Annotated in this window: 112 protein-coding genes and 1 rRNA gene (1 of these 113 running past the window's edge); 57 read left to right on the forward strand and 56 right to left on the reverse strand. The window is 70.7% G+C overall.

The window, feature by feature from the left end:
- Nucleotides 1-156: 156 nt before the first annotated feature.
- Nucleotides 157-273, forward strand: a 5S ribosomal RNA gene (gene rrf / locus AB0J76_RS31005).
- A 1,061-nt stretch (nt 274-1,334) separates the two neighbouring features.
- Here the strand turns inward: rrf and AB0J76_RS31010 are convergent.
- Nucleotides 1,335-2,678, reverse strand: coding sequence for a PQQ-binding-like beta-propeller repeat protein (locus AB0J76_RS31010; protein WP_352322862.1), 1,344 nt, complete (start codon nt 2,676-2,678; stop codon nt 1,335-1,337).
- Between the two features lie 445 nt (nt 2,679-3,123).
- Nucleotides 3,124-4,476, reverse strand: coding sequence for a hypothetical protein (locus tag AB0J76_RS31015; RefSeq protein WP_352322863.1), 1,353 nt, complete (start codon nt 4,474-4,476; stop codon nt 3,124-3,126).
- A gap of 302 nt (nt 4,477-4,778) precedes the next feature.
- Between AB0J76_RS31015 and AB0J76_RS31020 the strand changes: the two genes are divergently transcribed.
- Nucleotides 4,779-5,798, forward strand: coding sequence for a serine hydrolase (locus tag AB0J76_RS31020; RefSeq protein WP_352322864.1), 1,020 nt, complete (start codon nt 4,779-4,781; stop codon nt 5,796-5,798).
- Here AB0J76_RS31020 and AB0J76_RS31025 read toward each other — a convergent pair.
- Genes AB0J76_RS31025 through pstS form a run of 5 tightly spaced genes read right to left on the reverse strand, consistent with a single transcriptional unit; the run spans nt 5,767 to nt 10,255 of the window.
- On the reverse strand, nt 5,767-6,492 hold the full coding sequence (locus tag AB0J76_RS31025; RefSeq protein ID WP_352322865.1) for a response regulator transcription factor: 726 nt from the start codon (nt 6,490-6,492) through the stop codon (nt 5,767-5,769). The two genes, AB0J76_RS31020 and AB0J76_RS31025, sit on opposite strands and share 32 nt — an antisense overlap.
- On the reverse strand, nt 6,492-7,268 hold the full coding sequence (gene pstB, locus AB0J76_RS31030) for a phosphate ABC transporter ATP-binding protein PstB (RefSeq protein WP_352322866.1): 777 nt from the start codon (nt 7,266-7,268) through the stop codon (nt 6,492-6,494). The genes AB0J76_RS31025 and pstB overlap by 1 nt, the downstream gene beginning before the upstream one ends.
- 15 nt (nt 7,269-7,283) lie before the next feature.
- Nucleotides 7,284-8,156, reverse strand: a complete 873-nt coding sequence (gene pstA, locus AB0J76_RS31035) for a phosphate ABC transporter permease PstA (RefSeq protein WP_352322867.1) — start codon at nt 8,154-8,156, stop codon at nt 7,284-7,286.
- Complete coding sequence (gene pstC / locus AB0J76_RS31040) at nt 8,153-9,133, reverse strand: phosphate ABC transporter permease subunit PstC (protein ID WP_352322868.1); 981 nt, start codon at nt 9,131-9,133, stop codon at nt 8,153-8,155. Before pstC ends, pstA begins: the two co-directional genes overlap by 4 nt.
- Nucleotides 9,134-9,139: 6 nt before the next feature.
- Nucleotides 9,140-10,255: a phosphate ABC transporter substrate-binding protein PstS gene (gene pstS / locus AB0J76_RS31045; protein WP_352322869.1), complete on the reverse strand. Its 1,116-nt coding sequence runs from the start codon at nt 10,253-10,255 to the stop codon at nt 9,140-9,142.
- Between the two features lie 136 nt (nt 10,256-10,391).
- On the opposite strand from pstS, the gene AB0J76_RS31050 reads away from it, so the two are divergent.
- From AB0J76_RS31050 to AB0J76_RS31060, 3 genes are all read left to right on the forward strand, one after another.
- Nucleotides 10,392-10,865 (forward strand): low molecular weight protein-tyrosine-phosphatase, encoded by a 474-nt coding sequence (locus AB0J76_RS31050; protein WP_352322870.1) that lies wholly within the window; start codon nt 10,392-10,394, stop codon nt 10,863-10,865.
- Nucleotides 10,852-11,637 (forward strand): fructosamine kinase family protein, encoded by a 786-nt coding sequence (locus AB0J76_RS31055; protein WP_352322871.1) that lies wholly within the window; start codon nt 10,852-10,854, stop codon nt 11,635-11,637. Before AB0J76_RS31050 ends, AB0J76_RS31055 begins: the two co-directional genes overlap by 14 nt.
- A 166-nt stretch (nt 11,638-11,803) precedes the next feature.
- The gene (locus AB0J76_RS31060; protein ID WP_352322872.1) at nt 11,804-12,175 is read left to right on the forward strand and encodes an Rv3235 family protein; all 372 of its coding nucleotides are present in this window, start codon (nt 11,804-11,806) and stop codon (nt 12,173-12,175) included.
- Between the two features lie 7 nt (nt 12,176-12,182).
- On the opposite strand, the gene hisN is transcribed toward AB0J76_RS31060, so the two are convergent.
- Nucleotides 12,183-12,980 carry a histidinol-phosphatase gene (gene hisN / locus AB0J76_RS31065; protein ID WP_352322898.1) on the reverse strand — a complete coding sequence of 266 codons (798 nt, stop codon included), beginning with the start codon at nt 12,978-12,980 and terminating at the stop codon, nt 12,183-12,185.
- 90 nt (nt 12,981-13,070) lie between these two features.
- On the opposite strand from hisN, the gene AB0J76_RS31070 reads away from it, so the two are divergent.
- Nucleotides 13,071-13,526, forward strand: coding sequence for a DUF4442 domain-containing protein (locus AB0J76_RS31070; protein ID WP_352322873.1), 456 nt, complete (start codon nt 13,071-13,073; stop codon nt 13,524-13,526).
- 11 nt (nt 13,527-13,537) lie between these two features.
- Here AB0J76_RS31070 and rsgA read toward each other — a convergent pair whose 3' ends face one another.
- Nucleotides 13,538-14,569, reverse strand: coding sequence for a ribosome small subunit-dependent GTPase A (rsgA, locus tag AB0J76_RS31075; protein ID WP_352322899.1), 1,032 nt, complete (start codon nt 14,567-14,569; stop codon nt 13,538-13,540).
- A 91-nt stretch (nt 14,570-14,660) separates the two neighbouring features.
- Complete coding sequence (gene aroA, locus AB0J76_RS31080) at nt 14,661-15,935, reverse strand: 3-phosphoshikimate 1-carboxyvinyltransferase (RefSeq protein ID WP_352322874.1); 1,275 nt, start codon at nt 15,933-15,935, stop codon at nt 14,661-14,663.
- Between the two features lie 178 nt (nt 15,936-16,113).
- Between aroA and AB0J76_RS31085 the strand changes: the two genes are divergently transcribed.
- Entirely contained in the window at nt 16,114-16,857 is a 744-nt protein-coding gene (locus tag AB0J76_RS31085; RefSeq protein ID WP_352322875.1) for an SOS response-associated peptidase, read from the forward strand.
- Between the two features lie 156 nt (nt 16,858-17,013).
- A complete protein-coding gene (locus AB0J76_RS31090; RefSeq protein WP_352322876.1) occupies nt 17,014-17,346 on the forward strand; it encodes a TraR/DksA C4-type zinc finger protein in 333 nt (110 codons plus the stop codon).
- A gap of 43 nt (nt 17,347-17,389) precedes the next feature.
- Here AB0J76_RS31090 and AB0J76_RS31095 read toward each other — a convergent pair whose 3' ends face one another.
- Nucleotides 17,390-18,130 (reverse strand): methyltransferase domain-containing protein, encoded by a 741-nt coding sequence (locus AB0J76_RS31095; RefSeq protein ID WP_352322877.1) that lies wholly within the window; start codon nt 18,128-18,130, stop codon nt 17,390-17,392.
- 234 nt (nt 18,131-18,364) lie between these two features.
- Between AB0J76_RS31095 and AB0J76_RS31100 the strand changes: the two genes are divergently transcribed.
- The 7 genes from AB0J76_RS31100 to AB0J76_RS31130 all read left to right on the forward strand — a co-directional run bounded on the left by AB0J76_RS31100 (nt 18,365) and on the right by AB0J76_RS31130 (nt 24,792).
- A complete protein-coding gene (locus tag AB0J76_RS31100) occupies nt 18,365-18,970 on the forward strand; it encodes a sigma-70 family RNA polymerase sigma factor (RefSeq protein ID WP_125648071.1) in 606 nt (201 codons plus the stop codon).
- A complete protein-coding gene (rsrA, locus tag AB0J76_RS31105; protein WP_352322878.1) occupies nt 18,967-19,233 on the forward strand; it encodes a mycothiol system anti-sigma-R factor in 267 nt (88 codons plus the stop codon). Before AB0J76_RS31100 ends, rsrA begins: the two co-directional genes overlap by 4 nt.
- Before the next feature lie 10 nt (nt 19,234-19,243).
- Nucleotides 19,244-20,182, forward strand: coding sequence for an NAD-dependent epimerase/dehydratase family protein (locus AB0J76_RS31110; protein ID WP_352322879.1), 939 nt, complete (start codon nt 19,244-19,246; stop codon nt 20,180-20,182).
- Between the two features lie 225 nt (nt 20,183-20,407).
- Nucleotides 20,408-21,763: an HD-GYP domain-containing protein gene (locus AB0J76_RS31115; protein WP_352322880.1), complete on the forward strand. Its 1,356-nt coding sequence runs from the start codon at nt 20,408-20,410 to the stop codon at nt 21,761-21,763.
- Nucleotides 21,760-23,058 (forward strand): HD domain-containing phosphohydrolase, encoded by a 1,299-nt coding sequence (locus AB0J76_RS31120; protein WP_352322881.1) that lies wholly within the window; start codon nt 21,760-21,762, stop codon nt 23,056-23,058. The genes AB0J76_RS31115 and AB0J76_RS31120 overlap by 4 nt, the downstream gene beginning before the upstream one ends.
- Before the next feature lie 180 nt (nt 23,059-23,238).
- Nucleotides 23,239-24,537, forward strand: coding sequence for a biotin carboxylase N-terminal domain-containing protein (locus AB0J76_RS31125; RefSeq protein WP_352322882.1), 1,299 nt, complete (start codon nt 23,239-23,241; stop codon nt 24,535-24,537).
- Between the two features lie 42 nt (nt 24,538-24,579).
- The gene (locus AB0J76_RS31130; protein WP_352322883.1) at nt 24,580-24,792 is read left to right on the forward strand and encodes a biotin/lipoyl-binding carrier protein; all 213 of its coding nucleotides are present in this window, start codon (nt 24,580-24,582) and stop codon (nt 24,790-24,792) included.
- Here AB0J76_RS31130 and AB0J76_RS31135 read toward each other — a convergent pair.
- The gene (locus AB0J76_RS31135) at nt 24,782-25,165 is read right to left on the reverse strand and encodes a thioesterase family protein (protein WP_352322884.1); all 384 of its coding nucleotides are present in this window, start codon (nt 25,163-25,165) and stop codon (nt 24,782-24,784) included. The two genes, AB0J76_RS31130 and AB0J76_RS31135, sit on opposite strands and share 11 nt — an antisense overlap.
- A gap of 239 nt (nt 25,166-25,404) precedes the next feature.
- On the opposite strand from AB0J76_RS31135, the gene AB0J76_RS31140 reads away from it, so the two are divergent.
- Nucleotides 25,405-27,102: a protein kinase gene (locus AB0J76_RS31140; RefSeq protein WP_352322885.1), complete on the forward strand. Its 1,698-nt coding sequence runs from the start codon at nt 25,405-25,407 to the stop codon at nt 27,100-27,102.
- A gap of 4 nt (nt 27,103-27,106) precedes the next feature.
- Here AB0J76_RS31140 and AB0J76_RS31145 read toward each other — a convergent pair whose 3' ends face one another.
- The 4 genes from AB0J76_RS31145 to AB0J76_RS31160 all read right to left on the reverse strand — a co-directional run bounded on the left by AB0J76_RS31145 (nt 27,107) and on the right by AB0J76_RS31160 (nt 31,394).
- Nucleotides 27,107-28,750, reverse strand: coding sequence for an acetolactate synthase (locus AB0J76_RS31145; protein ID WP_352322886.1), 1,644 nt, complete (start codon nt 28,748-28,750; stop codon nt 27,107-27,109).
- A gap of 63 nt (nt 28,751-28,813) precedes the next feature.
- A complete protein-coding gene (locus AB0J76_RS31150; protein ID WP_352322887.1) occupies nt 28,814-29,593 on the reverse strand; it encodes a DUF4097 family beta strand repeat-containing protein in 780 nt (259 codons plus the stop codon).
- Nucleotides 29,590-30,243, reverse strand: coding sequence for a response regulator transcription factor (locus AB0J76_RS31155; protein WP_352322888.1), 654 nt, complete (start codon nt 30,241-30,243; stop codon nt 29,590-29,592). The genes AB0J76_RS31150 and AB0J76_RS31155 overlap by 4 nt, the downstream gene beginning before the upstream one ends.
- Nucleotides 30,234-31,394, reverse strand: coding sequence for a sensor histidine kinase (locus tag AB0J76_RS31160; RefSeq protein WP_352322889.1), 1,161 nt, complete (start codon nt 31,392-31,394; stop codon nt 30,234-30,236). Before AB0J76_RS31160 ends, AB0J76_RS31155 begins: the two co-directional genes overlap by 10 nt.
- Before the next feature lie 135 nt (nt 31,395-31,529).
- Between AB0J76_RS31160 and AB0J76_RS31165 the strand changes: the two genes are divergently transcribed.
- The gene (locus tag AB0J76_RS31165; protein WP_352322890.1) at nt 31,530-32,105 is read left to right on the forward strand and encodes a hypothetical protein; all 576 of its coding nucleotides are present in this window, start codon (nt 31,530-31,532) and stop codon (nt 32,103-32,105) included.
- Here AB0J76_RS31165 and bioD read toward each other — a convergent pair.
- Together bioD and AB0J76_RS31175 are read right to left on the reverse strand one after the other, a co-directional pair.
- Nucleotides 32,102-32,809: a dethiobiotin synthase gene (gene bioD / locus AB0J76_RS31170; protein ID WP_352322891.1), complete on the reverse strand. Its 708-nt coding sequence runs from the start codon at nt 32,807-32,809 to the stop codon at nt 32,102-32,104. The two genes, AB0J76_RS31165 and bioD, sit on opposite strands and share 4 nt — an antisense overlap.
- Nucleotides 32,810-32,844: 35 nt before the next feature.
- The gene (locus AB0J76_RS31175) at nt 32,845-33,564 is read right to left on the reverse strand and encodes a GntR family transcriptional regulator (protein WP_125648113.1); all 720 of its coding nucleotides are present in this window, start codon (nt 33,562-33,564) and stop codon (nt 32,845-32,847) included.
- 474 nt (nt 33,565-34,038) lie between these two features.
- On the opposite strand from AB0J76_RS31175, the gene AB0J76_RS31180 reads away from it, so the two are divergent.
- Entirely contained in the window at nt 34,039-35,508 is a 1,470-nt protein-coding gene (locus AB0J76_RS31180) for a histidine kinase N-terminal domain-containing protein (protein ID WP_352322892.1), read from the forward strand.
- Between the two features lie 182 nt (nt 35,509-35,690).
- On the opposite strand, the gene AB0J76_RS31185 is transcribed toward AB0J76_RS31180, so the two are convergent.
- Nucleotides 35,691-35,945 (reverse strand): WhiB family transcriptional regulator, encoded by a 255-nt coding sequence (locus tag AB0J76_RS31185; RefSeq protein ID WP_352322893.1) that lies wholly within the window; start codon nt 35,943-35,945, stop codon nt 35,691-35,693.
- Nucleotides 35,946-36,220: 275 nt separating this feature from the next.
- Nucleotides 36,221-37,186, reverse strand: coding sequence for a diacylglycerol kinase family protein (locus AB0J76_RS31190; protein WP_352322894.1), 966 nt, complete (start codon nt 37,184-37,186; stop codon nt 36,221-36,223).
- A gap of 89 nt (nt 37,187-37,275) precedes the next feature.
- Here AB0J76_RS31190 and AB0J76_RS31195 point away from each other — a divergent pair, with 89 nt between their 5' ends.
- Nucleotides 37,276-37,659, forward strand: coding sequence for a hypothetical protein (locus AB0J76_RS31195; RefSeq protein ID WP_352322895.1), 384 nt, complete (start codon nt 37,276-37,278; stop codon nt 37,657-37,659).
- Here the strand turns inward: AB0J76_RS31195 and AB0J76_RS31200 are convergent.
- The 3 genes from AB0J76_RS31200 to sodN all read right to left on the reverse strand — a co-directional run bounded on the left by AB0J76_RS31200 (nt 37,656) and on the right by sodN (nt 39,406).
- Nucleotides 37,656-38,435: an RNA polymerase sigma factor SigF gene (locus AB0J76_RS31200; RefSeq protein ID WP_352322896.1), complete on the reverse strand. Its 780-nt coding sequence runs from the start codon at nt 38,433-38,435 to the stop codon at nt 37,656-37,658. The two genes, AB0J76_RS31195 and AB0J76_RS31200, sit on opposite strands and share 4 nt — an antisense overlap.
- A 17-nt stretch (nt 38,436-38,452) precedes the next feature.
- The gene (locus AB0J76_RS31205; RefSeq protein ID WP_352322897.1) at nt 38,453-38,878 is read right to left on the reverse strand and encodes an anti-sigma factor; all 426 of its coding nucleotides are present in this window, start codon (nt 38,876-38,878) and stop codon (nt 38,453-38,455) included.
- Nucleotides 38,879-39,004: 126 nt separating this feature from the next.
- Complete coding sequence (gene sodN, locus AB0J76_RS31210) at nt 39,005-39,406, reverse strand: superoxide dismutase, Ni (protein ID WP_352331376.1); 402 nt, start codon at nt 39,404-39,406, stop codon at nt 39,005-39,007.
- 89 nt (nt 39,407-39,495) lie between these two features.
- On the opposite strand from sodN, the gene AB0J76_RS31215 reads away from it, so the two are divergent.
- Nucleotides 39,496-39,789, forward strand: a complete 294-nt coding sequence (locus AB0J76_RS31215) for a S24 family peptidase (RefSeq protein WP_352331378.1) — start codon at nt 39,496-39,498, stop codon at nt 39,787-39,789.
- Between the two features lie 16 nt (nt 39,790-39,805).
- Here AB0J76_RS31215 and AB0J76_RS31220 read toward each other — a convergent pair whose 3' ends face one another.
- Genes AB0J76_RS31220 through AB0J76_RS31235 form a run of 4 tightly spaced genes read right to left on the reverse strand, consistent with a single transcriptional unit; the run spans nt 39,806 to nt 42,718 of the window.
- On the reverse strand, nt 39,806-40,234 hold the full coding sequence (locus AB0J76_RS31220) for a CGNR zinc finger domain-containing protein (protein WP_352331380.1): 429 nt from the start codon (nt 40,232-40,234) through the stop codon (nt 39,806-39,808).
- Nucleotides 40,235-40,289: 55 nt separating this feature from the next.
- A complete protein-coding gene (locus AB0J76_RS31225; protein WP_364391392.1) occupies nt 40,290-41,033 on the reverse strand; it encodes an amino acid ABC transporter ATP-binding protein in 744 nt (247 codons plus the stop codon).
- Nucleotides 41,030-41,857 (reverse strand): amino acid ABC transporter permease, encoded by an 828-nt coding sequence (locus AB0J76_RS31230; protein WP_352331210.1) that lies wholly within the window; start codon nt 41,855-41,857, stop codon nt 41,030-41,032. The genes AB0J76_RS31225 and AB0J76_RS31230 overlap by 4 nt, the downstream gene beginning before the upstream one ends.
- 3 nt (nt 41,858-41,860) lie before the next feature.
- Nucleotides 41,861-42,718: an ABC transporter substrate-binding protein gene (locus tag AB0J76_RS31235; RefSeq protein WP_364391396.1), complete on the reverse strand. Its 858-nt coding sequence runs from the start codon at nt 42,716-42,718 to the stop codon at nt 41,861-41,863.
- A 263-nt stretch (nt 42,719-42,981) separates the two neighbouring features.
- Between AB0J76_RS31235 and AB0J76_RS31240 the strand changes: the two genes are divergently transcribed.
- Nucleotides 42,982-44,190, forward strand: coding sequence for an NADP-dependent malic enzyme (locus tag AB0J76_RS31240; protein WP_352327500.1), 1,209 nt, complete (start codon nt 42,982-42,984; stop codon nt 44,188-44,190).
- Nucleotides 44,191-44,466: 276 nt separating this feature from the next.
- Nucleotides 44,467-45,825: a hypothetical protein gene (locus AB0J76_RS31245; protein ID WP_352327501.1), complete on the forward strand. Its 1,359-nt coding sequence runs from the start codon at nt 44,467-44,469 to the stop codon at nt 45,823-45,825.
- Between the two features lie 63 nt (nt 45,826-45,888).
- On the opposite strand, the gene AB0J76_RS31250 is transcribed toward AB0J76_RS31245, so the two are convergent.
- From AB0J76_RS31250 to AB0J76_RS31270, 5 genes are all read right to left on the reverse strand, one after another.
- Entirely contained in the window at nt 45,889-47,379 is a 1,491-nt protein-coding gene (locus AB0J76_RS31250; protein ID WP_352327502.1) for a hypothetical protein, read from the reverse strand.
- Between the two features lie 182 nt (nt 47,380-47,561).
- Nucleotides 47,562-49,076 carry a hypothetical protein gene (locus AB0J76_RS31255; protein WP_352327503.1) on the reverse strand — a complete coding sequence of 505 codons (1,515 nt, stop codon included), beginning with the start codon at nt 49,074-49,076 and terminating at the stop codon, nt 47,562-47,564.
- Between the two features lie 439 nt (nt 49,077-49,515).
- Nucleotides 49,516-51,045, reverse strand: coding sequence for a hypothetical protein (locus AB0J76_RS31260; protein WP_364391401.1), 1,530 nt, complete (start codon nt 51,043-51,045; stop codon nt 49,516-49,518).
- 496 nt (nt 51,046-51,541) lie between these two features.
- Complete coding sequence (locus AB0J76_RS31265) at nt 51,542-52,336, reverse strand: inositol monophosphatase family protein (protein ID WP_352323546.1); 795 nt, start codon at nt 52,334-52,336, stop codon at nt 51,542-51,544.
- A gap of 175 nt (nt 52,337-52,511) precedes the next feature.
- Nucleotides 52,512-52,727, reverse strand: coding sequence for a DUF397 domain-containing protein (locus AB0J76_RS31270; RefSeq protein WP_352323545.1), 216 nt, complete (start codon nt 52,725-52,727; stop codon nt 52,512-52,514).
- Between the two features lie 140 nt (nt 52,728-52,867).
- On the opposite strand from AB0J76_RS31270, the gene AB0J76_RS31275 reads away from it, so the two are divergent.
- Entirely contained in the window at nt 52,868-53,128 is a 261-nt protein-coding gene (locus AB0J76_RS31275) for a GntR family transcriptional regulator (RefSeq protein ID WP_352323544.1), read from the forward strand.
- A gap of 73 nt (nt 53,129-53,201) precedes the next feature.
- On the opposite strand, the gene AB0J76_RS31280 is transcribed toward AB0J76_RS31275, so the two are convergent.
- From AB0J76_RS31280 to AB0J76_RS31290, 3 genes are all read right to left on the reverse strand, one after another.
- Nucleotides 53,202-53,396: a hypothetical protein gene (locus AB0J76_RS31280; protein WP_352323543.1), complete on the reverse strand. Its 195-nt coding sequence runs from the start codon at nt 53,394-53,396 to the stop codon at nt 53,202-53,204.
- 285 nt (nt 53,397-53,681) lie between these two features.
- Nucleotides 53,682-54,842: a hypothetical protein gene (locus tag AB0J76_RS31285; RefSeq protein ID WP_352323542.1), complete on the reverse strand. Its 1,161-nt coding sequence runs from the start codon at nt 54,840-54,842 to the stop codon at nt 53,682-53,684.
- A 198-nt stretch (nt 54,843-55,040) separates the two neighbouring features.
- A complete protein-coding gene (locus AB0J76_RS31290) occupies nt 55,041-56,138 on the reverse strand; it encodes a hypothetical protein (RefSeq protein WP_352323541.1) in 1,098 nt (365 codons plus the stop codon).
- 346 nt (nt 56,139-56,484) lie between these two features.
- On the opposite strand from AB0J76_RS31290, the gene AB0J76_RS31295 reads away from it, so the two are divergent.
- The gene (locus AB0J76_RS31295) at nt 56,485-56,727 is read left to right on the forward strand and encodes an SSI family serine proteinase inhibitor (RefSeq protein ID WP_352323540.1); all 243 of its coding nucleotides are present in this window, start codon (nt 56,485-56,487) and stop codon (nt 56,725-56,727) included.
- Nucleotides 56,728-56,822: 95 nt separating this feature from the next.
- On the opposite strand, the gene AB0J76_RS31300 is transcribed toward AB0J76_RS31295, so the two are convergent.
- Complete coding sequence (locus AB0J76_RS31300; protein ID WP_352323539.1) at nt 56,823-57,950, reverse strand: serine protease; 1,128 nt, start codon at nt 57,948-57,950, stop codon at nt 56,823-56,825.
- A 283-nt stretch (nt 57,951-58,233) separates the two neighbouring features.
- Here AB0J76_RS31300 and AB0J76_RS31305 point away from each other — a divergent pair, with 283 nt between their 5' ends.
- The 4 genes from AB0J76_RS31305 to AB0J76_RS31320 all read left to right on the forward strand — a co-directional run bounded on the left by AB0J76_RS31305 (nt 58,234) and on the right by AB0J76_RS31320 (nt 62,644).
- On the forward strand, nt 58,234-59,673 hold the full coding sequence (locus tag AB0J76_RS31305) for an acetyl-CoA synthetase (protein WP_352323538.1): 1,440 nt from the start codon (nt 58,234-58,236) through the stop codon (nt 59,671-59,673).
- Between the two features lie 130 nt (nt 59,674-59,803).
- Entirely contained in the window at nt 59,804-60,682 is an 879-nt protein-coding gene (locus tag AB0J76_RS31310; protein WP_352323537.1) for a hypothetical protein, read from the forward strand.
- Between the two features lie 71 nt (nt 60,683-60,753).
- Nucleotides 60,754-61,710 carry a zinc-binding dehydrogenase gene (locus AB0J76_RS31315; RefSeq protein ID WP_352323536.1) on the forward strand — a complete coding sequence of 319 codons (957 nt, stop codon included), beginning with the start codon at nt 60,754-60,756 and terminating at the stop codon, nt 61,708-61,710.
- A 76-nt stretch (nt 61,711-61,786) separates the two neighbouring features.
- Nucleotides 61,787-62,644: an oxygenase MpaB family protein gene (locus AB0J76_RS31320; RefSeq protein ID WP_352323535.1), complete on the forward strand. Its 858-nt coding sequence runs from the start codon at nt 61,787-61,789 to the stop codon at nt 62,642-62,644.
- Nucleotides 62,645-62,706: 62 nt separating this feature from the next.
- Here the strand turns inward: AB0J76_RS31320 and AB0J76_RS31325 are convergent, their stop codons facing one another.
- From AB0J76_RS31325 to AB0J76_RS31345, 5 genes are all read right to left on the reverse strand, one after another.
- Entirely contained in the window at nt 62,707-63,435 is a 729-nt protein-coding gene (locus AB0J76_RS31325) for a helix-turn-helix transcriptional regulator (protein ID WP_352323534.1), read from the reverse strand.
- Nucleotides 63,432-64,235: a DUF4097 family beta strand repeat-containing protein gene (locus AB0J76_RS31330; protein WP_352323533.1), complete on the reverse strand. Its 804-nt coding sequence runs from the start codon at nt 64,233-64,235 to the stop codon at nt 63,432-63,434. Before AB0J76_RS31330 ends, AB0J76_RS31325 begins: the two co-directional genes overlap by 4 nt.
- 99 nt (nt 64,236-64,334) lie before the next feature.
- Nucleotides 64,335-64,514, reverse strand: a complete 180-nt coding sequence (locus AB0J76_RS31335; RefSeq protein ID WP_352323532.1) for a DUF6104 family protein — start codon at nt 64,512-64,514, stop codon at nt 64,335-64,337.
- A gap of 90 nt (nt 64,515-64,604) precedes the next feature.
- Nucleotides 64,605-68,243 carry a multifunctional oxoglutarate decarboxylase/oxoglutarate dehydrogenase thiamine pyrophosphate-binding subunit/dihydrolipoyllysine-residue succinyltransferase subunit gene (locus tag AB0J76_RS31340; RefSeq protein ID WP_352323531.1) on the reverse strand — a complete coding sequence of 1,213 codons (3,639 nt, stop codon included), beginning with the start codon at nt 68,241-68,243 and terminating at the stop codon, nt 64,605-64,607.
- A 204-nt stretch (nt 68,244-68,447) separates the two neighbouring features.
- On the reverse strand, nt 68,448-69,092 hold the full coding sequence (locus AB0J76_RS31345; RefSeq protein WP_352323530.1) for a phenylalanine--tRNA ligase beta subunit-related protein: 645 nt from the start codon (nt 69,090-69,092) through the stop codon (nt 68,448-68,450).
- A 75-nt stretch (nt 69,093-69,167) separates the two neighbouring features.
- Between AB0J76_RS31345 and AB0J76_RS31350 the strand changes: the two genes are divergently transcribed.
- Nucleotides 69,168-69,761 (forward strand): helix-turn-helix domain-containing protein, encoded by a 594-nt coding sequence (locus tag AB0J76_RS31350; RefSeq protein WP_352323529.1) that lies wholly within the window; start codon nt 69,168-69,170, stop codon nt 69,759-69,761.
- Nucleotides 69,758-71,047: an MFS transporter gene (locus tag AB0J76_RS31355; RefSeq protein WP_352323528.1), complete on the forward strand. Its 1,290-nt coding sequence runs from the start codon at nt 69,758-69,760 to the stop codon at nt 71,045-71,047. Before AB0J76_RS31350 ends, AB0J76_RS31355 begins: the two co-directional genes overlap by 4 nt.
- Here the strand turns inward: AB0J76_RS31355 and AB0J76_RS31360 are convergent.
- Nucleotides 70,995-71,840, reverse strand: a complete 846-nt coding sequence (locus tag AB0J76_RS31360; protein ID WP_352323527.1) for a glutathione S-transferase C-terminal domain-containing protein — start codon at nt 71,838-71,840, stop codon at nt 70,995-70,997. The genes AB0J76_RS31355 and AB0J76_RS31360 overlap by 53 nt on opposite strands.
- Before the next feature lie 46 nt (nt 71,841-71,886).
- Here AB0J76_RS31360 and AB0J76_RS31365 point away from each other — a divergent pair, with 46 nt between their 5' ends.
- From AB0J76_RS31365 to AB0J76_RS31400, 8 genes are all read left to right on the forward strand, one after another.
- The gene (locus AB0J76_RS31365) at nt 71,887-72,945 is read left to right on the forward strand and encodes an MBL fold metallo-hydrolase (RefSeq protein WP_352323526.1); all 1,059 of its coding nucleotides are present in this window, start codon (nt 71,887-71,889) and stop codon (nt 72,943-72,945) included.
- A gap of 55 nt (nt 72,946-73,000) precedes the next feature.
- A complete protein-coding gene (locus AB0J76_RS31370) occupies nt 73,001-73,873 on the forward strand; it encodes an SDR family oxidoreductase (RefSeq protein WP_352323525.1) in 873 nt (290 codons plus the stop codon).
- 178 nt (nt 73,874-74,051) lie between these two features.
- A complete protein-coding gene (locus AB0J76_RS31375; RefSeq protein ID WP_352323524.1) occupies nt 74,052-75,209 on the forward strand; it encodes an ROK family transcriptional regulator in 1,158 nt (385 codons plus the stop codon).
- 12 nt (nt 75,210-75,221) lie between these two features.
- Nucleotides 75,222-76,706, forward strand: a complete 1,485-nt coding sequence (locus AB0J76_RS31380) for a sugar ABC transporter ATP-binding protein (RefSeq protein WP_352323523.1) — start codon at nt 75,222-75,224, stop codon at nt 76,704-76,706.
- Nucleotides 76,706-77,713 (forward strand): ABC transporter permease, encoded by a 1,008-nt coding sequence (locus tag AB0J76_RS31385; RefSeq protein WP_352323522.1) that lies wholly within the window; start codon nt 76,706-76,708, stop codon nt 77,711-77,713. The genes AB0J76_RS31380 and AB0J76_RS31385 overlap by 1 nt, the downstream gene beginning before the upstream one ends.
- The gene (locus AB0J76_RS31390) at nt 77,710-78,756 is read left to right on the forward strand and encodes an ABC transporter substrate-binding protein (protein ID WP_352323521.1); all 1,047 of its coding nucleotides are present in this window, start codon (nt 77,710-77,712) and stop codon (nt 78,754-78,756) included. Before AB0J76_RS31385 ends, AB0J76_RS31390 begins: the two co-directional genes overlap by 4 nt.
- 11 nt (nt 78,757-78,767) lie before the next feature.
- The gene (locus tag AB0J76_RS31395) at nt 78,768-79,919 is read left to right on the forward strand and encodes a Gfo/Idh/MocA family oxidoreductase (protein ID WP_352323520.1); all 1,152 of its coding nucleotides are present in this window, start codon (nt 78,768-78,770) and stop codon (nt 79,917-79,919) included.
- Nucleotides 79,916-80,923, forward strand: a complete 1,008-nt coding sequence (locus AB0J76_RS31400; protein WP_352323548.1) for a sugar phosphate isomerase/epimerase family protein — start codon at nt 79,916-79,918, stop codon at nt 80,921-80,923. The genes AB0J76_RS31395 and AB0J76_RS31400 overlap by 4 nt, the downstream gene beginning before the upstream one ends.
- A 10-nt stretch (nt 80,924-80,933) precedes the next feature.
- Here the strand turns inward: AB0J76_RS31400 and AB0J76_RS31405 are convergent, their stop codons facing one another.
- Both AB0J76_RS31405 and AB0J76_RS31410 read right to left on the reverse strand, forming a co-directional pair.
- Nucleotides 80,934-81,470, reverse strand: coding sequence for a hypothetical protein (locus AB0J76_RS31405; protein ID WP_364391419.1), 537 nt, complete (start codon nt 81,468-81,470; stop codon nt 80,934-80,936).
- Nucleotides 81,471-81,568: 98 nt separating this feature from the next.
- Complete coding sequence (locus AB0J76_RS31410; RefSeq protein WP_352324003.1) at nt 81,569-82,366, reverse strand: helix-turn-helix domain-containing protein; 798 nt, start codon at nt 82,364-82,366, stop codon at nt 81,569-81,571.
- A 118-nt stretch (nt 82,367-82,484) separates the two neighbouring features.
- On the opposite strand from AB0J76_RS31410, the gene AB0J76_RS31415 reads away from it, so the two are divergent.
- The 3 genes from AB0J76_RS31415 (at nt 82,485) to AB0J76_RS31425 (ending at nt 84,792) form a co-directional block, all read left to right on the forward strand.
- Nucleotides 82,485-83,003: a DUF2231 domain-containing protein gene (locus AB0J76_RS31415; RefSeq protein ID WP_352324004.1), complete on the forward strand. Its 519-nt coding sequence runs from the start codon at nt 82,485-82,487 to the stop codon at nt 83,001-83,003.
- A gap of 64 nt (nt 83,004-83,067) precedes the next feature.
- The gene (locus AB0J76_RS31420; protein WP_352324005.1) at nt 83,068-83,514 is read left to right on the forward strand and encodes a hypothetical protein; all 447 of its coding nucleotides are present in this window, start codon (nt 83,068-83,070) and stop codon (nt 83,512-83,514) included.
- A 54-nt stretch (nt 83,515-83,568) separates the two neighbouring features.
- Nucleotides 83,569-84,792: an FAD-dependent oxidoreductase gene (locus AB0J76_RS31425; protein ID WP_352324006.1), complete on the forward strand. Its 1,224-nt coding sequence runs from the start codon at nt 83,569-83,571 to the stop codon at nt 84,790-84,792.
- Between the two features lie 50 nt (nt 84,793-84,842).
- Here the strand turns inward: AB0J76_RS31425 and AB0J76_RS31430 are convergent, their stop codons facing one another.
- From AB0J76_RS31430 to AB0J76_RS31445, 4 genes are all read right to left on the reverse strand, one after another.
- Nucleotides 84,843-85,163: a hypothetical protein gene (locus AB0J76_RS31430; protein WP_352324007.1), complete on the reverse strand. Its 321-nt coding sequence runs from the start codon at nt 85,161-85,163 to the stop codon at nt 84,843-84,845.
- Between the two features lie 151 nt (nt 85,164-85,314).
- Nucleotides 85,315-86,403 carry a Zn-dependent alcohol dehydrogenase gene (locus tag AB0J76_RS31435; RefSeq protein ID WP_352324008.1) on the reverse strand — a complete coding sequence of 363 codons (1,089 nt, stop codon included), beginning with the start codon at nt 86,401-86,403 and terminating at the stop codon, nt 85,315-85,317.
- A gap of 22 nt (nt 86,404-86,425) precedes the next feature.
- On the reverse strand, nt 86,426-86,617 hold the full coding sequence (locus AB0J76_RS31440; protein ID WP_352324009.1) for a ferredoxin: 192 nt from the start codon (nt 86,615-86,617) through the stop codon (nt 86,426-86,428).
- The gene (locus AB0J76_RS31445) at nt 86,614-87,066 is read right to left on the reverse strand and encodes a pyridoxamine 5'-phosphate oxidase family protein (RefSeq protein ID WP_352324010.1); all 453 of its coding nucleotides are present in this window, start codon (nt 87,064-87,066) and stop codon (nt 86,614-86,616) included. The genes AB0J76_RS31440 and AB0J76_RS31445 overlap by 4 nt, the downstream gene beginning before the upstream one ends.
- A gap of 85 nt (nt 87,067-87,151) precedes the next feature.
- Here AB0J76_RS31445 and AB0J76_RS31450 point away from each other — a divergent pair, with 85 nt between their 5' ends.
- Nucleotides 87,152-87,781 (forward strand): class I SAM-dependent methyltransferase, encoded by a 630-nt coding sequence (locus AB0J76_RS31450; protein ID WP_352324033.1) that lies wholly within the window; start codon nt 87,152-87,154, stop codon nt 87,779-87,781.
- On the opposite strand, the gene AB0J76_RS31455 is transcribed toward AB0J76_RS31450, so the two are convergent.
- The 4 genes from AB0J76_RS31455 to AB0J76_RS31470 all read right to left on the reverse strand — a co-directional run bounded on the left by AB0J76_RS31455 (nt 87,778) and on the right by AB0J76_RS31470 (nt 91,983).
- Entirely contained in the window at nt 87,778-88,746 is a 969-nt protein-coding gene (locus AB0J76_RS31455; protein ID WP_352324011.1) for a DUF1702 family protein, read from the reverse strand. The two genes, AB0J76_RS31450 and AB0J76_RS31455, sit on opposite strands and share 4 nt — an antisense overlap.
- A 155-nt stretch (nt 88,747-88,901) precedes the next feature.
- On the reverse strand, nt 88,902-89,957 hold the full coding sequence (locus AB0J76_RS31460) for a prenyltransferase (RefSeq protein ID WP_352324012.1): 1,056 nt from the start codon (nt 89,955-89,957) through the stop codon (nt 88,902-88,904).
- A complete protein-coding gene (locus AB0J76_RS31465; protein WP_352324013.1) occupies nt 89,954-90,664 on the reverse strand; it encodes a methyltransferase domain-containing protein in 711 nt (236 codons plus the stop codon). The genes AB0J76_RS31460 and AB0J76_RS31465 overlap by 4 nt, the downstream gene beginning before the upstream one ends.
- A gap of 47 nt (nt 90,665-90,711) precedes the next feature.
- Nucleotides 90,712-91,983: a glycosyltransferase family 4 protein gene (locus AB0J76_RS31470; RefSeq protein ID WP_352324014.1), complete on the reverse strand. Its 1,272-nt coding sequence runs from the start codon at nt 91,981-91,983 to the stop codon at nt 90,712-90,714.
- Nucleotides 91,984-92,249: 266 nt separating this feature from the next.
- Between AB0J76_RS31470 and AB0J76_RS31475 the strand changes: the two genes are divergently transcribed.
- The 3 genes from AB0J76_RS31475 (at nt 92,250) to AB0J76_RS31485 (ending at nt 94,782) form a co-directional block, all read left to right on the forward strand.
- A complete protein-coding gene (locus AB0J76_RS31475; protein ID WP_352324015.1) occupies nt 92,250-93,278 on the forward strand; it encodes a GDP-mannose 4,6-dehydratase in 1,029 nt (342 codons plus the stop codon).
- Between the two features lie 117 nt (nt 93,279-93,395).
- Nucleotides 93,396-93,953, forward strand: a complete 558-nt coding sequence (locus AB0J76_RS31480) for a helix-turn-helix domain-containing protein (RefSeq protein ID WP_352324016.1) — start codon at nt 93,396-93,398, stop codon at nt 93,951-93,953.
- Nucleotides 93,946-94,782 (forward strand): SRPBCC family protein, encoded by an 837-nt coding sequence (locus tag AB0J76_RS31485; protein ID WP_352324017.1) that lies wholly within the window; start codon nt 93,946-93,948, stop codon nt 94,780-94,782. The genes AB0J76_RS31480 and AB0J76_RS31485 overlap by 8 nt, the downstream gene beginning before the upstream one ends.
- A gap of 10 nt (nt 94,783-94,792) precedes the next feature.
- Here the strand turns inward: AB0J76_RS31485 and AB0J76_RS31490 are convergent, their stop codons facing one another.
- On the reverse strand, nt 94,793-95,266 hold the full coding sequence (locus tag AB0J76_RS31490; protein ID WP_352324018.1) for a MarR family winged helix-turn-helix transcriptional regulator: 474 nt from the start codon (nt 95,264-95,266) through the stop codon (nt 94,793-94,795).
- A gap of 77 nt (nt 95,267-95,343) precedes the next feature.
- On the opposite strand from AB0J76_RS31490, the gene AB0J76_RS31495 reads away from it, so the two are divergent.
- The 3 genes from AB0J76_RS31495 (at nt 95,344) to AB0J76_RS31505 (ending at nt 97,161) form a co-directional block, all read left to right on the forward strand.
- Entirely contained in the window at nt 95,344-96,207 is an 864-nt protein-coding gene (locus AB0J76_RS31495) for an LLM class flavin-dependent oxidoreductase (protein WP_352324019.1), read from the forward strand.
- A 131-nt stretch (nt 96,208-96,338) separates the two neighbouring features.
- The gene (locus AB0J76_RS31500; protein WP_352324020.1) at nt 96,339-96,629 is read left to right on the forward strand and encodes a hypothetical protein; all 291 of its coding nucleotides are present in this window, start codon (nt 96,339-96,341) and stop codon (nt 96,627-96,629) included.
- 4 nt (nt 96,630-96,633) lie between these two features.
- Nucleotides 96,634-97,161 carry a DUF559 domain-containing protein gene (locus tag AB0J76_RS31505; protein ID WP_352324021.1) on the forward strand — a complete coding sequence of 176 codons (528 nt, stop codon included), beginning with the start codon at nt 96,634-96,636 and terminating at the stop codon, nt 97,159-97,161.
- Between the two features lie 35 nt (nt 97,162-97,196).
- On the opposite strand, the gene AB0J76_RS31510 is transcribed toward AB0J76_RS31505, so the two are convergent.
- Entirely contained in the window at nt 97,197-98,381 is a 1,185-nt protein-coding gene (locus tag AB0J76_RS31510; protein WP_352324022.1) for a cytochrome P450, read from the reverse strand.
- A gap of 327 nt (nt 98,382-98,708) precedes the next feature.
- Between AB0J76_RS31510 and AB0J76_RS31515 the strand changes: the two genes are divergently transcribed.
- The 9 genes from AB0J76_RS31515 (at nt 98,709) to AB0J76_RS31555 (ending at nt 107,635) form a co-directional block, all read left to right on the forward strand.
- Complete coding sequence (locus tag AB0J76_RS31515) at nt 98,709-99,530, forward strand: type II CAAX endopeptidase family protein (protein WP_352324023.1); 822 nt, start codon at nt 98,709-98,711, stop codon at nt 99,528-99,530.
- Nucleotides 99,531-100,009: 479 nt separating this feature from the next.
- Nucleotides 100,010-100,855: a fumarylacetoacetate hydrolase family protein gene (locus tag AB0J76_RS31520; RefSeq protein ID WP_352324024.1), complete on the forward strand. Its 846-nt coding sequence runs from the start codon at nt 100,010-100,012 to the stop codon at nt 100,853-100,855.
- A complete protein-coding gene (locus tag AB0J76_RS31525; protein ID WP_352324026.1) occupies nt 100,855-102,144 on the forward strand; it encodes an L-fuconate dehydratase in 1,290 nt (429 codons plus the stop codon). The genes AB0J76_RS31520 and AB0J76_RS31525 overlap by 1 nt, the downstream gene beginning before the upstream one ends.
- On the forward strand, nt 102,141-102,875 hold the full coding sequence (locus AB0J76_RS31530; RefSeq protein ID WP_352324027.1) for an SDR family oxidoreductase: 735 nt from the start codon (nt 102,141-102,143) through the stop codon (nt 102,873-102,875). Before AB0J76_RS31525 ends, AB0J76_RS31530 begins: the two co-directional genes overlap by 4 nt.
- 15 nt (nt 102,876-102,890) lie before the next feature.
- A complete protein-coding gene (locus AB0J76_RS31535) occupies nt 102,891-103,949 on the forward strand; it encodes a sugar ABC transporter substrate-binding protein (RefSeq protein ID WP_352324028.1) in 1,059 nt (352 codons plus the stop codon).
- Nucleotides 103,949-105,430 carry a sugar ABC transporter ATP-binding protein gene (locus AB0J76_RS31540; protein ID WP_352324029.1) on the forward strand — a complete coding sequence of 494 codons (1,482 nt, stop codon included), beginning with the start codon at nt 103,949-103,951 and terminating at the stop codon, nt 105,428-105,430. Before AB0J76_RS31535 ends, AB0J76_RS31540 begins: the two co-directional genes overlap by 1 nt.
- Nucleotides 105,427-106,416, forward strand: coding sequence for an ABC transporter permease (locus tag AB0J76_RS31545; RefSeq protein ID WP_352324030.1), 990 nt, complete (start codon nt 105,427-105,429; stop codon nt 106,414-106,416). The genes AB0J76_RS31540 and AB0J76_RS31545 overlap by 4 nt, the downstream gene beginning before the upstream one ends.
- A complete protein-coding gene (locus AB0J76_RS31550; RefSeq protein WP_352324031.1) occupies nt 106,416-106,721 on the forward strand; it encodes an L-rhamnose mutarotase in 306 nt (101 codons plus the stop codon). The genes AB0J76_RS31545 and AB0J76_RS31550 overlap by 1 nt, the downstream gene beginning before the upstream one ends.
- Nucleotides 106,718-107,635, forward strand: a complete 918-nt coding sequence (locus tag AB0J76_RS31555; protein ID WP_352324032.1) for an aldo/keto reductase — start codon at nt 106,718-106,720, stop codon at nt 107,633-107,635. The genes AB0J76_RS31550 and AB0J76_RS31555 overlap by 4 nt, the downstream gene beginning before the upstream one ends.
- Before the next feature lie 49 nt (nt 107,636-107,684).
- Here AB0J76_RS31555 and AB0J76_RS31560 read toward each other — a convergent pair whose 3' ends face one another.
- Together AB0J76_RS31560 and AB0J76_RS31565 are read right to left on the reverse strand one after the other, a co-directional pair.
- On the reverse strand, nt 107,685-108,956 hold the full coding sequence (locus AB0J76_RS31560; RefSeq protein WP_352322008.1) for a S1 family peptidase: 1,272 nt from the start codon (nt 108,954-108,956) through the stop codon (nt 107,685-107,687).
- A gap of 101 nt (nt 108,957-109,057) precedes the next feature.
- On the reverse strand, nt 109,058-109,286 hold the final stretch of the coding sequence (locus AB0J76_RS31565; protein ID WP_352322010.1) for a DNA polymerase ligase N-terminal domain-containing protein. It continues 719 nt past the right edge of the window; 229 of the gene's 948 nt are visible here — the last part of the coding sequence; its start codon lies beyond the right edge, outside the window — the gene reads right to left on this strand; it ends in the stop codon at nt 109,058-109,060.

Here is a 109,286-nt window from a genome sequence, read left to right on the forward strand (position 1 = left end):
GACGACCGGGTTGATAGGCCGGAGGTGGAAGCACAGTAATGTGTGGAGCTGACCGGTACTAATAGGCCGAGGACTTGACCACAAAGCATAATGCTCGCGTCCACTAGGCAATTCTGAAACAACAAGCGGTGTTCCCGTTTGATAGTTTCATAGGGTTACGGCGGTTATGGCGGGAAGGAAACACCCGGTTACATTCCGAACCCGGAAGTTAAGCTTCTCTGCGCCGATGGTACTGCACTCGGGAGGGTGTGGGAGAGTAGGTCACCGCCGGACAATCTTTCGAAGAAGCCCCACACGGTTCGTGTGGGGCTTCTTCGCGTTCGGGGAGGGTTCCGGCTTCGGCCGGAATTCTTTTCCGCATTTCCGGCGGGGTGTTCCTCTTTCCAGGGTGTTTGTCGCGGGGCGCCGCGGGTGCCGGGGGGGTGGGCGGGCGCCGGCTCAGGGGACCGGCTCCTGGGGGGCCTCGACGGCCGATGGGCCGGTGGCCCGATGGGACGGTGGGGTGCCGGATCGGCTCGCGGCTGGAGGCGCGCTGGTGTAAGGCGCAGGTACGGCTTCCGGTGGGTCTTAGTGGGTTCTGCCTCTGGTCAGTCCGAGCTGGCCCACTTCGGAGACTGGGGGCTCGTGTCCCGCCCTGCTCGGAGGAGTCTGAGGGGGCTTAGTCAGTTCCGCCTTGCAGGAGACCCGTGGGGTTCGTATCCGGCCTCCGGTCCGATGTTCCTTCAGCGCCGTCCTTGGGCACGGCCCTACGCCTCCGCTGAATGTCGGCCGTTATCCGCCTGCGTGCGGTGGGCTAATCCCGCGACCGTAGACAGACTTCAGGTGTCATCAGTCCGCAGACGCGCGGCACATGTTCGCGTTTCGAGGCCGGTCCCCGCCAACGCAGCCGAGGGGAGCAGACGGAGGCGTTGGGGACGAGTGGGGGTACGGCGTGCCCTTCGGCACTTGATGTATCCCCGGCATACGCCACGCATCCCCGGGCTATAGCCGCACGCCCTGGACTGTCCACCGCGTCCCCGGACTTTCCACCGCACCCTGAGGCTTCTACGGGCTCTCGGGGCCTCCCAGCCTCCTGACCAGGCGCGCGGCGAGGAGGCTGGCTGGCCTCGATGCGCCGTCGACCTATGGGGTGGCGCTGGGGGCCCTGCTGGCGGGAGCAGTGGGTTGGGGTGCCCTCGGATCGTTCTCCCCAGCAGAGTCGCTCACAGGCCCACCTACCGCGCACACACAACCCGCCACCTCACGCGGTGCAGGGTTGGGGGCTGTGGGGGTGATGGTGGGGAGATGGGAGAAGGGCCTCACGCTGGGTGCGTGGGGCCCTTCTGTTGTTGGGGTCAGGATTTGGTGTTGACGTAGGTGACGGCGTATCTGGTGGCCACGGAGGTCCAGGGGACGGTGATCACTACGCCGTTGCGTTCGAAGACGCGGGCCTTCTCGGCCTCGGTGCCGTACTTCTGGGGGAGGGTGGCGAGTTCGGTGGCCTTGCCGGTGGCGGCGTCCAGGCGGATGAGGCGGGGGGCCAGGTCGCGGCGGTCGCCGGTTTCGACGGCCAGCAGCCCCTGGTCGTCGGCACGTACGTAGGTGAGGATCGTGTCGTGGGTGCCGGACGACTCCCACAGCTGCTTGCCGGTCTTGAGGTCGTAGGCGAGGGCCTTGTTGCGGGAGCGCATGCTCTGCGGGACGTTCTCCGGGAACGTGGCCAGGTAGAGGCGGTCGCCGTGGATGGTGTAGCGGCGTTGTTCGAACAGGCCGTTGACCATCGCCACGGTGTTCATGGCGAGCATGTCCACCTCGGGGGTCTTGAACTCGGTCACCTTGGTGGCGGCGTCGGAGTAGACCGTGAAGTTGTTCTGGCCGCCGGACTCGCTGCGGATGATGGCGGGAGAGGCTGACAGGAGGCTGGTCATGAGGCTGAGCTGGCCCAGCGTGGCCTGCTTGGTGATCTTGCCGGTCTTGGGGTCGATGTACTGGAGGCGGGTGCCGCCTCGGAAGGTGCAGTCGAGGATGACGGCGACCCGGGTGGCGGCGGTGTTGATGTCCTTGATGTGGCAGCCGTCGTCGGCGGACGCGGCGGCGCTCCACAGTTTGTGGCCGTCGGAGAGGCGGTAGGCGACCACCGCGTCGTCCAGCTCGGTGACGGCCACGCCCTCGGCGCTCATGATGCGGGGGACGTTGATGGAGTTCGCGAGGTTGGACTTCTCGGCCGGGATCTTGATCTTCCAGGTGAGCTTGCCCGTGGTGGCGTCGATGCCGGCCAGGTGGTCGCAGGAGTTGCTGCTGCCGTACGCGATGGCGGCCTTGCCGCCGGACAGGTCCGGGGTGGCGCCGCAGAGCTGGGCGCCCGGCGAGGGGATGCCCCAGGAGCGTTTTCCGGACGTCAGGTCGTAGGCGAGGACGCCGTCCTTCTGGGCGCGGATGACGACCTTGTCGGTCAGCCAGCTGCCGAAGGCCAGGGCGGTGGTGAAGTCCCAGCTTCCGGCGTTGGGGAGGGGGACGTCCCATTCTGCCCCGTCGCCGCCTCCGTCGCCGAACGCGGTGATGCCGCCGCCGGGCGTTCCGGTGGTGGCGACGAACCAGGCGGTGCCCGTGCTGACGGAGAGGAGGACCACGGCCGCGCCGGTGGCCAGCAGGGCGGTCTTCCATTTGGGCCGGGGGCTCTGCTGCGTGGGCGTGGGCACGCTGCCGTACGGTGTGCCGCTGCCGGGTGCGGGGGGCTGCGGGGGTTGGCCGTAGGGCGAGGGTGCGCCGGGGGAGGGAGGGTTCGGCGGGTAGGTGGGCTGGTTGCCCATGGGAGGCGGATATGGGGGTTGGTTGCCCGGTGGTGGTGAGTAGGGGGGTTGGTTGCCTGGTGGCGGTGGGTATGCGGCTGGGTTGCCCGTTGGCGGGGCGTACGCGCCAGGAGAAGGGGCGTACGGGTTGGCGGGCGGTTGCTGGTAGCCGGCGGGTGGGTAGGCGGCCGGTCCCGTGCCTTGCGGGGGGTACGCGGCCGGGTTCTGGGGCCACGGCTGCGCGGGCGGAGGGTAGGCGCCGGGGTTGGGAGCCGGCTGGCCGTACGGGTTGGGGGGTGGGGAGCCGTACGGGCCGGGTGGGGTGTTGGAGTGGTCGGTCATGGTTGTTCCCCGTTCAGGCCAGCTGCCCGCGGACGTAGGACGCCCACTGCCGTTCGAAGTCCGCCTTGCTCACGCCCAGCACCTTGAACAGTGCCGCCTCGCTGTCGTCGCCCTTGGCCCGGTAGGCCGCGATTACCGCGCTGGTCAGCTTCTGCTCGCCGTACCGCTGGGCGATGTAGCGCATGGCCAGGTGTCCCATCAGGTAGTGCACGTTCGTCATGCCGTTGGAGTCCCACGACGGGTTGTCGGGAAGCTGGCCCGAGAAGCGGGTGCTGAGGCGGCCGGCCAGGTAGGCGCGGCCTTCCTGGAAGCGGATGTTCTGGTTGATCGGGTGGCCGCGGTTGGCGGAGTACTCGGCGAAGCCCTCGATGACCCAGTTGGGCTTGCCGAAGAGGGAGAAGTCGGCGCTGTCCAGCCCGGCCAGCAGGGAGTGGGCCAGCTCGTGCGTGCTGATCTCCAGGATGCCCTCGGACGACCGGAAGAAGGACGTGGTGGTGTCCATGACCACCCGGGTGCCGCCGACCTTGACGTCGTCGCCCAGGGAGGCCCAGGCGAGCATGGGGATGGACACGCCCGCTTCGTGCGCCTTCTCCTTGCGGAACAGGTTGCCGAGCTGGTTCTGCCCCTCGACCAGCGCGACCGCGAACCCGGCCGGCACGGGTGCGGTGGCGTCGCCGTTGCGCTTCCAGAAGTCCAGGTTTTTCTTCGCCGCACTGGCGACCACCGGGGCGACGCGCCTGGCCATGGCCGCGTCCTGGGGACGGGACAGGACGATGCTGGCGCCCGCGCGGACCACGGTGATGTCGGGCCAGATGTCCCATGGGCCCGGGTAGTACACGGACTTGCTGCCCTCGGTCACCATGGGCGGCGGCGCGCCGTCCACCTTGGTGACGACCAGTGGTGCGTCCTTGGACGCCTTCTCCAGCGTCCAGCGGTACCACTCCGAGACCGGCCGCAGGTCGATGCCGGCGAACCGGTGGACGAACGCGACGTCCTGGGTGAACTTCAGGGCCCGCCCGAAGCTGTCTTCGGCGCGGCCCTCGCGACGCATCACCTTGTACGACGCCTCGCTGAGCGGTACCTTGCGCAGGTTCGTGAACACCTTGCGCTGGTCGCGGACGAGGGCCGCGTTGCCCTTGTCGAAGATCGAGGTGAACGCGTCGGCGTTCCCGCTGCTCAGCGCCTTGCCGTGCTCGTAGACCAGCTTCTCGATCTCCTGGTCGGTGACGATCACGGCGTTCGGGTCGCTCTTACCCGCCGCCTCCTGGCGGCGCAGCGGGTCCTGGGCGCCGTTGATGCGGCCGCGCAGGACGAGACCGACGCCGGCGCCCACGGCGACCGCCACCACGAGCGAGACGATGCCCATGGTGACCCAGAAGCCGGTCCGGCGCCTGGGTGGAGAAGGAGGACTGGATGGAGGTGGTGGAGGCGGCGGCTGCATGGCCGGCCACTGTTGCTGCTGCTGTTGCCCCTGATACTGCGGAAAAGTCGGCCCCGTTGTCACTTTTGCCCCGAGAGTGCTGACAAACCCCGAAAGAGGGGAATCGTACCAGTGGCCACATCGCGCGTCTTCGGGGTGGTGGGGGTCTTTGTGGAGTGGTGAGTAGGTGAAGATGATTTCCGGCGACTCGTAGCGCGGTGTTGCCATTTTTCGTGATAATTCACCGCATGATCGCGGGCAGCCTGAGGACGCTTCCACGGCTGGCCATCGCGCTCGCCCTCCTGCCGCCGCCGCTGCTCGCCCCGGACACGGCCGCGGGCGCGGCGCTGACCACCCACGCGGCGCGCGGGACCGTGAGCGCGCGGGCGGTGACGCCGGGGACGGTGAGTAGGCACGCAGAGCCGGTGACCGTGCACGCCGCGCCCGGGCCGGTACGCATGCCGCACCGCCTCGGCCCCCCGGCGATCGCCGGAAAGGTCCCGGCCGAGAAGCCGAAGGCCGTGAAACCCGTCCCGGCCAAGAAGATCACCGAGCGGCTGGACCGCTTCCTGGCGGGCCGGCCGGGCCCGGTCACGGCCATGGTCAGGGATCTGACGACCGGCCGCGTCTACCGCTACCACCCGGGCGAACGGCTGATCACCGCCAGCACGGCCAAGGTCCAGATCCTGATGGCGCTGCTGCTCGGGAAACGGTGGCGCAAGCTGCCCGAGTCCGTCAGGCGCGACGCCGAGCTCATGATCCGCTACAGCGACAACCACGCGGCCGACCGCCTCTGGTTGCGGATCGGCGGCGCGGCGGGCTTCACCGAGGCCGGCCGGAGGTTCGGCCTCAAGCACACCAGGGGCGTGCCGGGGGACTGCGTCGACCTCTACTGCTGGGGCATCACCGAGACGTCGGTGGACGACCAGGTCCGCCTGATGAAGGCGCTGGTGTCCGGGAAGAGCCCGCTCAAGTCGAAGGAGCGCGCGCAGGTGCTCAGGCTGATGGGCGCGGTCGTCCGCGGCCAGGACTGGGGCCTGTCCGCCGCGGCCTGCGCGGGCGAGCGGGTGCGCCTGAAGAACGGCTGGCTGAAGCGCGTCTCCAACGGGCGCTGGGCCACGGTCAGCGTGGGGCTGATCCGGGGCCGCGGGCACGACTACGCGGTCGCCGTCCTCACCGAGGGCAGCGCCGAGGTGGGGGACGGCATCGCGACCGTCGAGGGCGTCGCCGCGCGGATCATGCGGGAGTTCCGGAGGTGCCCGGCGTGACCAGCCGGTAGCCGACGCCGCGCACGGTCTGGATGAGCTGGTCGTCGTTGTCGCCGAGGCGCGCGCGCAGCCGTTTGACGTGCACCGCGATCGTGTTCGTCGACGTGGTCGCGGCGGCGTGCCACACGTGCCGCATGATCTGCTCGCGGGTGACCGTGCGGTCGGCGTTGCGCATCAGGTACTGCAGCAGCTCGAACTCGCGCAGCGGGAGGTGTACGGCGCGGCCGTCGACGCGTACCTGGTAGGCGTGGACGTCCAGTTCGACGCCGCCGACGGCCAGGACCTTGCGGGACTCGGGGGAGGCCGCCTGGATGAACGGCAGCAGTTCCGGCACCCGGTAGGGCCGGGCCACGCAGGCCGCCGCCCCCGCCGCGAGCGCGCGTACGGCCTGTTCGGCGTTTCCCTCGCCGACGCCGAGCAGGACGGGCACGGCTCGCGCGAGCCGTACCGCGCGGACGAAGTCGACCGCGTCGATGACCGGGAGCGTGGCCGACACGAGCACCACGTCCGGCTGCAGCGCCCCCGCCTGCAGCAGCCCTTGGGCGCCGTCCGGCGCGCCGGTGACGGCCACGCCCTCGCGTTCCAGCGCCGTGGCCAGGTCATCGACCACGGCGTCGTCGGGGTCGGCGATGAGCAGTACGGGCTTGGTCCGCGTGTCCCCGTTCATCGTGGATGCCGCCTGCTGTGGGGTCATCAGCCGAAGCGTCCCGTGATGTAGTCCTCTGTCGCCTTCTCTGAAGGGTTGGTGAACATGCGGGAGGTCTCGTCCATCTCGATGACCTTGCCGGGCTTGCCCTGGGCGGCCAGGTTGAAGAACGCGGTCCGGTCGCTGACCCGGGCGGCCTGCTGCATGTTGTGGGTCACGATCACGATCGTGAACTCTTCCTTGAGCTGGGCCATCAGGTCCTCGATGGCCAGCGTCGAGATCGGGTCGAGCGCCGAGCACGGCTCGTCCATGAGCAGGACCTGCGGCTTGACCGCGATCGCGCGGGCGATGCACAGACGCTGCTGCTGACCGCCGGACAGGCCGGCGCCGGGCTTGTTCAGCCGGTCCTTGACCTCGTTCCAGAGGTTGGCGCCCTTCAGCGACTCCTCCACGATGCCGTCGAGGGTGGACTTGCCGACCCGGCCGTTGAGGCGGAGCCCGGCGGCCACGTTCTCGTAGATCGACATCGTGGGGAACGGGTTGGGGCGCTGGAAGACCATGCCGACCATGCGCCGGACCGAGACGGGCTCGACGGTGGGGGCGTACAGGTCCTCGCCGTCGAGCATGACCTTGCCCTCGACGCGGGCGCCGGGGATCACCTCGTGCATGCGGTTGAGCGTGCGCAGGAACGTCGACTTGCCGCATCCGGACGGGCCGATGAACGCGGTGATCGAGCGCGGCTCGATGGTCATCGACACGTCCTCGATCGCCTTGTGCGACCCGTAGTACGCGTCGAGGCCCGAGACCTGGATCTGCTTGGACATTGTGGCGGTTACCCCCTATCGGCCCCTGGCGGGCCTGCGCCACCAGGCGATCAGGCGCGCCACCAGGTTGAGCAGCATGACGATCAGGATCAGCGTGAGGGCTCCGGCCCAGGCGCGGTCGATGGCGGTGTCGTTGGGACGGGCCGCCTGGTCGAAGACGAAGAGCGGAAGGCCCATCTGCGGCCCGCTGAACGGATCGTTGTTGATGGAGTCGGTGAAGAACACCGTGAGCAGCAGCGGCGCGGTCTCGCCGGCCACGCGGGCGACGGCCAGCATGACGCCGGTGACGATGCCGGTGAACGCGGTCGGCAGCACGACCTTCAGGATCGTGCGCCACTTGGCCACGCCCAGCGCGTACGAGGCTTCGCGCAGGTCATTGGGCACCAGCCGGAGCATTTCCTCGGCCGATCTGACCACGGTCGGCATCATCAGGATCGACAGCGCCAGCGCGCCGGCGAAGCCGGAGAACGGGTTGCCCAGGAAGAGCACCCAGAAGGCGAGGATGAACAGGCCGGAAACGACTGAAGGGACGCCGGTCATGACGTCCACGAAGAAGCTGATGGCCCGGCTCAGGCGGCCGCCGTGGCCGTACTCGACCAGGTAGATGGCGGTGAACAGGCCGATCGGGACCGAGATGAGCGAGGCCAGCAGGACCTGCTCCAACGTGCCGACGATGGCGTGGTAGGCGCCGCCGCCGACGTCGCGGGCGCCGATGTTCCGCATCGAGTGGGTGAGGAACTCCAGGTCGAAGCGGGCCAGGCCGTTCGAGATCACCAGCCAGAGGACCGACACGAGCGGCACCACGGCCAGCGCGAACGCCAGGTAGACCAGCCCCTGGACGAACCTGTCCTTGATCCGGCGGCCGGTTGAGATGTGCTGGATGGTCATGCCCCCACCGCCCTGAACTCCTTGCGCCGGTTGATCACCATGCGTGCGCCCATGTTGACCAGCAGCGTGATGACGAACAGCACCAGACCGGAGGCGATCAGCGCGCCCCGGCCGACCTGCGTGGCCTCGCCGAAGCCGTTGGCGATGTTGGCCGCGATGCTGTTGGCGTGCGGGGTGAGGATCTCGAAGCTGATGTCGAAGGTGGCGGGGAAGATCAGCGCGACCGCGATGGTCTCGCCCATCGCGCGGCCGAGGCCGAGCATGGCGGCGCTGATGACGCCGGGCCGGCCGAACGGCAGCACGGCCATCCTGATCATCTCCCAGCGGGTGGCGCCGAGCGCCAGGGCCGCCTCCTCGTTCATCTTCGGGGCCTGGAGGAAGACCTCGCGCGAGATGGCCGCGATGATCGGCAGGATCATGATCGCCAGGACGATGCCGCCGGCGAGCATGGTCTTGCCGCCGATGGCCCCCTCGCCGGAGAACAGCGGGAACCAGCCGAGGTGCTCGTTGAGCCACTGCGACGGCGTGCGCAGCAGCGGCACCAGGAACGTCACGCCCCACAGGCCGTAGACGACGCTGGGCACGGCGGCCAGCAGGTCGACCAGGTAGCCGAGCGGCCCGGCCAGGCGGCGGGGCGCGTAGTGGGAGATGAACAGCGCCACGCCCACCGCGATGGGGGTGGCGATGACCAGCGCGATCGCCGAGCTGAGTACGGTGCCGAAGGCCAGCGCGCCGATGCCGAAGACCTGGCTGCCGTTGGGCTCCCAGATCAGGTCGGTGAAGAAGTTGCCCTTGTTCGCCTGCAGGGCCGGGACGGCCTCGCTGATGAGGAACACGGCGATGGCCGCCATGATGCCGAGCAGCAGGACGCCGGCGCCGGTGGAGACGAACTTGAACGGGCCTTCACCATGGCTGCGCCGCGAGGCGGACCGGCGCGTGGCCGGCCCGCCCCCACGGGTACGAACGTTGGTCGTCATGTTCTGCTAGGAGATCGCGCCGACGGCGGTGCGGACCTTGGTGAGCAGCTCGCCCGCGAGCGGGGCGTAGCCGAGGTCCTTCAGCGCGGCCTGGCCCTCGTCGCTGGAGGTGTAGGTGAGGAACTCCTTGACGAGCTTGGCCTGCTCGGGCGCGAGGCCCTTCTCGCAGGTGATCTCGTACGTCACCAGCACGATCGGGTACGCGCCCGCCGTCTTGGTGGCGTAGTCGATGCTCAGCTTCAGGTCGTTGCCGGTGCCGGTGATCTCGGCGGTCTCGACCGTCTTGGCCGCGCTGTCGGCGGTCAGCTCGACGAACTCGCCGGAGCCGTTGGCCACCTTGGCCTTGCTGAGCTGGGAGTTCTCGGCGAAGGAGAGCTCGACGTAGCCGATGGAGCCCTCGGTGCTCTTGACGCTGGCCGCGACCTGGTCCGAGCCCTTGGCGCCCTGGCCCTTGGCCTCGGCGGGCCACGCCTTGGCGGGCTCGTACGGCCAGCCGGCGGTCGCCTTGAGGAACTTGGTGAAGTTGTCGCTGGTGCCCGACTCGTCCGAGCGGTGGAAGGCCGAGATCGGCGTGGACGGGAGCTTGGCGTCGGGGTTGTCGGCCTTGATGGCCGCGTCGTCCCACTTGGTGATCTTGCTGTCGAAGATGCCGCCGATGGTCTTGGGCGACAGCTGCAGGCCGTCCACGCCGGGGAGGTTGTAGACCACCGCGACCGGGCCGGTCACCATCGGGATGTTGATGGCCTTGCCGGTCTTGCACCGGGCGTCGGCCTGGGCGGGCTCGCCCTTGTCGTCCTTGAGAGCGGAGTCCGAACCCGCGAAGTCGACCGTGCCCGCGATGAACGACTGCACACCGGCACCCGAACCGCTCGGCTGGTAGTTCAGGCTCACGCCCGAGTTCTTGGCCTGGAAGTCCTTCTTCCACTGGTCGATCGCGTTGGCCTGGGCCGACGAGCCGGCGGCGTTGATGGTGCCGCTCAGGCCGTTGTCGTTGCCCGCGGCGGGAGCGCCGGCGGAGCTGGTGGCGGTCGTGCTCCCGGAGCTGTTGTTGTCTGTGCCGCACGCAGCGAGCGAGAGCGCGCCGACGACGGCGACGGCGGCGAGCCGGCCTGCATACTTCACGGTTGGTTCCCCTCACTTGGTCCTTAGTCGTCCATGAAGTTATGCAGGCAAAGTGACTCAGACCCCCCAACAAGGGTGAACGTTCGGTGAACGCGCCTGGTCCTCTCCATCAATTTGACCAGCGAAGATGGGATACATGAGCTATCGCGTGTGTCTCGTGTGCATGGGCAACATCTGCCGTTCCCCGATGGCGGAGGTGGTGCTCCGCCGGACCCTGGAGGAGCGCGGGCTCGGCGGCCGGGTGGTCGTCGAGAGCGCGGGCACCGGCGGCTGGCACGCCGGCGATCCGATGGACGAGCGGGCGCTGGGCATCCTGGCCGAGCACGGCTACGACGGCGCCGCCCACCGCGCCAGGCAGTTCACGCGGGACTGGTTCGACCGCTACGACCTGGTGCTGGCGATGGACCGGGACAACGCGGCCAACCTGCGCCGCCTGGCGCCCGCCGGCGTCGAGGTGCGCCTGTTCCGCTCGTTCGACCCCGGCGCGCCGGACGGCGCCGAGGTGCCCGACCCCTATTACGGTGGCCGCGAGGGTTTCGAGGAGGTGCTGACCATGCTGGAGACGGCCGCCAAGGGCGTGGCCGCGCACATCGCCGATGAGATCGACTGAGGACCTCGGCTCCTCCCACGGATGGCGGCTGCAGCGCGGCGTCCTGGAGGACGGGCGGCAGGTGTTCGCCAAGATCGGGCCTGCCTCCGGCGTGTTCGCCTCCGAGGCCGCCGGGTTGCGCTGGCTGGGGGAGGCGATCACCGTGCCCGAGGTCGTGGAGGCCGGTCCCGACCGGCTGGTGTTGTCGTGGGTGCCGCAGGAGGCGCCCACCGCCGAGGCGGCCCTGCGGTTCGGCCGTGACCTGGCCCGTCTGCACCGCGCCGGGGCGGCCGGGTTCGGCGCGCCCTGGCCGGGGTTCATCGCCGAGCTGCCCATGGACAACTCGCCCGACGGCGACTGGCCGTCCTTCTACGCCTCCCGGCGGGTGTTGCCGTTCCTGCGCAGGGCGCGGCTGCCGGCCGCGGACGTGACGCTGGTCGAGCGGGCCGTGGCACGGTTCGCCGAGGTGGCCGGGCCGCCGGAGCCGCCCGCCCGCCTCCATGGGGATCTGTGGAGCGGGAACGTGTTGTGGTCCGGCGGCACCGGGGTGCTGATCGATCCGGCGGCCCACGGCGGGCACCGGGAGACGGATCTGGCCATGCTCGCCCTGTTCGGGCTGCCGTACCTGGACCGGGTGATGGGGGCCTACCAGGAGGAGTTCCCGCTCGCGCCGGGGTGGCGGGCGCGGGTGCCGCTGCACCAGCTCCATCCGCTGCTGGTGCACGTGGTGTTGTACGGAGCTTCCTACCGCGACTCGTTGCTGGATGCGGTCGCCCGGGTGTTGTCGCTCTGAACAACCGATAAAGAAATAGGGGATCCAGCCCCGGTAAGCATTTCTCCGCCCAAGGGGAGAAAAGAGGACGGCGGCCGGGTAAAGTTGGCGGATTTCGTATCCGGCGGCCCCGGCCGAAAACTCATTAAGGCGTTTCCTTCTTCCCCCTGAGTCAATTGGAGGGCGCATGGCGGACGACTCCACGCACGGCGCACTGGCCCTGACCCCGCTGGTCTGGGGCCCGCCCGGAGCCCGGCCCGACGAACGCAGGCTGCGTCAGCTCGGGCAGGCGCTGGCCGAGGTGCTGACGGGCCGCCGCCCGCCGGAGTCGGTGGCCGACCGGCTCACCGGCGGGGCCTACCGCGACCTCGTCAGGGCCGGGCGGATGATCTCCGCCGATCGGCCGCCGTTCGTCGGGAGCCCGCACGTCAAGGAGCCTAGGGAAGGGGCCGTCGAGATGTGCGTGCTGGTGCACTGCGGCGAGCGCAGCCACGTCCTGGCCGTACGGCTGGAGCGGCACGGCCACCGCTGGTTGTGCACCGACTTCGAGACGGCCTGAAGCGGGCTCAGGAGGTGATCGTGGTGCCGTTGAGCCGGTTGAGCACCTCGTCGTGGAGGGCGCCGTTCGTGCAGACCAGGCTGCCGCCCTCCAGGCCCCGCACGCCGGCGAGGTCGGTCCAGACGCCGCCGGCCTCCTCGACGATCACGGTCAGGGCCGCCATGTCCCAGGGCGACAGCTCCGGCTCGGCGGACACGTCGACCGAGCCTTCGGCGACCATCATGTGCGACCAGAAGTCGCCGTACGCGCGGGTGCGCCAGCAGGCGCGGCCGAGGTCGAGGAAGTTGTCCAGCTTGCCGAGCTCCTCCCAGCCGCCGAAGCTGGAGTAGGAGAAGGAGGCGTCCTCCAGCGCGGTGACCGAGGAGACGCTCATCCTGGTGGCCTTGGCCAGGCTCCTGCCGGTCCAGGCGCCGCCGCCGGTCGCCGCCCACCAGCGACGCCCGAGCGCGGGGGCCGACACCAGGCCGACGACGACCTTGCCGTACTCCATGAGCGCGATCAGCGTGGCCCAGACGGGCACGCCGCGCACGTAGTTCTTGGTGCCGTCGATGGGGTCGATGATCCACGACCGGGCTCCCCACCCGGTCCTGCCGAACTCCTCGCCCACCACCGCGTCGCGCGGCCGGGCCCGGCGCAGCGTGCCGCGGATGGCCTCCTCGACGGCGCGGTCGGCGTCGCTGACCGGCGTCAGGTCGGGCTTGGTCTCGACCTTGAGGTCGACCGCCTTGAAGCGCCGCATGGTCAGGTCGTCGGCGGCGTCCGCCATGACGTGAGCGAGGCGTAGATCGTCGTTGTAACCCTGCACGGTCAGCCACGCTATCGCGTCGGTCGTGCCGGACATCAGTCACCGGCGACCCTTTTCTGGTAACTCCCTTTTCACCTACTGACCAGTAACATGTCTCCTATGTCCACTGATGTAGGTGCCTTCCTTCTCGAAACCGTTCCATTCGCCCGGACGTTGGGGATCGTGTTCGACGCGGTCGAGGACGGCCGGGCGGAATGCCGGCTGCCCGACCGGCCCGAGCTGCACAACCACGTGGCCGGGCCGCACGCGGGCACGCTGTTCACCCTGGCCGAGTCGGCGTCGGGCGCGGCGGTGCTGTCCAGGTTCGGCGACCAGCTCAGCCGCAGCGTGCCGCTGCCCACGACGGCGACCATCGAGTTCCGGAAGGTGGCCCTGGGGGAGGTGCGGGCGCAGGCGCGCGTGGCCGCCTCAAGAGAGGAGGTCGTCGGCAGGCTGGACGCCGGCGAGCGGCCGGTCTTCGACGTGCTGGTCGACGTGCGCGACGCGGCCGGCGCCCTGGTCTCGAGCCTCACCGTCACCTGGACGCTGCGCCCCAACCGCCCCTGACCGGCCGACGATCAGGCGGCGGGCTCGTCGGGGGCGCCCTCGCGGCTGGACAGCAGGCGGCGCAGCGACTCCAGACGGGCCGGGTCGGCGTTGCCCGCGGCCGCCCAGGCGTCGAGCGCGCAGCCGTCGCCGAGGTGGGTGCAGCCCTTCGGGCAGGTGACCGTGCCCTCCACCAGGTCGGGGAAGGCGGCCAGCACGGTCTCGACCGACACGTGGGCCAGGCCGAAGCTGCGCACCCCCGGCGTGTCGATGATCCAGCCGCCCTCGGGCAGCTCCAGCGCGACGGCCGAGGTGGAGGTGTGCCGGCCGCGGCCGGTGACCGCGTTGACGTGCGAGACCGCGCGGTTGGCGTCGGGGACCAGGGCGTTGACCAGGGTGGACTTGCCCACGCCCGAATGGCCCACCAGCACGCTGATGCGGCCGGCCAGGTGGTCGCGCAGCTCGTCGAGCGAGCCGCCCTTGTGGACCACGATGTGCGGCACGCCCAGCGGCTCGTACAGGGCGACCAGCTCGTCGGGTGGGGCGAGGTCGGACTTGGTCAGGCAGAGCAGGGCGTCGATCTCGGCGTCGAACGCCGCCACCAGGATCCGGTCGATCATCCGGGGCCGGGGCGGCGGGTCGGCCAGCGCCGTGACGATCACGAGCTGGTCGGCGTTGGCCACGACTGGGCGCTCGATGCCGTCGGTGTCGTCGGTGTCGTCGGCCGAGCGGCGCAACATCGAGGTGCGCGGCTCCACGCGGACCACCCTGGCCAGCGTGTCGGGGCGGCCCGACACGTCGCCGACCAGGGCCACCCGGTCGCCGACCACGATGCCCTTGCGGCCGAGCTCGCGGGCCTTCATGGCGACGACGAGCCGGCGCTGCTGCTGCTTGCGTCTGTGGCCGCGGTCGGGCTCGACCAGGGTGGTGTAGCGGCCCCGGTCGACGGCGACCACGAAGCCCTCCACGGCGTCCTCGTGCGCGGGACGGATGCGGGTGCGCGGGCGCGAGCCCTTGCCCGGCCTGACCCGTACGTCGTCCTCGTCGTACTCCCGCTTTCTCAGCGGTCCGCTCCCATGCGCTCGCTTCCTCTCACGCCGGACCCTCCTGCGAAGTGCCCCCGCCGCCTGCCCCGAAACGCGCGACCATCACCGCTCATCGGGACTCCAGCATCGCCGCCCACATCTGGACGAACTCGGGCAACGTCTTGGCGGTCGTCGCGATGTTCTCCACCTCCACGCCCGGCACGGCGAGGCCGATCACGGCTCCGGCCGTGGCCATGCGGTGGTCGTCGTAGCTGTGGAACACGCCGCCGTGCAGCGGGCGGGGACGGATGAGCAGGCCGTCGGCCGTCTCCTCCGCGTCGCCGCCGAGGGCGTTGATCTCGGCGGCCAGCGCGGCCAGCCGGTCGGTCTCGTGGCCGCGCAGGTGGCCGACCCCGCGGATGCGGCTCGGCGTGGTGGCCAGGGCGGCCAGCGCGGCGATCGTGGGGGTCAGCTCGCCCACCTCATGAAGGTCGGCGTCGAGGCCCTTGACCTCGCCCGTGCCGGTGACGACCAGGTCGGCGCCGTCGCGGGTCACCGTGGCGCCCATGGTGGTGAGCAGGCCGCGCAGCGCGTCGCCCGGCTGGGTGGTCTCCGCCGGCCAGCCCGGGACGGTGACCGTGCCGCCCGTGACCAGCGCGGCGGCCAGGAACGGCGCCGCGTTGGACAGGTCGGGCTCGACCGTCATGTCCCTGGCCGCGATCGGGCCCGGCTCGACCCGCCACACGTCGCGCTCGGTGTCGTCGACCGTGACCCCGGCCTCCCGCAGCATGTGGACGGTCATCTCGATGTGCGGCTGGGAGGGCACCGGCGGGCCGACGTGCCGGATCGTCACGCCCTTGGCGAAGCGCGCCGCCGTCAGCATCAGCCCCGAGACGAACTGCGAGGAGCCGGAGGCGTCGATCGTGACCTCGCCGCCGGTCAGCGGCCCGGTGATGGTGAAGGGGAGCGCGTCGTTGTCGAGGCGGGCCCCGAGCGTGCGCAGGGCGTCGAGGATCGGGCCCATCGGACGCCTGCGGGCGTAGGGGTCGCCGTCGAAGAAGACCGGCCCGTCGGCCAGCGCCGCCATCGGCGGGACGAACCGCATGACCGTGCCCGCCAGCCCGGCGTCGATGCGCGCGCCGCCGCGGACCGGGCCCGGCCGCACCTCCCAGTCGACCGCGTCGGTGGTCTCGCGCACGGCCGTCAGCGTGGCGCCGAGCGCGCGCAGGGCCGCCACCATGAGGTCGGCGTCGCGGCTGCGCAGCGCCTGGCGGACGACGCCCGGACCGTCGGCCAGCGCGGCGAGCAGCAGCGCCCGGTTGGTGACGGACTTGGAGCCGGGCAGGCGGACGGAGGCGTTGACGGGCGTGTCGGCCGTCGGCGCGGGCCAGTGCTGAGCGGGCATGTTCCAAAGCCTACTGGCCCTGGTACGGCCCGTTCACGGCCTGTGGACGACGCGCCGCCCTCCCGCCGGGCCGATCCGCCCCGGCCGGACGCGCCGCCCTCCCGCCGAGCCGGCCCGGACCGCCCCGGCCGGAGGCGAAGCCGCGAGCGCAGACCCGGACGTATGGCAATGTGGGGACATGTGCGGTAGATACGCCTCGGCGCGCAAGAAGCACGAGCTGCTGGAGGAGTTCCAGGTCGAGCTCGACGGCGAGCCCGACAAGGAGCTGGGCGCCGACTTCAACGTCGCCCCCACCAAGAACGTCTACGCGGTCATGAGCCGGTCCTCCAAGGAGGACGAGCACCCGGTCCGGCAGCTGCGGATCGTCAGGTGGGGCCTGGTGCCGGTCTGGGCCAAGGACCCGTCGATCGGCTCCCGGCTGATCAACGCCAGGGCCGAGACGCTGGCCGAGAAGCCGTCGTTCCGGCAGGCGTTCGCCAAGCGCAGGTGCCTGATCCCGGCCGACGGCTACTTCGAGTGGATGGCCGTCGAGGGCGAGAAGAAGAAGCAGCCGTACTTCATCCATCCGGCCGACGGCGGCGTGCTGGCCATGGCCGGCCTGTACGAGTTCTGGAAGGACCGTACCCGCGACGACGACGACCCGCTCAAGTGGCTGGTGACCTGCACGGTCATCACCACGGACGCCGAGGACCAGCTCGGCCGCATCCACGACAGGATGCCCATGATGATCGAACGCGACCGCTGGGCCGACTGGCTCGACCCGGGCCTCACCGACACCGAGCGCGCCTCACGACTCCTGGTGCCCGCGGAGGCCGGGAGGCTGGCGGCATATCCCGTTTCTACTGATGTCAATAATGTCCGGAACAATGGGCCGGATCTCATCAAACCGCTTCCCGACGAGGAGGAAGCCGGCCTTTTCTAAAGGTGTAAGAAGCATGGTAAGTGGGCATTCGGTGAGGAAAGCGATGCGACCGTTCACTCGGTGTCACCGCCACAACATGCCCCTTATCGCGCCGGGCGGGACAACCGGGGAGTCCTGGCCGCGGGCTTCCCCCTTTTCACCCGGAGGTGCGGATTCGTGGACGTCACGACCGCTCGTCAGCGGCTCGAAGACATGCTCGCGGAGCTGGACCGCTCGATCGGGGTGCTCCAGGGCGACCCCGTCGCGATCCGCGAGTACTCGGCGGCCGACGCGGGCTCCGACCTCACCGACGCCGACCGCGCCCAGGCCATGCTCACCGTGGCGACCGCGCAACGCCGCGCGGTGACCGAGGCGATCAGGCGCCTGGACGAAGGCGCGTACGGCAGGTGCGTCGACTGCGACCAGCCGGTGCCCGAGGGCCGGCTGGAGGCCCGGCCGGAGGCCGCCCGCTGTGTGCAGTGCCAGGGAAGACGCGAACGCCGCCGCTGACACCCGCGCGGAAGCCGGCGGCCGCCGGGAGCCGGGAGGCGGCTCAGCTCTTGCGCGCGCTGGCCACCAGGTGGATGCCCACCGTGTCGTCGTCGTCGGGATGGGCGTCGAGCTCGGTGCGCACGAGCCAGGTCAGGGCCCGCCCGTCGGACCCGAGCACGTGGTCCACCGTGGACGGCGACAACACCGTGCGCGGCCGCATCCACTCCACCTCGAGCCCCGCCCCCATCAGCAGCTCACGGAGCTGGCCGCTGCTGAAGCAGCGCGTGATGCTGCCGTCGGGCCAGGGCACCAGCATGACCTCGCCGGTCTGCCGCAGGTGCTGCCACTGCTCCTGCTCGGCCAGGATCGCCATGCCGAGCACCAGCGAGTCGACGCACACCAGCGCCCGCCCGCCCGGACGCAGCACCCTGGCCACGTCGCTCATCGCCGACTCGGCCATGAGCTCGATCGACATCGCGCGTTCCTCGGCGACCACCGCGTCAACGCTCTCATCGGGAAGAAACGCCAGATCGTCGGCGCGTACGTGCCGAACCCGGTCGGCGTCCCGCAAACGGGACTGCGCGTCCACGGTCCGGCGGAAGTCGAGCACTTCGATCACCCGGTGTCCCGCCCTCGCGGCCTGGCCGGACCAGCGTCCGCGGCCGCCGGACAGATCGAGGATCACCGACGGTTCGCCGGGGAGCCAGCGGTTCAGTTGCTCGGCGGCGACGGCGCGGTAGAAGGTCCAGTACGGCCCGAGCGTCCCAGAGCCGTTCAGTTCCTCGGCCGGAATGGGCAGCACACGCGACTCCTGAGTTCCGGAAAAAGGGCTACCAGCCGGTACGTATGGACGTTCCCCGCACCGGGTCCTCTGTACCTTCTATCTTGCGGGAACAGACAAGGGCGCGGGCGTGTTGCGACGAGCATGCTCACATTGGAAAGACCGCGCCCCGATGACCAGGAGGTCATCGGCCAGCGGGTATTCTCCCCTGAGTACGGTGTACCGCCACAGCCGGCCACCGGTGATCTTAGGGGGGTGGGTCCGGTGCCCGCGACAGGCGCGGAGACTCTGGAGCAGCGCAGCGAGCGGTTCGAGCGCGACGTCATGCCGTATCTCGAACAGCTCTACTCCGCCGCGCTCCGGATGACCCGGAATCCAGCGGACGCGGAGGACCTGCTTCAGGAGACCTTCGCCAAGGCGTTCGCGTCGTTCCACCAGTTCCAGGAGGGCACGAACCTCAAGGCGTGGCTCTACCGGATCCTGACGAACACGTTCATCAACAGCTACCGCAAGAAGCAGCGTGAGCCCAAGCAGTCCGGCACCGAGGAGATCGAGGACTGGCAGCTCGCGCGCGCCGAGTCCCACACCTCCAGCGGGCTGAAGTCGGCCGAGGTCGAGGCGCTGGAGCACCTCCCCGACGGCGACATCAAGCAGGCGCTCGCGGCGCTGCCGGAAGAGTTCAGGATCGCCGTCTACCTCGCCGACGTCGAAGGCTTCCCCTACAAGGAGATCGCCGACATCATGGGCACTCCCATCGGCACCGTGATGTCCAGGCTGCATCGGGGACGCAGGCAGCTCCGGGGCCTCCTAGAGGACTACGCCCGCGAGCGCGGCCTGGTCCCCTCGGAGGGATCGAAATGAGCTGTGGCAACCCGCACGACACCGACTGTCGCGAGGTGCTGGACAAGGTCTACGCCTATCTCGACGGCGAGCTGACCGACGGTGACGTCTCCGACATCCGCGTGCATCTCGACGAGTGCAGCCCGTGCCTGAAGGAGTACGACCTCGACAAGGCGGTCAAGGCGCTCGTGGCCAAGCACTGCGGCTGCGACCCCGTCCCCGCCGATCTGCGTTCCAAGGTGCTGGCTCGCATCGAGCAGGTGAGGTCGGAGCTGGCCGACTAGGATTCACGCCATGCGCGTCCTAGTCACCGGTGGTGCCGGTTTCATCGGGTCGAACCTCGTCGACCGCCTGCTCGCGGACGGACACGAGGTCGTGGCCGTAGACGACCTGTCCTCCGGCAGCAGGGACAACCTGGTCAACGCCGCCGAGAGCGACCGCTTCAGCCTGCACGTCCTCGACGTGCGAGACCCGGCGATCATCGGGCTGGCGGCCGAGCTGCGTCCCGAGGTCATCTGCCACCTGGCCGCCCAGATCAGCGTACGCAGGAGCGTCGCCGACCCCGTGCACGACGCCCGGCTCAACGTCGAGGGCACCGCGTCGGTGCTGACGGCGGCCAAGGAGGGCACCACGCGCAAGGTGGTGTTCGCCTCGTCGGTGGCGGTCTACGGCCGGCCCGCCACGATCCCCGTGCCCGGCGACGCGCCCACCGACCCGCGCTCGCCGTACGCGGCCTCCAAGCTGAGCGCCGAGATCTACCTGGCGACCTTCCGCGCCCTCTACGGCCTGGAGTACACCACGCTGGTGCTCTCCAACGTCTACGGCCCGCGCCAGTCGCCCGACGGCGAGGCCGGCGTCGTGTCGATCTTCACCGACGCCCTGCTCAACGGCACCCCCACCGTCCTCTACGGCGACGGCACCCAGACCCGCGACTACGTCTACGTCGACGACGTGGTCGACGGCTTCGTCCGGGCCTGCGGCAGCGAGGGCAACGGCCGCCGCTTCAACCTCGGCACCGGCATCCAGACCACCGACAGGCGCCTGCACTCGCTGATCGCCGACGCGGCCGGGGCCCCGGACAAGCCGGGCTTCGCGCAGCCGCGCGTCGGCGACCTGCCGGCGATGGCCGTCGATCCGGTGCCCGCCCACGAGGGGCTTCGCTGGGAGCCGCGCACCGACCTGCCGACCGGCGTGAAGAGCACCGTGGCCTGGGCGCGGAGTCGCGCCAGGTAGTTGCTTGATTACACTTTGCTTGCGATTTCCCGCTCGGCCCGTACGGTGACGTCCTGTTCTGTAGCGTGAGCTCCAGAAGTCGACGTGGAGGCATGTGGGATGTTGAAGGACAGGTTCACCCGGTCGCTCGCCGCCGTCATCGTGGTCACCTCGACGGTGGTCCTGGCCGGCATCGGCGCGCTTCCGCCAGGGGTTTCCTGGACCTGACCGCCGTAGGGGGCCGCAATGCGTGACCTGCCCTGGCCCGCGAGGGTCTACCTGGTCGCCGTGATCGCGGCGGCGGCCGCTCTCATCGGGCACAGCGCGATCGTCTCCGGCCCGCTCGTGGCGCCGGAGAATCTCGACATCCTGCTGGTGCTCGCGCTGCTCTTCCTGGTGTGCGAGTCGATGCCGACGCTGCTCAACGTGGAGCAGTTCGCGGTGTCGGTGAGCTTCTCGGCGTCGCTGGCCGCGGTCGTGCTGATCGGGCCGGAGGGCGCGGCGCTGGTGGGGCTCACCGCCGCGGTCAGCGTGCGCCCGGGGCTGCCGCTGATCAAGCGGCTGTTCAACGGCGCGCAGTTCGCCATCTGCGGCTACGCCTCCGGCTGGGTCTACGAGTGGCTGCACGGCACGGTCGGGGTGCCGCGGGTCAACGAGTTCGACAGCCTCATCGGCCCCTACGCCGCCGCGACCGCCGTGTTCGTGCCGCTCAACATCGTGCTCACGCTGACCATGATCAGCCTGGCGACCAGCGTGCGGGCCACGGAGGTGCCGCTGCGCGGGATGGTCCAGTTCCTGCTGTCCTACCTCGGTTACGGCACGTTCGGGCTGTTGGTGGCCGGGTTGTGGGCGACCGTGCAGTCGATCTCGGCGGTGCTGGTGCTGATGCCGCTGTTCGTGGCCCGGTGGGCGTTCGGCCACTACCACGCCCAGCAGCGCTCCTACGACGCCACCATCGCCGCGCTCTGCCAGGCCGTCGAGACCAAGGACTACTACACCCGGGGCCACTGCACCCGCGTCTCGCTCGCCTCCAGCATGATCGCCGAGGAGATCGGCATGAGGCTCGAACGCCTGCGCGCCATCCGCTACGCCGGCATGCTGCACGACGTCGGCAAGCTGGGCGTGCCCACCAAGGTGCTGCAGAAGGACGGCCCGCTCACCGAGGGGGAGCTCGCCGCGATCCAGCTCCATCCGATGCGCGGGCTGGAGATCGTCCGCGGCATCGGCTTCCTCGACGAGGCCTACGCCGGGATCATGCACCACCACGAGCGCCACGACGGCACCGGCTACCCGATGGGCCTGGCCGGCGACGAGATCCCCGAGTTCGCCAAGGTGATCGCGGTGGCCGACGCGTTCGACTCGATGACCTCCGACCGTTCCTACCGGGGGGCGCGCCCGGTCGAGGTGGCCGTGGAGGAGCTGCGCAAGTGCGCCGGCACGCACTTCGACCCGGTCATGGTGGCCGCGTTCATCAGGGCGCTGGAACGCACGCCCTGGCAGCCGCCGCGCCGGGTCGAGGCGCCGCCGCCCGACGCCGCCGAGGCGACGATCAAGGACCACGACGACCCGACGATGCCGATCCAGGTCGTGAGCGGGCCATGACCACCACAGAGCGCGTCCGGCGCGCCGACCGGGCACCGGCCACCGTCCTGCGCCGGCTCGACTCCGGCCAGTTGTTGCTGATCTGCGCGGCCGGGCTGGTCGCCGTCGCGGGCGTGGCGCACACGGCGGCCGTGGGGCTCGACCGTCCGGAGATCGCCATCGGGTTCGGCGCGTTGATCGCGGTCGGCGAGCTGGCCCGGCTGACCATGCCGGGCAACCGGGAGGTCGCGCCCATCGGCGCCGCCGCGGCGCTCGGCTACACCCTGCTGCTCGACCTCAGCCAGAACCAGCTGCGCCACTCCGCGCTGCAGGTCGTGGCCGTGATCGCGGCCGGGATGATCGCGGGCGCGCTGCCCCACCTGGCCGTCGGCCGGCCGCCGCGGCTCGACGCGATGGCCCGCCGCCTGCTGACCGGCGCGCTGCTGGCCTTCGCCTTCCGCCCGCTGGCCGACCCGCTCTACCAGCTCACCAAGCCGCCGCCGGGCGCCCACACCTGGTGGCCGGCGCTCGTGGTGATGGTCTCGCTGATCACGGTGACGCTGCTGGTCGACGTGCTGATCGCGGCGCTGCTGCGGGCCGAGCGGCTGCGCACGGCGTTCCGGGTGGCGGTGCGCGACGAGATCAACATGGCGTTCCCGCTGGGCGCCGCGGTGGCGGCCTCCGGCGTGCTGCTGGCGCTCGCCACGCACAGCATGGACCTGGTGGCGTTGCTGGTGTTCGCCGCGCCGCTGCTGGTCACGCAGGTGGCCTTCCGCAAGTACGCCGGCATCCGCGCCACCTACCTGCAGACCGTCCGCGCCCTGTCGCGGGTCACCGAGGTCGGCGGCTACGTCGAGCCAGGCCACTCGCGCCGGGTGTCCCGGCTGGCCGTGGCGGTCGGCCGGGAGCTGGGCATGGCCGAGCCCGAGCTGCTGGAGCTGGAGTACGCGGCTCTCATGCACGACATCGGCCAGCTCTCGCTGCGCGACCCCATCCCGGGCGGCGCCACCGTGCTGGCCGACCCGGAGCAGGCGCGGCGCATCGCCGAGCTGGGGGCCGAGGTGATCAGGCAGACGGGCGTGCTCGACCGGGTGGCCGAGGTGGTCCGCCGGCAGTGCGACGAGATCGCCGACGACCCGCCGCTGTCCAGCCGCATCATCAGGGTCGCCAACGCCTACGACGACCTGGTGGGCCCGTCCACCGACCGCGACCGGTCGGGGGCGGCGCTGGAGCGCATCAGGCTCACGGCGGGCAGCGCGTACGACGCCGCCGCGCTCGACGCCCTGACCCGGGTGGTCGGCAGAGGCCGCGTGTAACTGATTGCCCACCTTTGTGGGGTTCCTACAGATCATTCTCCGCTGATCGGTACTTCACGGGAAAAGGGACGAGCCGCCGCCGGTCATAGGGTTGTCCGCGTGATTGCTGAGACGCTCGGACCCGTTCTGATCGCCAACCGTGGTGAGATCGCCCGGCGGATCATCCGTACGGTCAGGCGGATGGGACTGCGTGCCGTCGCCGTGCATTCCGAGGCCGACGCCGGGCTGCCGTTCGTGCGCGAGGCCGACGAGGCGGTGCTGATCGGCCCGGCCGACCCCGCGCGGAGCTATCTCGACCCCGCCAGGGTGCTGGACGCGGCCCGCGCCACGGGAGCGGGCGCGGTCCATCCCGGTTACGGCTTCCTGTCGGAGAACGCCGCGTTCGCGCGGGCGGTGATCGAGGCCGGGCTCGTGTGGATCGGGCCGTCGCCGGAGTCCATCGACCGCATGGGCGACAAGATCAACGCCAGGAACCTCATGGAGCGGGCGGGCGTGCCCGTCGCCGCGGGCACCAGGGAACCGGTCACCGACCTGGTCGCGGCGCTCGACGCGGCTGAGCTGATCGGCTATCCGGTCATGGTCAAGACCGCCGGCGGCGGTGGCGGGATCGGCATGAGCGTGGCCCGTGACGACGCCGGGCTGGCCAAGGCGTTCGAGCAGGCGGCCAGGGCGGCGGCCAGGTTCGCCGCGGCGGCCGCGGCGGGCGGCGCGGGCGACGCGCTGGCCGGGCCCGCGGTCCTGCTGGAGCGCTACGTCGAACGTGCCCGCCACGTCGAGGTGCAGATCCTCGGCCTGCCCGACGGCCGGGTGCTGGCCCTGGGCGAGCGCGACTGCTCGGTGCAGCGCCGCCACCAGAAGGTCGTCGAGGAGTCGCCGTCCCCCGGCATCGGCCCCGAGCTGCGCGAACGCATGCTGGCCGCGGCCGTGCGGGCCGGCGAGGCCGTCGGCTATCTCGGCGCGGGCACGGTCGAGTGCCTGGTCGACGCCGACGCCCAGGACTTCGTGTTCCTGGAGATGAACACCAGGCTCCAGGTCGAGCACCCGGTCACGGAGCTGGTCACCGGCCTCGACCTGGTGGAGTTGCAGCTCCGCGTGGCCGCCGGGGAGAGCCCGGAGATCACGGTGGCGCCCGAGGGGCACGCGATCGAGTTCCGGGTCTACGCCGAGGACCCCAGACGTTTCCTGCCCGGCCCCGGCCGGATCACCACCTGGGACGAGCCCGCCGGCGACGGCATCCGCGTCGACTCCGGCTACGCGGCGGGCGACACGGTGACCATGTTCTACGACCCGCTGATGGCCAAGCTGTGCGTGCTCGGGGCCGACCGTACCGAGGCGCTGGAGCTGGGCCGCAAGGCGGTCGCGGAGTTCGTCGTCGAGGGGCCGAAGAGCAATCTGCCCTTCTGTGCCGAGCTGCTGGAGAACCCGGCATTCGTCGCGGGAGACTACGACACGGGTCTGGTCGGGCGAATGCGGCCCTGACCCGGTCGACATTGTTGGTGACGTCGGAAGAGGAGAGCGCCGGTGGCCGAGGTACGCGCCGAGATGGTGGCGAACGTGTGGAAAGTGGTCGTCCGGGAGGGCGAGGCGGTCTCCGAGGGGGACACGCTGGTCATTCTCGAGTCGATGAAGATGGAGATCCCCGTGCTCGCCGAGGACGGGGGCGTGGTGTCGCAGCTCAAGGTGGCCGAGGGCGACGTGATCCAGGAGGGCGACCTGATCGCCGTCATCGACTGAGGCGGGCCAGGAACCTGGCGCGGTCGACGACCGTCCGCTCGACCGTGCCGCGGCCCACGAGCGTGCCCTTCAGGTCGCGGGCCTCGAAGGCGAAGACCAGGCGGCGGCCGTCCACGCCGGTGAGCTCGGCGGTGAGCTGGACGTGGTCGCCGACGGCGCTGGCGGCCAGGTGTTCGAGCTCGACCCGGGTGCCGACGGACGTCTCGCCCTCGGCCAGGTGCGGGCGCACGGCCTCGACGGTGGCCCGTTCGGCCAGCGCGAGCAGCCTGGGCGTGGCCAGCACGGGAACGTCGCCGCTGCCGGCTCGCTCGGCTGTGTCCGATCTCTCGACCATGGTGAGCAGTTGCGAGCGGAGGCCAGGTGAGAGCGTCATGGGGGTCAGCCTACCGAGGGCGGTCCTGATCTCCAGGAAACGCGGACAACACCGCCCATAAGGCTCCAGGATAGGGTTTGTACGGCTTGCGGCATATGAGTGGCATATGGGGCTGCTGAGACAGGTACACTCTCGGAGTTTCCGTGACCACTGTGTTACCTCACCGCGACAAAAGTTCGCTTTGTTGGAGAACCGCGGGGTGGGCGAGGTTACCGATGTAGGGGGGTAGCGGGGGAGTCATGGTGGCCCAAGGCACGACGCTGGCGGGGCGGTATCGACTGGATACCCGCATCGGCGCCGGCGGCATGGGCGAGGTGTGGCGAGGCGAGGACATCGTGCTCGCCCGCACCGTCGCCGTCAAAGTGCTGCTCCCAGGCCGCATGGATGATCGCGGGTTCGTCGCCAGGTTTCAGGGGGAAGCCAGGGCGATGGCCACGATCAACCATTCCGGCGTGGTCGACGTCTACGACTACGGGGTGAGCGGCGACACCGTCTACCTCGTGATGAAGTTCGTGGACGGGGAGCCGCTCGACCGGCTGCTGGCCCGGCTCGGCCGGATCCCGCCACAGGCGGCCATGGAACTCATCGCGCAGGCCGCCTCGGCCCTGCAGGCGGTGCACGACCAGGGAATCGTGCACCGAGACGTGAAACCGGGCAACCTGCTCGTGCAGCGCGACGGCACGCTGGTGCTCACCGACTTCGGCATCGCCCGTTCCGACCTGGCAAACCGGCTGACCGACGCCGGCATGGTGCTCGGCACGGCCGCCTACTGCGCGCCCGAGCAGGCCGAGGGCGAGCCCGTCACGCCCGCCGTGGACATCTACGCGCTCGGCGTGGTCGCCTACGAATGCCTGGTGGGACAGCGGCCGTTCGACGGTGACAGCGCGGTCACGATCGCGCTCAAGCACATCCGCGAGGCCCCGCCGCCGCTGCCCGCCGACATCCCGCCGCAGATCCGGACGCTGGTGGAGGTGGCCCTGTCGAAGGACCCCGCCCGGCGTTTCCCGACGGCGAAGGCCATGAGCGAGGCGGCCCGCGCGGCCGGCCAGGGCCAGCCGATCACGCCGGTGGCCGAGATCGCGCCGCCGGCCACGGGCGCCACGATGGCCGCACCGCCCGAGTCGTACCAGACCGGTGCCTACCAGGCGGGCCACTCGCAGCCGACGGGCGCCCACCAGCCGGGCCAGCCGCCCGCCTACCCGGGAGGGCAGCCGCCGGCCGGGGCCGGTGCGTTCCAGACCGGGGCGCACCTGCCCGCGTCGTCGGAGGAGACCACCGCGGCCGTCGGCGAGCGCCGTCCGGGTGGCCGCCGCGCCGCCAAGGCGCCGCGCAGGACCGGCCTGGTCGTCGGCCTCGCGGTCGCGGTGGTGCTCGGCGTGGGCGCGGGGGCGGTCGCGCTGACGGGCATGGTGCCCGGCGCGCCGACGCCGACCGTCACGGCCTCCAACGATGGCGACAGCGACGACATCCCCGGCCCGACGAAGACCGGTTCCAAGAGGCCCAAGCCTTCGACGACGCCTCCCACGAAGACGGCCGTGCCGCCCACGACCCGGCCGCCCACGCACCCCGAGACCGAGGAGCCGACGGAGACGGCGGAACCGACGACCACGCCCACCACCACCCCGACCAGCACGAAGGGACCGACCAAGTCGCCGTCGAGCACGCCGACGACGACGGTCAAGCACATCACGGTGCCCAAGGTCGCCGGGCTGCCCTTCCTCAAGGGCCAGGAGATGGTCGAGGCGGCGGGGCTGCTGGTGCGCGTCCGCGACACGTCCGTGACCACCGACGACCCCGCCTGCCGCAGGATCACCAAGACGGTGCCGGCCGGCGGCACGGTCGTCCCGGAGACGAAGGTGGTCACGCTCTACGTCATCGACGGCATCTGCACGACGCCGACGCCGTCGCCGTCCCCCACGGCCACGCCGAAGTCGTAGGGGGTCAGATCCCGGTGGTGTTGCGCGGGTAGGCGATCTGCGGGTCGGTGGCGATGTTCACCATGTACGGGATGCCGGAGTCGAACGCCCTGCGCAGCGCCGGCCCGATCTCCGACGGCTTGGTGACCAGCTCGCCGCCGCCGCCCAGCGCGGTCACGACCTGGTCGTAGCGGCACTGCGGCTGGAGGTCGGCGGCCACGTCGTAGCCGTACAGGAACTGCATGGGGTGCTTCTCCAGGCCCCACATGCCGTTGTTGCCGCAGATCATGACGACCGGCAGCCGGTGGCGGACGAGGGTGTCGACGTCCATCAGGGAGAAGCCGGCGGCGCCGTCGCCGAGCAGGAGCACGACCTGCGAGGACGGGCGGGCCAGGCGGGCGGCGATGGAGTAGCCGAGCCCGGTGCCGAGGCACCCGTACGGGCCGGGGTCGAGCCAGTTGCCCGGCTGCCTGGGCTCGACGTACTTGCCGGCGTAGGAGACGAAGTCGCCGCCGTCGCCGATCACCACGGCGTCGTCGGCCAGGACCTTGCCCAGTTCGCCGTAGATGCGCATGGGGTGGATCGGGTCGGTGTCGGCGGCCAGCAGTTCGGCGTCGCCCTCGATCGCGGCGGCGGCGGCCTCGGACAGCGTGGACAGCCAGGAGGCGTACGAGCTGGGCTTGACCCCCGCGTCGCCGCAGGCCGCGCCGAGGCTCCAGAGCACCACCGACAGGTCGCCCGCGGCCTTGGCGGCGGGCTGCATGTGGGTGGCGAGCTGCGAGGGCGCGTCGGCGATGTGCACGACGCGGGCCGGCGCGCCGTCCTTGCCGCCGAACTGGCCGTAGCCGAGCCGGAAGTCGAGCGGGGTGCCGATCACGATGACCAGGTCGGCCTGGGAGAAGGCCACGCTGCGGGCGCGGGTGACGAGCAGTTCGTGCCCGGCGGGCAGGATGCCGCGGCCCTGGCCGTTGGGGATGACCGGCAGCCGCCAGGTCTCGGCGAAGTCGCGCGCGGCCTCCTCGGCCCGGTCCATCCACACGTCGGAGCCGTAGACCAGCACCGGACGCTCGGCCTCGGACAGCAGCCGGGCGATGGCGGCCAGGTCGTCGGGGTCGGGCTCCAGCGGCGAGGGCGACTGCGTGTGCACCTCGTGGGCGGGCGAGGGGGCGAACAGGTGGTCCATGTAGAAGTCGAGGAAGACCGGGCCGCGCTGGGGCGCGACGGCGGTGCGGAAGGCGGACTCGACGTCCTGGCCGATCGAGTCGGCGCCGGAGGCGGTGAACGACAGCTTGGTGATCGGGCCGAGCAGCGGCGGGTGGTCCATCTCCTGGAGGGCGCCGCTGCCCCAGCGCGACTGCGGGGCGCGGCCGCCCATGACGACCACCGGCGAGCCGTTGAAGTGCGCGGTCGCGATGCCGCTGACGCCGTTGGTGATGCCCGGCCCGGCGGTCAGCACGGCCAGGCCGGGCTTCCTGGTCAGCCGGGCCGTCGCCTCGGCGGCGAAGACCGCGCTCTGTTCGTGGCGCACGTCGAGGATGCGCATGCCCTCGTGGACCGCGCCGTCGTACAGCGGGAAGACGTGGCCTCCCGAGAGCGTGAACATGGTCTCGACGCCGTAGGCCTTGGACACGGCGACGGCGACGTCACCGGCGTGCTTCGCAGACTCCATGCCGGGAACTTACCAACCAGTGACAAGAGTAAACAGATCTCAAGGCTTGCGTCCGGCCGCGTCCTAGCCCTGTCCACAGCAGACGCGGACCGAGCCCAGCGGCGCCCGCGCCTCGACCTTCCGGGGCGCGCCCTTCACCGCGTCGACCTCCACCTCGGTGCGGCGGCCCTCGGTCGTCACGTCGTAGGCCTCCGGCGGCAGCCGCAGGTCGACGTCGCCGGTGGCCCGCGCGACGGCCCTCACCGTGAGCGGCGGGTTGGCGAAGTCGAGCCGTACGTCGCCCGAGCCGGTCTCGACGTCGGCCTTGCCGCCGAGCATCACGTTGCCGGAGACGGACCCGGAACCGGACCTGGCCCAGACCTCGCCGGTGACGCCGTCGGCCCGCACGTTCCCCGACACGGTCGTCAGCCGCACGTCGCCGACCACGTTGCTGACCCCCAGTTCACCGACGGTCGTCCTGGCCTCGACCCCGGTCTCGAAGGGCACCAGCAGCGTGTAGTCCGCCCGGCACACCGGGCCGTCCGGCTGCCGCGCGGCCCCGCAGCGGATGTCCAGCCGCAGGGTGTCGCCGGTCCAGTCCTCGGTGATCACCGGCCGGTCGATCGAGGTCCAGTTCACGGACCGGGCGATCGTCAGCTCTCCCGCGGGGCCCGGCACGATCTCGACGCTCACCTCGCCGCTGCCCGTGGTGACCTTCAGCGTGTCCAGCGCGAACGGGACCGTCCTGGCCCGTGTCTCCTGCGGCGCGGTGGCGCGGGCGAACCCGTTCCAGACCAGCAGGACGGACAGCAGCAGGGCGGCCACCGTCGTCACGGCTCCCGCCGTCAGCCAGATGGTCCTCACGGCATGCTCCTGATCTTGAGGAACTGCAGGACGGCGAGGACCCGGCGGTGATCGCCCTCCGCGGGGGACAGGTCGAGCTTGGTGAAGATGTTGCCGATGTGCTTGCCCACGGCTCCCTCGCTGAGCACGAGGGCCTGGCCGATGCCGGCGTTCGAGCGGCCCTCGGCCATGAGCTTGAGCACCTCGTGCTCGCGGGGCGTCAGCCGTTCCAGCGGGTCGCTGTCGCCGCGCAGCAGGAGCTGGGCGACCACCTCCGGGTCGAGGGCGGTGCCGCCGCCGGCGACCCTGCGCAGGGCGTCGATGAACTCGGCCACGTCGGCCACCCGGTCCTTGAGCAGGTAGCCGACGCCGCCGGCCGCCGTGGACAGCAGCCGGGCGGCGTAGCGTTCCTCGACGTACTGGGAGAGCACCAGCACGGCCAGGCCGGGATGCTGGCGGCGCAGCACGAGAGCCGCGCGCAGCCCCTCGTCGGTGTGCGTGGGCGGCATCCGGACGTCGGTGATCACCAGCTCCGGCCGGTGCTCCTCGACGGCCCGCAGCAGGCCCTCGGCCTCGTCCACGGCCGCCACCACCCGCATGCCGGACGCGTCGAGCAGCCTGACCAGCCCCTCGCGCAGCAGGACGGAGTCCTCGGCCAGCACTACTCGCACGGCAGCTCCACCTCGATCGTGGTCGGCCCGCCGAACGGGCTGGACAGGCGCAGCGTCCCGTCCACGGAGTCGATGCGCTGGGCCAGGCCGCGCAGGCCGGTGCCGCCGTCGAGCCGGGCGCCGCCGCAGCCGTCGTCGTGGACGAGCACGTGCAGGCGGTCGCGCTCGCGCCGGACCGTCACCTCGGCCCTGGTCGCGGCGGCGTGTTTGGCGATGTTGGTCAGTGCTTCGGACACGATGAAGAAGGCCACCGCCTCGATGGTCGGGGAGGCGCGCCGGTCGATGTCGACGCGCAGGCGTACGGGGAGCGGGGCGCGGGCCGCGACGCCGGACAGCGCCGCGTCGAGCCCCTGGTCGTTGAGCACGGCCGGATGCAGGCCGCGGACGAAGTCGCGCAGCTCCTTGAGCGCCTGCTTGGCCTCCTCGTGGGCCCGCTCGATCGCCTCACGGGCGGGCTCGGGCAGGTCGGTGAGGGTGGCCCTGGCCAGGCCGAGGTTCATGGCGAGCGAGACCAGGCGCTGCTGGGCGCCGTCGTGCAGGTCGCGCTCGATCCTGCGGCGCTCGGCGTCGGCGGCGTCGATCACGCCGGCCCGGCTCTCGGTCAGCGTCTCGATGCGCTGCCCCAGCTCGGTGCGGCTGGGCCCGAGCAGCGTGCGCGCCACCGACAGGTCGAGCGCCGCCATGCCCCTGGCCAGGACCGGGGCGAGCAGCAGCAGCGCCAGGCCGGTCGCCGTGGTGATCCCCATGATGACCGGATCGCGCAGATCGACGAGGAAGACCAGCGGCGGCGCCTGCACCCGCGGCGGCACGAACGACAGCAGCCCCACCACGGCCCCGCCCCACGCCAGCGCGACGAGGAAGGCCGCCGCCGCGCCCACGAAGGGCGACAGCAGGTGGTAGGCGATCTGCCGCCAGGTGGCCGCCCTGCGCCAGCCGGCCGGCGCCACCGGCGGCGGGATGCGGACGCCGAGGAAGGCCGCGAACCTGGACCGCTGCACCCGGGTGAACACCGGGATGCCGCGCCGCAGCACCGGCGGGGCCACGGCCAGCAGCAGCGTGAGCCCGCCGAGCACCACGGCGACCGGCAGCCCGATCATCACGTGGGACGTGTCGAGCCAGGCACGCGCCGACCAGGGACGGGGGACTTTCATGCGTCAAAGGTATTGACCCACCAGACCCCCACGAAATGGGCCTGGTGTGCCGGTGGACGGTAGAGCTAACCCCACCCTCGAACAATTGCCGCAAACCGAACATCTCACTCCCCAACAGACCAAGGGGAGGTTCGGATGTTCGCAGCAGGGGTCGCCGCGCTGGCGGCCGCGTCCACGGTCCTGGGCGGCTTACCGCACGGCATGTTGTTCCTGGAGAAGCACCCGCCCGCCAAGCAGTGGGAGACCTACACCGTCAAGAACTCCGCCACGCTGCCGCTCCAGCTCGACCCGTGCCTGTCGCACCGGCGGCGGGACGGCGGCCGGCTCACGGCGCGGGCCGTCCTGTACTCCAGCGAGGACGAGATGAAGTACGAGCAGCTCGTCGTCTACCGGAGCGTCCGGCACGCCGAGGCCGCCATGCGCGTCCTGCGCGCGGACCTCAGGCGCTGCGCCGACGTGGGCAAGGGCGTCAACCGCCACCGTTACTTCACCAAGCCCCTGGACGTCGGCGACGACGGCCTGCGCGCCGGCGGCCGGTTCTTCGAGAGCGGCGAGCACGCGATCGCGGTCAGGCGCGGCGCGGCGCTCTACATCGCCGGCGAGTCGGCCTGGCCCACGAAGAGCCTGCCGCTCAAGGGCTTCCGCGGGCTGATCGACCAGGCACGCCGGATGACCGTCAAGGTCTGCCGCCTGCCCGAGGCCGCCTGCTAGAGCACCCCCACCCGCCGCTTGAAGGCGGACGGGTCGAAGGAACCGCCCAGCGTGGCGCCCAGCCCCTCGCGCGCCAGCTGGGCGAACGCCTCGCGGCCGAGTCGCCCGGCCCCTTCGGGCAGCACTCCCGCCAGCGGCCGCGCGGCCAGCATCTCCAGGTCGGCGACGTTGCTGCGCTCGGCGATCCCGGCCTCCCGCGGCCAGCGCCCGATCACCACGCCCGCCGGGTCGAGCCCCCGGTGCGCCAGCGCCTCCAGGGTCAGCGCCGTGTGGTTGAGCGCCCCGATCGCGGCCCCCGCCACGACCAGCACCTGCGCGCCCACCAGCCGGGCCAGGTCGGCGATCGTCGTGCCGTCCTCGTCGAAGCGCACCAGCAGGCCGCCGGTGCCCTCCACGACGACCAGCCGGTTGCTCTCGGCCAGCTCCTCGACGAACCGCGCGGCGGCCGTCAGCGACACCGGCGGCACCCCGGCCACCCGCGCCGCGGCGGCCGGTGAGAGCGGCTCGCCGAAGCGCGCCAGCTCGAACGTGGTGCTCGCCCCGGAGAGCCGGATCACCTCGTCGACGTCGTGCCCGCCGCCGGTCTGCGCCGGCTTCACCACGGCGACGGACGCCCCCCGCTCCCTGGCCAGGGCGGCCACCGCGGCCGTCACGACGGTCTTGCCCACGCCGAAGTCGGTGCCGGACACGACGAGAACGCTCATCGTCCCAGCCTAGAAGCCGCCGCCCGCCATCCCGGTCAGGGACGCCGCAGCCGCGTGACGAACTTGTACCGGTCGCCGCGGTAGAGGGACTGCGCCCACTCCACCGGGTGGCCGTCGGCGTCGAAGGCGTGGCGGGTCAGCAGCAGCATCGGCAGGCCGACGTCCACGCCCAGGGCCTTGGCGTCGTACGGGGTGGCGAGCACGGTCTCGATGATCTCCTCGGCGTCCGTGAGCCGTACGTTGTAGGCGTTGTGCAGCGTCTCGTACAGGGAGGCGTGCACCTCCAGCTCCCGGCGCAGGCGGGGGAAGCGCCGCGCGGACAGGTGGGTGGTGTCGATCGAGACCGGCTCGCCGTTGGCCAGCCGGAGCCGGTGGATGCGCAGCACCCGGCCGCCGGGGTTGATGGCCAGCCGCCGCGCCAGGGCCTCGTCCGCGGTGATGTAGCCGATCTCCAGGATCTTCGTGTCCGGCTCCAGGCCCGCCGTGCGCAGGTCGCCGATGTAGGAGGTGAGCTGGAGCACCTGCGCCACCTTCGGCTGGGCCACGAACGTGCCCTTGCCCTGGATGCGCAGCAGCCTGCCCTCCACGACCAGCTCGGTCAGCGCCTGGCGGACGGTGGTGCGCGAGGTCTCGAACCGCACGGCCAGCGTGCGCTCAGGAGGCAGGGCGGTGCCCGCGGGCAGGCTCTTGGTGAGCTCCAGAAGACTGCGTTTCACGTCGTAGTACTTGGGAACGCGGGGGCCGTCGTCGGTCACGCTCTCACCTTCACTTCTGGCACGGCGGTGAGGGCGTGTCTGATCACCGCGAGATCATCGGAACTCATATCGGCCCGAGCGGTCAACCACCTGGGAGGACGGCATATCCGCACGGAGCGCGCACACCGCCAAGTACGCGCGAATCCGGGCAGCTCAGACTGATTGTGAAGGATATCCACAGCAGCGTGCGCGATCGCAACCGAGGCCGGTGTCAGGCCCGCGTCGTCGAGGAGCCCCCCGCCCGTGTCGATCACCTCCGGCAATGCCCGTGAAGCCCCGTCATGGGGATCGAGCGATCCCGCCGTGTGACGGTTCTCACAGTATGAGATTCCCCGAAAGTCGCACCGGGTGCACGACGACGCACCCGTGCCGCGCCCGTGTCCCGCCGTGCGGAGTCCTTCCCCGGCCAGGAGCTGCGCATTCGATCAGGGGGTCGGTTTGGCTGTTGGCGGCGAAAGCACGCATGATGCACTCGTGCCGACTCTCAGCGACCTCGTCGCCCGCCACACCGCACTCGACGAGGCGGACCTCGACTGGCTGCACTCGCTGGTCTCCGACTGGCAGCTGCTGGCCGACCTGTCCTTCGCCGACCTCATCCTGTGGGCGCCGCTGCTCGGTGAGAACGGCTGGATCGCCATCGCCCAGATGCGTCCCACCACCGGCCCCACCGTCTACCACGACGACATCGTCGGCAGCGTGGCCGCCAAGGGCGAGCGCCACCTCATCGACACGGCCTGGAACGAGCGCCGCATCTGCCGCGAGGGCGATCCCGACTGGTCCACGGGCGTCCCGGTGCGCGAGGAGACGATCCCGGTGCGCCGGGCGGTCGACAACGGCGAGGGCCGCTTCCTCGGGGTGATCCAGCGCTCCACGAACCTGTCCTCGGCCCGCACCCCGTCCCGGCTGGAGCTGACCTACCTGCAGAGCGCGTCCGACCTGGCGCAGATGGTGGCCGAGGGGCGTTTCCCGTTCTCGGGGGAGGAGCCGATCCTGGTCCGCTCGCCGCGCGTCGGCGACGGCCTGCTGCGGCTCGACCGGGCCGGGCGGGTCACCTACGCCTCGCCCAACGCGCTGTCGGCCTACCGGCGGCTGGGCCTGCACGCCGACCTGGTCGGCGCCGAGCTGGGCCGGGTGACGGCGACGCTGTGCTACTCCGACGAGCCGATCAACGAAGATTTGATGATCGTGGCCAGCGGGCGCGCGGCCAAGGAGACCGAGGTCGAGTCGGGCGGCACGATCGTGCAGCTCAGGGCCATCCCGCTGATCGTCGGCGGCGGCCGCATCGGCGCGCTCGTCCTCATCAGGGACGTCACCGAGCTGCGGCGGCGCGAGCGCGAGCTGATGACCAAGGACGCCACGATCCGCGAGATCCACCACCGCGTGAAGAACAACCTCCAGACGGTCGCCGCGCTGCTGCGCCTCCAGGCCCGGCGCCTGCAGGTGCCCGAAGGACGCGAGGCCCTGGAGGAGGCCGTGCGCCGCGTCGGCTCGATCGCCATCGTGCACGAGACGTTGTCGCACGCGCCGGAGGAGTTCGTCGACTTCGACGAGATCGCCGACCGGGTGATCGCGATGGCGGGCGAGGTGTCGGCGGCCGAGGCGGCGGTCACGCCGCGCCGGGTGGGCGCGTTCGGCGTGCTGCCCTCGCTCATCGCCACGCCGCTGGCCATGGCGCTGACCGAGCTGCTGCAGAACGCGTTGCAGCACGGGCGTCCCAGGCGGATGGAGGTGCTGGTCGAGCCCGCCCCCGACCGGCTCAACGTCACCGTCTGGGACGACGGGCGCGGCCTTCCCGCGGACTTCGACCTCGACAAGTCCACCAGTCTGGGGCTGCAGATCGTCCGCACGCTGGTGGAGGGGGAGCTGTCGGGCAAGCTCACGATCGAGCCGCGGGAGGGCGGCGGCACGCACGTCGGGTTGTCGATCCCGTTGCCGTCCGCCTGAGAGTCCGCCGGGCCGGGCGGCCGTCGTCGAGGGCGGCGCCCGGTCCGTACGAGCCTGGCCGCCGCGTACGCGTCGCGACGGGGTCTTGGCGGACACATCGATCACGCCAAGCTGGGCGGCTCCTGCGGGGAAGGCAGGGTCGATCGGAGGGGGATCAGGCGGGGCAGATCAGATGAGGCAGGTCAGGCGGAGGCGCGGGCACGGGCGCGGGCGGTGCGGCGCTTGAGGGCGCGACGCTCGTCCTCGCTCAGGCCGCCCCAGACGCCGGCGTCCTGTCCGGACTCCAGCGCCCACTTCAGGCAGGCGTCGACGGCCGGGCAGGACCGGCAGACCTGCTTGGCCTCGTCGATCTGGCTCAGGGCAGGGCCGGTGTTGCCGATCGGGAAGAACAGCTCGGGGTCCACGTCACGGCAGGCAGCTCGGTGGCGCCAGTCCATGCGTCCACTCCTTAGTAGATGGAACCTTTGGTCGGCTCCGTGCGGCTACTACTTTGTGAAGAGTTTCACTAACTCGCGCGAACAATTACCCGAATCCAGGTGTTGGACCGGGGTTGTCCGCCTGACGGCCGGAGGGCCTTGGGGTTGTTAAAGGTCCTACGTTCCGACGTCAGTCTTGAGCCTTCCAGCCACGGAGAGTGCACGCAAGGGGGTTGGGGCGAAGTTTTGGCGGTTATGGATGTCGGATGCGTCACACAATGACCGAATGTAACCAGCTAGACCAGAACTTGTAACGCGTTCGGGGTAGACCGGAACGTTACGGATTCGCGTTCTCCCAGGTAGTCCCCGTCCAGCTGGAAGGCCACGGGACGGTCGGCGGCGAGGGTGAACTCGGCCTCGTCGTGCAGCTGGACGAGGTGCTTGCCGGACGGGACGGCGTCACTCTCCGTGAGGATCTGCCGGATCAGCCCGGCGATCTGGACGGGCCCCATCCGCCTCAGCCCGAGCAGGTCGAGCCCGGTCTCGAAGCTCGCCCACGGCGTCGGCGTCACCGGCTTGGCCCCCAGGTACGTCCACGGCGAGGTGTTGGAGACGATCGCCATGAACACGCCCTCGGCCGCCGGGATGCCCGGCCCGGACAGGGTCATCGGGGCGTGCCGTTTGTCCGTGGCCAGATAGTGCCGCAGAGCGGTGTTCACGTACCGGGCAGGAGTGGCCTTCCGCCCCGTGCCCCGCAGGCCCTCCACGGCCCGTACGACCTCGGCGTCGTAGCCCATGCCCGCGCAGAACGTGAAGTACCGGCTCTCTCCCTCCCAGAGCGCCTGGCCCAGGCCCACGGTCCGGCGCCGGCCCTCTCGCAGCGCCTCCAGGACCGCGCCGGTGGCCTCGACCGGCTCGTTCGGCAGGCCGAGGGAGCGGGCGAACACGTTCGCGCTGCCGCCGGGGATCACGATCAGTCCGGGACGGCCGGAGCTCGGATCGTCGGCCGGCGGGACGTCGTGGCCGTTGACCGGGTTGAGCAGGCCGTTGACGGTCTCGTTGATCGTGCCGTCGCCGCCGAGCACCGCGACCACGTCGAAGCCCTTGGCGCGGGCCGTGGCCGCCAGCGTCGCGGCGTGCCCCCGGTAGCCGGTCTCCTCCACCGACAGCTCCACGGCCGCGCCCAGCGCGCGGATCAACACGTCCCTCGTGCGGGCGTTGGTGGTGGTGGCCTTGGGATTGACCAGCAACATTGCGCGCATATCGCCAGCGTAGTCGCTGATCGCCGACCCGTTCGGGGTGGGGGAACATCACCGGCGGGACCGGGCCCGGGGGCGGATAGGGTTTGGCTGTGTCGAAGCGTCCGTGGAGTTTGCTCGTCGCCGCCGTCGTCGTGGCCCTGGAGGGGCTCGTCGCGCTCGGGCTCGGCGTCTACGTCGCGGTGGAGACGGTGGTGAGCACGCCTGACAGTCTCACCACGGCCATCGCGGAGTCGGTCTTCGGGCTGCTCATCGGAGCCGGGCTGCTCTGGGTCGCCTGGGGCGGCCTGCTGCGGGCGGAGCGGTGGGGGAGGTCGCCGGGCGTGCTGGCACAGATCTTCCTGCTGCCCGTCGGGGTCACGCTCATCCAGTCGGACCAGCCACTGATCGGCGTGCCGCTGATCGTGGTCGCCCTGACCGGGCTGGTGGCGCTGCTCGCGCCCCCCACCACCCATGCTCTCTACGGGGACGGTTAGTCCTCCGCGGTCAGCCCCTCGCGCAACTGGGCGAGGGTACGGGCCAGCAACCGGGACACGTGCATCTGCGAGATGCCCAGCTCGGTCGCGATCTGCGACTGCGTCATGTTCCCGAAGAACCGCAGCAGCAGGATGCGCTTCTCGCGCGGCGGCAGCCGTTCGAGCAGCGGCTTGAGCGACTCGCGGTATTCGACGCCCTCCAGCGACTCGTCCACGATGCCCAGCGAGTCGGACACCGCCGGGGCGTCGTCGTCGCCGGAGTCGGGCGCGTCGAGGGACACCGTGGAGTAGGCGTTGGCCGACTCCAGGCCCTCCAGCACCTCCTCCTCGGTCATCTTGAGGTAGGAGGCCAGCTCGGCGACCGTGGGCGCGCGGCCCTCGCGCTGCGACAGGTCGCTGATCGCCTTCGTCAGCGAGAGCTTCAGCTCCTGCAGGCGGCGCGGCACCCGGACCGCCCAGCCCTTGTCGCGGAAGTGCCGCTTGATCTCGCCGACGATGGTGGGCGTGGCGTAGGTGGAGAACTCCACCCCGCGCTTGAGATCGAATCGGTCGATCGACTTGATCAGGCCGATCGTGGCGACCTGGGTGAGGTCGTCGAGCCACTCGCCCCGGTTGCGGAAGCGGCGGGCCAGGTATTCGACCAGCGGAAGGTGAAGCTCGACCAGCTCGTCCCTGATGCGCTGGCGTCGCGGTTCCTCGGGACCCAGCTCGGCCAGCTCGGCGAAGAGCAAGCGGGCACGAACCCTGTCGGGTACGGCGTGTTCGCTGGTGGCCATGGCTCCAGTCCTTTCCGTCACGCCGGCCTCGCTGCGCCTCGGCGCTTACGCAGGACGATCGCCATGCGGTCGGGGGAGTCGGTCACGGCGTCGACGTCGTCGGCCAGGGCGGTCAGCACCATCCAGGCGAAGTCGTCGCGCTTGGGGGCGGAGCTGCCGACGGTGGCCACCTCGACGCCGACCTTCATCACGTCGCCGGTCAGCTCGAACTCGGCGGTCAGGTCGGTGCCCGGAACCGCCTCGCTCAGCAACATGGCGCACGCCTCGTCGACCGCGATGCGCAGATCTTCGATCTCGTCCAGGGTGAAGTCAAGCCGGGCGGCCAGGCCGGCGGTGGCCGTGCGCAGCACCGACAGGTAAGCACTCGCGGCGGGGAGCCTGATGCTCACCACATCGCGGATGCCCGCCACACCCTCCGCACGCGTCTCGGTTTCCTCGGTCACGTTCCTCCTCGCGTTTCCGACGCCAACTGCAACTTACCGTCCCCGGGAGGTCCTTGGCGGATTCAGACTCGCCATCAACGGAAAAGGCTCTGTGCGGTCTGGACCGCACAGAGCCTTTTATGCCGTTTAGGCGGCCTTGGTCTCCCAGAAGATCTTGGAGATCTCGTCGATCTTGGCCAGCAGCTCGTCGGCCTTGCCGCCGTCGACGGTGCCCTTGGCGGCCGCGGCGCCCGCGAGCTTGGTGGCCTCCCAGAAGAGCTGGTGCAGCTGGGGGTACTGCTCCAGGTGCGGCGGCTTGAAGTAGTCGGTCCAGAGCACCCACAGGTGGTGCTTGACCAGCTCGGCCCGCTGCTCCTTGATGATGAGCGCGCGGGTGCGGAAGACCGGGTCGTCGCTGGCCTCGTACTTCTCCATGATCGCCTTGACCGACTCGGCCTCGATCCGGGCCTGGGCGGGGTCGTAGACCCCACAGGGCAGGTCGCAGTGGGCGGAGGCGACATGCTTGGGTCGTAGCAGTCGTGCGAGCATCAGAAAGTCCTTCCTTGATGCTGAATCAGCTTGGTCCACAACCGACCTTACTCGGGTCCCAACGCCTGTGGAGTAGGGGGTCTCTGCCCATGAGAGTGCGTGTCGAGGGCGATTCGATGCGTCCGGCGCTGGTTCCCGGCGACTGGCTCCTCGTCCGCCGGGGAGCCGCCGTCCATCCGGGTGACCTCGTCGTGGCCCGGCTGCCCGGCGACCCCGATCAGCTCATCGTGAAACGCGCCCAGTGGCACGGCGAGGGCGGCTGGTGGCTGGAGAGCGACAACCAGCGCGCCGGCGGGCGCCGCGACAGCTGGGACTTCGGGCCGGTCGAGGAGATCGTCGGGCGCGTCGTCCTGCGCTACTGGCCGCTGGTGCGCCGCAGGTGACCTCCCAGAGGCCCCCTCAGCCCTCCTGGGCGCTCCTGCGGCGCCGGTAGGCCGCCACGTTGGCGCGCGTGGCGCAGCGGGGGGAGCAGTAGCGGCGGGAGCGGTTGGAGGAGGTGTCGAGGAAGGCGCGGGCGCAGCGCGGCTCGTGGCAGCGGCCCAGCCGGTCGGCGCCCACCTCGGCGACGACGGCGGCCAGGCCCATCACCGCGCTGGCGGCGGAGTCCTCGGCCAGGTGGAGGTGCCAGCCCTGGCCGTCGTGGTCCGACAGCCGCGGGTGCACCGGATAGCGCACGAGCAGGGCGTTGAGGCGCTCGGCCACGGCGCGCGCGTCGCCCGCGACGTCGAACACGGCGGCCAGCTCGGCGCGCAGGGCGGTCAGCTCCGGGGGAGGGGCGGGATCGTTGATCAGGCGGACCGCCCACTCTGCGTAAGAGGTCAGGTCCATGCGGGAGTATTACACGAGTCGCCGGGCCCCCGGCACCACCGGGGGCCCGGACGGCTCACTCCTCCGGGTGCAGCACCCGGTGCAGGAACGTGCGGGTGCGCTCGTGCCGCGGGTCGCCGATCACCTGGGCGGGCTCGCCGTCCTCGACGACGACGCCGCCGTCCATGAAGACCACCCGGTCGGCCACCTGGCGGGCGAAGCCCATCTCGTGGGTGACCACGAGCATGGTCATGCCCTCCTCGGCCAGCTTGCGCATGACCGTGAGCACGTCGCCGACCAGCTCGGGGTCGAGCGCCGAGGTGGGCTCGTCGAACAGCATCAGGTCGGGGTTCATGGCCAGCGCCCTGGCGATGGCCACCCGCTGCTGCTGCCCGCCGGAGAGCTGGGTGGGGTAGGAGTCGCACTTGGCGCCGACGCCCACCTTCTCCAGGTTCTCCCGGGCCACGACCTCGGCCTCCCGCCTGCCGCGCTTCAGCACGCGCTGCTGGGCGATCATGACGTTCTGCAGCGCGGTCATGTGCGGGAACAGGTTGAACTGCTGGAAGACCATCCCGATGCGGCGTCGTACGGCGTCGATGTCCACGTCGGGGTCGGTCACCTCCACGCCCTGCACGAACACCTTGCCCTTGGTGGGCTCCTCCAGCAGGTTCACGCAGCGCAGCAGCGTGGACTTGCCCGAGCCGGACGGGCCGATGACGCACACCACCTGGCCCGGCTCGACCGTCATGTCGATGCCCTTGAGCACCTCGTTCCGGCCGAAGTACTTGTGCAGCCCTCGTAGCTCGATGGCGTGCGTCATTGGCTCCTCCGCTTACGCCCCTCGAGCCGGGACGCGAGGTAGCCCAGCGGGATCGTGACGATCAGGTACGTCACGCCGGCGACCATGATGGGCGTGGCGTTGGCGTACTGGGAGGCCAGGTCGTTGCCGAACTTGGCCAGCTCGACGTACTCGCCCGAGACGCCCAGGAACAGCACCAGCGAGGAGTCCTTGAGCAGGGACACGAACTGGTTGGTGGTCGGCGGGATCACCATGCGGATGGCCTGCGGGATGACCACCGTCACCTGCGCCCGGGTCGCGGACATGCCGAGCGACCTGGCGGCCTCCGTCTGGCCCTTGGGGACCGCCTGCAGGCCCGCCCGGAAGACCTCCGCCTGGTAGGCGGCGCCGACCAGGCCGAGGCCCAGGATGCCCTGTCCGTACGTGCCGAACGGCACCTCGAACCCGGGCAGCGCCAGCGGCAGGAAGGTGATCATCAGGAAGATGAGCAGCGCCGGCAGGCCGCGGAAGATCTCGATGTAGACGGTCGCGATCCACCGGTACGGCCGCACCTGCGACAACCGCATGAGCGCGAGCAGCAGCCCGAGCACGAACGCGAAGACGAAACCGCCCACCGTGTAGATGATCGTGTTGCGCAGCGCGATCGTGAACAGGTCGGGCAGCGCCTGCTTGGCCACGTCGGCCTTGGCGAAGTTCTGGGCGAGGCTGGCCCAGTCGGCGTACAGGACGACAGCGACGAGCACGACGGCCAGCACGACGTACTGGACGGCCCGCGTGATGCGCTGTTTCTTCCGAGGGCTGAGCCCGGCCCGGCCGGGCTCAGCGGTCGTCGGCTGGTCGGCCATGGATCAGCCCAGCTCGCCGGGCTTCTTGCCGAACCACTTCACGTAGATCTTCTCGTAGTTGCCGTCCTGCTTGGCCTTGGTGATCTCTTCGTTGATCGTCTTGAGCAGGGTCGGGTCGGCGCCCTTCTTCAGGCCGATGCCGTACTGCTCGCCGGTGTCCAGGCTGGCGATCAGCTCGAACTTCTCGGCGATCTCGGGCTTCTTCAGCCAGGTCAGCACCACGGGAAGGTCCTGGACGATCACGTCGGCCTGCCCGGCCTGCAGGGCCAGCAGCTCCTTGGCCGAGTCGGCGTACTCGGTGGGGTTGAAGCCCTGCTTCTTGACGTAGTCGAGGCCGGTCGTGCTGGCCTGCGCGCCCAGCTTGAGGTTCTTGGCCTTGACGTCCTCGAGGGACTTGGCGCCCGAGCCCTTCTTGGCCAGCAGCGCCTGGGTGGCGTCGAAGTAGGGCTCGGAGAAGTCGATGTTCTGCTTGCGCTCGTCGGTGATCGTCATGCCGGCGGCGGCCACGTCGCACTTGCCCGCGGCCATGGCGGCGCCGCTCTTGATCACCGCGAAGTCGATGTCCACGATGTTCTGGGTCACGCCGAGCTTCTTCGCGGCGAGGTCGACGATGTCCACGTCGAACCCGACGATCTTGCCGCTGTCGTCCTTGAACTGGAACGGCTCGTACGGGATGTTCGTGCAGACCGTGAGCTTGCCGGGCTGGACGAGCTTCACGCCGCCGGCCGCGGAGGCGCTCGCGCCGGTCGTGCTGCCGGAGGAGCCTCCGGTGTCGCTGCCACAGGCGCTGAGGGCGAGAGCGGCGGTCAGGGCGAGCGCGCCGACAGCGTAGCCACGGCGGCCCTTGGGGCTGAGGGCCATGTACGGCCTCCTCGAAAGAGTTATGCCACGTAACTTGCGTTTTGTGCAGTTTAAATGGGGTTTAGCTGCGGTCCGTCATCCTGCGTTTAACGATGCGTCAACGGAACGGCGTCGGCTCCGACACCATCGACCATCTCACCATGTGGCACTATGGGGAGACGGGTGACCCCCGTAACCCCTCAGAGACGACCGACGAGGGGGAGCTTGGCAGCTACCGAAGCCAGCCCACTCGCGCTCGTACGCCGAAGGTCTCTTCCGCTCCGATGAATACAGGGGTCGCTGTGTCTGCCACGCCCGCTTCTGCTTCCGTCGAACCGCTCGACCTCGATCCGGCCTTCGCGCTCCACCGCGGGGGCAAGCTGGAGGTCCGCTCGACCATTCCGGTCCGCGACGCCGACGACCTGTCGCTCGCCTACACGCCCGGCGTCGCCCGGGTCTGCACCGCCATCGCCGACAATCCTTCGCTGGTCAACGACTACACCTGGGTCTCCAACGTGGTCGCCGTCGTCACCGACGGCACCGCCGTGCTCGGCCTGGGCGATATCGGGCCGTCGGCCGCCATGCCGGTCATGGAGGGCAAGGCGCTGCTGTTCAAGGAGTTCGGCAACGTCGACGCCGTCCCGATCTGCCTCGACTGCACCGACGTCGACGCGCTGGTCGAGACCGTCGTGCGCCTCGCGCCGTCGTTCGGCGGCGTCAACCTGGAGGACATCAGCGCCCCGCGCTGCTTCGAGGTGGAGGACCGGCTGCGCGACCTGCTCGACATCCCGGTCTTCCACGACGACCAGCACGGCACCGCCATCGTCGCCCTGGCCGCCCTGCGCAACGCCGCCCGCCTGACCGGCCGCGCGCTCGGCGACCTGCGCGCCGTCGTGGCCGGCGCCGGCGCGTCCGGCGTCGCCGTCACCCGCATCCTGCTGGGGGCCGGCATCGGCGACATCGCGGTCGCCGACTCCAAGGGCATGATCTACGAGGGCCGCGAAGGGCTCAACCCGGTCAAGGAGGCCCTGGCCCGCGAGACCAACCGGGCCGGCCACACCGGCTCCACCGAGGAGGCCCTGGCCGGCGCCGACGTCTTCCTCGGGCTGTCCGGCTCGACCGTGTCCGAGGCGGCCATCGCGTCCATGGCGCCCGACGCCATCGTCTTCGCGCTGTCCAACCCCACCCCGGAGGTCCATCCCGAGGTGGCCGCCAGGCACGCCAGGGTGGTCGCCACCGGGCGCTCCGACTTCCCGAACCAGATCAACAACGTCCTGGCCTTCCCGGGGGTCTTCCGCGGCGCCCTCGACGTGCGGGCCACGACGATCACCGAGAACATGAAGGTGGCCGCCGCCGAGGCGCTGGCCGCCGTCGTCGGCGACGACCTGTCGGCCACGTACGTCATCCCGAGCCCGTTCGACCGGCGGGTGGCCCCCGCGGTGACCGCCGCCGTGGCCGCCCAGGCCCGCGCCGACGGCGTCGCGCGCGCCTGATCCGCCGTCACGAGCGGGGGCCGATCGGCCCCCGCTCGTTCTTTTCCGGCATCCGCCCAGGTCAGACGACATTGCGGTTTCCCGCCCGCGGCATGGGTAGGTGAGTTCCCCGTCCAGGTGAGCCGGGTCCAGGTCCTGACCCCGAGCAGGACCGGCGAAGGGATTGCGATGGAGTTCGCGTGACCTTTGGGAACTGCCGAAAAGCCTTTACGCAACGTGCTATAAAAATAGCTCTCTGTAAGGATGCGGGCGCCGACTCCTGTGACGAGGAGAGCGATGGAACGCGAGCCTAACCGACTGCTCCAGCAGCTCATCGCGGAGGCGGGTTTCTCCCACAAGGGATTGGCCAGGCGCCTCAACGACCTGGGGGCCGCGCGCGGCACCCCGGGTCTGAAGTACGACCACAGCTCTGTGCTGCGGTGGATCGGGGGTCAGAAGCCACGGGATCCCGTCCCGTGCCTGCTCACGGAGATATTCGCGCTGCGGCTCGGCCGCCCGGTGAGCTCGGAGGACCTGGGCATGCCGACCAACCTCACGCCCCTCGATCTCGGTCAGGAGTTCACCCACACGTGGCAGGAGGGGGTCGCGACCGTGACGGCGTTGTGGCGGGCCGACGTGGAGCGACGGAGGTTTCTGATCGACTCCACCTTCGCGATCGGGGCAGGATCCGTCGGAGCCATCCGCTGGCTGACGGCGCCTCCCGAAGGGCGTCCCAACGGCACCGGGGCGCGCCGGGTGGGCAGGGCCGACATCGCCGCGATCCACGAGGTGACCCGGTCCTTCGGCGAGCTCGACAACCGCTTCGGCAGCGGCCGCGTCCGCTCGTCCGTCGTGAAGTACCTCGACACCGCCGTCTCCCCGCTGCTCAAGGACGGCAGCTACGGGGAGTCCACCGGCAAGCAGCTGGCCGCCGCGGCCGCCGAGCTCACCCGTCTGGCCGGCTGGATGGCCTACGACATGGAGCAGCACGGCCTGGCCCAGCGCTACCTCATCCAGGCCCTCCGCCTGGCCAGGGGCGCCGACGACCACACCCTGGGCGGCGAGATCCTGGCCGGCATGGCCCACCAGGCCATCTACATGGGCCAGCCGGCCCACGCCCTCGACCTGGCCAGGGCCGCCCAGCTCGCGGCCCGGCGGGCCGGCGTCCAGACCCTGCTGGCCTCCGCGCAGGTCCTGGAGGCCCACGCGCACGCGGGCCTCGGCGACCCGAGGTCCTGCGGGGCCTCCCTGCACCAGGCCGAACTGGCCTTCGACGCCCGCAGGCCCACCGAGGAGCCGCGCTGGCTCAGCTACTTCGACGAGGCCTACCTGTCGGCCAAGTTCGCCCACTGCTTCCGCGACCTGGGGGAGGGGGAGCGCACCGTACGGCTGGCGCGGCGCTCCCTCGACATGGACACCCGGTACGTGCGGGGGCGCATGTTCAACCTGTCCCTGCTGGCTGCCGGGCTGCTGGAGTGCGGCGAGCTGGAGGAGGCGTGCCAGGCGGCGGGCAACGCGCTGGCGCTGGCGGGGGAGCTGCAGTCGGCGCGGTCCCGGTCGTACGCGGCCGACCTGCGGCGGCGGCTGGAGCCCTACAAGAACGAGCGGGCCGTCATGGCGCTGCGGGAGCGTACGCGCGAGCTCACGTCCGTGTGACGGCCCCGGGACGGGCGAAGCCCCGGGCCGCCTCTGTGGCGGTCCGGGGCTTCGCCGGTGGTCCTACTTGAGCAGTTCGCCGTTCGGGCCGACGACGCTCTTGGTCTCGGCGTAGTTGGCCTTGTTGTAGACGTCGGCCACCTCGCCGTCGAAGTAGGCGGAGCTGATGAAGTCGATCCGGTCGTTGCCGTCCTGGTCGTGGAACAGGCTCGTCACGCCGTTGACGTAACCGGTGCGCTTGCCGTTGTCGTACTTCATGAGCCAGGGGCCGCCGTCGGCGCCGCCGGTCATGGAGCACTTGAGCACCTGGTGCTCCTCGACCCGGAAGGTGTTGACCTGGTACGTCTTGGTGCCGGTCTTGCCGGAGCACCACTTCGGGGTCACGCCGGTGTAGGGCTTGTCGCCGTCGGGGTGGCGGGCGGCGGGGTAGCCGAAGACGGTGACCTTCTGGCCGCGCGGCTGGTTCCACGCGAAGCCCTGCCCGCCGACGACGTCGCCGAGCCGGCCCATGTCCTTGGCGACGCCGATGACGTACTCCGGCATGAAGTACTTGCGCGACGTGCCGGGCTTCACCCACTTCTGCGTGTAGAAGTGGGTGATCGTGAAGTTGCCGAACTTGTCGGTGCCCTTCTTGCCGAGCCCCTTGTAGGCGTCGAGCTGGGTCTTGGTGACCTGCTCGACGACCGGCTCGCCGAACTTGTAGCCGTTCCCCTTGCCGACCTTGGCGGCCTTGTACGCCTCCTCGCCGACCTCGACCTTCTCCAGCACGGCGTTCGGATAGTCAGGCCCGACGACGTCGGCCGGCTTGTCCTCGCCCTCCGACCAGCAGTCGCCCAGGTTCAGCAGGCACTTCTCGAACTCCTTGGCGTCGATCTCGCGCGGCTTGATCCACTTGTCGCCGCCCCACGCCTTGAACTCCTTGGCCTCCACCTGCTTCTCGCCGGCCAGGGCGAAACCGTTGTGGACGGCGACGAAGGCGAAGTCCCCGTCGTAGTCGTCGTAGGTGTCGAGGTCATAGGCGGTGAAGGCGTAGGCGCCGACGTAGACGCCCCAGGGGGCCTTGCCCTGGTAGTAGCCGGGTACGAACACCCACTTGCTGTAGACGTCCTTGGCGGTCTCGTAGACGCAGTGGCCGGCGGTCGCCACCAGGTTCCTGTTGCGCGCCTGGATCGAGGTCGCCGAGCACCAGCGGTACTTGCCGGCGCTGTCGACGAAGAAGACCTTGCCGATGGTCTTGGGCAGGTTGACGTTCTTGCTCGCGCTGGGCTTCGGAGCGCCGGTGGGGGCGGTCAGGCCGGGCTTGCCGTCGGGCGCGGCGTTCTCCTCGCCGCGGGCGGCGACCAGCTTGGTGACGTCTTTGGCGTCCCACTGGTACTCGGTCGCCTTGCGCAGCGCGGCGCCGTTGGCGTCGAGCCAGAAGTACGCGGCGCTGTAGGCGTCCGAGGGCTTGGCGGTGAGGTCGTCGGTGACCCAATGGGGGTTGGCGTCGGCGGGGACGGCAAGCGCGGCGGCGCTCAAGCTGGCAGCAGCGAGGGGGATGAGCAGGCGCTTCAAGGGAGGCTCCACACGGGTTGTCAAGAAGGGCGTCAAAACCCTATCGACCCTTAAGTCACTCTGGTAAGGGTTCTTCTCGGTTTGTCGCCGGAAAGGCCGAAGGGCCCGGCAGATGCCGAGCCCTTCGGGTAAAGCGGGGTTGAGCGGAGGTTTGGACCCTCAGCCCGGTGTCATACCGAAGATCAGCTGTCGGCCTTCGGGATGAGGCTGCCCGACCACACCTTCGCCGCCGAGGAGTAGACCGCGTTGGTCTCACCATCGAAGTACGGCGAGGACATGTAGTCCCAGCGGTCGTTGCCGTCCGTGTCGTACAGAACGCTGGTCACGCCGTTGACGTAGCCCATGCGCTTGGCGTTGCTGTACTTGAGGAGCCACGGGGCGCCGTTGTAGCCGCCGGTGACGGCGCACTTCAGCGAGATGTGCTCTTCGATCTTCAGGCTCGGAACCTTGGTGGCCTTCGCACCGGTCTTGCCGTAGCACCACTTCGGCGTCACGCCGGAGTAGGGCTTCGAACCGTCGGGGTGCTTGGCGAAGGGGTAGCCGAAGGTACGGACGTACTTGCCGGTCGGCTGGTTCCAGGCGAAGCCCTGGCCACCGACGTTGTCGCCCAGGCGGCCGACGTCCTTGATCTCGTGAACGTAGATGAAGAAGTCGGTGCGGAGGAACTTGAACTCGGTGCCCGGCTTGTACCACTGCTGCGTGTAGTAACGCGTGATGGTGTAGTTGCCGGCGGAGTCCACGTTCTTCTCGCCCGGGCCACGGTACTGCAGGTACTCGTGCTTGGTGACCTGCGAGGTCTCCGGCTCGCCGTACTTGGCGCCGTTGGCCTTGCCAACGGGAGCCCTCCACCAGGTGGACTTGCTGACCTCGACCTTTTCGACAACAGCGCCGGGGAAGTCGGGGCCGACCTTCTCAGCGCGGCTGCCCGGGTCGACCGAGTAGTACTCGGTGGTCTTCGGGTCGAGCTTGCCCTTGACGTACTCTTCCCGGGTCACCTGGGTGACCTTGGGCTCCTTCTCGCCCTTGTAGGCGTCGAACTCGGCCTTGGTGACCTGCTTCGCCTTGTTGAGGACGCCGCCGACACCGTTGTAAACGGTGACGAACGCGTAGTCGCGGTCGAAGTCCTCGTAGTTCGAGAAGTCGTAGTGCGTGAAGGCCTGCTTGCCCACGTAGATGCCCCAGGGAGCCTTGCCCTGGTAGTAACCCGGGACGAAGACCCAGCGGGAGACGACCTCGTCGTTGGCGGCGATGTCGTACACGCAGTGACCAGCGGTCGCAACCAGGTTGCGGTACTGGGACTGGATGGAGGTGCCGGAGCACCAGTACAGCTTGCCGTCGCGGCCCTCGAAGAACACCTTGCCGATGGACTTCGGCAGGTTCACGTTCTGGGACTTGACCGTGGTGGTCTTCTCGGCGCCGATCGGCTCAGACTGGCCGGGCTTGCCGTCAGCGACGTACCCACCCTTCTGAACGATCTTCTTGACGTCCTTGTTGTCCCAGTAGTACGCCGTAGCGCCCTTCAGGGCAGCGTTGTCGGACTTGGTCCAGAAGTCCAGGACCTCAGCGGCCTTCTGCTCGCTGGCAGCGAGAGCGGCGGCGTCGACGTCCGGGTCGGCCTGGGCGGCACCGGCGAGGCCGGCAGCCAGCAGACCGGTGGCCAGCAGGGCGCCACCGGCGGGGAGGAGGATGCGCTTCAAGGTAACTCCTTGCGCTGTCGTGGAACGCCTCTTGCGTCCCATGCGTCAGTAAAGGGATAGCCAGGAACATACAGTGTCGATCTTGAACTCGGGTAGCCGCTTTGAGAGGAAAAGATGCGACAAGCCGGGCGTTATCGTTCTGTGATGTTTAGGTCCCTGGTGCGTAGGAGTCGGTAGAAGTCGGGCTTCCGGCTGTTTGCCCTGATCAACATAAAGAAGGTGTGAGCCGGTTCGGCGGGCCCGGCGGCTGCCCTTGATCCGGTTCACTCGGGCAGTGTGACGCAGATCACATTGGGTTGATGGCACCGATTCGGCGTCGCATGCGTCCAAACGCCTTCACTTTCCGGCCCGGAAACGCCGAAGGGCCCGGCGGATGCCGGGCCCTTCGGTTGCTGACGGTACCTACGAACGGTCAGGACCGGTCGTCGGAAGCCGTCATTCAGACGATCTTGCCGGACCAGACGTTGGCGGCAGCCTTGTAGACGACGTTCGTCTCACCGTCGAAGTACGGCGAGGAGATGTAGTCCACGCGGTTGTTGCCGTCCTGGTCGTTGAAGGTGCTGGTGACACCGTTCAGGTAGCCCAGGCGCTTGGCGTTGCTGTACTTGAGGAGCCAGGGACCACCGTCGGCGCCCTCGGTCATGGCGCACTTGAGCGCCACGTGCTCCTCGATCTTCTTGGCGGCCGAACCGACCAGCTTCTTGGTGGTCTTGCCGTAGCACCACTTCGGCGTGATGCCGGTGTAGTTCTTGTGGCCGTCGGGGTGCGGCGCGGCCGGGTAGCCGAACACGCGGACGTACTTGCCGGTGGGCTGGTTCCACGCGAAGCCCTGGCCGCCGACGTTGTCGCCGAGGCGACCGGCGTCCTTGGCGAAGCCTTCGACGATGAAGAAGACGGTCTTGTAGTACTTGGTGTCCGAGCCCGGCTTGTACCACTGCTGCACGTAGAAGTGCGTGATGGTCCAGTTGCCACGGGCGTCCTTGACGACCTTGGCCGGGTACTTCGCGGCGTCCTTCTTCTGGTTCTCCAGGTAGGTGGAAGCCTGCGAGTCGGTCACGATCTCGGTGACGGGCTCACCGAACTTGAAACCGTTGCCCTTGCCGACCCGAGCGGCCCGGTAGGTGCTCTCGCTGACCTCGACCTTGCCGGCCTCGGCGCCGGGGAAGTCGGGGCCGGTCGCCTCAGGCGCGGTGCCCCGCTTGACCCAGAAAGCCTCCGTGGAGGTCGGGTCGAGCTTGCCCTTGCGGAACTCCTCGCGGCTGATCTCGACGTCCTTGGCGTCCTTGACGCCCTGGTACTTGTCGAACTCGGCCTTGGAGACCTGCTTGGAGGTGCCGCTGCCGAGCTGCACGCCGTTGTACACGGTCACGAACGCGTAGTCGCGGTCGAAGTCCTCGTACACGTCGAAGTCGTAGTGGGTGAAGGCCTGCTTACCCACGTAGATGCCCCACGGAGCCTTGCCCTGGTAGTAGCCGGGGACGAAGACCCACTTGGACATGACGTCGGCGTTGGCGCCGGTGTCGTAGACGCAGTGACCGGCCGTGGCGACCAGGTTGCGGTACTTCGACTGGAGCGAGGTGGCGGAGCACCACTTCTTCTCGCCCTTGCCGTTGACGAAGAACACCTTGCCGATGGTCTTCGGCATGTTGACGTTCTGCGTCTTGGCGGTGGTCTTCTTCTCCTCACCAATCGGGGCAGTGGTGCCCGGCTTGGTGTCGGCGCTGTAGCCGCCCTTGCTCTGCAGCTTGGCGACGTCCGCCTTGTCCCAGACGTTGGACTCGGTGGCGGCCCGGAGGGCGGCACCGTTGCTCTCGGCCCAGAACTGGGCGATGGCCTTCGCGTTGGCCGCGCTCGCCGCCATCGCGTCGGTGGAGATGTCGCTGTCGGCCGAGGCCGTACCGGCGAGGCCGGCGGCCAGGAGGCCGGTAGCCAGGATGGCGCCACCGGCGGGGATGAGGATGCGCTTCAAGGGAACTGCTCCTTGGTCTGTCGTGGGACGCAACAGGTGTCCCATGCGTCAGTAAAGGGATAGCAAGGAACATAGCCAGTGATCTCCGCAGGTGAAAGCCGTTCTGAGGGGATCGGTAAGGGCCCGTTTCGCCGTTACCGTGCTGTTATCTGTCAGAGGCTTTGGCGTGATGTTACCGGAAAGAGATGTTTCCGCTGGCCCTGAGGGGAATCTGTCGATCGGGACGAAAGTTCCGTTAGGGATCTGTTGCTCTCTGTGACCGGATGAATGTGAGCCAGATCACAGGAACCAGATTGGGGCCCCATCCGTCTAAATCGGCCCGCCGCTCACAGGTGATCTTCGGGTTCGCCGCAGAGGCCTTCAGGTTTCGACAATCTGCCCGATTTTGTAGGGCTCTGAGGTCCTGCCTGCCCTGCGTGGTGTGTGGCTATTTGGGGTGTTTGTCGCTTTTGGGCATGGCGAAGCCAGGGCGGGTGGCGCTGGGGGACCTGAAGGGTCAGGGCAGAAGGATGGTGCGGACCGTCCGCCAGGAGGCCGCGTCGGCCGCGTTCAGCAGGCCCAGCTTGGGGACGGACGGGCTGTACGGGGTGGCGTCGAGGTGGCGGGCGGCGCCGCCGGCCTCCGTCAGCAGCAGGACGCCCGGCGCGTGGTCCCAGGGGAGCGTCCGGTGGAACAGCAGGAAGTCCTGATCGCCGTTCAGGAGGCGGGGATAGTCCACGCCGGCGCACTTAGTCCCCGGAGTGAGGGCGGCGAAGCGGGGTTCGGCCGCCGCCACGCGGGCCTTGGCGTCGTCGTCCAGGAAGCGGGTGAGGACGGCGCCGCGCAGCCGGGCGGGGTCAGCGGGAGGCGCGGCGCGATGGACGGGGATGCCGTTCCGCCAGGCACCGGAGCCGAGCTCGGCGACGTAGACGTCGTCCTCGGCCGGCCGCACGATCCAGGACGCGACCGTCTGGCCCGACCGGACCAGGGCTGCCATCACCGCGTACTCCGGGCGGCCCGCGACGAAGTTGGCCGTGCCGTCCAGGGGGTCGACCAGCCAGGCGGTGGGGGCGTCGTGCAGGGCGGACAGGAGCGCCGGGTCGGCGGAGGCCGCCTCCTCGCCGACGACGGGGGCGTCCAGGAGGGCGCGGAGGCGGCGGCTGATCAGCTCCTCGGCCTCGCGGTCGGCCACGGTGACCACTTCGCCCGGGGTCTTCTCCGAGACGTCGCCGGCGGAGAGGGCGCGGAACCGGGGGAGGATCGCGATCTCGGCGGTCTCGCGAAGGATCTCGGTCACCGCGTCGATCAGCATGGGTCTCATGCTAGACATCGGGCGCTATGGGGCTGAAGGGGGTCTTTGTCCGTGGGGGCGGTCCACAGGTGGGCGTGCCAGTGCAGCACGCTTGCCTGTGGTCGGCGGGGCCGCCCCTGCTCGTTTCGGTCCTTGGGCCGGGGTTTCGGGCAGGGGCCGGCTGTCGCGGTCTCGGCTAGATGGTGGCGATTCCGGCGGCGCGCAGCTCGGTGCCGGTGAAGCGGAGCGTCCCGGCGTCGGGGTTCTTGGAGTCGCGTAGCGCGTAGGCGTCGTCGATGCCGGGGATCTGCGCGATCAGGACGCAGGTCTCCACGTGCTCGCCCTGTGGACCGCCGCCGCGAAGCTGGGTGAAGGGCACGTCATCGAGGTTGCCGACGTACAGGTCTGTCATGAGTGCTTCCTTTCGTCTCGTCAGCGGCCCTCGGGGGGATCGCCTGGAAGATACAAGCACTAGACATGATAAGACCTCCCCATACCTTGAACGAGGTCGTCATTTGTCCTTGTAGGTTCTGCGTCCCTTAGCGTTTTTCTATGGCCTTGGTGGACAAAAGCGACCGCATCGACCATGTCGGACCGAACCTGGTGTGGCGGCAACTGGCCGAGGACGTCGAGAACGACATCGCCTCCGGCGCGCTGGCTCCCGGCGCCAAGCTGCCCGCCGAGCTGGAGCTGGCGAGCCAGTACGGCGTCTCCCGGGTGACGGTCCGGCGCGCGGTCAAGGATCTGGCGGAGCGCGGCCTGCTGGTCGTCGTCCATGGGCGGGGGACGTTCGTGTCGCGCGGCTCCGCGTAGGTGGGCCTGGCGCTGGGGCGCCCGCTACTTGGCGCCGGCGAGCCGTCTGGCCCGCTCGTTCTGTCTTGGGTGGTCACCAGCTGCGGACGCGGGGGCGGCGGCGCATGCGTTCCAGCATCGCCTCGTTGAAGGCCGCGGACACGGAGGCGAACTCACCGTCCTCGACCGCTCGGTCGACGTACGCCTTGACGTGGGGGTCGAGGGTGATCGTGACCTCCGGGGCCGTCGTGGCGGGAGCGATCGCGGGCTCGTCCTGGTCCTCGGTCATACCGACATCTTGCGCCACAAGGACTGGCGAATCACGCCCCGAAACGCTGCATATTCGACAGGCGCTACCCGGGCCGTTGCGGCCAGATCCGGGTTCGTCGGGCATGGGCTCCCAGGAAGCCCGGCAAATGAGGGGTGCGCAACGGGCGCAGGGGGTCACGGCTTCTTGCCGAGAACGCGGAGCCGGGAGATGGGCGCGGTGGGTGACCGCGGCTTTCCGGTGGGGACAGGTGAGGGCCCCGGCGGCAAGGAGCAACGCCGGGGCCCTCTCTCCCCTGGTGAGGGTCTACTTGTAGAGCTCTCCGTCAGGCCCCACGATCTTCCCCGACGGGAAGTTGGTGGCCGCCTTGTACACGGCCGCCGTCTCGCCGTCGAAGTACGGCGAGGTGATGTAGTCGATGCGGTCGTTGCCGTCCTGGTCCGCGAAGGTGCTGGTGACACCGTTCACGTAGCCGAGGCGCTTGGCGTTGCTGTAGTTCAGCAGCCACGGGCCGCCGTCGTAGCCGGGGGTGACGGCGCACTTCAGGCCGACGTGCTCCTCGATCTTGAGCCAGGACGCGCCCACGGCCTTGGCCGTCGTCTTGCCGTAGCAGTGCTTCGGCGTGACACCGCTGTACGGCTTGCTGCCGTCGGGGTGCGGGGCCGCCGGGTAGCCGAAGGTGCGGACGAACTTGCCCGTCGGCTGGTTCCAGGCGAAGCCCTGGCCGCCCACGGCGTCGCCGAGCCGGCCGGCGTCCTTGGACAGCAGGATGTAGTAGTGGCCGCCCCATGCGCGCTTCGGGCCGCTGAAGCGCTCGAAGTCCTTGCGGTCCACCTGCTTCACGCCGTCGAACTGGATGCCGTTGTAGACGGTGACGAACGCGTAGTCGCGGTCGTAGTCCTCGTAGTTGTCGAAGTCGTAGTGGGTGAAGGCCTGCTTGCCCACGTAGATGCCCCAGGGGGCCTTGCCCTGGTAGTAGCCCGGGACGAAGACCCAGTTGGACAGCGTGTCGCGGTTGCTGTCCGTGTCGTACACGCAGTGGCCGGCGGTGGCGACCAGGTTGCGGTTGCCCGACTGGATGGAGGTGGCCGAGCACCAGCGGAACTTGCCGGACCCGTCGACGAAGAAGACCTTGCCGATGCTCTTGGGCAGGTTCACGTTCTGGGACGCGCCGGCCTTCTGGGCGCCGGTCGGCGCGGTCATGCCGGGACGGCCGTCGGGGTCGTAGCCGCCCTTGGAGACGACCTTCCGCACTTCCTTGGAGTCCCAGGTGTACTGCGTGGCCTGGCGGAGGGCGGCGCCGTTGGAGGCGATCCAGAAGGAGGCGATCGAGGCGGCCTGGGAGTTGCTGCCGGCCATCGGGTCGTGGGAGACACCGCCGTCGGCCTGGGCGGTGGCGGAGAGCCCGGCGGCCAGAAGGCCGGTCGCCACGACCGCGCCGCCGACGGGGAGGAGGATTCGCTTCAAGGTAACTCCAGGTTGCGCTGACAGGAGGCGCCTCTTGCACCCCGAAATTCAGCAAACGGACGACCCGGAACCTATAACGCTGACAGGGCGATTGGAAATTTTCGGTAGATCGTGTCAGCGCTCCCAGGTAGCCCCGTTACCGTACCGAGATCAATGGATCGGCTGATCACGTCTTGTGATCACCTGGTTGCATGTGACTTACGCCACATTTCCCGGCGTGGTGAGCGAGGCGGCGCGTCGGTAGACCTCAGCGGTGGTCGTGTCGAAGTACGGCGACGACACCGCGTCGTAGGCGCCCTTGGCGTCGGTGTTCCAGGTCAGGCTGTTGACGCCGTTCATGCTGCCGAGCCCGCGGGCCGCGTCGTAGCCGACCAGCCAGGGGCCGCCGCTGGCGCCGGGGCTGAAGCCGCATGGCTGGAGCCGGACGCCCTTCTGCAGGTCCCGCGCGGGAGCCACGGTCCAGTACGTGACGCTGCCCTGGCACGTCCGCAGCGTCTTGCCGTCGAACGGATGGGAGCCGTCGGGCTGCGCGCCGGCCGGGAAGCCGAACGCCGTCATGGGGGTGGCCGCCGGCTTCCTGTTGATCTCCAGCCCCTGGCCGCCCACGTTGTCCTGGAGCCGGCCGACGTCCTTCATCGTGTACGTGCCGTCCTTGGCCTGCTCCCAGACGAACCCGCGGTGCACGGTCACGAACGCGTAGTCGAAGTCGTAGTCGCCCTTGCCGGACCAGTCCTCGTGCATGCTGAGCGCGGCGCCCACGTAGATCCCGTCGGGCGTCTCGCCGTTGGGGCCGGGATTGGGGACGAAGATCCAGTATTCGGCGGCCTTGGCCTGGCGGGAGTCGTACGCGCAGTGGCCGGCCGTGGCCACGACGCTGCGGTTGCGGGCGGCGACCGCGCTGGCCGAGCACCAGTACTGCTTGGCGCCGAACTTGAAGAAGACCTTGCCCATGGTCTTGGCGGCGCCGCCCCGCCTGGGCGGCACGGGCGCCGTGCCCTGCGTCGCGGACGTCCGCCGCACCGCCGTCACGGGCGAGGCGGGCCCGGAGACGGCGCCGGCCGAGGACGTCGGGGCCGCCTGCGCGCCCGGCGTGGCGGGGCTGTAGCTGTCGGCCTGCTTGAGCTGGTCGGGGCGCCAGTAGTCGGCGACCTTCTTCATGTCGGCGGCGGTCTTGGCCAGCGTGACGCCGAAGACCCTGCTCGTCGGCGCGGCGTTCGCGACCCCCGTGAGGGCAGGCAGCAACAGCAGCGCGCCGCCCAGGGCGGCCGCCGCCAGTTGCCTGGCCCGGGAGATCATGAAATGCCTTTCTTAGGGTCGTAAGGGTGGATTTTTCCAGATCAACTGCCTGTATTGCAGCCCGGATAGAGATTCGTTACCTGATCAAGAGTGCACCCTGTGCGATAAGGACACCATCAGCCGATCCCTCCCGATACGCGTAAATGATCACGCGTGTCGGTCGTTGCCGCAGGTCGGAGGGCTGATAGAGGCTGCGCCTATGCACCGAATTCTCTGCATCGCCGCGCTTTCCTGCGCCGCATTCGCCGCCGCTCCAGTGGCGAACGCCACGACCGGACCGCCCGATGTCCGGACGTCGCACAAGGACCAAAGGCTTTTCCGGATCAGCGTCGGAGATCGGCAGGGCGTGCTGGAGTGCACCCCCGGCCGGGTCGCGCCGGGGCAGGTCGCGGCCTGTTCCGCTCTCGAACAGGTGGGCGGGAACCCGGCCCGTCTGAGCGGCCGTACGGGGGTCTCCTGCACCGCCGACTACGAGCCGGTGGACGTACGGGCGGAGGGTGTCTGGGACGGCGACCGCTACCGCTACTCGCAGACCTTCCCCAACGCCTGCGCCCTCGCCGTCGCCACGGGCCCGGTCTTCCGCGTCTGAAGCGCGGGTTCGAGGCGTACGTCCGAAACGCCGAGGACCGGGGAAGGCCCCGGATCCCGCCGAGGAGGATCCGGGGCCTCGACTGCGGGGCCGGATCACGGCATGGCGCCGGTCCAGCGGTTGGCGGCGGCCTTGTAGACGTCGTAGGTGTCGGTGTTGAAGTACGGCGACGAGAGGTGGTCGTAGCGGCCGTTGCCGTCGGTGTCCCAGGCGACGCTGTTCACGCCCACCAGGTAGCCGATGCGTGAGGAGTTCCGGTAGTCGTAGAGGAACGGGCCGCCGTCGGCGCCGGCGGTGAAGGAGCACCGGAAGCCGATCTGCTCCTGCAGGTCGTACCTCCTGGCCTCGGGCATCGGAGCCGTCCTGCCGTAGCACCACTTCATGGTGCGGCCGGTGTACGGCTTGTCGCCGTCGGGGTGCCCGCCGGCCGGGTAGCCGAAGGAGAACACGTTCAGCTTCGTGCCGCGGTTCCAGGTGAAGCCCTGGCCGCCGACGTTGTCGCCGAGGCGGCCGGCGTCCTGGACCGTCCGGTGCCACCGGTTGCCGGTCTTCTCCCAGCTCACCTTGATGCCGTTGTAGACGTTGACGAACGCGTAGTCGAAGTCGTGGTCCTCCTTCACCACGAAGTCGTCGTGCGCGTTGAACGTCCTGGCGGCGTAGACGCCGTACGGCGCCTTGCCCTGCCACACATGGTCGCCGTCCCAGTACGACGGGATGAAGATCCAGTTGTCGTGGAAGGCGTTCTTCCGGGTGTCGTAGACGCAGTGGGCGGCGGTCGCCACCAGGTTGCGGTACTTGCCCTGTACGGAGGTGGCCGAGCAGTACCGCCAGTTCTTCGGGTTGCGCGGGTCGGTGCGGGGCAGCGTGAAGAACACGCGGCCGACCGTGTCGGGCAGGTTGACCTGCCGGCTCCTGCCCGCCTTGGCCTTCTCCCCGCCGATCGGCGGGACGGATCCGGGCGGCCCGTCGGGGGTCTGGTCGCCGCCTCTGCCGTCCCTGCCGCCGTTGACGCCCCTGGACGACACGTCGAGCGCGCCGTCGTGGTCGGTGGCGAGCTTGATGCGGTCGGGCGTCCAGAACCGCACGGCCTGCTCGGCGGGGGTCGTGGCGTTCCTGGACACGACATCGGGAGGCGAGGTCGCCTCCGCCGCGGCGCCTGTGGTCGTGCCGGCGGCCACCAGCGCGGCGAGGGGGATCGCGATGCGCCTTGCTCGGGAATACATGGAACTCCTCTCGGTTCTCGGCGGCCCAGAGCGGGGTGCTGCGCCCCGGTGGGCCAGGAAAACGGTGAGAACGCTAATGAATGGCGCAACCCGCCAGCCAGAAAGCGACACGAAAAGGTCGGCCCCGGTGCCGTTTCGTTATGGAAATAGCGAGATCGCATGTATTCAGGAAGGGCATCTTCCCAGCTCACGGGCGCGACAAAGAGTCTGTGGCAACATCGGTAACGCTGATTATCAAACGCCACCACTTATCAACCGAATGTTGTTCTGGTTAGATGTCCGTATGGATCCACGCACCCCCTGTCTCATCGGCATCGCGCAACGCACCGTGCGCGAACAGCCCGGCCCGGAACCGCTCGATCTGTGGGAATCGGTCGCCCGTGAGGCGGCCGACGACGCCCGGCTGCCCGCCGGCCGGCTCGACTCGATCCAGATCGTGCACACCGACTCCTGGCAGTACGACTCGCCGACCGGGCGGCTGGCCGAGCGTCTGGGCGCCACGCCGCGCCACACCGCCTACTCCAAGGTCAGCGGCACGGCCCCGCAGCTGCTCATCGGCGCGGCCGCGGCCCGGATCGCGGCGGGCGACCTGGACTGCGCGCTGATCACCGGGGCGGAGGCGCTGGCCACCCGGCGGGCCTACCGGCGGGCGGGCGAGCACGTGCCGTGGAGCCACGCCGCCGATCCCAAGCCGCCCTACGGCTGGGAACGGCCCCCGCACCCCGCCGAGCTGGCGCACGACCTGTTCCTGCCCGTGCACACGTACGCGATCATGGAGACCGCGCGGCGGGCGGCGGCCGGGATGACGGTCGAGGAGGAGATGCTCGACCGGGGCCGGATGATGGCGCCGATGACGGAGGTGGCCGCGGCCAACCCGCATGCGTGGCGGCGGACCGTGCGCACGCCGGAGGAGCTGGTGAAGGGCAACCGGTTCGTCGGCTGGCCGTACACCAGGAACACCGTGGCGGTCATGGAGGTCGACCAGGCGGCGGCCGTCGTCCTGGCCTGCGCGGAGCTGGCCGACCGGCTGGGGGTGCCGGACGAGCGGCGGGTCTACCTGCGCGGCTGGGCGTACGCCGAGGACACCTGGGAGGTGGCGGCGCGGCCCGCGCTCGGCTCGTCGCAGGCGATCGGCGCCGCCGCGGCGGCCGCCTTCCGGCGCGCCGGGCTCGGCCTCGCCGACATGGACGCCCTCGACCTGTACAGCTGCTTCGCCGTCGCGTTGCGGCAGGCGTGCGACGCGATCGGGCTCGACCCGTACGACCGGCGCGGCCTGACGGTCACCGGCGGCCTGCCGTACGCCGGCGGCCCGGCCAGCGACTACGTGCTGCACTCGACGGCCACGATGGCCGGGCTGCTGCGCGCGCAGCGGGGCCACGGGCTGGTGACCGGCGTGGGCATGCACCTGACGAAGCACACGTACGCGGTGTGGTCCAGTGAGCCCGGCGGGTCGTCCGGGGACGCCGTCCCGGTGTTCACGGCGGCCGGGGTGCCCGTCGTGGGCTCGTACTCCGGGCCCGCCACCGTGGCCGGTTACACGGTCGCGCACGGCCCGGACGGCGAGCCGGACAAGGGCATCCTCGTCGTCGACCTGCCGGCCGGCGGGCGGGCGCACGCGCACGTGCGGGAGCCGGAGCTGCTGGCCGACGCCATGTCCCGGGAGCTCGTGGGGCAGCGGGTCGGCCTGGTCGCGGGCGACGGGCCCAACGTGGCCACCTGGTGATCGCGCCGAGGTTGTGAAGTTGTGACCTCAGGCGGGGACTTCGCCGGGTTCGAGGGCTTGCGCGGGTGGATGTCGCTCAACTGAACTGGGGGTGAAGGGCGCAACCCGCACTAACCCGGCGAGGCACGTCGTGTCCGACCAGTTCGACGTCATCGAGGCAGGTGAGCGCGGCCGCCGCCGGTGGATCGGGCTCGCGGTGCTGCTGGCTCTGCTGGTGGTCCCGGCCGTCAGCCTGCTGCTCAGCCGCGACCCCGGGCCGGAGCCGCCCCCGCCGTCCGCCACCACGCCCATCCGCTCCCTCACCACGATCGAGAACGGCCCCAACGCGCTGCGGATCCCGGCCAGGACCAAGGGCCACGACGAGATCATCGACGTCGTCTTCCCCGACGGGCTGAAGGCCGAGGTGCGCTACCCGGCCGACCTCGACCTCAACGAGCTGGGGGTGCGGCCGTTCCAGGGCGGGTGGGTCGACGGGCGGTTCCGGCAGTTCAGCGTGCCGTACAACGGGGTCGCCGAGGTGACCGGCGGCGGCCGGCCGATCAGGAGCTACGGCCCCGGCGTCACCCTGTGGCCGCCTCAGCCCGGCGGGGGCAGCGGGCAGGTGCTGCTCTTCGCGTTCGGACGCTGGCGGGTGGCGATGCAGGACAGGGGCGAGGGGCTGACCTTCGACCAGCGCGCGGCCCTGGCGCGGGAGCTGCACGGGAAGGTGACCAGGGACGGCTACCTGGTGCTGTCGGGCGAGGGATCGGTGCGGCTGGCCCGGCCGGGGACCATGACCCAGGAAGGGCCGGCCGGGCCGCAGCTCTGGTTCGGCGGGGGAGTGCGGGAGATGGTGGTGCTGGCGCCCACGCCCGACTGCGTCAGGAAGGCCCGGCTGCCGAAGGCGATCGAGGGGCGCGGGCGTCCGGGGGAGTGGACGTGCCGGGGCGACGTGGAGGTCGCCGTCGCCGGCCCCGAGGAGTTCCGGCGCCGCGCCCTCGCCGGGATCCGGGTGACGGTCAAGCACTGAGGCCCGGCCGGTGGCCCGGTCGGGCGGGGCGGTGTCGTGGGTGGCGGCCGGTCGGTTAGTAGGGTGCGGCCATGTTCGCCGTAACCGCCACACAGACCGATCCCGACAATCCGCTCGCCGGGCTGACGCTCGGTGAGCACCCCGAGCCGAAGGCGCCCGACGGCTGGACGACCGTCTCGGTACGCGCCGCCGCCCTCAACCACCACGACCTGTGGACGCTCAAGGGCGTGGGCATCAGGCAGGACCGCCTGCCGATCGTGCTCGGCTGCGACGCCTCCGGCGTGGACGAGGACGGCAACGACGTCATCGTGCACGCCGTCATCGGCACGGGCGCGGACGAGACGCTCGACCCCAGGCGCTCGCTGCTGTCGGAGGTGCACGACGGGACGTTCGCCGAGCGGGTGGCCGTGCCGCGGCGCAACCTCGTGCCCAAGCCGGCCGCGCTCAGCTTCGAGGAGGCCGCCTGCCTGCCCACGGCCTGGCTGACCGCGTACCGCATGCTGTTCGACAAGGCCGGGCTCGAACCGGGCTCGACCGTGCTGGTGCAGGGCGCCGGCGGGGGCGTCGCCACCGCGCTGATCGCGCTCGGCCGCGCGGGCGGTTTCCGGGTCTGGGCGACCAGCCGGTCGGAGGCCAAGCGCGAGCGGGCCCGCGAGCTCGGCGCCGACCAGGTCTTCGAGACGGGCGCGCGGCTGCCCGAGCGGGTGGACGCGGTCATGGAGACGGTCGGCCAGGCCACCTGGGACCATTCGCTCAAGTCGCTCAGGCCGGGCGGCCGCATCGTGGTCTCCGGGGCCACCAGCGGCGCGGTCCCGCCCGCCGACCTCAACCGGGTCTTCTTCCTGCAGCTGTCCGTGGTCGGCACCACCATGGGCACCCGCGACCAGCTCCAGCGGCTGGCGGTGTTCCTGGAGCAGACGGGCGTGCGGCCGGTGATCGACCGGGCGCTGCCGATGACCGAGGCCCGGGACGGCTTCGCGGCCATGGCCGAGGGGGAGATCTTCGGGAAGATCGTCTTTACCGGCTGAATAAGTGCAGGGTTACTTGTCCGCCTTCCGGGTGATACAGGAAGAATGACGTCGTATCACCCTGGAGGCGTTCGCCATGAACGTTGAGCCGTTCGGCCCGGGTTCGATGCACTGGGACACCGCGGGCGAATACCGCAACCTGCTCGTGGCCGGCAGCGCGCTGGTCCTCCAGACCATGCATCCGGCGGTCGGCGCGGCCGTGGCCGAGCACTCGACGTACAAGGACGACCCGTGGGGGCGGCTCAACCGCACGCTCGCCTCCGTCCAGAAGTGGGTCTACGGCGGTGCGGGCGGCCTGGCCGAGGGACGGCGGCTGCGCGAGCTGCACCGCTCCATCAGCGGCGTGGACGAGCACGGCCGCGCCTACCACGCCCTGAACGGCGAGGCGTGGGCCTGGGTGCACCTGTCGCTGTTCGAGCGTTTCGTCACGCTCAACCGCTACTTCGGCACCCCGTACACCGAGGAGCAGCAGCGCCGCATGTACGCAGAGTCGCGGCAGCTCGGCGCGATCCTGCGGGTGCCGGAGCGGGAGATGCCGGCGGACCTGGAGGCGTTCTGGCGCTACTTCGACACGATGGTCGCCGAACGGCTGGAGCCGCACCCGACGGCGCTGGAGGTGCTCGCCGTCATGCGCGGCACGCCCGCCCCGCCCGGCCTGCCGGGGCCGCTGCGCCGCCTGTGGACGCCGGTGGGGCTGGGGTCGGGGGAGTTCAACCACTTCGTCACGGTCGGCACCCTGCCGCCGGCCGCGCGCCGGAAGCTCGGCCTGCGCTGGACGGCCCGGGACGAGCGGCGGCTGCGGCACCTCGGGCACGCTGTGGCGATGCTGACCGCGCGCCTGCCCGAGCGCCTGCGCTACATGCCGGTCGCCTACCACGCCCGCAGAGCGGCCCGCGGCCACGGACGCCCCCAACGCTCATTGCGCTCGGCCTGACGACGGCTCAGCGAGGGCCCAACGACGGCCCAGTGACGGTCCGGCGACGGTCCGGCGACGGCTCAGCGCTGGAGGATGTCGCGGATGCGGGCGGACGCCTCGTCGAGCACGGTGTGCAGCTCGTGCAGCTTCTGCGTGGTCAGGGCGGCGTCGGCGGCCTCCGTGCGGGCCTGGGCCACGAAGTCGGCGAGCAGCTCGCCCAGCTCGCTGTCGAGCTCGGTCCGGCGCACGGTGTCGCCGCCGAGCGTGGTCCAGATGTCCGACCAGATCCGGCGCCACTCGCCGGCCAGCCGGTCGCTCTCCACCTGCCACTGGTTGGCGTGCGCCATCCACTGCCGCTTCTGCTGCTCCTTGAGCCGCTTGAGCTCCTCGGCCCGCGCCTTGGCGTCGTCGTGGGCGCCGGTGCGCACGTCCTTGGCCATCCGGGTCAGCTCGTCGCGCAGCGACTTCACCGTGTCGCGGACGTCCTCCTTGACCTCGCGGGCGATGTCCCGCACGGAGGCGGAGATCTCCTGCTCCAGGTCGTCGAGCTCGTCGAGCCGGGCGTTGAGCTCCTCGCGGCCCTTGTCGGTGATGGAGAACACCTTCTTGCCCTCGATCACCTCGTGCGTGACCAGGCCCTCCTCCTCCAGGCGGGCCAGTCGCGGGTAGATCGTGCCGGGCGAGGGCGAGTAGACGCCGAGGAAGCGGTCCTGGAGCAGCCGGATGACCTCGTATCCGTGCCGCGGGCTCTCCTCCAGCAGCTTGAGCAGGTACAGCCGGAGCCGGCCGTGACCGAAGACAGGGCTCATTCCTTCTCTCCCTTGAGCAGCGCGACCTCGCCCGAGACGGTGTACGCCGACAGTGAGGCCATGCCGCCCCCCAGCCGTCCGGACAGGGTCTTGGAGCCGGGACTGTTGTCCGCCGACAGGCCGCCGAACGTGGAGCTCAGCCTGCCGGAGGTGGACCTCATGGTGACGTCGGACTCGACGTTCTCCGGCACCCGCACCAGGATGGCACCCGAGACGCTGTTGAGCGTCACATGACTCGTCGGCCGCAGCCTCAGGTCGGCGGTGATGCGGCCGGACACCGTGCTGGCCTTGAGCCGGCGCGGGCTGCCGTCGGCGAGGGTCAGCTCGCCCGAGACGGTCTTCAGCGCCAGGTCGCCCTCCATGGCCCGGCTCTCGATCGAGCCGGAGACCGTGGTGGCGCTCACCTCGCCGCTCACGCCGTCGAGGACGACCTCGGAGGACACGCTCTTGACCCGGGTGGACCGCTCGAACCCGGCCAGCACCGTGGACGCCGAGACCACCTCCGTGTTCACCCGGCAGCCCTTGGGCACGGTGAGCGTGAGGTTGGTCCTGCGCTTGTCGCGCCGCAGCCAGCCGAGCAGCCCGTCCAGGGTCAGGCCCTCGTAGGCGACGACCAGCTCCTTGGTCAGCGCGTCGTAGCTGACCAGCAACGGCGCGGCCGACTCGATCTCCGTCAGCTCCAGCGTGGGCGGGCCCTCGCTGGCCAGGACGGCCAGCCTGCCGGCGACGATCCGCACGTCAAGTGACTCAACCGGCCCGAACGTGAGCTGCTCGGGAGCGTTCAGCGTCCACTTCTCCATGAACGTATGCCTCCTCGACGAGTACGTCTCCTACGAGAACACGATATGTCGCGTTACTCGAAAACTCAAGATGTATCGCGTCTTGGCGGCGGAATCCCGTCAGTCGTCGTCCTCGTCGTCGAGGCGGGCCAGCCAGGTGGCCAGCCGCTCGATCGGGGTCTCGAACTCGGGGTTGAGATCGACGAACTCGCGCAGCCGCTCGCCCAGCCACAGCACGCTGACCTCTTCCTCGCCCCGCCGATCGACCAGCTCCTCGATCCCTCGATCGGTGAAGTACATGGGTTTCTCCTTCGTGCAGGCAGGGTCGGCACCCTGCCGGTCAACACAGAAGCCCCCGGCCGGACGGCCGGGGGCTCACTGGCGGCCTGCTCAGCCGAAGAGCTGGTGGAGGATCTCCTCCAGCTCGGTGTCGTGCGAGTTGTGCGAACCCGTCGCGGGCGAGCTGTTCGGGGTCCGCGAGACGCGGCGCAGCGACCGGCCGCCGAGCGTCTGCGGGTCTTCGGCCAGCTTCAGCGTCAGGTAGGGCCACGGGCCCATGTTCACCGGCTCGTCCTGGGCCCACACCAGCTCGGCCTGCTGCCCGTAGCGGGCCAGCTCGGCGGTGAGCTCCTCGGTGGGGAACGGGTAGAGCCGCTCGAGACGGACGATCGCGACGTCGTCGCGGCCCGTCTTGTCGCGCTGCGCGGCCAGGTCGTAGTAGAGCTTGCCCGAGACCAGGACGATCCGGGTGACCTTGGCCGGGTCGACCGTGGTGTCGCCGATGACCGGCTGGAAGGTGCCGGTGGTGAAGTCGGACGCCTTCGACGTGGCCGCCTTGTGCCGCAGCAGCGACTTGGGCGTGAAGACCACCATCGGCTTGCGCCGGTTCGACTCCACCTGCCAGCGCAGCAGGTGGAAGTAGTTGGCCGGCGTGGACGGCTGCGCGACCGTCATGTTGTCGAGCGCGCAGACCTGCAGGAACCGCTCGATCCTGGCCGAGGAGTGGTCGGGGCCCTGGCCCTCGTAGCCGTGCGGCAGCAGCAGCACGACCGAGGAGCGCTGGCCCCACTTCTGCTCACCGGACGAGATGAACTCGTCGATGATCGTCTGGGCGCCGTTGACGAAGTCGCCGAACTGCGCCTCCCAGGCCACCAGGGCGTCCGGACGCACGACGCTGTAGCCGTACTCGAAGCCCAGCGCCGCGAACTCGCTGAGCAGCGAGTCGTAGACGTAGAACTTCGTGGTGCCCTCGTTGAACTGCTTCAGCGGCGTGTGGTCGGCGCCGGTCATCCGGTCGACCAGCACCGCGTGGCGCTGGGTGAACGTGCCGCGCCGGGAGTCCTGGCCGACCAGGCGCACCGGGTGGCCGTCGATCAGCAGCGAGCCGAACGCCAGCGTCTCGCCCATCGCCCAGTCGATCGAGTCGGTCTCGACCATCTGACCGCGGCGCTGCAGCACCGGCGCCAGGCGCGGGTGCGGCGTGAAGCCCTCGGGCAGGTTGAGCTGGGTGTCGACGATGCGCTTGAGCGTCTCGTCGCTGATCGCCGTCGGCGTGTCGGCGTGGGACCACTTGACGACCTCGGCCGGGGGCACCCGCATGGCGGCCGCCTCCTTGGGCTTCTTGGCCGCCTCGCGCGTCTCGGTGAACGCCTGCTCCAGCTTGGCCTGGTAGTCGCGCAGCGCCGACTCGGCCTCCTCGACCGTGATGTCGCCCCGGCCGATCAGCGCCTCGGTGTAGAGCTTGCGGGTGGAGCGCTTGGCGTCGATCAGGTCGTACATCAGCGGCTGGGTGAAGGCGGGGTTGTCGCCCTCGTTGTGGCCGCGGCGGCGGTAGCAGATGAGGTCGATGACGACGTCCTTGCGGAACGCCTGGCGGTATTCGTAGGCCAGCTGGCCCACGCGCACCACGGCCTCGGGGTCGTCGCCGTTGACGTGGAAGATCGGCGCCTGGATCATCCGCGCGACGTCGGTCGCGTAGACCGACGAGCGGGAGGAGGCCGGCGAGGTGGTGAAGCCCACCTGGTTGTTGACCACCACGTGCACGGTGCCGCCGGTGCGGTAGCCGCGCAGCTGCGACAGGTTGAGCGTCTCGGCCACCACGCCCTGGCCGGCGAAGGCCGCGTCGCCGTGGACGAGGACGGGAAGGACGGTGAAGCCCTCCTCGCCGCGCTCCAGGAGGTCCTGCTTGGCGCGGACGACGCCCTCCAGCACCGGGTCGACCGCCTCCAGGTGGGAGGGGTTGGCCACCACGGACGCCGTGATCGTCTTGCCGCTCGGGGCGGTGAACTCGCCGCTCGCGCCCAGGTGGTACTTGACGTCGCCGGAGCCGTGGGCGGTGCGCGGGTCGATGTTGCCCTCGAACTCGCCGAAGATCTGCGCGTAGGACTTGCCCACGATGTTGGCCAGCACGTTGAGCCGGCCGCGGTGGGCCATGCCGATGACGACCTCGTCGAGGCCCTCGTCGGCGGCGTCGCTGATCACCGAGTCGAGCAGCGGGATCAGGGACTCGCCGCCCTCCAGCGAGAAGCGCTTCTGGCCGACGAACTTCGTCTGCAGGAACGTCTCGAACGCCTCGGCGGTGTTGAGCCGGGACAGGATGTTGAGCTGCTCGTCGCGCTCGGGCGAGGCGTGCGGCTTCTCCACCCGCGCCTGGATCCAGGCCCGCTCCTCGGGGTTCTGGATGTGCATGTACTCGATGCCGACCGTGCGGCAGTAGGAGTCGCGCAGCACGCCCAGGATCTCGCGGAGCTTCATCAGCGGACGGCCGCCGAAACCGCCCGTGGCGAACTCGCGCTCGAGGTCCCACAGGGTCAGCCCGTGGGACTGGATGTCGAGGTCGGGGTGCTTGCGCTGCTTGTACTCCAGCGGGTCGGTCTCGGCCATCAGGTGGCCGCGCACGCGGTAGGCGTGGATCAGCTCGATGACCCGGGCCGACTTGGCCACGTCGTCGTCGTGCGAGGCCGAGATGTCCTGGACCCAGCGCACCGGCTCGTACGGGATGCGCAGCGCCTCGAAGATCTCGTCGTAGAAGCCGTCCTCGCCGAGCAGCAACCGGTGGATCTGGCGCAGGAAGTCGCCCGACTGGGCGCCCTGGATGATCCGGTGGTCGTAGGTGCTGGTCAGCGTCATGACCTTGGAGACGGCCAGGCGCGACAGCGTGTCGGGCGAGGCGCCCTGGTACTCGGCCGGGTATTCCATCGCGCCGACGCCGATGATCGTGCCCTGGCCGGGCATGAGGCGCGGAACGGAGTGGACGGTGCCGATCGTGCCGGGGTTGGTCAGCGAGATCGTGGTGCCGGAGAAGTCGTCGACGCCCAGCTTGCCCGCGCGGGCCTTGCGGACGACCTCTTCGTAGGCCACCCAGAACTGGCGGAAGTCCATCTCCTCGGCGCCCTTGATCGAGGGCACGAGGAGCTGGCGCTCACCGTTGCTCTTCTGGACGTCGATCGCCAGGCCGAACCCGACGTGCTCGGGCTTGACCAGCGTGGGCTTGCCGTCGACCTCCGTGTAGGAGTAGTTCATCTCCGGCATCGCCTTCAGCGCCTTGACGATCGCGAAGCCGATCAGGTGGGTGAAGGAGATCTTGCCGCCACGCCCCCGCTTGAGGTGATTGTTGATCACGATGCGGTTGTCGATGAGCAGCTTGGCCGGGATGGCCCGGACGCTGGTCGCCGTGGGGACAGTCAGGGACAGGTCCATGTTGGCGGCCGTGCGCGCGGCGGCGCCGCGCAGCTTCACCTCCTCGGCGCCCTTGGGCACCGGGGTGGCCGGCTGCTTCGGCTTCTCGGCTGCCGGAGGCGCCTTCGGCGGCGCCTTGGGAGGTGCGGGCGCGGTCGCAGTGCCGTTCGCCGCCTCCCTGACCGGGGTCCGGCCCGGTCCGTAATCAGGGTTGTAGTCAGCGAAGAAGTTCCACCAGGCCTTGTCGACAGACTCTGGATCTTGAAGATACTTCTGGTACAGCTCGTCGACAAGCCACTCGTTCTGACCAAAGCTTGCCAGCGGGTTTGTCCGCGACGACTCAGACGACACGGCGGAAATCGCCCTCTTCCGCAGATCGGCGTTGATGTTAGAGAACCTGTCCAAGGCTACTCGCCCGGACCGGCAGCGCGCGCCGAAGAGCACGCGCCGCCTCGAACGATCCTCTCAGGACACGCCGAAGAGGTCACGCCCGCCTAGTCAATCCAGGGAGAGCCGCCATTGTTACTGTTTGGTATCAACGTATGGCCGGCAGGTTTATTTCCCTCCGGGCACGATTCTGCTGGTGATCCGCACCCCGGGTGACAGCTCCTCCAGCAGCTCCGCCAGCTCCTTGCCGGCCTGCTGGAGCTCCTCCATCGACATCGGCTCCAGCCGTTCGAGGAGGAAGATCGCGTTGGTCGTCTCCTCGGTGAGGCGGGTGCGCGCCACCTGACGCCAGTTCCACCGGCGGCAGGTCACGCCGGCGTCGTCGCGCCAGATCACCTCGCCGGGCTCGGGCTGCCCGAGCGCCTCCTCGGAGTGCTCGTCGCCGGTCGCCCGCACCAGCCGGGCCGGGCCCTGGTAGCGGTCGAGGTCCTCGCCGCCGATGGGCAGCGCGTGCTTGACGCTGATCGTGTTGTACGCGTCGACCACCCGGTTGATCTCGGGCAGCGGCATGCGCCGGGTCAGGGCGTCGACCGAGGGCCGGGTGCGCTGCGGCTTGGCGCCGAAGGCGCGGTAGGCGTCCTTCCAGGCGTCGATCTTGTCGGCCTGGACCTCGCACGCCGACGCCTCGGCCAGCCAGGCGCGGGTGCGGTCGTCGGTGGGGCCGTTCCGCAGGCCGTGGGCCAGCATCACCAGCACGGCGAAGTCGGGGCGCAGGGCGAGGACGGCGTCGTCCACGCGGATGTCGTCGAGCATGCGCCCAGTCTAGAAGGGGGGCGAATTCGCAAAAATCACTTTGCAAAAAAGCCTTTGCGGTCTAGGGTCGTGCTCATGGAGGAGCAGTACAGGATCAGTGACCCGCAGGTGCTCAAAGTGGTCGCCCACCCCTTGCGGGTGCGGCTGCTCGGGCTGCTGCGCAGCGACGGCCCGGCCACCGCCAGCGAGCTGGGCCGCAAGGTCGGCGAGAGCTCCGGCTCGACCAGCTACCACCTGCGGGAGCTGTTCAAGTACGGCTTCATCGAGGAGGACCCCGACCGGCGCGACGGCCGCGAGCGCCGCTGGCGGGCCCGCCACCGCTACACCTCCTGGGACAGCGGCGAGCTGTCCGGCACCGCGGAGGGCCGCGAGGCGGTCCGGATCATGCGGATGCGCCAGGTCGAGGCGCTCGCCCGCGTCGCCCAGGACTACGACGAGCGCCGCTGGCCGCCGGAGTGGGTGCGGGCGGCGGGGATGAGCGACGACTTCGTGCGGCTGCCGCCGGCCGGGCTGCTGGAGTTCGACGAGCGGGTCGAGGAGCTGCTCCGCGAGCTGACCGCCCGCTACGCCGGGGACCCCGACGCCCGGCAGGTGCACGTCTGGCGGGGGGCCTTCCCCCGCGAGGGCTTCCCCCGGGCCGGCGACGACGAAGAGGAGCAGAACCGATGACCGCTCGTTCCGCCCTGCGGCGCTACATGCTCGTCAGCTTCCTGACCTGGCTGCCGCTGGGGCTCATGGTCGCCTGCATGGTGCTGCTGATGACCGAGAGAGGGCTCGGCCTGGCCCAGGTCGGCCTGTCGGTGACCGTCTTCTCGGTGGTCACCGCGAGCCTGGAGCTGCCCACCGGCGGCCTGGCCGACGTCGTCGGGCGGCGCGCGGTGCTGGCCTGCTCGGCGGTGTTCACCGCGGCGGCCCTGGCGCTGATGAGCGTCTCCACCGCGTTCTGGATGTTCCTGGTCAGCGGCGTGCTCAAGGGGGTGGGCAGGGCCCTGTCCAGCGGCCCGGCGACCTCCTGGTACGTCGACACGCTGCACGGCATCGAGGGCGAGGGGGCCGACCTCAAGCCCGGCCTCGCGCGCGGCGGCGCGATGGAGTCGGTGGCGTTGTGCGTCGGCGTGCTGCTGGGCGGGGCGGTCCCGATGCTGGTGCCGCCGGAGCTGGTGACGCCGCTCGCCGTGCCGCCGCTGCTGGGGGCGGGCGCGGCCGTCGTGCTGCTGGTCGTGGTGATGTTCGCGCTGCCCGAGCCGGCGCACGCGCGGCGGTCGCTGGGCGGCGTGCTGCGCGAGGTGCCCGCCACGGTGGTCGCCGGGATCCGGCTGGCGGCCGGGGGCGCGGTGCTGCGCCGCCTGATGGCCGCCGCGGCGGCGTCCGGCGTGCTGCTGATGACGATCGAGCTGCTGACCCCCGGCCGCCTGGCCGAGCTGGCCGGCACGGCCGAGCGCGGCAGCCTGTTCTACGCCGTCGTGGCGGCCCTGGGCTACGCCGCCAGCGCCACCGGCAGCGTGCTGGCCCCACGCGTGGCGCGCCTGGCCGGGAGCTCGGCCAGGGGGGCCGTCGCGGGCGCGGTGCTCTGCGCGCTGTCGGTCGGCTTGCTGGCCGCCACCGCCGGGGTGGACGGCGTGCCCGGCCTGGTGGCGGCCGGGCTGGCCTACCTCGTCATGTTCGCCGGGCTGTCGGTGACCGGGCTGCTCTGCCTGGAGATGCAGCACAACGCGGTCTCCGCCGCCGAGCGCACGACGGTCACCTCGACGTCCTCGCTCTCGCTCCAGGCGGGCGGGGTGCTGGCCAACTCCACGCTCGGCGTCCTGGCCGCGCAGGCGGGCGCGTCGGCCGCCTGGTGGGTGGCCTCCGGGGTGGTGCTGGCCTCGGCGCTGCTGTTCGTCGCGATGCCGAGGCCGGGGGTCACAGGCTCCAGTCGAGTTCCGGTCCTACCGGAACGATCCTGCTCGGGTTGATGTTCGTCTGGGTCATGTAGTAGTGGCGTCTGATGTGGTCGAAGTCCGTGGTGTCGCGGAAGGCGGGGATCGCGTAGAGCCTGCGGGTGTACGCCCACAACGCCGGATAGTCGGTCAGCCGCCTGATCGAGCACTTGAAATGGCTGTGATAGACCGTGTCGAACCTGACCAGCGTGGTGAACAGCCGCACGTCGCTGTCGGTGAGCGTGCCGAAGAGGAACTCCGACTCCGCCAGGCGCACCTCCAGCAGGTCGAGCGTGGTGAACACCCGGGTGACCGCCTCCTCGTACGCCTGCTGCCCGCGGGCGAAGCCGGCCTCGTAGACCGCGTTGTTGAGGCCGTGGTAGAGGCGGTCGTTCATGATGTCGATGTCCGGGCGCAGGCGTTCGGGGTACAGGTCGGGCGCGCTGCCCCACGACGTCTCCAGGTCGAGGGTGATCTGCGGGAAGTCGTTGGTGACCAGGCGTTCTTCCTGGATGTCCCAGATGCACGGCACGGTGTAGCGGCCCGTGTAGCCCGGTTCGGTCGCGTGGTAGAGCTCCGACAGGTACGGCGGGTCGCCGTCGGGGATCCGCCAGCCCTTCTCGTCGCGGATGGGGTCGACGATCGTGACGTCCAGCAGGTCCTCCAGGCGGAGCAGGGCGCGGACGATCAGCACGCGCTGTGCCCATGGGCAGGCGTAGGAGGCGTAGAGCCGGTAGCGGCCGGGCTCGGGCGGCCCGAGCCGTTCGGTGAAGCGGTTCGGCTGCCGGACGAAGCGGCCATCGTCTGAGATCTCGCGGCTCAGCTTCATGACCCCTAGTAGAACATGATTCGGGACCAGAACTATATTCGGGGCCATGGCTAAGTTCGTGGTGACTCCTTCCAGCGTGGCGCAGCGTGAGGCATGGATGAGCGGGGCGGTTCCGGCGGTCGAGCGGGTCCGGCCGGGGCTGTGGTCGATCCCGGTGCCCATCCCGGTCAACCCGCTGCGGTACGTGCTGGTCTACGCCCTCGAACTGCCCGGCGGCGTGGCCATCGTGGACGCCGGATGGAACACCGACGAGGCCTACGACGCCCTGTCCGCCGGGCTCGCCGTGGCCGGCTACGGGATCGCCGACGTCAGGGCCGTCCTGGTCACCCACCTGCACCCCGACCACTACGGCCTGGCCGGACGCGTCCGCGAGGCGTCGGGGGCCTGGATCGGGCTGCACCCGGCCGACGCCAACCTCGTGCGCGAACGGTACGACGACGACGCCATCGACTCGCTCGTCCAGCGGGAGCGGGCCCTGCTCCGGCGCTCCGGCGTGCCCGACCTGAGCCTGGACGAGCTGGCCGGAGCCTCCATGATGATCAGGCACATGGTCACGATGGCCCGTCCCGACCGGCTGATCGAGGACGGCGAGGACCTCGGCCTGCCCGGCTGGGACCTGCGGGCCGTCTGGACCCCCGGCCACACGCCCGGCCACCTGTGCTTCGTCTCGCCGGAGCGCAGGCTGCTGCTCTCCGGCGACCACGTGCTGGCGAAGATCACGCCGATCGTGGCCGTGCACCCCCAGTCGGGTCCCGATCCGCTGGCCGACTACCTCGGCTCGCTGGCCGCCGTCCGCGAGCTGGAGGTGGACGAGGTGCTGCCCGGCCACGAGTACCGCTTCCTGGAACTGGCCGGACGCGTCGACCACGTGCTGGCGCACCACGACGAGCGGCTGGCCGAGATCGAGCGCGTCGTCGGCGAGGACGACGGCGTGACCTGCTGGGACGTCGCCACCCGGCTGAGCTGGTCGCGCCCCTGGGAGACGATCCCGCCGTTCATGCGCCGGGCGGCCAACAACGAGACGCTGGCCCACCTGGTATGGCTGGCCGGACGGGGCAGGGTACGCCGGGAGGAGGGCGAGCCCGAGCTCTGGAGACGCGCCTGAGCCAGTCGGTTATCGTACTCCTACCAGAATGTTGTTCTCTTGCTCTGGAGGTTCGATGCTTCGGTTCGATGACAGGGTCGCGATCATCACGGGCGCCGGGCACGGCCTCGGCAGGGCGCACGCGCTCCTGCTCGCCGAGCGGGGCGCCAAGGTCGTGGTCAACGACCTCGGCGGCGCGCTCGACGGCACCGGCGCCTCCACCGGCCCCGCCGCCGAGGTGGTCGAGCTCATCACCAAGAACGGCGGCCAGGCCGTCGCCAACGCCGACAACGTCGCCACCCCCGAGGGCGCGAGGGCGCTCGTGCAGACGGCCGTCGACGCGTTCGGCCGGGTCGACATCGTCGTCAACAACGCGGGCATCCTGCGGGACCGGTCGTTCGGCAAGATGACCGTCGAGGACTTCGACAGCGTGCTTGCCGTGCACGTGCGCGGGTCGTACCTGGTCAGCCAGGCCGCCTACCCGCTGATGAAGGAGGCCGGGTACGGCCGCGTCGTCAACACCTCCAGCCCGGCCGGCCTGTTCGGCAACTTCGGCCAGGCCAACTACTCCACGGCCAAGATGGGCCTGGTCGGGCTGACCAAGACGCTGGCCGTCGAGGGCGCGCGCAACGGCATCAAGGCCAACGCCATCGCCCCCATCGCCTGGACCAGGATGACCGAGGCGCTGCTGCCGGCCGAGTTCGAGGCCAAGTTCACGCCCGAGCGGGTGAGCGCGCTGGTCGCCTACCTCGTGCACGACTCGTGCGAGTCGAGCGGGGAGGTGTTCACCGTCGGCGGCGGGCGGGTGGCCCGCGTGTTCGTGGCCGAGGGGCCCGGCTGGAAGGCCGACGACCTCACCCCCGAGGCGATCGCCGACAACTGGGGCTCGGTGATGGCCGAGCAGCCGTACGTGCTGACCGCCGGCGACTCGATGAAGGCCATGCTCTAGCGCCGCGGCCTGCCGGAAGCCGGTCATCGCCCGCCGGGGCGGTGGCCGGCTTCCGTGCGTTCGGGAGGGTCCCGGCGAACGTCTCATGCCAGGCTTTGTTCGATCTTCGGCATAAGTCCGCGAGGTTCGGTCGAATCAGACTCTTGATTTGCCACATGAGTGATCTTATTGTTCCCGCATGACCCCCCAGCCGGGCTCGGCTGCCGACGTCCTGACGCTCATCAGCGCCGGATCGGCGACCACCCGTTCCGATCTCGCGCGCCTCACCGGACTGGCCAGATCCACGATCTCCCAGCGGGTCGACGCGCTCATCGAGCGCGGCCTGGTCGAGGAGACCGAGAGCGGCGAGTCCACCGGCGGCCGTCCCCCGCGCCAGCTCCGCCTGCACACCGAGGAGCACGCCTTCGCCGGCGTCGACCTCGGCGCCACCCACTGCCGGGTCGCGCTCATGGACCTGACCGGCGGCCTGCTGGCCGAGTGCGAAGACCCGCTGGAGATCGGCGAGGGCCCCGACAAGGTGCTCGCCCACGTCGACCAGCGGCTCGACCGGCTGCTCGTTGAGGCCGGGCGGCCCCGCGCCGCGCTGCGCGCCATCGGCATCGGCGTGCCCGGCCCGGTGGAGTTCGCCACCGGCCGCCCCAACAACCCGCCGATCATGCCCGGCTGGAACGACTACCCCGTCCCCGAGTACTTCGACGGCATCCAGGTGCTGGTCGACAACGACGTCAACGTCATGGCGCTCGGCGAGCATCGCAACGCCTTCGCCGGCACCAGCCACCTGCTGTTCGTCAAGGTCGGCACCGGCATCGGCTGCGGCATCGTGGCCGACGGCAAGCTCCACCGGGGAGCCCAGGGCTCGGCCGGCGACATCGGGCACATCCGCGTCAGCGGCCACGACGACGCCGGCTGCCGCTGCGGCAACAGCGCCTGCCTGGAGGCCGTGGCCGGCGGCGCCGCCATCGCCCGCCGGCTCGCCGAGCTCGGCCTGGCCGCCGAGAGCGGCGCCGACGTCGTCGCGCTCGTCCAGGCGGGCAACACCCAGGCGCTGCGGCTGGTCAGGGAGGCCGGCCGGCTCATCGGCGAGGTGCTGGCCGGCCTGGTCAACTTCTTCAACCCCGAGGTCATCGTCATCGGCGGCGCGCTGTCCCGCGTCCACGAGCACCTCCTGGCCGGCATCAGGGAGACCATCTACCGCCGGTCCCTGCCGCTGGCCACCCACCACCTGTCCATCACCCCGAGCCGCACCGGGATCAACGCCGCCGCTCTCGGCGCGGGCCTGCTCGCCATCGAGCACTACCTGTCACCGGACAACATCAACCGCATCGTCAACGCCTGAAGGGGACCCCCGATGCTGGTCATGAAGGGCATCGTCAAGCAGTTCCCCGGCGTGCGCGCGCTCGACGGGGTCGATCTCGACGTACGGGCGGGCGAGGTCCACTGCTTGCTCGGCCAGAACGGCGCCGGCAAATCCACCCTGATCAAGGTGCTGGCCGGCGTCCACCAGCCCGACGAGGGCACGATCGTCCTCAACGACGCGCCCGTCCGGCCCGCCGGCCCCATCGACGCCATCCGGCTCGGCTTCGCCACCATCTACCAGGAACTCGACCTAGTCGACGGCCTCAGCGTCGCCGAGAACATCTTCCTCGGCCACGAGCACGCCCGCTTCGGGTTCGTCAACCGCCAGGCCGGCCGCCGGGCCGCCCGCGAGGTGCTGGAACGCCTCGGCCACGGCGAGATCCGCCCCTCCACCGAGGTCGGACGGCTCTCACCGGCCGCCAAACAGGTCGTCTCGATGGCCCGCGCCCTCTCCCACGACGCCCGCCTGATCATCATGGACGAGCCGTCGGCCGCCCTGGCCCACGACGAGGTCGCCAACCTGTTCCGGATCATCCGCGAGCTCACCGCCCAGGGCGTCGCCGTCGTCTACATCTCCCACCGGCTGGAGGAGATCCGCGAGATCGGCGACCGCGTCACCGTGCTCAAGGACGGGCGCACCGTCGCCGTCGGCCTGCCCGCCCGCGACACGCCCACCGCCCGCATCGTCTCCCTCATGACCGGCCGCAACGTCGAGTACGTCTTCCCGCCCCGCCCCACCCGGCCGCCCGGCGAGGAGGTGCTGCGCGTGGAGAGCCTGACCGCGCCCGGCCTCTTCGCCGACGTCTCCTTCTCCGTGCGCGCCGGGGAGATCGTCGGACTGGCCGGGCTGGTCGGCAGCGGACGCTCCGAGATCCTGGAGGCCGTCTACGGAGCCCGGCCCGCCACCGGCCGGGTCACGCTCGACGGCCGCCCGGCCCGCCGCCGCGTGACCGGCGCCGTCCGGCAGGGCATGGGCCTGGCCCCCGAGGAGCGCAAGGCCCAGGCCCTGCTGCTCGACCAGAGCGTCACCGCGAACATCACGCTCGGCACGCTGCCGCAGTTCGCCAGGTTCGGCTGGATCGACCGCGGCCGCGAGCGGGCCGAGGCCGCCCGCCTGGCCCAGCTCCTCGACATCCGCCCGCCCGACCCCGAGCGCCCGATCAGGACCCTGTCGGGCGGCAACCAGCAGAAGGCCGTGCTCGCCCGCTGGCTGCTCGGCGGACGCAAGCTGCTGCTGCTCGACGAGCCCACCCGCGGCGTCGACGTCGGCGCCCGCGCCGAGCTGTACGCCGTCATCCGCGACCTGGCCGACCAGGGCATCGGCGTGCTGCTGGTCTCCAGCGAGGTGCCCGAGGTGCTGGGGCTCGCCGACCGGGTGCTCGTGCTGCGCGAGGGCGCCGTCATCCACGAGGGCGAGGCGGCCGGCCTGGACGAGCACCGCGTACTGGACATGATCATGGATGGGAGGGCCGCGTGATGAGCGACCCCATAGAGGCGCCAGAACGACCCGCCGCCGGGCTCTCCCGGCCGAGACCGTCCCTGCTGAACGGGGTCGCCGAGATCCGCCACCTCGGCCTGCTGGGCGCGCTGGCGCTGCTCGTCGTCGTCGGCCTGGTCACCCGGTTCGACAACTTCGCCACCACCTCCAACCTGGTCAGCATCCTGGCCCTGGCCGCCACGATCGGAGTGATCACCGTCGGGGCCACCTTCGTGATCATCGGCGGCGGCATCGACCTGTCCGTCGGCGCCGTCATGGCCCTCGCCTCGGTCTGGGCGACCACGCTGGCCACCCAGTCGTACGGGCCGGTGGTGATGGCCGTCTGCGCGATCCTCGTCGGCACCGGGGCCGGCCTGGTCAACGGGCTGCTGATCGCCTACGGGCGGATGGTGCCGTTCATCGCCACCCTGGCCATGCTGGTGGCCGCCCGCGGCCTGGCCCAGCGCATGTCCGACAGGAAGACGCAGCTCATCCAGGTCGAGGGCATCGTGCAGCTGTCCACCACCCGGCTGCTCGGCATCCCGCTGCTGGTCTACGTGTTCGCCCTGGTCGTGGTGCTGGGGTGGATCGTCCTGAACCGCACCACGTTCGGCCGCCGCACGTACGCGGTCGGGGGCAACCCCGAGGCGGCCAGGCTGGCCGGCATCGACGTACGCAGGCACACGATGCTCCTGTACGCCCTGTCCGGCTTCTGCTGCGGCGTCGCCGCGATCCTCATCATGGCCCGTACGACGACCGGCTCGTCCACCCACGGCGACCTGTACGAGCTCGACGCCATCGCCGCCGTCATCATCGGCGGCACCCTGCTCACCGGAGGCCGGGGCACGATCATCGGCTCGATCCTGGGCCTGCTGATCTTCACCCTCATCACGAACCTGTTCATCCTCAACGGGCTCAACACCAGCGACCAGCTGATCGCCAAGGGCCTGATCATCGTCGTCGCCGTCCTTCTCCAGCGGCGGAACCTGAAAGCGAGAGCATCATGAGTGAGAACGTCGCGCGCAGGGGATTCCTCGTCGGCGGGGCAGTGCTGTTAGCGGCGGGTTGCACCAGCAACGAGCCGGCGGCCGCTCCCTCGTCGGCGGCGCCCGCGCCCGCCCCCGCCGCGAGCGGCAACGACGAGCCCGGCCAGAAGGTGACGATCGGCTTCTCCGCGCCGGCCGCCGACCACGGCTGGATCGCGGCCATCGCCAAGAACGCCGAGAGCGCGGCCAAGCAGTACGGCGACGTCGACTTCAAGGCCGTCGAGCCGACCAACGACATCAACCAGCAGATCTCCGCCGTCGAGTCGCTGATCGCGGCCAAGGTGAACGCCCTGGTCATCCTGCCGAACGACGGCCAGCAGCTCAACCAGGTCGCGCTGCAGGCGACGCAGGCGGGCATCCCGGTGATCAACCTCGACCGGGTGTTCCCCGACAAGCTGGCCTACCGCACGTGGATCGGCGGCGACAACTACGGCATGGGCGTCGCGGCCGGGCACTACATCGGCAAGCAGCTCAAGGACAAGGGCGTCGCGAACCCGGTGATCGTCGAGATCCAGGGCATCGCCACGCTGCCGCTGACCCAGGACCGCAGCAAGGGCTTCGCCGACGCGCTGAAGACGTACGGGTTCAGCGTCACGGCCAAGCAGGACGCCAAGTTCACCGTCGAGACCGGCAACCAGGTGGCGACCTCGCTGCTGCAGGCGCACAAGAAGATCGACGCCCTGTGGAACCACGACGACGACCAGGGCGTCGGCGTGCTGGCCGCCATCAAGGAGGCGAACCGCGACGAGTTCGTCATGGTGGGCGGCGCCGGCTCGCTGAACGCCATGAAGGAGATCCAGGCCGGCACGTCGGTGCTCAAGGCCACCGTCACCTACAGCCCCACGATGGCCTCCTCGGCCGTCAAGCTCGCCAGGTTGATCGCGCAGGGCAAGGGCATGAGTGACCTCGTGGAGAACCAGGTTCCCCAGTCGATCACCCTCGCGTCCGAGACGATCACCAAGGAGAACGTCGACAAGTATCTGGCGCTCGGATTCGAATCCTGATCGGGGGTTGCATGTCAGACAAGACCACCATCGGCGTGGGCATGATCGGCTACGCGTTCATGGGCCGCGTCCACTCCCAGGCCTGGCGGAGCGTCGGGGCGTTCTTCGACCTGCCGCTCGCGCCGCGCATGGCGGTGCTGGCGGGCCGGTCGAAGGAGCAGACCGCCGCCGCGGCGGCCCGGCTCGGCTGGGCCGACGTCGAGACGGACTGGCGGGAGCTGGTCCGGCGGGACGACGTGCAGATCGTCGACATCTGCACGCCGGGCGACTCGCACGCCGAGATCGCGATCGCCGCGTTGCGCGCCGGCAAGCACGTGATCTGTGAGAAACCGCTGGCCAACACCGTCGCCGAGGCCGAGGCCATGGTCGCGGCGGCGGCCGCGGCGCCGGGCAGGAGCATGGTGGCCTTCAACTACCGGCGGGTCCCGGCGGTCGCGCTGGCCCGCCGGTACGTCGAGGAGGGCAGGCTCGGCGAGATCCGGCACGTACGCGCCCAGTACCTCCAGGACTGGATCGTGGACCCGGAGTTCCCGCTGGTGTGGCGGTTGCAGAAGGACAAGGCGGGGGCGGGGGCGCTCGGCGACATCGGCTCGCACATCGTGGACGCCGCCGAGTTCGTCACCGGCCAGCGCGTGGCAGGCGTGTCGGGGCTGACGGAGACGTTCGTCAAGGAGCGTCCGCTGGCGGGGGAGTCGGCGGGGCTGGCGGCGTCCCGCGCCGAGGAGCGGGGGGCGGTCACGGTCGACGACGCCGCGCTGTTCATCGGCCGGATGTCGGGCGGCGCGCTGGCCTCCTTCGAGGCCACCAGGTTCGCGACCGGGCGCAAGAACGCGATGCGCATCGAGGTCAACGGGCAGCTCGGCAGCCTGGCGTTCGACTTCGAGTCCATGAACGAGCTGTGGTTCAGCGAGGGCGGGCGCGGGTTCGAGCGGATCCTGGTGACCGAGCCTGACCATCCCTACGTGGGGGCGTGGTGGCCGCCGGGGCACGGGCTCGGCTACGAGCACACCTTCACCCACGAGATCAAGGACTTCCTGGAGGCCGTCGCGACCGGCGCCGACCCTTCGCCGTCGTTCGCCGACGGGCTGCGGGTGCAGCGCGTGCTGGCGGCGGTGGAGGCGAGCGCGGCCGACGGCGGCCGGTACACCCCTGTGGAGGACTGATGAGACCAGTAACGCTGTTCACCGGGCAATGGGCGGACCTGCCGTTCGAGGAGGTGTGCAGGCTGGCGGCCGAATGGGGCTACGACGGCCTGGAGATCGCCTGCTCGGGTGACCACTTCGACGTGGCGCAGGCGGTGGCGGACCCGTCGTACGTGGAGCAGAAGCGCGCCCAGCTCGACAAGCACGGCCTGAAGGTGTGGACGATCTCCAACCACCTCGTCGGCCAGGCCGTCTGCGACCATCCGATCGACGAGCGGCACAAGGCGATCCTGCCGGCGCGCATCTGGGGCTCGGGCGACCCGGAGTCGGTGCGGCGGGCCGCGGCCGAGGACATGAAGGACACCGCGCGGGCGGCGGCGGCGCTCGGCGTGGACACGGTGGTGGGGTTCACCGGGTCGTCGATCTGGCACACCGTGGCCATGTTCCCGCCGGTGCCGGCGTCGATGGTGGAGGCCGGCTACCAGGACTTCGCCGACCGCTGGAACCCGATCCTCGACGTGTTCGACGAGGTGGGGGTGCGCTTCGCGCACGAGATCCACCCGAGCGAGATCGCCTACGACTACTACACGACGCAGCGGACGCTGGAGGCGATCGGGCATCGTCCGGCGTTCGGGCTGAACTGGGACCCGTCGCACATGGTGTGGCAGGACCTCGACCCGGTGGCGTTCATCCTCGACTTCAAGGACCGCATCTACCACGTCGACTGCAAGGACACCCGGGTCCGGATCGGCGACGGGCGCAAGGGGCGGCTGTCGTCGCACCTGCCGTGGGCGGACATGCGCCGGGGATGGGACTTCGTCTCGACCGGGCGCGGTGACGTGCCGTGGGAGGACTGCTTCCGGGCGCTCAACTCGATCGGGTACGACGGGCCGATCTCGATCGAGTGGGAGGACGCGGGGATGGACCGGCTGGACGGCGCCCGGGAGGCGCTGGGGTACATCCGGCGGCTGAACTCCATCACGCCGCCCGCCACGGCCTTCGACGCGGCCTTCTCCACCACGTAGGGCCTGCCGGTCACGGGCCGGGCGACCGCGCGCCCGGCCCGTGCCAGTCGTCGGGGGCGGGCCGGTCGTCGGGGGCGGGCCGGACGTCCAGGGCGGGCCGGCGCGCGGTCATCAGCCCGACGATCATGATCAGCCCGCAGACCAGGAACGGCCAGCCGTACGGCCGTCGTGGCGCCCACCCGTCGAAGGTGGTCGCCACCCCCACCAGGGTGACGGCCGCCGCCGCGAGCCACCCGAGTGCCCGCCCGGCCACGCGGGCGCGCAGCGCCGCCAGCAGGACCGCCAGCAGGATCCCCGGCCAGGCCATGAGGACGAGGTCCCAGGCGTGCGCGGGGCCCGGCGCGTGGGCGCGCAGCGCGCCGTTCAGCGGGCCGGCGGCGAGGTAGAGCGGGAAGGCCATGACGACCATGGCCAGGTCGCCGTACCGGCCGTCGCCCAGGCGGCCGTCCTGGGTCAGCCAGGTCAGCGTCAGCACCGCGGCCCCGTACGCGCCCGGCGCGAGCGCCGCCGCCGACAGTCCCTGGACCCTGGCGATGGCTGCGATCATCGGACGCCTTCCCCTGCCATGTCACCGCTCCGGCGACCCCACGCTAGAGAGCCCGGCGGGCCGTGGCCGGGGACATGGGGAACCCTTGCCGGAACCGTTCAGGACGCGGGCGGCGGGCCGTCCCCGTCCTTGGCGCACGCCGGCGCGTCCGCCTCCGCCCCGCCCTCGCCGCCCTCGTCGCCGCTCTCGTCGCCGCCGGGGCCCCGTGGGACGCCCAGTTCGACGCAGCAGTGGCCCGGCCGCGGGATCAGGGTGGCCTGGACGGCCGGCGCGTCGAGGCCGTCGAGGAAGCCGGCCAGGAACGCGTGGTTGATGCCGCAGACCAGCTCGGGGGCCTTGGCGGCCAGGGGGTGGAAGGGGCAGTTGCGCAGCCGGACCAGGGTCGGGCTGTCGCGGCTGGGCTCGAAACCGTGGCGTTCCAGGACGTGCTGGGCGCAGGTCAGGGCGCGCTCGGGGCCGAGCCGGGCGCCGCGCAGCCGGCCGCGTTCGGTGTGGCCGAGGTCGTGGCCGCGCTCGCGGGCCAGGCGGCGGGCCGCCTGGCCGGCGCTCTCGCCGGGCGTCTCGGCCAGCACGGCGTCGAGCAGGATGCCGGCGAGCAGGACTGGTTCCCGCTGGGGGATGCTGACCTGGACGTCGAGGTCGGAGGGTTCGTACACCTTGGGGGCGCGGCCGACGCGGCGCAGCCCGCCCGGCTGTTCGTAGCGCGTGGCCAGCAGCCCGGCGTCCACCAGTTTGTCCAGGTGGAAGGCGGCGAGCTTGCGGGAGATCCCGACGCTCTGGGCAGCCTCGTCGCGGGTGACGGCCCGCCCGGCGCGGCGGATGAACTCGTACATGCTGCGGCGCAGGTCGTCGCTGAGCGCGGCGACCGCCGCGAGGCTCGTGGAGTCGGACGTCACGCATCCACCTTAACGCCTAGAAAACTTGTGAATCATCGGAAGCCGTGCCTTTGTGCTGGGGAGGTTGACGCCGCCATCGAATATGTCCAAGACTTGTTGGTGAAATAGGAGGTGGGTCATGGACGAGCTGACCGGCCGGGCCAAGCGGCCGGTGACCGCGCTGGCCGGGCCGTACGGGCACCCGGTGCACCCGATCCTGGTGACGGTGCCGATCGGGGCATGGGTGGCCAGTCTGGTCTTCGACGTCGCCTCGCACGTGGTGTCGCCGGGCGGCTTCCTGGCGCAGGGGTCGGTCTGGCTGATCGCCCTCGGCGGCCTCGGCGCGCTGGCCGCCGCCTCCGTCGGGTTCCTGGACCTGTTCGCCATCCCACCCCGTACGCCCGCATTCCGTACCGGCCTGGTGCACATGGCGCTCAACCTGGCGGTCACCGCCGGGTACGCGGCCGGGTTCGCCTGGCGGCTGGGCGGCGGCCCGCCGGGGCCCGTGCCGGCGGGGCAGATCGTGTTGTCGGCGGTGTGCCTGGCCGTGCTCGCGGTGTCGGGCCACCTGGGCGGCAAGCTCGCCTTCCGCTACGGCGTCCGGGTCGCCGGCGAGGACACCCAGGCCGAGGGGTTCACCACCACCCCGCCACGGTGAGGCGCCCCCTTCGGACACCCGCCTATTGACATACGAACGGCTCATCCTGGAAAGAAGGAAGATCGTGGAGATCGCGGCACTGATCACCTGGCTCGTCACCGCCGTCGGCGGCTTCTACATGCTCGGCACCTGGATCGCCCGCGGCGGCGTGGCCCAGCAGAAGGCCGGCGAGTCCCGGCTGCCCGCCCCGGCGCTCTTCGGGCACTTCCTGCTCGCCGCGGCGGGCCTGGTCGTGTGGATCATCTACCTGTTCGCCGACGCCCATGGGCTGGCCTGGCTCGCGTTCGCGCTGCTCGTGCCGGTCGCACTGCTCGGGTTCGTCATGCTCGCGCGGTGGATCCCCGTCCATCGGGCGCGCGTCGCCCGGCTCGGCTCCGGCCCGGCGGCGGCCGGCGCGCCGGTTCCGGCCGAACGGCACTTCCCCGTCGCGGTCGTGGCGGGGCACGGGCTGTTCGCGGTCGTGACCGTCGTCCTGGTGCTGCTCACCGCGCTCGGCGTGGGCGGGAGCTGACGTGCGCCGCGATCACCACGCCCTTCGTCCAGGAACAGGAAGAGGAGATCCGACATGCCTGCACCCGCGACCATCGTGATCGCCGGCGGCGGCCTCGCCGCCGCCAAGGCCGCAGAGGCTCTGCGCGGCGAGGGCTTCGACGGCCGGCTCGTGCTGGTCGGCAGGGAGACGCACCTGCCGTACGAGCGGCCGCCGCTGTCCAAGGACTACCTCCAGGGCACCGGCGAACGCGACAAGATCTTCGTCCACGACCGTTCCTGGTACGCCGAGCACGACGTCGAGCTGCGGCTGGGCGTCGAGGTCACCGGCATCGACCCGGCCGCCCATCGGGTCACGCTCAGCGACGGCGAGCAGCTCGGCTACGACCGGCTGCTGCTGGCCACCGGCTCCCGGCCGCGCCGCCCTGACCTCCCCGGGGCCGACCGGCCCGAGGTGCTGTACCTGCGTACCGTCGACGACAGCGAACGCCTGCGCGCCACCCTGGCCGGCGCCGGCCGCGTCGCGATCCTCGGGGCCGGCTGGATCGGCCTGGAGGTGGCCGCCGCCGCCCGCGCCGCGGGGGCCGAGGTCACCGTGATCGAGACGGCGTCCGCGCCGCTGCTGCGCGTGCTGGGACCGCACGTGGCCGGGGTGTTCACCGCGCTGCACCGCGAGCACGGCGTGACCTTCCTCTTCGACGCCCGTCCCGCCGAGATCACCGGCTCAGGGGTGCTGCTCGAAGGCGGCGCCCACGTCGAGGCGGACGTCGTCGTGGCCGGCGTCGGCGCCGAACCGGACACCGACCTCGCGCGGGCCGCCGGGCTGACCGTCGAGGACGGCGTCAAGGTGGGGGCCGACCTGCGCACCTCCGACCCCGACATCTTCGCGGCCGGCGACATCGCCAACGCCTACCATCCGCTGCTGGGCCGGCACGTCCGGGTCGAGCACTGGGCGAACGCGCTCAACCAGCCCGCCGTCGCCGCCCGCGCGATGCTCGGCCGGTCCGCCGAATACGACAACCTGCCCTACTTCTTTACCGACCAGTACGACCTGGGCATGGAGTACGCCGGCCACGTCCCGCCCGGCCGCACGCCCGACGTCGTGGTCCGCGGCGACCTGGACGCCCGCGAGTTCATCGCCTTCTGGCTGGACGAGCAGGACAGGGTGCTGGCCGCGATGAACGTCAACATCTGGGACGTCACCGACCACACCCAGGCACTCATCCGGTCCCGCAAGCCCGTGGACCGCGCCGCGCTCGCCGACCCCGGCACCCCGCTCGACCAGCTCCTGCCCTCCTGACGCCGCAAGCGGCACGGGACGGCCCGTCCCGTGCCGCTCCCGGAGGAGGGTCAGCGCACGACGCGGCAGACCAGGGCGTCGGAGGCGCCGCGCAGCGCGGACATCACCACGTCCGTGGTGAGGAACTTGCAGGCCAGGTACGGGTCGCCCGAGCCCGCGTACGTCATCGGGCCGGGGCCGCCGGTGTAGCAGCGCAGGCCGCCGGACTCGTAGAAGCCGATCCACGAGGACGAGTTGACCTTGGCGTGACAGTAGTCGCCGATCGAGACCGGCCCGAAGGTCACGTCCACGACGGCCGCGTGGGCGGGCGCGGCGAGGGCGAGCAGGCCGGCGGCGGCGATGGAGAGCAGGGCGAGGCCGCGACGAAGCATGGTTACTCCTTGGGGGGGTGGTGGGCACTCATCCCGGAGTATCCGTTAGGAAACTTTCCTTAGCAATGGGTGCGCGACCGGTTCCGCCGATCGCGGCCTGACCTGCCCGGGGCCGGAGAGCAGGGGCCCGTTCTCCGGCCCCGGACCCGGGTCAGTCCATGATGACGATCTGGCGGAGCACCTCGCCGCCGCGCAGGGCCGCGACGGCGTCGTTCAGGTCGCCGAGCCGGATGCGGGCGCTGATCAGCGACTCCAGGTCGAGCTGTCCCGCCTTGTGGAGCTTGGCGAAGTAGGGGAAGTCGTGCCGCACGTCGGCCTCGCCGTACAGGCTGGACAGCAGTCTCTTGCCCTCGAACAGCAGGCTGAAGGCGGAGATGGAGACCATGTCGTCCACCGCGCCGGCGCCCACCACGATGACGTCGCCGCCCGCCCGGGTGAGCTGCCAGGCGCTCTGGATGGTCGCCGACTTGCCGACGACCTCGAAGCCGTAGTCGAAGCCGCTGCCGCCGGTCAGCTCGTTCAGGGCCTCGGGGACCTGCTCCGGCGTGATCGCGTGCGTCGCGCCGACCTTCCTGGCCAGGGCGTGCTTGGACTCCAGCGGGTCGACGGCGAGGATCGTCCTGGCGCCGGAGACCCGCGCGCCCTGGATGACCGACAGGCCGACGCCGCCGCAGCCGATCACCACGACCGTGGAGCCGGGACGCACCTTGGCGGTGTTGATCGCGGCGCCCACGCCGGTCGTGATGCCGCAGCCGATCAGCGCCGCCGCCTCCCACGACACGTCGTCGTCGATCTTGATCGCGCCCTGCCAGGGCACGATGACCTCCTCGGCCCAGGTGCCGCAGCCCGCCATGCCGAACGCCGTCGCGTTGTCGCCGCCGAAGCGGAAGTTGCCCTTGCTGAAGGACTCGATGACGTACTTCATGCACATGTACGGCTGCCCGCCCACGCACAGGTCGCAGGACTGGCAGGCCGGACGCCAGCTGATCACGACGTGGTCGCCCGGCGCGACCGACGTGACGTGCTCGCCCACCTCGACCACCTCGCCCGCGCCCTCGTGGCCCGGGATCAGCGGCACCGGCTGCGGAAGCACGCCGGACATGGCCGACAGGTCCGAGTGGCACACGCCCGTGGCTCTGATCCGGACGCGGACATCGGTCGGCCCGACGGGGGCCAGGGTGATGTCGTCGCGGATGTCCAGCTTGTCGTTGCCTACGGCGTGCAGGATCGCGGCGCGCATGGGGTTCCTCCTCCGGCTACGGCTAGTCCTCTAGCGACAGGGCGGCTTTCGGGCAGGACCTGACCGCGCTGCGGACGCGATCCTGCATCTCGGGGGGTGGTTCGGGGAGCAGGATGTGCAGCTGGTCGTCGTCGTCCACCTCGAAGACCTCGGGCGCGAGCCCCATGCACACGGCGTTGGCCTCGCAGACCAGTTCATCGACCTTGACCTTCATGTGAGCCTCCTGTGATCCCATGAGACCACTTTGGTGCGCTCGACGACGTAGGCGATGCGTTTTCTGCCGGTCTGCTCGACGTAGGGGGTCAGCAGGTCGTCCGGCACGCCCGGCGTCATCCTGCGCGCGATCATCATGCCGATGGCGAGCACCCGGTCCCGGTCGTCCACCTGCTCGGCCACGCCGTACACCAGGACGCCGCGGAGCTGGTCGTAGTCGTCGCCCGCCTCGACCAGGCAGCTCACCCGCGGGTCGCGGGCCAGGTTGCGGGCCTTCTGCGCCTTGCCGTACGTCCAGAAGGCGATGCGGCCCTCGTCCAGCCCGTAGAACATGGTCACCAGGTGCGGTGTCCCGTCGGGGTTGATGGTCGCGAGCTGGACCTTGCGCGAACCCTCCAGGAACGCCGTGACCTCGTCGTCGGACATCGCGATGCGAGCGCGCTGATTCACGTGCCAAGTAGAACAGGTTCCAAAGAAGCACGGCAAGAGGTCGCTGGAATGTTGTTCGGTTCGGCTAGGGTGCATGCCTATGACGATGCCGCCGGAGCTGCTGCAGGCAGCGGAGCACGCCAAGGGATTCATGCCGCCGAAGGAGGGGCTGGCCCTGTTCGAGGCGGCCTGCCGCTACGGCGGCCTCGGGCCGCTCTGCGAGATCGGCACCTACTGCGGCAAGTCGGCGATCTACCTCGGCGCGGCGGCCCGGCACACCGGCTCGGTGGTCGTCACCGTCGACCACCACCGGGGCTCGGAGGAGATCCAGCCCGGCTGGGCCCACCACGACCCGGCCCTGATGGACCCGCGCTTCGGGCGGATGGACTCCCTGCCCTTCTTCCGCGCCGCCGTCGCCGCCGCCGGGCTGGAGGAGGAGGTGATCGCCGTCGTCGGGCGGTCCGACCGGGTGGCCGCGTTGTGGAACACGCCGCTCGGCCTGCTCTTCATCGACGGCGGCCACTCCGAGGAGCCGGTGACCCGCGACTACGAGGGCTGGGCGCCGCACGTCATGGAGGGCGGCGCGCTGGTCTTCCACGACATCTATCCCGACCCGGCCGACGGCGGGCAGGCCCCCTACCGGGTCTACCTGCGGGCCCTTGCGTCGGGCGCCTTCCGCGAGGTGTCGGCCGAGGGCTCGCTGCGCGTGCTGGAACGCGTCGGCCAGGGCGTCTAGCGCCGGTGGCGGCGGTTCCACGACCGGCGGGTGTGGGCCTGCCAGCGCTGGAAGTCCTCGTGGGTGTGGGCGTCGTGGCCGAGGGCCAGCAGCGCCTGGTCGGTCCAGGCGGCCGCCTCGTCGGGCGCGGCGTCGGCCAGGATCGGCACGGCCAGCCGCGCGTGGTCCGGCAGCGCCCCCGACCGCAGCCGCGCGGTGACCGCGAAGGCGCAGCCCTGGGCCAGGTGGGCGCGGAAGCCGTCGGCGCCGGCGTGCTCGGTCAGCCACCACAGCTCGTCGCTGTCGGCGCCGCCCGTGTACGTGGCCGCGAACCCCACGCCGCTCCACAGATCGGCCCGCCGGCTCGCCGGGAAGCCCGCGATGCGCGCGCCGACGTCGTCCGGCGAGGCGCAGTCGTGGTACCACAGCAGCCGGCCGAGGCCCTGGTCGAAGACCGCGCAGTGGGCGCGGGTGAGCAGGTCGGGCATGCTCCTGCGGCCCACCATGCGGTCCGCGCGCGACAGGCTCCACTGGAAGCCGAACCCGTCCACGGCCAGCCAGCGCATCAGCGGGTGCGCCCGCCGCGCGCCCCAGACCGGACGCAGCCGCAGCAGCGCGTAGCCGCGTCCGGCGCCGACGTACGCGGCGTGGCGGTGATGCTGGGCGGGGCCGGCCAGTAGCTCGTGAAGGCGCCGGCCCCGGGTCAAGGTGAGCAGGTCGAGCACGGTGCAGGCGGCCGCCGCGCCCTCGTGGCCGAAAGGCCGCTGCTCAGGTGGAAGGTCTTCGATCTTCTCGACTTCCCGCGACATGACCGCGTTGAAGCCGAACACGTACGACTGCTCGGAATCCGCGAAGACCGTCCGGGGAGCGCCGGGGCGCAGCCGGAACCTGCGCCGGCCCAGATCGGACTCCGAAGGATCCTTGGCCAGAAACCTCCGCAGTCCCCTCGCCGGGGACAGTGTCGGCTCGATCCTGACCTGGTCCAAGAACGCTGTTGTGCCCGTGTCGCCCACGCTTCCCCCGAAGACGCCTCCTACGGCCAGACACGAAGCTAGTAACCCCATTGCGCCGTTCACCGGCGGCGCACCGGATGTCCCCGGCAAAGAACCCGCAAAAGCCCTTGCGCCGCCGCCCTGCCGGATCAGCCGGGAGGCGCCGGCCTGAACGACTGACGTTCCACGCACCCGCAGGCCTCCGGGTCGGACACCGACGTGCCTGCGATGTCGCGGAACAGCCCGGAACCGGGGGACAGGCGCTGCAACGCGTCCGCGGCGAGGATGGCCGCGGCCGCGGTGTAGCCGGAGCGCTCGTGCGGGAAGTGCTTGCGGTTGACGAACTGCCAGCCGGTCCAGTACGAGCCGTCCTCGTGGCGCAGGTGCTGCACGTCGGCGAAGAGCGCGGCGGCCCGCGTACGGTCGCCCATGGCGTCCAGGGCCAGCACCAGCTCGCACGTCTCGGCCCCGGTCACCCACGGCTGGTCGGACACGCACCGGATGCCGAGCCCCGGCACCACGAACGTGGACCACTCGCGTTCCAGCAGCTCGACCGCCTGCCGCCCGCGCACCGCGCCGCCCAGCACCGGGTAGTACCAGTCCATCGCGAACCGGCTCTTGTCGGCGAACGCCTCCGGATGCGCCGACAACACGTGGGCCAGCCGGTCGGCGGCCAGCTCCCAGTGCGGCTGCTGGTCGCCCAGGTGGTCGGCGAGCAGCACGCCGCAGCGCAGGCCCTGGTGGATCGAGGCGCACCCGGTCAGCAGCGCGTCCGCCGCCGCCCGGCCGTGGGCGTCCCGCTCCCAGACGATCTCGCCCCGCTCGGTCTGCAGGCCCACCACGTAGTCGAGCGCGGCCTTGACCATGGGCCAGTGGCGCTCGGCGTGCTCGCGGTCGCCGGTGACGAGATGGTGGTGCCAGACGCCCGCGGCGACGTAGGCGGCGTGGTTGGACTCGCCGCCCGCCTCGACGGCCACGCCGTCCAGCAGCTTCATCGGCCAGGAGCCGTCGGGTCGCTGGTGGCGGGCCAGCCACTCCCAGCCGCGCCGCACCGGCTCAGCCAGCCCGGCCACGCACATGCCCATCAGGCACTCGACGTGGTTCCACGCGTCCACGTGCCCCTCGGGCCAGGGCACGCCGCCGTCGTCCTGCTGGATGGCCGCGATGCTGAGGGCCGTGCGGACGACCTCCTCGCGGGAGATCATGGCTTCTTGACGTAGAGGACCACGCTCTTGCCGATCAGCGGGTTGAGCAGCGCCTCGGCGATCCTGGTGGCGGCCGGGCGCTTCATGATGTCCCACACCAGCAGCTCGTGGTACGCCTTGGCGACCGGATGGTCGTCGTTGTTGACGCCCACCGCGCACTTGATCCACCAGTAGGGCGCGTGCAGGCCGTGGGCGTGGTGGTGCGGGCCGATCTCGAAGCCGACGGACTTGAGCTTGGCCGACAGCTCGGCCAGCGTGTAGATGCGCACGTGGCCGCCGGGGGCGGTGTGGTAGTCCTCGTCCAGGGCCCAGCAGATGCGCTCGGGCAGGAAGCTCGGCACGGTGATCGCCGCGGTGCCGCCCGGCTTGAGCACGCGGAAGATCTCCCGCATGGCGGTCATGTCGTCGGGGATGTGCTCCAGCACCTCGGCGGCGATGACCCGGTCGAAGCCGCCGTCCTCGAACGGCATGTCCAGCGCCGTGCCCTGGACGGTCTCGCCGGTCGCGCCCAGCGGCACCTCGCCCGCCTTGTCCATCGCCACGAACATGGCCGCCACGTTGTCCAGCTCGGCCTGGTCCATGTCGAAGGCGACGACGTCGGCGCCCTGGCGCAGCACCTCGAAGGCGTGCCTGCCGCCGCCGCAGCCCAGGTCGAGCACGCGCACGCCGGGGCCCACGGGGAGCCGGTCGAAGTCCACGGTCAGCACTTTGTCGCTTCTCCTTGATCAGCTCTTGGGGGCTTTTCGTTCGGGGGTCAGCGGCGGGCCTTGTGCGCCGCCATCGCCTCGCGGTACGCCTCGACCGTCCGCTTGGCGACGACGTGCCAGGTGTAGCGCTCCATGACCCGGTCGTAGCCGGCCTTGCCCACCCGCTCGCGCTCCTCGGGGGAGTCGTGCAGGCGGCGCAGCACGGCCGCCAGCTCCTCGGCGTCGCCCGGCGCCACCTGGACGGCCGCGTCGCCCACGACCTCGGGCAGCGCGCCCGTCCGGCTGGCCACCAGGGGCGTGCCGCAGGCCATGTGCTCGACGGCGGGCAGCGAGAAGCCCTCGTACAGCGAGGGGACCACGGAGATCTCGGAGGTGGCGATCAGCTCGCCCAGCTCGTCGTCGGAGATGCCGTGCACGAAGCGCACCCGGTCCTGCAGCGACAGCTCCTGCACGAGCCGCTCGGTCGGGCCGCCCGGGGTCGGCTTGCTGACCACGGTCAGGTTCACGTCGCGTTCCGTGGCGAGCTTGGCGACCGCGCGCAGCAGCGTGGCCACGCCCTTCATCGGCGAGTCCGCGCTGGCCACCGCGACGATCGAGCCCTTGCGGCGGGGCTTGTCCGGGTGCGGGTGGAAGTAGCGGGTGTCCACGCCGAGCGGGATCAGCCGCATGTTGGCCTGCGGGACGTTGAAGTCCCGGTGGATGTCGGCCAGCGACGACTCGCTGACCGTGAGGATCGGGCTGAGCCTGGGCGCGACGCGGGACTGCATCTTCACGAACCCGTACCAGCGGCGCATGGTGAGCTTCTTGTAGCCCGTGGCGGCCTCCAGCTCGATCCGCCGGTCGACGCTGATCGGGTGGTGGATCGTCCCGACCACGGGGAACAGCTTCTGGATGCCGAGCAGGCCGTAGCCGAGGGTCTGGTTGTCCTGGACGACGTCGAAGTCGCCGACGCGCTTCTTCAGCTCGCGGTAGGCGCGCAGGGTGAAGGTGAGCGGCTCGGGGAAGCCGGCCGTCCACATGGTGCCGACCTCCAGGAGGTCGATCCAGTCGCGGTACTCGGCCAGCTTCGGGGTCCTGAACGGGTCCTCGTCCCGGTAGAGGTCGAGGCTCGGCACCTCGCGCAGGACGACGCCCTCGTCCAGCTCGGGGTAGGGCGGTCCGGAGAACACCTCGACGTGGTGGCCGAGCGCGACCAGCTCACGGCTCAGGTGCCGGAGGTAGACGCCCTGCCCGCCGCAGGTGGGCTTGCTGCGATAGGACAGCAGCGCGATCCGCAGCGCCTCGCTCACGGACACCCCTTTCTCCGCCGGTAGGCCCATGTTTTCTGCGGTAAGGCCCCAAGAGGCGGGCGTGTACCGTGAAAGATGACCTTAGTCCGAGAAGGCTACCATTCGGTAGGTCACCTGGAATTGTTCACAACAGTCTCCACAGGCCGTGCGAACTGCGACATTAAGGTAACCGAGCGTGGTTCGGTGGAACAGGTTCTAGTGGGCTTTGGTGCTGCGTCCAGGCGCTTAGCTGTACATTCCCGTCCCAAAGGGACGCGGTGCGGGCCACCGTACCTACGTGATAGTTGGAGGACCCCTTGGCCAGGCGCGCTCTGATCACCGGCATCACCGGCCAGGACGGTTCCTACTTGGCCGAGCACCTGCTCGACCAGGGTTACGAGGTGTGGGGGCTGGCCCGCGGGCAGGCGAACCCGCGCGTCTCGCGCATGCGCAAGCTGCTGGCCGACGTCCAGGTGGTGCGGGGCGACCTGCTGGACCAGGGGTCGCTGATCTCCGCGGTGGAACGCGTTCAGCCGGACGAGGTGTACAACCTGGGGGCGATCTCGTTCGTGCCCATGTCGTGGGAGCAGGCCGAGCTGACCGCCGAGGTGACCGGTATGGGGGTCCTGCGGATGCTTGAGGCCATCCGGGTGTGTTCGGGCGTGTCGCGCGGCGGGGGATCGTCGTCCCCGGGGCAGATCCGCTTCTACCAGGCCTCGTCCTCGGAGATGTTCGGGCAGGTCACCGAGACCCCGCAGAACGAGCGCACCGCCTTCCACCCGCGCTCGCCGTACGGGGTGGCCAAGGCGTACGGGCACTTCCTCACGCAGAACTACCGCGAGTCGTACGGGATGTTCGCGGTGTCGGGCATCCTGTTCAACCACGAGTCGCCCCGGCGCGGCGCGGAGTTCGTGACCAGGAAGGTCACCCTCGGGGTGGCCCGGATCAAGCTCGGCCTGGCCACGGAGCTGCGGCTGGGCAACCTGGAGGCGCGCCGCGACTGGGGCTACGCGGGCGACTACGTCAAGGCGATGCACCTGATGCTCCAGGCCGCCACCCCCGAGGACTACGTGATCGGCACCGGGCGGATGAAGTCGGTGCGGGAGCTGGTGGAGGCCGCCTTCACGGCCGCCGGGCTGGACTGGGAGCGGCACGTGGTGGTCGACCGGACGCTGCACCGCCCGGCGGAGGTGGACCTGCTGTGCGCCGACCCGAAGAAGGCGCGGGCGCAGCTCGGGTGGGAGCCGCGGGTGTCGTTCGACGAGCTGGTGGCGATGATGGTCGAGAGCGACCTGCGCCTGCTGTCCGCCGGCGGCGACCCCGACCAGGACAGCTCCTGGCCCTAGAGCCGGTTCGGCACCCCTTGGCCCGCCCGGTCCGGGGCGGGCCTTTTTGCTGCTTACGGCCGCTCTTGGCGTGACCCATTGACAAAGAGGATTTTTACGTAAAAGATTGTTTTTGCGATGAGAGACGTCCTGTATCTGGAACAGATCGAGCAGGCCGAGGCGCTGCTCAAGCCGCAACGGGTCGAGGTGCTGAGGCAACTGGCCGAGCCGCGTACGTGCTCGGAGGTCGCCGAACGCCTCGGGCAGACGCCGCAGCGGGTCTACTACCACGTCAAGCGGCTGGTCGAGGCCGGTCTCGTGGAGCTGGTGTCCGAGCGCAAGGTGCGCGGCGTCCACGAGGGCATCTACCAGGCCGGCGCCCGGTCGTACTGGTTGTCGCCGCGGCTGGTCGGCCGGATCGGGCTGCGCAAGGCGCGCGACGAGCTGAGCCTGGGCTACCTGCTCGACCTCATGGAGGAGGTCCAGGCCGACATCGCCGCGCTCGACCGGGACGCGCCCGAGCTGCCGTCCATCGGCCTGTCCGGAGAGATCCACGTGCGTCCGGAGAGCCGCCAGCAGTTCCTGAACGACCTGCAGGGCATGCTGCAGGAGCTTTTCACTCGTTACGGCGGCGCTGAGGGTGACGCCTTCAAGCTCGCCGTCGCCTGTTACCCCAAGGGAGAAGAGCATGAGTGAGCCGATGATCGCCAAGGTCCGCGTCCAGGCGCCGGTCAAGGAGGTGTGGCAGGCGCTGACCGATCCGGCCGCGGCCCGGGTCTGGCTGGCCGAGCACGTCGAGGTGGACCTGCCGGGCCGGTTCGCGTTCTGGGGCCGTACGACGCCCGAGGGCGACGCGCCGCACCAGCGGGTGTTGTCGGCCGACGAGCGCGGCGTGCGGTTCGCCTGGCTGCTGGACGGCGTCGAGACGACCGCCGAGCTCGCGGTCGAGGAGGACGGCGAGTCGGCGACGATCGTCTCGGTGACGCAGTCGCACTTCGACTTCCAGGACGTCGTCACCGGCGCCAGCATCCGGGGCGTGCTGCAGACGTACTGGTTCCAGGTGCTGGCCGGCCTGGCCGAGCACGTCGAGGGCCGCCCGCTCACGCCGCGCGCCGACTTCACCGCGCGCGAGCTGCGCGCCGAGGTCACCATCGACGCGGCGCCCGCCCAGGTCTTCGAGTCGCTGGTCGACTCGGAGACGGTGACCAAGTGGTTCGGGATGCCGATCGAGATCGAGCCGTACGTCGGCGGCCGGTTCGCCATGGGCGGCTTCGCGAACGACCCGTCGCCGGCCAAGGTGCTGGAGCTGGAGCCGGAGCGCCGGTTCTCCGTCGACTGGGGCGGCGCCGGGGTGAGCTCCTGGGAGCTCGCCGGGTCCGCCGGCCGGACGCGGCTGACGCTCGTGCAGAGCGGCTTCGACGCCGAGCGCCCGCCGTACGCGGCCTGGGGCGGGATGTTGTCCGGGGTGGCGGAGCTGCGGCGTTTCCACGAGGCGCCGGACTGGCGTCCGATGTGGGTCGCCTGACCGCGCCGGGTCAGCCCGGTCTGTCCTGCTCGCCGTCCGGCAGGTGGGCGAGGACGGTCTCGGCGATCGTGGCGAGCACCTCGATCTGCTCCCGCGAGAGCAGGTCGATGAAGTGCCTGCGCACCGACGCCACATGGGCGGGCGCCGCCTCCTGGATGGCCCGCAACCCGCCGTCGGTCAGCACGACCACGGCTCCGCGCGCGTCCCCCTCGAAGCCCTCGCGGGTGACCAGCCCCCGCTGCTCCATCCGCGAGATGTGCCGGGAGAGGCGGCTCTTCGACCAGAGCATGCGGTCGGCCAGCGCGGTGAGCCGCCACCGATGGCCGGGCGTGGAGGTCAGCGCCGACAGGACGTCGTAGTCGGGGGCCGACAGCCCCGAGTCGCTCGCGAGGTCGCGGCTGACCTGGGCGTCGAGCAGCAGGCGCATCCTGCGATAGCCGATCCAGGCCCGGAACTCGGCGTCGTCCAGCCAGTTGGGCTTCATGATCCGGCAGTTTAGTTGACGTGTAACCGACCTCCGTTCTAGGTTTACATGTAAACCAAACCGGAGGGGGTCAGGTCGTGTTCGGACTGGGCATGTCGACGTCGGCGGCGCCGGGGGCCGATCCCGTGGGCGACGCCCGCGCGGCCGAGGAGCTGGGCTTCGACTTCGTCTCGGCCTCGGACCACCCGTGCGGCGTCGAGCCCACGTACGAGCTGTGGACGATGCTGACCTGGGTGGCCGCCGCCACCTCGCGGATCAGGGTGGCGACGCGGGTGCTGGGGGTGCCGTACCGGCCGCCCGCGATGGTCGCCAAGATGGCCGAGACGCTGCACCGGCTCTCCGGCGGCCGGCTGATCCTCGGCCTCGGCGGCGGCTACTCCGACGAGGAGTTCCGCGCGTTCGGGCTGGGGGTGCCCACGCCTCGCGAGAAGGTGGACGGCATGGTCGAGGCCGTTCACGTCATCCGCGGCCTGTGGTCGCAGTCGGACTTCAGCTACGAAGGCTCCCGCTACCGCACCGATCGGGCCACCATCGAGCCCAAGCCCCTCAGCCCCATCCCGATCTGGCTGGGCACGTACGGGCCGCGCGCCCTCGACGCCACCGGCCGGCTGGCGGACGGCTGGATCCCGTCCCTGGGGTTCGCGCCGCCGGAGCGGGCGGCGGCCATGCGCGACCGGATCCTGTCGGCCGGTCGCGCCGTCGAGTGCGTCTACAACGTCACCTTCCGGATCGGCGCCCCCGCCGAGATCGACGGTGTGGGCGCCGGTGTGGGTGACGGCGTGGTCGCCGGTTCGGCGGCCGAGGTGACCGAGCGCCTGGCGGCGTTCGTGGACCTGGGGTTCACGTCGATGAACTTCACGCCCCTCGGCCCCGGTCCGCGCGCCCAGGCCGAACGCCTGGCCGAGCACGTCCTGCCCGCCCTGCGCGCGCGAGCCTCCTGACCGGCGAGCGGCCTGCCGGGTGACCGCCGCCTGGACCGACGGGCCGCCGCGCTGAGCCGGGGATCGCCGGTTGTCCACAGAACGCGGTTCGGCGCCGCGGGGGCCGGGGTGAGGCCGTCAGCCTGGACCCCGTGAACGCCGCACTCTCGCTGCTCGCCCGCGCCGAGCGCATCACCCGGTCCTGCCGGCAGGCCGTCGTCTGCCGGCAGACGGCCGCACACGTCTGGGGCCTGAGCGTGCTCTCCGTCCCCGAGGCCGACTGGCCGGTGGAGGTGATCGCCCCCGCTCACCTGGCGATCCCCGGCTGCGTCACGTACGTGGGCGAACCGCCCGCCGACGACGTCACCGGCCACCGGGGCGTCCGGCTCACCACCATGGCGGCGCGCGGCCCTCGACTGCGCCCGGTCGTTGCCGCGTCCTGAGGCGGTGGCGGCGCTCGACCAGTTCGCCCGGCGGGGCGTCGACATGGAGGCGCTGTGGCGTCGTCCGCTCAACTCCTGGCGGCTGCGCGACACGCTCAGCCTGGCCGACGCGGGCGCCGCCTCGCCCCGGGAGAGCTGGCTGCGGGTCGTCCTCGTCGACGGCGGCCTTCCCAGGCCCGCCACGCAGCTCGCCGTTCCCCTGGGCGGCGGCCGGCGCGCCTACCTCGACCTGGGATGGGAGCCCTACCAGGTGGGGGTCGAGTACGACGGCCGGGAGCACCACACCTCGCCGGCGGACCGGCGGCGTGACGCGGCCCGCCGCGAGGAGCTGCGGCGGCTGGGCTGGCGGGTGATCGCCGTACGCCGCGACGTCATCCCCCGCCAGATCGCCGGCCTGCTCCGGCACGTCGCCGACGCGTTGATCGAGCGCGGCTGGGAACCCGGCCCGGAGGGCACGGTCCGCGTCCTCCGCCAGATCAGGGCGGCCCGCCGCGGAACCGCTCGCCACCCCCGGCGCCGGCGGTTCTCGTGAGGGCGTCCCCGGCGGCTCGGAGCGCTTCGCCCGGGTCAGGCGATCGTGACCGGGAGCTCCTTGATGCCGTTGATGAAGTTCGAGCGCAGGCGGCGGGCCGGGCCGGCCTGGCGGATGCGCGGCCGGCGTCTGGCCAGCTGCTCGAACAGGACACGCAGTTCCAGCTTGGCGAGGTGGTTGCCGAGGCAGAAGTGCGCGCCGCCGCCGCCGAACCCGATGTGCGTGTTGGGGGTGCGTCCGATGTCGAAGACCTCCGGGTCCGGGAAGACGGAGGCGTCCCGGTTGGCGGAGGAGTAGAAGACCACGACCTTGTCGCCGTCCTTGACGGGCTGCCCGCCGAGCATCTGGTCCGCCATCGACGTGCGCCGGAACAGGTTGACCGGCGAGACCCACCGGACGATCTCGTCGGCCGCCGTCCTGGCCAGCGTGGGGTCGGCCACCAGGCGGTCCCACTGGTCGGGGTGGTCGAAGAGGGCGAGCATGCCGCCGGAGGCCGCGTTGCGGGTGGTCTCGTTGCCCGCGACGATCAGCAGCAGGACGAACAGGTCGAACTCGTCCTCGCCGAGGGTTTCGCCCTTGTCGTCGGGCTGGAGGAGCTTGGTGATGATGTCGTCCTTGGGGGCGGCTCTGCGCTGCGCCGCGAGCTCGTTGGCGTAGGCGTAGACCTCCATGGCGGCGCCGGAGCCCTCCTCGGGCGTGGCCGCGTAGTCGGGGTCCTGGGCGCCGATCATGCGGTTCGACCAGGAGAACAACTTGTCGCGGTCGGTCGCGGGAGCGCCGAGCAGCTCGCAGATCACGTACAGGGGGAGGGGGGCGGAGATCTCGGTGACGAAGTCCACCTCGCCCGAGCACTTGTCGAGCAGGTCGTCGCAGATGTCGCGGATGTGCTGTTCGAGGGCGCCGATCGTCCGGGGGGTGAAGCCTCGGTTGACCAGCGAACGCCGTCTGGTGTGCTCGGGCGGGTCCTGGTTGAGCATCATCAGCCGCTGGAGGGCGATCTGGTCCTCGGGCATCTCGTCGAAGAGGGCGAGCTTCTTGGCCGAGGAGAACAGGTCGGAGTGGCGGGACACGTGCACGACGTCCTCGTAGCGGGTGACCGCCCAGAACCCGGGCTCGCCCTCGTGCCAGTGCACGGGGGAGTTGGCGCGCAGCCAGGCGAGCTGTTCGTGGGGTGGGCCGGAAGTCGCGTAACGGTCCCTGTCGACGAGGTCGATATGCACGCGCGGTCACCTCTTGATCAAGCGCTTGGTTTATTCGTACTGAAACGTGTTCTATTACGCCACTGTACGCCCGTCAAGTAGCCCCACCCCACCACCATCTCCACCCCGCCCCGGGCGCCTGCTCCCGCCCCCTATAACCCGGCAGCAGACGAAACACCCCGCCGAACAGCGCCGGCCGGTCGGGGCGCGCGGCCTGGCCGGAGAGGGCGGCATGCCCGACGGCAGGTGGGGGCTGTGATCCTCCCTGAGGCCCATGACGATTGTCATGCGGGATTCAGACTCCGGGCTGATGTGCCGACCCGGCCTGGTTACCTAGCGTGTTGTTCCATGAACAGAGCCACACATCCCGTCTGGGCGGTGCTGATCACCGTGGCCGCCACGTTCGCGCAGGTCCTCGTCGGCACCATCCCGGTAACCCTGCTGCTGGCCTCGGACCATCCCCTCTACCGGCCGCTCGGCATGATCGGCGTCACGCTGGCCGCGCTCGCGCTGGTCTACCTGATCCGGCGTTTCCTCGGCGGGCAGTCCTGGGCCGGGGTGGGCATGGAACGATCCCGGCGGGCCGTGCCGCAGCTGCTGCTGGGGGTCGTGGCGGGCGCGGTCCCGACGGTGGCCGCCATCCTGTTGTCGCTGGCGTTCGGCGTGACGTCCCTGGCGCCGGGAGAGACGATCCTCGGCGAGCTGGGCCTGGTGCCGTACGGCATCGCGTTCGCCCTGCTCAGCCAGGCGTTTCCGGAGGAGTTACTGTGGCGGGGGCACCTGTTCGACACGATGTCGGCACGGTTGTCGCCGAGAGTCGTGCTGATCGTGGTGTCGGTGGGGTTCGGCGCGCTGCACATCCTCTCCAACAGCTCGGCCGATTCGCCGGCCGAACGGCTGCTCTACGTGGTGCAGGCCGTCGCACTCGGCTTCGCGTGCGCGGCGGCGCGGGCGCGCACGGGGGCGTTGTGGATGGCCGTCGGCGTGCACCTCGGCCTGCACCTCGGCAACCTGCTACTCCCGACGGAGGCCGTCCACTACGGCGTGCAACTCGTCATCCTGGCCTGCACGCTCACCGTCAGCGGGCTGATACTGCTCCGGTACGGCAAGGGAGCGCGAGAGCGGGCGGCATGCCACCCTGGGCCCACCGCTTACGAGCCGGGCCGCTGAAGCCCTTCCGTTCCCCCAGCCGACAGCCGGCTCGCCTACGGGTGCACCTCGTCCGACGACCACGGCACGCATCAGACCCCGCCCGGCCGGACGTGGCCGACCGCCTATCCCCCGTCTCCACGTGCACCGCCCGCCGACCAGCGTCTCTTGGCTCACCCGGTCGGATGCTGGGGGACGTCCATGCCCGAGGCGCCGCTGGAGTCGCCCTGGATCCAGGCGTCTGAGGGCGAGGCGGTCAGGGGCTGGGGAGGAGGGCGAAGGGTGGGAGGTACCTCCGATGTTTATGGAGGTTGGCGCGGATCGACGAAGGAGAGGAATCTTCGGAGGTATGGGGGCTGGTGAGGGTGGTTGGGTGGGGTTCGAAGTGTCGTCTCTGGGTTACGGATCGGATGTATCCCGTTGCACGCCCTTGACATGCGCCGCCCTGTCCCAGCAGCATCGGAGGCACAGACATCCGATGAATGAGTGAAGGGTGCGGTGTGAAGCTGCTGCGAGTGGGACCTGTCGGACAGGAGCGGCCGGTGGTGATGGACGCCTCCGGCACCCTGCGCGACATCGGGGAGCCCGAGATCGACGGGGCTTTTCTCGCCTCCGGGGGAGTGGCGCGCGTGCGTGACGCGCTGGAGCGCGGCGACCTGCCCGTCGTCGACGCCGCGGGGCTGCGGGTGGGCGCGCCCATCGCCCGTCCGGGCAAGGTGGTCTGCATCGGGCTGAACTACCGCGACCACGCCGCCGAGTCCGGCGCGGAGCCGCCCGCCGAGCCCGTGGTGTTCATGAAGGCCGCCAACACCGTGATCGGCCCGTACGACGAGGTGCTGGTGCCGCGTGGCAGCGTGAAGACCGACTGGGAGGTGGAGCTGGCGGTCGTGATCGGCCGGCGGGCCCGCTACCTCGACAGCCGGGACGAGGCCCTCGACGTGATCGCCGGGTACGCGATCTCCAACGACGTCTCCGAGCGGGAGTTCCAGCTGGAGCGCGGCGGCCAGTGGGACAAGGGCAAGTCGTGCGAGACGTTCAACCCGCTGGGGCCCTGGCTGGTGACGGCCGACGAGGTCGGCGACCCGCAGAGCCTGGGGCTGCGCCTCTGGGTGAACGGCGAGCCGCGCCAGGACGGCGGCACCAAGGACATGATCTTCGACGTGGCTGAGATCGTGCGGTACCTGAGCCGGTTCATGGTGCTCGAACCCGGTGACGTGATCAACACCGGCACCCCGGCCGGGGTCGCGATGGGCATGCCCGGCCAGCCGTACCTGCGGGCGGGCGACGTGATGGAGCTGGAGATCGACGGGCTCGGCCGCCAGCGGCAGACGGTGGGGCAGGCCTGATGGCGTACAGGATCGTCGCGCTGGAGACGCACGACGTGCGTTTCCCCACGTCGCGGGAGCTGGACGGCTCGGACGCGATGAACCCCGACCCCGACTACTCCGCCGCCTACGTGGTGCTGAAGACCGACGACGGGGTCGAGGGGCACGGGTTCGCGTTCACCATCGGACGCGGCAACGACGTGCAGACCGGAGCGATCCGGGCGCTTGAGCCCCATGTGCTCGGCCGGGACGTCGAAGACCTCGGCGCGCTGTACAAGGAGCTGGTCGGCGACTCGCAGCTGCGCTGGCTGGGCCCGGAGAAGGGCGTCATGCACATGGCGATCTCCGCCGTGGTCAACGCCCTGTGGGACCTGAAGGCCAGGCGGGCGGGCAAGCCGGTGTGGCGGCTGCTGTCGGAGATGTCGCCCGAGGAGATCGTCGGGCTGATCGACTTCCGCTACCTGAGCGACGCGCTCACCCAGGACGAAGCCCTCCAGATCCTGAAAAATGCGGAAGAGGGGAAGGAAGAGCGGATCCAGCGGCTCATCGAGACCGGCTACCCCGCCTACACCACCTCCCCCGGCTGGCTCGGCTACGACGACGACAAGCTGCGACGCCTCTGCAAGGAGGCCCTCGACCAGGGCTTCGGCCAGATCAAGCTCAAGGTCGGCGCCGATCTCGACGACGACCTGCGGCGCTTCCGCGTGGCCCGCGAGGTCTGCGGCCCCGACTACCCGATCGCGATCGACGCCAACCAGCGCTGGGACGTCGCCTCGGCCATCGAGTGGGTCGGCGCGCTGAGCCCGTACCGGCCGCACTGGGTGGAGGAGCCGACCAGCCCCGACGACGTGCTCGGCCACGCCGCCATCGCCGAGGGCATCAGGCCGGTCCCGGTCGCCACCGGCGAGCACGTCCAGAACCGCATCGTCTTCAAGCAGCTGCTCCAGGCCGGCGCGATCTCCTACCTGCAGATCGACGCGGCCAGGGTCGGCGGGGTCAACGAGAACCTGGCGATCCTGCTGCTCGCGGCCAAGTTCGGCGTGCCGGTCTGCCCGCACGCGGGCGGTGTCGGGCTGTGCGAGCTGGTGCAGCACCTGTCGATGTTCGACTACGTGGCGATCACCGGCACGATGGACGGCCGCGTGATCGAGTACGTCGACCACCTCCACGAGCACTTCGTGCACCCGGTCGTCATCGTCAACGGCCGCTACACCGCCCCGACGGCCCCCGGCTTCAGCGCCGAGATGCACGCGGCGTCGATCGCCGCCCACACCTTCCCCGACGGCCAGGTATGGAGGGCCACGTCATGACGCTCAAGGCCATCGTGACCGGCGGCGGTTCAGGCATCGGCCTGGCCACGGCCACCCTGCTCGCGGCGCGCGGCATGCAGGTCGCCTGCCTCGACCTCGCCCCGCCCGGCGACCCCTTCGTGGGCATCAGGGCGGACGTGGCCGACGACGCGTCCGTGCGCGCGGCGGTGGCCGAGGCCGCGGAACGGCTCGGCGGCATCGACATCGTGGTCAACAACGCGGGCGTCGGCGCCCAGGGCACGGTCGAGGACAATCCGGACGAGGAATGGCGGAAGGTCTTCGAGGTCAACGTGTTCGGCATCGTCCGGGTGAGCCGGGCGGCGCTGCCGTACCTGCGCAGGTCGGCGCACCCGGCCATCGTCAACACCTGCTCGATCGCGGCCACCGCGGGGCTGCCGAACCGGGCGCTCTACAGCGCGACCAAGGGCGCGGTGTTGTCGCTGACCCTCGCCATGGCCGCCGACCACGTCCGCGAGGGCATCCGCGTCAACTGCGTCAACCCGGGCACCGCCGACACCCCGTGGGTGGGGCGGCTGCTCGACTCGGCCGATGATCCGCAGGCCGAACGAGCGGCGCTGAACGCCAGGCAGCCCATGGGCCGCCTGGTCAGCGCCGAGGAGGTCGCCGCCGCGATCGCCTATCTCGCAGGTCCCGAGGCCGCCGCGACCACCGGCACCGCGCTCGCGGTCGACGGCGGCATGCAGGGGCTACGGCTCCGGCCAACCAAATAAGGAAGGTAACCCCCCATGAAGATCGGTCCGGTGGTCGCGAGCGCGGCCCTGCTGGCGGTCGTCGCCGCCTGCGGTTCCAGCGGCACGAGCGGCACGAGCGGCACGAGCGGCACGAGCGGCTCCACGGCGGAAGGGGGAGGCGGCGGCAAGGTGGGCATCGACCACCCGCGCGCCGACTCCGACTTCTGGAACTCCTACATGAAGTACGTCCCGCAGATGGCGACCGAGCTCAAGGCCGACCTGATGCCCGCCACCAACTCCCAGAACGACGTCTCCAAGCTGGTCAACAACGTGCAGGCGCTGGTCGGCCAGGGCGCCAAGGCGATCGTCATGGCCCCCCAGGACACCGGCGCCATCGCCAACACGCTCCAGCAGCTGGAGAACAAGAAGATCCCCGTGGTCACCGTGGACACCCGGCCCGACAAGGGCAAGGTCTACATGGTCGTCCGCGCCGACAACCGCGCGTACGGCACCAAGGCGTGCGAGTTCCTCGGCGAGAAGCTCGGCGGCAAGGGCAAGGTCGTGCAGCTTGAGGGCGCGCTCAGCTCGATCAACGGCCGCGACCGGTCCGAGGCGTTCAACGAGTGCATGAAGAGCAAGTTCCCCGGCATCACGGTGTTCAGCGAGCCGACCGAGTGGGAGGGCAGCAAGGCGGCGTCCATGCTCCAGACCCGCCTGGAGCAGAACCCGGACATCAAGGGCATCTATATGCATGCCGGCGGCGTGCACCTGGCCCCGACGCTGCAGGTGCTCAAGCAGAAGAACCTGCTGGTCCCGCCGACCGACCCCAAGCACGTCTTCGTGGTCTCCAACGACGGCATCCCGCAGGAGTTCGAGGAGATCCGCAAGGGCAACATCGACGCCACGGTGTCGCAGCCGGCCGACCTCTACGCCCGGTACGCGATCTTCTACGCCAAGGCGGCGGTCGACGGCAAGACGTTCCAGCCGGGCCCGACCGACCACGGCAGCAACATCATCCAACTGCCCAACGGCCTCGAGGACCAGCTCCCGGCGCCGCTGGTGACGAAGGACAACGTGGACGACCAGAACCTCTGGGGTAACCAGGTCAAGTGATGAAATATCACGTTGAAGCCCGAAATGTCGTCAAGCGTTTCGGCCCGACCACCGCGCTGAACGGCGCGGAGATCGCCATCGCCGAGGGCCAGACCCACGCCCTCGTCGGCCGGAACGGCGCGGGGAAGTCCACCCTCGTGTCGATCCTCACCGGGCTCCAGCGGCCGGACGAGGGCGAGGTGCTGTTCTCGGGCGAGACGGCGCCCGCCCTGGCCGACCGCGACGCCTGGCGGCAGCGCGTCGCCTGCGTGTACCAGAAGTCCACGATCATCCCGGCGCTGACGGTCGCGGAGAACCTGTTCCTCAACCGCCAGACCGGCCGCGGCCGGATGATCAACTGGCGGGCGCTGCGGGCCAAGGCGCGCGAGCTGCTGGACACCTACGAGGTGGACGTCGACCCGCAGGCGCTGGCCGGCGAGCTGGGCGTCGAGCAGCGGCAGCTCGTGGAGATCGCGCGGGCGCTGTCGTTCGGCGCCCGGTTCATCATCCTCGACGAGCCCACCGCCAGGCTCGACGGCCCGGCCATCGAGCGGCTGTTCACCCGTATGCGCTCGCTGCGCGAGCAGGGCGTCACGATGATGTACATCTCCCACCACCTGGACGAGGTGTACGAGATCTGCCAGAGCGTCACGGTCTTCCGCGACGCCCGGCACATCGTGACCCGGCCGGTCGCCGGCTTCCCCCAGGACGAGCTGGTCGACGCGATGACCGGCGAGGCCACGGCCGCCTACGAGTCCCGGCAGCGCACGCCGGGCGAGGCGGTCGTGTTGTCCGGCGCGGGCCTGTCGCTGACCGGCCGCTACCAGGACGTGCACATCTCGGTCAGGTCCGGCGAGGTCGTGGGCCTGGCGGGCTCGGCGAGCAGCGGCAAGGTCGGCCTGGCCGAGACCCTGGTCGGGCTGCGCAAGCCGGACACGGGCGTGGTCACGATCGACGGCACCCGGGTCAGGCCGGGCGACGTGCCCGCCGCCATGCGCGCCGGGCTCGGGTTCGTGCCCGAGGACCGGCACCACGAGGGTTTCGTGCCGATGTTGTCGGTGGGGGAGAACGCGACCCTGCCGATCGCCCACAAGCTGGGCGCCTACGGCATCGTCTCGCCCGCGCGGCGCCGGGAGAGGGCCGTCCAGATGATCGAGAGCCTGGACATCAAGACCGAGGGGCCCGACCAGCCCGTCGGCGACCTGTCCGGCGGGAACGCGCAGAAGGTCGTGTTCGCGCGGGCGCTCGTGGACGACCCGAGGGCGCTGGTCGTGATCAACCCGACCGCGGGCGTCGACGTCAAGGCCAAGCAGGCCCTGCTAGGCGCGGTCGAGGACGCGGTCGGCCGGGGCGCGGGGGCCGTCGTGGTCTCCGACGAGCTCGACGACCTGCGCATCTGCGACCGGGTGCTGGTGATGTTCCACGGCAGGGTCGTCAAGGACGTGCCGCGTGGCTGGACCGACCACGAGCTCGTGGCCGTGATGGAAGGCATACAAGAGTGACCACTTTGACTGCTCCGGCCCCCCGGCTGAGGCTGGCCAGGTTCCGCGACCTGACCCTGGTGCCGGTGATCCTGCTCCTGCTCGTCGTGGGCGCGTTCCTCGACCCGACCTTCCTGACGGCGGGCAACCTGACGAACGTGCTCCAGCAGCAGGCGGCGATCTCGCTGCTCGTGCTGGCCGAGGCGATGATCCTGATCGCCGGGAAGTTCGACCTGTCGCTGGAGTCGACGGTCGGCACCGCGCCCGGCATCGCCGTGATGCTGGCCGTCCCGGCCTCGGCGGGCGGGTTCGGCCTCGGGCTGCCCGGCTGGCTGGTGATCCCGCTGGCCCTGCTCGTGGGCGCGGCCATCGGCGCGTTCAACGGGTTCCTGATCATCAGGTTCCAGCTGTCGGCGTTCATCGTCACGCTGGCCATGCTGATCATCGTGGACGGCCTCCAGCAGGGGCTCACCCAGGGCAAGACGCTGTTCCAGCTCCCCGACTCGATGCTCTACCTCGGCAGCGCCACCTGGCTCGGCCTGCCCGCCGCCATCTGGATCGCCGCGGTGCTGTTCGCCGCCGGCGTCTTCGGCCTGACCTACCTCCGGCTCGGCCGCTCCCTGTACGCCATCGGCGGCAACGCCGACGCCGCCCGCGCCGCCGGCATCCGGGTGGACCGCGTGCTGTTCGGCGTGTTCGTGCTCGGCGGGATCCTGGCCGCCACGGCCGGCATCCTGGAGACCGGGCGTCTCGGCGCGATCGGCAACGAGATGGGCGACGGCTGGATCTTCATGGTCTTCGCCGCGGCCGTCATCGGCGGCGTCAGCATGGACGGCGGCAAGGGCACCGTCCTCGGCGCGCTGACCGGTGTGCTGGTGATCGGCCTGGTCCAGAACATCCTCACCCTCATCGGGGTCTCCGGCTTCTGGCAACCGGTGATCTACGGTGGCATCATTCTCATCGCACTGATCATCAGCAGGATCGCCGGCGGAAAGGCGCAGGACTGATGGAACGCCTCGCCCTGCGCACCAGGCTGCGGCCCGGATGCGAGGAGATCTACGACCGGGAGCACGCCACGATCCCGGCCGCCCTGGAGGCCGCCATGCGCGCCCACGGCGTGATCTCGTGGCGCATCTTCCGCGACGGCCTCGACCTGTTCCACTTCGTGGAGGTCGAGGACTACGCCGCGCTGCAGGCCGCGCTCAAGGACGACCCCGCCGACCAGGCCTGGCAGCGCCAGATGAACCGCCTGCTCGACGGCGACTTCGACAAGTCGGCGGGCGGCCTGCGCCAGGTCTGGGAGCTGACGTGATCGACCTGCCCCGCGTCGGCCTCGGCGGCGCCCCGCTCGGCAACCTCTACCAGGCGGTCTCCGGCGAGCAGGCGCGGGCCACGGTCGACGCGGCCTGGGACAGCGGCGTGCGCCTGTTCGACACCGCGCCCCACTACGGGCTGGGGCTGTCCGAGCGCCGCCTGGGCGCCGCGCTCGCGGAGCGGTCGGGTTACGTCCTGTCCACGAAGGTGGGCCGGCTGGTGGTGCCCGCGCAGGTGCGCGACGACGACGAGATGTTCGACGTCCCGGTCGGGCTGGGCCGTGAATGGGACTTCTCGGCCGACGGCGTGCGCGACTCCCTGGAGGACTCCCTGGCCCGGCTCGGCCTGCCGGAGATCGACATCGCACTCATCCACGACCCCGACGACCACCTGGAGCAGGCGCTGGCCGAGGCCTACCCGGCGCTGGCCGAACTGCGGGAGCAGGGCGTGGTCAAGGCGATCGGCGTCGGGATGAACCAGTGGCAGGCGCCGCTGCGCTTCGTCCGGGAGACCGGCATCGACGTCGTCATGCTCGCCGGGCGCTACACGCTGCTCGACCAGTCGGGGCTGCCGTTGCTGGACGAATGCGCCGAACGCGGCGTCCGGGTGCTGGCCGCCGGGGTCTTCAACAGCGGCCTCCTGGCCACGGCGGCCCCGTCCGGCACCTTCGACTACGCACCCGCGCCGGCGCACTTGCTGGACCGGGCCGCCCGGATCGCCGGCGTCTGCGAGCGCCACGGCGTCTCCCTGCCGCAGGCGGCCATGGCCTTCCCGCTGCGCCATCCGGCGGTCGCCACGATCGTGCTGGGCGCCCGCGCGCCCGAGGAGGTCGTGGCCAACGCCGCGCTGTGGTCCCGTCCGGTCCCCGAGGAGCTGTGGCTGGAGCTGGCCGGCGAGGGCCTGCTGGGCTGACCGCGGCCGGGCCCCCGCCCGGCCGCCGTCCTCGTTCAGTGCACCTGGTTCAGTGCACCTGTACGGACGCGCCGAAGGCCAGCGCCACGTCCCACACCCGGGAGAAGACGATCACCCGGCCGCCGTCCAGCCCGCCGCAGGAGACCGGCTTGCTGATGGCCGACGTGATGCCCTGCGCCGCGACGTCGTCGAACCAGTTGGTGTAGGAGTAGACCGGGCCGCCGCTGTCGCCGTGGGCCACGGCGCAGCCGCCGACGACGCTCTTGGCCCTGACCATGTGCTTGACGTACTGCCCGTTCGTGTACGTGCCGCTCCACCCGGTCTCGGTCACCTTGATCAGGCAGTACTCGCCCAGCGACGCCCCCGAGTTGCAGACGAAGTTGCCGACGTACGCCTTCCACAAGGCGACCACCCGGTTGCTGGTCGAGGCCGCCGGACCGCCGTCGAAGACGTCGGCCGTGGCGTCGGCCAGGACGATCGCGGCGTCCCGCTTGGGCAGCCGCCACTGCAGGTCGCCCATGCGGTTCGCCGGGCTGCCCGAGCCGCCGCCGTCGTAGAAGGAGTCCCAGAACTCGCCGCAGTGGGCTGCGGTCAGGAAGCCGGGATTGCCGTTCTTGTCGTAGACGGCGAACCCCGAGCTGCAGCCGGAGCCGGTCCTGGCGTTCCAGGTCCGGCCGCCCGCGTAGTAGCTCGGGACGTCGTCCTGCCTGCTGTAGGCCGGGTCGAAGCGCTCGCCGCGCTCCAGCGTGATCGGCGCGGTCGCGCCGCCGGGCCGCTGAAGCTGGTCGGGGACGGTGTCCTCGTCCGGGACCGAGAGCCGCACGCCGCTCCCGTCGGCCTGCGGGGCGGCGCCCGTGACCTGCCCGGACTCGCTCCACTTGTCGGCCTCGGTGAGGAGGTCGGCGTAGGAGAAGGCGGACGGGAGCACGGAGACCGGGGCGGTCAGCCGGCCCTCGTCGACCACGGCCCGCACGGGCGCGGGCACCTGGCCCTTCCAGTACAGGCGGACCTCGTGGTTCTCGGGCGCGACGACCACGCCGCCGTACCCGTCGGAGGTCTCGGCCACGGCCGTGACGCGGTCGGCGACGGCGTTCAGCCGGGTCTGCTCGGCGAAGAGCGCGTCCCAGCTCGCGAAGCCGCCGGGGACCTGGCCGCGCGGGCCGGTCGAGTCCCTGGCCGGCGGCTTGCCTCCGGCGTCGGCGGACTGCCGGGTGAGGTCGGGGCCGGAGGCGGTGACCGCCGAGGCGGCTCCGGCGCCCAGGAAGGGCACGACGGCGCACGTCAAGATCAGCACCGTACGGCGTAAGCGGATGTTCTGCATGGATCCCCCCATGTCTGGATGAGGGGCCATCACAGCAGGCGATCCGGCACGCCTTCCGCGTCCAAGTACCGCCCCGCGCTGTGCTCTGCGGGCTTGCGGCCTCAGGAGGGGATGAACAGCCAGGACGTGGACATGCCGGACTCGTAGCGGGAGTCCAGGCGTTTGGCCACCACACCGGGCAGGCCCTGCTCGCGCGCCGCCTGCCGGACCGCGCCGGCCTCCCCGGGCCACGAGGGCGCTGTCTGCCAGCGGGGGCCGGCCAGCCCCAGTGACTCCAGGGCGGCCCGCCGGTCGGCGAACGGCTCGTCCACCAGGGAGCGGCCCTCGTCG

Origin of the sequence: Nonomuraea sp. NPDC049624, from assembly GCF_040675255.1 — a bacterium.
Classification (GTDB): domain Bacteria; phylum Actinomycetota; class Actinomycetes; order Streptosporangiales; family Streptosporangiaceae; genus Nonomuraea.

Excerpts from the sequence above, each read along its gene's own strand:
- AB0J76_RS31015 (WP_352322863.1), bottom strand. The coding sequence starts at position 4,476 with ATGGGCATCGTCTCGCTCGTGGTGGCGGTCGCCGTGGGCGCCGGCGTC.
- AB0J76_RS31020 (WP_352322864.1), top strand. The coding sequence starts at position 4,779 with ATGATCGCGGGCAGCCTGAGGACGCTTCCACGGCTGGCCATCGCGCTC.
- AB0J76_RS31025 (WP_352322865.1), bottom strand. The coding sequence starts at position 6,492 with ATGACCCCACAGCAGGCGGCATCCACGATGAACGGGGACACGCGGACC.
- pstB (WP_352322866.1), bottom strand. The coding sequence starts at position 7,268 with ATGTCCAAGCAGATCCAGGTCTCGGGCCTCGACGCGTACTACGGGTCG.
- pstA (WP_352322867.1), bottom strand. The coding sequence starts at position 8,156 with ATGACCATCCAGCACATCTCAACCGGCCGCCGGATCAAGGACAGGTTC.
- pstC (WP_352322868.1), bottom strand. The coding sequence starts at position 9,133 with ATGACGACCAACGTTCGTACCCGTGGGGGCGGGCCGGCCACGCGCCGG.
- AB0J76_RS31050 (WP_352322870.1), top strand. The coding sequence starts at position 10,392 with ATGAGCTATCGCGTGTGTCTCGTGTGCATGGGCAACATCTGCCGTTCC.
- AB0J76_RS31055 (WP_352322871.1), top strand. The coding sequence starts at position 10,852 with ATGAGATCGACTGAGGACCTCGGCTCCTCCCACGGATGGCGGCTGCAG.
- AB0J76_RS31060 (WP_352322872.1), top strand. The coding sequence starts at position 11,804 with ATGGCGGACGACTCCACGCACGGCGCACTGGCCCTGACCCCGCTGGTC.
- AB0J76_RS31070 (WP_352322873.1), top strand. The coding sequence starts at position 13,071 with ATGTCTCCTATGTCCACTGATGTAGGTGCCTTCCTTCTCGAAACCGTT.
- aroA (WP_352322874.1), bottom strand. The coding sequence starts at position 15,935 with ATGCCCGCTCAGCACTGGCCCGCGCCGACGGCCGACACGCCCGTCAAC.
- AB0J76_RS31085 (WP_352322875.1), top strand. The coding sequence starts at position 16,114 with ATGTGCGGTAGATACGCCTCGGCGCGCAAGAAGCACGAGCTGCTGGAG.
- rsrA (WP_352322878.1), top strand. The coding sequence starts at position 18,967 with ATGAGCTGTGGCAACCCGCACGACACCGACTGTCGCGAGGTGCTGGAC.
- AB0J76_RS31110 (WP_352322879.1), top strand. The coding sequence starts at position 19,244 with ATGCGCGTCCTAGTCACCGGTGGTGCCGGTTTCATCGGGTCGAACCTC.
- AB0J76_RS31115 (WP_352322880.1), top strand. The coding sequence starts at position 20,408 with ATGCGTGACCTGCCCTGGCCCGCGAGGGTCTACCTGGTCGCCGTGATC.
- AB0J76_RS31120 (WP_352322881.1), top strand. The coding sequence starts at position 21,760 with ATGACCACCACAGAGCGCGTCCGGCGCGCCGACCGGGCACCGGCCACC.
- AB0J76_RS31125 (WP_352322882.1), top strand. The coding sequence starts at position 23,239 with ATGGGACTGCGTGCCGTCGCCGTGCATTCCGAGGCCGACGCCGGGCTG.
- AB0J76_RS31135 (WP_352322884.1), bottom strand. The coding sequence starts at position 25,165 with ATGACGCTCTCACCTGGCCTCCGCTCGCAACTGCTCACCATGGTCGAG.
- AB0J76_RS31140 (WP_352322885.1), top strand. The coding sequence starts at position 25,405 with ATGGTGGCCCAAGGCACGACGCTGGCGGGGCGGTATCGACTGGATACC.
- AB0J76_RS31145 (WP_352322886.1), bottom strand. The coding sequence starts at position 28,750 with ATGGAGTCTGCGAAGCACGCCGGTGACGTCGCCGTCGCCGTGTCCAAG.
- AB0J76_RS31160 (WP_352322889.1), bottom strand. The coding sequence starts at position 31,394 with ATGAAAGTCCCCCGTCCCTGGTCGGCGCGTGCCTGGCTCGACACGTCC.
- AB0J76_RS31165 (WP_352322890.1), top strand. The coding sequence starts at position 31,530 with ATGTTCGCAGCAGGGGTCGCCGCGCTGGCGGCCGCGTCCACGGTCCTG.
- bioD (WP_352322891.1), bottom strand. The coding sequence starts at position 32,809 with ATGAGCGTTCTCGTCGTGTCCGGCACCGACTTCGGCGTGGGCAAGACC.
- AB0J76_RS31185 (WP_352322893.1), bottom strand. The coding sequence starts at position 35,945 with ATGGACTGGCGCCACCGAGCTGCCTGCCGTGACGTGGACCCCGAGCTG.
- AB0J76_RS31190 (WP_352322894.1), bottom strand. The coding sequence starts at position 37,186 with ATGCGCGCAATGTTGCTGGTCAATCCCAAGGCCACCACCACCAACGCC.
- AB0J76_RS31200 (WP_352322896.1), bottom strand. The coding sequence starts at position 38,435 with ATGGCCACCAGCGAACACGCCGTACCCGACAGGGTTCGTGCCCGCTTG.
- sodN (WP_352331376.1), bottom strand. The coding sequence starts at position 39,406 with ATGCTCGCACGACTGCTACGACCCAAGCATGTCGCCTCCGCCCACTGC.
- AB0J76_RS31215 (WP_352331378.1), top strand. The coding sequence starts at position 39,496 with ATGAGAGTGCGTGTCGAGGGCGATTCGATGCGTCCGGCGCTGGTTCCC.
- AB0J76_RS31220 (WP_352331380.1), bottom strand. The coding sequence starts at position 40,234 with ATGGACCTGACCTCTTACGCAGAGTGGGCGGTCCGCCTGATCAACGAT.
- AB0J76_RS31225 (WP_364391392.1), bottom strand. The coding sequence starts at position 41,033 with ATGACGCACGCCATCGAGCTACGAGGGCTGCACAAGTACTTCGGCCGG.
- AB0J76_RS31230 (WP_352331210.1), bottom strand. The coding sequence starts at position 41,857 with ATGGCCGACCAGCCGACGACCGCTGAGCCCGGCCGGGCCGGGCTCAGC.
- AB0J76_RS31235 (WP_364391396.1), bottom strand. The coding sequence starts at position 42,718 with ATGGCCCTCAGCCCCAAGGGCCGCCGTGGCTACGCTGTCGGCGCGCTC.
- AB0J76_RS31240 (WP_352327500.1), top strand. The coding sequence starts at position 42,982 with ATGAATACAGGGGTCGCTGTGTCTGCCACGCCCGCTTCTGCTTCCGTC.
- AB0J76_RS31245 (WP_352327501.1), top strand. The coding sequence starts at position 44,467 with ATGGAACGCGAGCCTAACCGACTGCTCCAGCAGCTCATCGCGGAGGCG.
- AB0J76_RS31265 (WP_352323546.1), bottom strand. The coding sequence starts at position 52,336 with ATGCTGATCGACGCGGTGACCGAGATCCTTCGCGAGACCGCCGAGATC.
- AB0J76_RS31270 (WP_352323545.1), bottom strand. The coding sequence starts at position 52,727 with ATGACAGACCTGTACGTCGGCAACCTCGATGACGTGCCCTTCACCCAG.
- AB0J76_RS31275 (WP_352323544.1), top strand. The coding sequence starts at position 52,868 with ATGGCCTTGGTGGACAAAAGCGACCGCATCGACCATGTCGGACCGAAC.
- AB0J76_RS31280 (WP_352323543.1), bottom strand. The coding sequence starts at position 53,396 with ATGACCGAGGACCAGGACGAGCCCGCGATCGCTCCCGCCACGACGGCC.
- AB0J76_RS31290 (WP_352323541.1), bottom strand. The coding sequence starts at position 56,138 with ATGATCTCCCGGGCCAGGCAACTGGCGGCGGCCGCCCTGGGCGGCGCG.
- AB0J76_RS31300 (WP_352323539.1), bottom strand. The coding sequence starts at position 57,950 with ATGTATTCCCGAGCAAGGCGCATCGCGATCCCCCTCGCCGCGCTGGTG.
- AB0J76_RS31305 (WP_352323538.1), top strand. The coding sequence starts at position 58,234 with ATGGATCCACGCACCCCCTGTCTCATCGGCATCGCGCAACGCACCGTG.
- AB0J76_RS31315 (WP_352323536.1), top strand. The coding sequence starts at position 60,754 with ATGTTCGCCGTAACCGCCACACAGACCGATCCCGACAATCCGCTCGCC.
- AB0J76_RS31320 (WP_352323535.1), top strand. The coding sequence starts at position 61,787 with ATGAACGTTGAGCCGTTCGGCCCGGGTTCGATGCACTGGGACACCGCG.
- AB0J76_RS31325 (WP_352323534.1), bottom strand. The coding sequence starts at position 63,435 with ATGAGCCCTGTCTTCGGTCACGGCCGGCTCCGGCTGTACCTGCTCAAG.
- AB0J76_RS31330 (WP_352323533.1), bottom strand. The coding sequence starts at position 64,235 with ATGGAGAAGTGGACGCTGAACGCTCCCGAGCAGCTCACGTTCGGGCCG.
- AB0J76_RS31335 (WP_352323532.1), bottom strand. The coding sequence starts at position 64,514 with ATGTACTTCACCGATCGAGGGATCGAGGAGCTGGTCGATCGGCGGGGC.
- AB0J76_RS31345 (WP_352323530.1), bottom strand. The coding sequence starts at position 69,092 with ATGCTCGACGACATCCGCGTGGACGACGCCGTCCTCGCCCTGCGCCCC.
- AB0J76_RS31350 (WP_352323529.1), top strand. The coding sequence starts at position 69,168 with ATGGAGGAGCAGTACAGGATCAGTGACCCGCAGGTGCTCAAAGTGGTC.
- AB0J76_RS31355 (WP_352323528.1), top strand. The coding sequence starts at position 69,758 with ATGACCGCTCGTTCCGCCCTGCGGCGCTACATGCTCGTCAGCTTCCTG.
- AB0J76_RS31360 (WP_352323527.1), bottom strand. The coding sequence starts at position 71,840 with ATGAAGCTGAGCCGCGAGATCTCAGACGATGGCCGCTTCGTCCGGCAG.
- AB0J76_RS31365 (WP_352323526.1), top strand. The coding sequence starts at position 71,887 with ATGGCTAAGTTCGTGGTGACTCCTTCCAGCGTGGCGCAGCGTGAGGCA.
- AB0J76_RS31370 (WP_352323525.1), top strand. The coding sequence starts at position 73,001 with ATGCTTCGGTTCGATGACAGGGTCGCGATCATCACGGGCGCCGGGCAC.
- AB0J76_RS31375 (WP_352323524.1), top strand. The coding sequence starts at position 74,052 with ATGACCCCCCAGCCGGGCTCGGCTGCCGACGTCCTGACGCTCATCAGC.
- AB0J76_RS31380 (WP_352323523.1), top strand. The coding sequence starts at position 75,222 with ATGCTGGTCATGAAGGGCATCGTCAAGCAGTTCCCCGGCGTGCGCGCG.
- AB0J76_RS31385 (WP_352323522.1), top strand. The coding sequence starts at position 76,706 with ATGAGCGACCCCATAGAGGCGCCAGAACGACCCGCCGCCGGGCTCTCC.
- AB0J76_RS31390 (WP_352323521.1), top strand. The coding sequence starts at position 77,710 with ATGAGTGAGAACGTCGCGCGCAGGGGATTCCTCGTCGGCGGGGCAGTG.
- AB0J76_RS31395 (WP_352323520.1), top strand. The coding sequence starts at position 78,768 with ATGTCAGACAAGACCACCATCGGCGTGGGCATGATCGGCTACGCGTTC.
- AB0J76_RS31405 (WP_364391419.1), bottom strand. The coding sequence starts at position 81,470 with ATGATCGCAGCCATCGCCAGGGTCCAGGGACTGTCGGCGGCGGCGCTC.
- AB0J76_RS31415 (WP_352324004.1), top strand. The coding sequence starts at position 82,485 with ATGGACGAGCTGACCGGCCGGGCCAAGCGGCCGGTGACCGCGCTGGCC.
- AB0J76_RS31425 (WP_352324006.1), top strand. The coding sequence starts at position 83,569 with ATGCCTGCACCCGCGACCATCGTGATCGCCGGCGGCGGCCTCGCCGCC.
- AB0J76_RS31430 (WP_352324007.1), bottom strand. The coding sequence starts at position 85,163 with ATGCTTCGTCGCGGCCTCGCCCTGCTCTCCATCGCCGCCGCCGGCCTG.
- AB0J76_RS31435 (WP_352324008.1), bottom strand. The coding sequence starts at position 86,403 with ATGCGCGCCGCGATCCTGCACGCCGTAGGCAACGACAAGCTGGACATC.
- AB0J76_RS31440 (WP_352324009.1), bottom strand. The coding sequence starts at position 86,617 with ATGAAGGTCAAGGTCGATGAACTGGTCTGCGAGGCCAACGCCGTGTGC.
- AB0J76_RS31450 (WP_352324033.1), top strand. The coding sequence starts at position 87,152 with ATGCCGCCGGAGCTGCTGCAGGCAGCGGAGCACGCCAAGGGATTCATG.
- AB0J76_RS31460 (WP_352324012.1), bottom strand. The coding sequence starts at position 89,957 with ATGATCTCCCGCGAGGAGGTCGTCCGCACGGCCCTCAGCATCGCGGCC.
- AB0J76_RS31470 (WP_352324014.1), bottom strand. The coding sequence starts at position 91,983 with ATGGGCCTACCGGCGGAGAAAGGGGTGTCCGTGAGCGAGGCGCTGCGG.
- AB0J76_RS31480 (WP_352324016.1), top strand. The coding sequence starts at position 93,396 with ATGAGAGACGTCCTGTATCTGGAACAGATCGAGCAGGCCGAGGCGCTG.
- AB0J76_RS31485 (WP_352324017.1), top strand. The coding sequence starts at position 93,946 with ATGAGTGAGCCGATGATCGCCAAGGTCCGCGTCCAGGCGCCGGTCAAG.
- AB0J76_RS31490 (WP_352324018.1), bottom strand. The coding sequence starts at position 95,266 with ATGAAGCCCAACTGGCTGGACGACGCCGAGTTCCGGGCCTGGATCGGC.
- AB0J76_RS31515 (WP_352324023.1), top strand. The coding sequence starts at position 98,709 with ATGAACAGAGCCACACATCCCGTCTGGGCGGTGCTGATCACCGTGGCC.
- AB0J76_RS31525 (WP_352324026.1), top strand. The coding sequence starts at position 100,855 with ATGGCGTACAGGATCGTCGCGCTGGAGACGCACGACGTGCGTTTCCCC.
- AB0J76_RS31530 (WP_352324027.1), top strand. The coding sequence starts at position 102,141 with ATGACGCTCAAGGCCATCGTGACCGGCGGCGGTTCAGGCATCGGCCTG.
- AB0J76_RS31535 (WP_352324028.1), top strand. The coding sequence starts at position 102,891 with ATGAAGATCGGTCCGGTGGTCGCGAGCGCGGCCCTGCTGGCGGTCGTC.
- AB0J76_RS31540 (WP_352324029.1), top strand. The coding sequence starts at position 103,949 with ATGAAATATCACGTTGAAGCCCGAAATGTCGTCAAGCGTTTCGGCCCG.
- AB0J76_RS31550 (WP_352324031.1), top strand. The coding sequence starts at position 106,416 with ATGGAACGCCTCGCCCTGCGCACCAGGCTGCGGCCCGGATGCGAGGAG.
- AB0J76_RS31560 (WP_352322008.1), bottom strand. The coding sequence starts at position 108,956 with ATGCAGAACATCCGCTTACGCCGTACGGTGCTGATCTTGACGTGCGCC.